General features: G+C 46.2%; 109 protein-coding genes and 2 tRNA genes (2 of these 111 cut by a window edge). 70 read left to right on the top strand and 41 right to left on the bottom strand.

Translation table 11 applies throughout. The annotated features are described in order from the left end of the window. On the top strand, positions 1–115 hold the end of the coding sequence (locus NTZ10_01190; protein ID MCX5748848.1) for a mechanosensitive ion channel. Its footprint begins 416 nt before the window's first position; 115 of the gene's 531 nt are visible here — the last part of the coding sequence; its start codon lies beyond the left edge, outside the window; its stop codon occupies positions 113–115. A gap of 27 nt (positions 116–142) precedes the next feature. Continuing rightward, complete coding sequence (locus NTZ10_01195; protein ID MCX5748849.1) at positions 143–1,219, top strand: choloylglycine hydrolase family protein; 1,077 nt, start codon at positions 143–145, stop codon at positions 1,217–1,219. Between the two features lie 22 nt (positions 1,220–1,241). On the opposite strand, the gene NTZ10_01200 is transcribed toward NTZ10_01195, so the two are convergent. Beyond that, positions 1,242–2,411, bottom strand: a complete 1,170-nt coding sequence (locus tag NTZ10_01200) for a permease (GenBank protein MCX5748850.1) — start codon at positions 2,409–2,411, stop codon at positions 1,242–1,244. 67 nt (positions 2,412–2,478) lie between these two features. On the opposite strand from NTZ10_01200, the gene NTZ10_01205 reads away from it, so the two are divergent. The 8 genes from NTZ10_01205 (at position 2,479) to NTZ10_01240 (ending at position 8,105) form a co-directional block, all read left to right on the top strand. After that, positions 2,479–3,060: a hypothetical protein gene (locus NTZ10_01205; protein MCX5748851.1), complete on the top strand. Its 582-nt coding sequence runs from the start codon at positions 2,479–2,481 to the stop codon at positions 3,058–3,060. 192 nt (positions 3,061–3,252) lie between these two features. Further along, positions 3,253–3,549, top strand: coding sequence for an RNA-binding protein (locus NTZ10_01210; protein MCX5748852.1), 297 nt, complete (start codon positions 3,253–3,255; stop codon positions 3,547–3,549). A gap of 123 nt (positions 3,550–3,672) precedes the next feature. Further along, positions 3,673–4,860 carry a hypothetical protein gene (locus NTZ10_01215; protein MCX5748853.1) on the top strand — a complete coding sequence of 396 codons (1,188 nt, stop codon included), beginning with the start codon at positions 3,673–3,675 and terminating at the stop codon, positions 4,858–4,860. Positions 4,861–4,939: 79 nt separating this feature from the next. Next, a complete protein-coding gene (locus tag NTZ10_01220; protein MCX5748854.1) occupies positions 4,940–5,131 on the top strand; it encodes a DUF4418 family protein in 192 nt (63 codons plus the stop codon). Beyond that, a complete protein-coding gene (locus NTZ10_01225; GenBank protein MCX5748855.1) occupies positions 5,128–6,306 on the top strand; it encodes an ABC transporter permease in 1,179 nt (392 codons plus the stop codon). The genes NTZ10_01220 and NTZ10_01225 overlap by 4 nt, the downstream gene beginning before the upstream one ends. Before the next feature lies 1 nt (position 6,307). Beyond that, positions 6,308–6,973, top strand: a complete 666-nt coding sequence (locus NTZ10_01230) for an ABC transporter ATP-binding protein (protein MCX5748856.1) — start codon at positions 6,308–6,310, stop codon at positions 6,971–6,973. After that, the gene (locus NTZ10_01235; GenBank protein MCX5748857.1) at positions 6,970–7,389 is read left to right on the top strand and encodes a copper resistance protein NlpE N-terminal domain-containing protein; all 420 of its coding nucleotides are present in this window, start codon (positions 6,970–6,972) and stop codon (positions 7,387–7,389) included. Before NTZ10_01230 ends, NTZ10_01235 begins: the two co-directional genes overlap by 4 nt. A 65-nt stretch (positions 7,390–7,454) precedes the next feature. Then, a complete protein-coding gene (locus NTZ10_01240) occupies positions 7,455–8,105 on the top strand; it encodes a hypothetical protein (protein MCX5748858.1) in 651 nt (216 codons plus the stop codon). A gap of 39 nt (positions 8,106–8,144) precedes the next feature. Here the strand turns inward: NTZ10_01240 and NTZ10_01245 are convergent, their stop codons facing one another. From NTZ10_01245 to NTZ10_01260, 4 genes are read right to left on the bottom strand one after another with little or no spacing between them, the layout of a single operon-like run. After that, positions 8,145–10,613 (bottom strand): DUF4091 domain-containing protein, encoded by a 2,469-nt coding sequence (locus NTZ10_01245; GenBank protein ID MCX5748859.1) that lies wholly within the window; start codon positions 10,611–10,613, stop codon positions 8,145–8,147. Between the two features lie 35 nt (positions 10,614–10,648). Continuing rightward, positions 10,649–11,635: an HAD family hydrolase gene (locus NTZ10_01250; GenBank protein MCX5748860.1), complete on the bottom strand. Its 987-nt coding sequence runs from the start codon at positions 11,633–11,635 to the stop codon at positions 10,649–10,651. Positions 11,636–11,637: 2 nt separating this feature from the next. Further along, the gene (locus NTZ10_01255) at positions 11,638–13,407 is read right to left on the bottom strand and encodes a TIGR03768 family metallophosphoesterase (GenBank protein MCX5748861.1); all 1,770 of its coding nucleotides are present in this window, start codon (positions 13,405–13,407) and stop codon (positions 11,638–11,640) included. A gap of 11 nt (positions 13,408–13,418) precedes the next feature. Then, positions 13,419–14,399: a hypothetical protein gene (locus tag NTZ10_01260; GenBank protein ID MCX5748862.1), complete on the bottom strand. Its 981-nt coding sequence runs from the start codon at positions 14,397–14,399 to the stop codon at positions 13,419–13,421. Positions 14,400–14,560: 161 nt separating this feature from the next. On the opposite strand from NTZ10_01260, the gene NTZ10_01265 reads away from it, so the two are divergent. From NTZ10_01265 to NTZ10_01285, 5 genes are all read left to right on the top strand, one after another. Next, the gene (locus NTZ10_01265; protein ID MCX5748863.1) at positions 14,561–15,796 is read left to right on the top strand and encodes a C45 family autoproteolytic acyltransferase/hydrolase; all 1,236 of its coding nucleotides are present in this window, start codon (positions 14,561–14,563) and stop codon (positions 15,794–15,796) included. A gap of 230 nt (positions 15,797–16,026) precedes the next feature. Beyond that, positions 16,027–16,806 carry an SUMF1/EgtB/PvdO family nonheme iron enzyme gene (locus NTZ10_01270; protein ID MCX5748864.1) on the top strand — a complete coding sequence of 260 codons (780 nt, stop codon included), beginning with the start codon at positions 16,027–16,029 and terminating at the stop codon, positions 16,804–16,806. 46 nt (positions 16,807–16,852) lie between these two features. Beyond that, on the top strand, positions 16,853–19,390 hold the full coding sequence (locus NTZ10_01275) for an ankyrin repeat domain-containing protein (protein MCX5748865.1): 2,538 nt from the start codon (positions 16,853–16,855) through the stop codon (positions 19,388–19,390). 151 nt (positions 19,391–19,541) lie between these two features. Next, complete coding sequence (locus NTZ10_01280) at positions 19,542–20,708, top strand: transporter substrate-binding domain-containing protein (protein ID MCX5748866.1); 1,167 nt, start codon at positions 19,542–19,544, stop codon at positions 20,706–20,708. A gap of 198 nt (positions 20,709–20,906) precedes the next feature. Continuing rightward, a tRNA-Asn gene (locus NTZ10_01285) sits at positions 20,907–20,979 on the top strand. Between the two features lie 1,370 nt (positions 20,980–22,349). Here the strand turns inward: NTZ10_01285 and NTZ10_01290 are convergent. The 7 genes from NTZ10_01290 to NTZ10_01320 form a co-directional block, all read right to left on the bottom strand. Continuing rightward, entirely contained in the window at positions 22,350–24,668 is a 2,319-nt protein-coding gene (locus tag NTZ10_01290) for a DEAD/DEAH box helicase family protein (GenBank protein MCX5748867.1), read from the bottom strand. Continuing rightward, entirely contained in the window at positions 24,658–26,469 is a 1,812-nt protein-coding gene (locus NTZ10_01295; protein ID MCX5748868.1) for a site-specific DNA-methyltransferase, read from the bottom strand. The genes NTZ10_01290 and NTZ10_01295 overlap by 11 nt, the downstream gene beginning before the upstream one ends. A 1-nt stretch (position 26,470) precedes the next feature. Next, on the bottom strand, positions 26,471–26,653 hold the full coding sequence (locus tag NTZ10_01300) for a helix-turn-helix transcriptional regulator (protein MCX5748869.1): 183 nt from the start codon (positions 26,651–26,653) through the stop codon (positions 26,471–26,473). A gap of 285 nt (positions 26,654–26,938) precedes the next feature. After that, on the bottom strand, positions 26,939–27,124 hold the full coding sequence (locus tag NTZ10_01305) for a hypothetical protein (protein ID MCX5748870.1): 186 nt from the start codon (positions 27,122–27,124) through the stop codon (positions 26,939–26,941). After that, complete coding sequence (locus NTZ10_01310; protein ID MCX5748871.1) at positions 27,121–27,453, bottom strand: hypothetical protein; 333 nt, start codon at positions 27,451–27,453, stop codon at positions 27,121–27,123. Before NTZ10_01310 ends, NTZ10_01305 begins: the two co-directional genes overlap by 4 nt. After that, the gene (locus tag NTZ10_01315) at positions 27,417–27,716 is read right to left on the bottom strand and encodes a septation protein SpoVG family protein (protein MCX5748872.1); all 300 of its coding nucleotides are present in this window, start codon (positions 27,714–27,716) and stop codon (positions 27,417–27,419) included. Before NTZ10_01315 ends, NTZ10_01310 begins: the two co-directional genes overlap by 37 nt. A 246-nt stretch (positions 27,717–27,962) precedes the next feature. Then, positions 27,963–28,673, bottom strand: coding sequence for a hypothetical protein (locus tag NTZ10_01320; protein ID MCX5748873.1), 711 nt, complete (start codon positions 28,671–28,673; stop codon positions 27,963–27,965). Between the two features lie 1,491 nt (positions 28,674–30,164). Here NTZ10_01320 and NTZ10_01325 point away from each other — a divergent pair. The 3 genes from NTZ10_01325 (at position 30,165) to NTZ10_01335 (ending at position 31,450) form a co-directional block, all read left to right on the top strand. After that, entirely contained in the window at positions 30,165–30,338 is a 174-nt protein-coding gene (locus NTZ10_01325) for a hypothetical protein (GenBank protein MCX5748874.1), read from the top strand. 47 nt (positions 30,339–30,385) lie between these two features. Further along, complete coding sequence (locus tag NTZ10_01330; protein MCX5748875.1) at positions 30,386–30,784, top strand: single-stranded DNA-binding protein; 399 nt, start codon at positions 30,386–30,388, stop codon at positions 30,782–30,784. 327 nt (positions 30,785–31,111) lie between these two features. Beyond that, positions 31,112–31,450: a hypothetical protein gene (locus tag NTZ10_01335; protein MCX5748876.1), complete on the top strand. Its 339-nt coding sequence runs from the start codon at positions 31,112–31,114 to the stop codon at positions 31,448–31,450. Positions 31,451–31,578: 128 nt separating this feature from the next. On the opposite strand, the gene NTZ10_01340 is transcribed toward NTZ10_01335, so the two are convergent. Then, positions 31,579–32,490, bottom strand: coding sequence for a toxin-antitoxin system YwqK family antitoxin (locus NTZ10_01340; protein MCX5748877.1), 912 nt, complete (start codon positions 32,488–32,490; stop codon positions 31,579–31,581). A 178-nt stretch (positions 32,491–32,668) separates the two neighbouring features. Between NTZ10_01340 and NTZ10_01345 the strand changes: the two genes are divergently transcribed. After that, on the top strand, positions 32,669–32,887 hold the full coding sequence (locus tag NTZ10_01345) for a helix-turn-helix transcriptional regulator (protein MCX5748878.1): 219 nt from the start codon (positions 32,669–32,671) through the stop codon (positions 32,885–32,887). Positions 32,888–32,899: 12 nt separating this feature from the next. On the opposite strand, the gene NTZ10_01350 is transcribed toward NTZ10_01345, so the two are convergent. From NTZ10_01350 to NTZ10_01360, 3 genes are read right to left on the bottom strand one after another with little or no spacing between them, the layout of a single operon-like run. Continuing rightward, positions 32,900–34,009, bottom strand: coding sequence for a DGQHR domain-containing protein (locus NTZ10_01350; GenBank protein ID MCX5748879.1), 1,110 nt, complete (start codon positions 34,007–34,009; stop codon positions 32,900–32,902). Beyond that, positions 34,009–34,614 carry a hypothetical protein gene (locus NTZ10_01355; protein MCX5748880.1) on the bottom strand — a complete coding sequence of 202 codons (606 nt, stop codon included), beginning with the start codon at positions 34,612–34,614 and terminating at the stop codon, positions 34,009–34,011. Before NTZ10_01355 ends, NTZ10_01350 begins: the two co-directional genes overlap by 1 nt. 14 nt (positions 34,615–34,628) lie before the next feature. Further along, positions 34,629–35,447 carry a Dam family site-specific DNA-(adenine-N6)-methyltransferase gene (locus NTZ10_01360; protein MCX5748881.1) on the bottom strand — a complete coding sequence of 273 codons (819 nt, stop codon included), beginning with the start codon at positions 35,445–35,447 and terminating at the stop codon, positions 34,629–34,631. Positions 35,448–35,837: 390 nt separating this feature from the next. On the opposite strand from NTZ10_01360, the gene NTZ10_01365 reads away from it, so the two are divergent. The 6 genes from NTZ10_01365 to NTZ10_01390 all read left to right on the top strand — a co-directional run bounded on the left by NTZ10_01365 (position 35,838) and on the right by NTZ10_01390 (position 41,762). After that, a complete protein-coding gene (locus tag NTZ10_01365; GenBank protein ID MCX5748882.1) occupies positions 35,838–37,538 on the top strand; it encodes a TIGR03768 family metallophosphoesterase in 1,701 nt (566 codons plus the stop codon). A 125-nt stretch (positions 37,539–37,663) separates the two neighbouring features. Then, positions 37,664–38,338, top strand: coding sequence for a carbonic anhydrase (locus NTZ10_01370; protein MCX5748883.1), 675 nt, complete (start codon positions 37,664–37,666; stop codon positions 38,336–38,338). 117 nt (positions 38,339–38,455) lie between these two features. Next, positions 38,456–39,412, top strand: coding sequence for an aldolase catalytic domain-containing protein (locus NTZ10_01375; GenBank protein MCX5748884.1), 957 nt, complete (start codon positions 38,456–38,458; stop codon positions 39,410–39,412). Between the two features lie 164 nt (positions 39,413–39,576). Then, positions 39,577–40,254 (top strand): class I SAM-dependent methyltransferase, encoded by a 678-nt coding sequence (locus tag NTZ10_01380; protein MCX5748885.1) that lies wholly within the window; start codon positions 39,577–39,579, stop codon positions 40,252–40,254. Next, positions 40,251–41,474 (top strand): NDP-sugar synthase, encoded by a 1,224-nt coding sequence (locus NTZ10_01385; protein MCX5748886.1) that lies wholly within the window; start codon positions 40,251–40,253, stop codon positions 41,472–41,474. Before NTZ10_01380 ends, NTZ10_01385 begins: the two co-directional genes overlap by 4 nt. Positions 41,475–41,564: 90 nt before the next feature. Continuing rightward, entirely contained in the window at positions 41,565–41,762 is a 198-nt protein-coding gene (locus tag NTZ10_01390; protein ID MCX5748887.1) for a hypothetical protein, read from the top strand. A gap of 28 nt (positions 41,763–41,790) precedes the next feature. On the opposite strand, the gene NTZ10_01395 is transcribed toward NTZ10_01390, so the two are convergent. The 5 genes from NTZ10_01395 to NTZ10_01415 all read right to left on the bottom strand — a co-directional run bounded on the left by NTZ10_01395 (position 41,791) and on the right by NTZ10_01415 (position 46,352). Continuing rightward, the gene (locus NTZ10_01395) at positions 41,791–42,993 is read right to left on the bottom strand and encodes a metallophosphoesterase family protein (protein ID MCX5748888.1); all 1,203 of its coding nucleotides are present in this window, start codon (positions 42,991–42,993) and stop codon (positions 41,791–41,793) included. A 65-nt stretch (positions 42,994–43,058) separates the two neighbouring features. After that, positions 43,059–43,559 (bottom strand): hypothetical protein, encoded by a 501-nt coding sequence (locus NTZ10_01400; GenBank protein MCX5748889.1) that lies wholly within the window; start codon positions 43,557–43,559, stop codon positions 43,059–43,061. 79 nt (positions 43,560–43,638) lie between these two features. Next, a complete protein-coding gene (locus NTZ10_01405; GenBank protein MCX5748890.1) occupies positions 43,639–44,853 on the bottom strand; it encodes a hypothetical protein in 1,215 nt (404 codons plus the stop codon). A gap of 316 nt (positions 44,854–45,169) precedes the next feature. Next, positions 45,170–45,430: a hypothetical protein gene (locus NTZ10_01410; protein MCX5748891.1), complete on the bottom strand. Its 261-nt coding sequence runs from the start codon at positions 45,428–45,430 to the stop codon at positions 45,170–45,172. A gap of 43 nt (positions 45,431–45,473) precedes the next feature. Then, positions 45,474–46,352 carry a cation diffusion facilitator family transporter gene (locus NTZ10_01415; GenBank protein ID MCX5748892.1) on the bottom strand — a complete coding sequence of 293 codons (879 nt, stop codon included), beginning with the start codon at positions 46,350–46,352 and terminating at the stop codon, positions 45,474–45,476. Between the two features lie 164 nt (positions 46,353–46,516). Here NTZ10_01415 and NTZ10_01420 point away from each other — a divergent pair, with 164 nt between their 5' ends. Together NTZ10_01420 and NTZ10_01425 are read left to right on the top strand one after the other, a co-directional pair. After that, complete coding sequence (locus NTZ10_01420; protein ID MCX5748893.1) at positions 46,517–46,993, top strand: tryptophan-rich sensory protein; 477 nt, start codon at positions 46,517–46,519, stop codon at positions 46,991–46,993. 15 nt (positions 46,994–47,008) lie between these two features. Further along, on the top strand, positions 47,009–47,791 hold the full coding sequence (locus tag NTZ10_01425) for an EFR1 family ferrodoxin (protein MCX5748894.1): 783 nt from the start codon (positions 47,009–47,011) through the stop codon (positions 47,789–47,791). Positions 47,792–47,844: 53 nt separating this feature from the next. Here NTZ10_01425 and NTZ10_01430 read toward each other — a convergent pair whose 3' ends face one another. Further along, positions 47,845–48,252 (bottom strand): YkgJ family cysteine cluster protein, encoded by a 408-nt coding sequence (locus tag NTZ10_01430; protein MCX5748895.1) that lies wholly within the window; start codon positions 48,250–48,252, stop codon positions 47,845–47,847. Positions 48,253–48,301: 49 nt separating this feature from the next. On the opposite strand from NTZ10_01430, the gene NTZ10_01435 reads away from it, so the two are divergent. The 3 genes from NTZ10_01435 to pabB all read left to right on the top strand — a co-directional run bounded on the left by NTZ10_01435 (position 48,302) and on the right by pabB (position 50,294). Next, positions 48,302–48,583 carry a glutaredoxin family protein gene (locus NTZ10_01435; protein ID MCX5748896.1) on the top strand — a complete coding sequence of 94 codons (282 nt, stop codon included), beginning with the start codon at positions 48,302–48,304 and terminating at the stop codon, positions 48,581–48,583. After that, positions 48,580–49,077, top strand: a complete 498-nt coding sequence (locus tag NTZ10_01440; protein ID MCX5748897.1) for a ferredoxin:glutaredoxin reductase — start codon at positions 48,580–48,582, stop codon at positions 49,075–49,077. The genes NTZ10_01435 and NTZ10_01440 overlap by 4 nt, the downstream gene beginning before the upstream one ends. Positions 49,078–49,181: 104 nt before the next feature. Further along, positions 49,182–50,294 (top strand): aminodeoxychorismate synthase component I, encoded by a 1,113-nt coding sequence (gene pabB, locus NTZ10_01445; protein MCX5748898.1) that lies wholly within the window; start codon positions 49,182–49,184, stop codon positions 50,292–50,294. 3 nt (positions 50,295–50,297) lie between these two features. Here the strand turns inward: pabB and NTZ10_01450 are convergent, their stop codons facing one another. Then, the gene (locus tag NTZ10_01450) at positions 50,298–52,139 is read right to left on the bottom strand and encodes a carbon starvation protein A (GenBank protein ID MCX5748899.1); all 1,842 of its coding nucleotides are present in this window, start codon (positions 52,137–52,139) and stop codon (positions 50,298–50,300) included. A gap of 250 nt (positions 52,140–52,389) precedes the next feature. Between NTZ10_01450 and NTZ10_01455 the strand changes: the two genes are divergently transcribed. The 14 genes from NTZ10_01455 (at position 52,390) to NTZ10_01520 (ending at position 63,994) form a co-directional block, all read left to right on the top strand. Continuing rightward, the gene (locus NTZ10_01455; protein MCX5748900.1) at positions 52,390–53,943 is read left to right on the top strand and encodes a hypothetical protein; all 1,554 of its coding nucleotides are present in this window, start codon (positions 52,390–52,392) and stop codon (positions 53,941–53,943) included. Positions 53,944–54,032: 89 nt separating this feature from the next. After that, positions 54,033–54,542, top strand: coding sequence for a hydrogenase maturation peptidase HycI (gene hycI, locus NTZ10_01460; GenBank protein MCX5748901.1), 510 nt, complete (start codon positions 54,033–54,035; stop codon positions 54,540–54,542). 90 nt (positions 54,543–54,632) lie between these two features. Next, positions 54,633–54,872, top strand: a complete 240-nt coding sequence (locus NTZ10_01465; protein MCX5748902.1) for a DUF4040 domain-containing protein — start codon at positions 54,633–54,635, stop codon at positions 54,870–54,872. A 2-nt stretch (positions 54,873–54,874) separates the two neighbouring features. Further along, a complete protein-coding gene (locus NTZ10_01470) occupies positions 54,875–55,108 on the top strand; it encodes a hypothetical protein (protein MCX5748903.1) in 234 nt (77 codons plus the stop codon). A gap of 3 nt (positions 55,109–55,111) precedes the next feature. After that, positions 55,112–55,414 carry an NADH-quinone oxidoreductase subunit K gene (locus NTZ10_01475; protein ID MCX5748904.1) on the top strand — a complete coding sequence of 101 codons (303 nt, stop codon included), beginning with the start codon at positions 55,112–55,114 and terminating at the stop codon, positions 55,412–55,414. Between the two features lies 1 nt (position 55,415). After that, the gene (locus NTZ10_01480) at positions 55,416–57,224 is read left to right on the top strand and encodes an NADH-quinone oxidoreductase subunit L (GenBank protein MCX5748905.1); all 1,809 of its coding nucleotides are present in this window, start codon (positions 55,416–55,418) and stop codon (positions 57,222–57,224) included. A gap of 1 nt (position 57,225) precedes the next feature. Further along, positions 57,226–58,695 (top strand): NADH-quinone oxidoreductase subunit M, encoded by a 1,470-nt coding sequence (locus NTZ10_01485; protein MCX5748906.1) that lies wholly within the window; start codon positions 57,226–57,228, stop codon positions 58,693–58,695. 1 nt (position 58,696) lies between these two features. Further along, positions 58,697–60,175: a proton-conducting transporter membrane subunit gene (locus tag NTZ10_01490; GenBank protein ID MCX5748907.1), complete on the top strand. Its 1,479-nt coding sequence runs from the start codon at positions 58,697–58,699 to the stop codon at positions 60,173–60,175. Further along, the gene (locus NTZ10_01495; GenBank protein ID MCX5748908.1) at positions 60,175–60,498 is read left to right on the top strand and encodes a hypothetical protein; all 324 of its coding nucleotides are present in this window, start codon (positions 60,175–60,177) and stop codon (positions 60,496–60,498) included. The genes NTZ10_01490 and NTZ10_01495 overlap by 1 nt, the downstream gene beginning before the upstream one ends. A 4-nt stretch (positions 60,499–60,502) precedes the next feature. Then, the gene (locus NTZ10_01500; protein ID MCX5748909.1) at positions 60,503–60,928 is read left to right on the top strand and encodes an NADH-quinone oxidoreductase subunit B family protein; all 426 of its coding nucleotides are present in this window, start codon (positions 60,503–60,505) and stop codon (positions 60,926–60,928) included. Between the two features lies 1 nt (position 60,929). Beyond that, the gene (locus NTZ10_01505; GenBank protein MCX5748910.1) at positions 60,930–61,415 is read left to right on the top strand and encodes an NADH-quinone oxidoreductase subunit C; all 486 of its coding nucleotides are present in this window, start codon (positions 60,930–60,932) and stop codon (positions 61,413–61,415) included. 70 nt (positions 61,416–61,485) lie between these two features. Next, positions 61,486–62,685 (top strand): nickel-dependent hydrogenase large subunit, encoded by a 1,200-nt coding sequence (locus tag NTZ10_01510; protein ID MCX5748911.1) that lies wholly within the window; start codon positions 61,486–61,488, stop codon positions 62,683–62,685. Next, entirely contained in the window at positions 62,669–63,604 is a 936-nt protein-coding gene (locus tag NTZ10_01515; protein MCX5748912.1) for an NADH-quinone oxidoreductase subunit H, read from the top strand. The genes NTZ10_01510 and NTZ10_01515 overlap by 17 nt, the downstream gene beginning before the upstream one ends. A 9-nt stretch (positions 63,605–63,613) precedes the next feature. Next, on the top strand, positions 63,614–63,994 hold the full coding sequence (locus tag NTZ10_01520; protein ID MCX5748913.1) for a 4Fe-4S binding protein: 381 nt from the start codon (positions 63,614–63,616) through the stop codon (positions 63,992–63,994). Position 63,995: 1 nt separating this feature from the next. On the opposite strand, the gene NTZ10_01525 is transcribed toward NTZ10_01520, so the two are convergent. Further along, positions 63,996–65,351, bottom strand: a complete 1,356-nt coding sequence (locus NTZ10_01525) for a citrate synthase (GenBank protein MCX5748914.1) — start codon at positions 65,349–65,351, stop codon at positions 63,996–63,998. 100 nt (positions 65,352–65,451) lie between these two features. On the opposite strand from NTZ10_01525, the gene NTZ10_01530 reads away from it, so the two are divergent. From NTZ10_01530 to NTZ10_01610, 17 genes are all read left to right on the top strand, one after another. Further along, on the top strand, positions 65,452–66,498 hold the full coding sequence (locus NTZ10_01530; protein MCX5748915.1) for an AI-2E family transporter: 1,047 nt from the start codon (positions 65,452–65,454) through the stop codon (positions 66,496–66,498). A gap of 145 nt (positions 66,499–66,643) precedes the next feature. After that, entirely contained in the window at positions 66,644–67,495 is an 852-nt protein-coding gene (locus NTZ10_01535; protein MCX5748916.1) for a hypothetical protein, read from the top strand. A 79-nt stretch (positions 67,496–67,574) separates the two neighbouring features. Further along, positions 67,575–69,884, top strand: a complete 2,310-nt coding sequence (locus NTZ10_01540) for a BspA family leucine-rich repeat surface protein (GenBank protein ID MCX5748917.1) — start codon at positions 67,575–67,577, stop codon at positions 69,882–69,884. Between the two features lie 44 nt (positions 69,885–69,928). Beyond that, a complete protein-coding gene (locus NTZ10_01545; GenBank protein ID MCX5748918.1) occupies positions 69,929–71,296 on the top strand; it encodes a hypothetical protein in 1,368 nt (455 codons plus the stop codon). Positions 71,297–71,317: 21 nt separating this feature from the next. Next, complete coding sequence (locus tag NTZ10_01550) at positions 71,318–72,532, top strand: LysM peptidoglycan-binding domain-containing protein (GenBank protein ID MCX5748919.1); 1,215 nt, start codon at positions 71,318–71,320, stop codon at positions 72,530–72,532. A 201-nt stretch (positions 72,533–72,733) separates the two neighbouring features. Next, the gene (locus NTZ10_01555) at positions 72,734–76,690 is read left to right on the top strand and encodes a hypothetical protein (protein ID MCX5748920.1); all 3,957 of its coding nucleotides are present in this window, start codon (positions 72,734–72,736) and stop codon (positions 76,688–76,690) included. Between the two features lie 21 nt (positions 76,691–76,711). Next, a complete protein-coding gene (locus NTZ10_01560; GenBank protein ID MCX5748921.1) occupies positions 76,712–78,100 on the top strand; it encodes a LysM peptidoglycan-binding domain-containing protein in 1,389 nt (462 codons plus the stop codon). Between the two features lie 212 nt (positions 78,101–78,312). Then, positions 78,313–78,384, top strand: a tRNA-Gly gene (locus NTZ10_01565). A 52-nt stretch (positions 78,385–78,436) separates the two neighbouring features. After that, a complete protein-coding gene (gene tig / locus NTZ10_01570) occupies positions 78,437–79,711 on the top strand; it encodes a trigger factor (GenBank protein MCX5748922.1) in 1,275 nt (424 codons plus the stop codon). 55 nt (positions 79,712–79,766) lie between these two features. Beyond that, complete coding sequence (gene clpP / locus NTZ10_01575; protein ID MCX5748923.1) at positions 79,767–80,387, top strand: ATP-dependent Clp endopeptidase proteolytic subunit ClpP; 621 nt, start codon at positions 79,767–79,769, stop codon at positions 80,385–80,387. Continuing rightward, on the top strand, positions 80,387–82,855 hold the full coding sequence (lon, locus tag NTZ10_01580) for an endopeptidase La (GenBank protein ID MCX5748924.1): 2,469 nt from the start codon (positions 80,387–80,389) through the stop codon (positions 82,853–82,855). Before clpP ends, lon begins: the two co-directional genes overlap by 1 nt. Before the next feature lie 13 nt (positions 82,856–82,868). Then, entirely contained in the window at positions 82,869–85,667 is a 2,799-nt protein-coding gene (gene ileS / locus NTZ10_01585; GenBank protein ID MCX5748925.1) for an isoleucine--tRNA ligase, read from the top strand. Further along, entirely contained in the window at positions 85,660–87,051 is a 1,392-nt protein-coding gene (gene ahcY, locus NTZ10_01590) for an adenosylhomocysteinase (protein ID MCX5748926.1), read from the top strand. Before ileS ends, ahcY begins: the two co-directional genes overlap by 8 nt. A gap of 12 nt (positions 87,052–87,063) precedes the next feature. Beyond that, positions 87,064–87,363, top strand: a complete 300-nt coding sequence (locus NTZ10_01595) for a DUF5665 domain-containing protein (GenBank protein ID MCX5748927.1) — start codon at positions 87,064–87,066, stop codon at positions 87,361–87,363. Positions 87,364–87,378: 15 nt separating this feature from the next. Continuing rightward, on the top strand, positions 87,379–87,873 hold the full coding sequence (lspA, locus tag NTZ10_01600; protein ID MCX5748928.1) for a signal peptidase II: 495 nt from the start codon (positions 87,379–87,381) through the stop codon (positions 87,871–87,873). Between the two features lie 68 nt (positions 87,874–87,941). Further along, a complete protein-coding gene (gene lgt / locus NTZ10_01605; protein ID MCX5748929.1) occupies positions 87,942–88,673 on the top strand; it encodes a prolipoprotein diacylglyceryl transferase in 732 nt (243 codons plus the stop codon). Positions 88,674–88,762: 89 nt separating this feature from the next. Beyond that, entirely contained in the window at positions 88,763–89,401 is a 639-nt protein-coding gene (locus NTZ10_01610; GenBank protein MCX5748930.1) for a hypothetical protein, read from the top strand. Here the strand turns inward: NTZ10_01610 and NTZ10_01615 are convergent. From NTZ10_01615 to NTZ10_01630, 4 genes are all read right to left on the bottom strand, one after another. Further along, positions 89,335–90,246, bottom strand: coding sequence for a glycosyltransferase family 2 protein (locus NTZ10_01615; protein ID MCX5748931.1), 912 nt, complete (start codon positions 90,244–90,246; stop codon positions 89,335–89,337). The genes NTZ10_01610 and NTZ10_01615 overlap by 67 nt on opposite strands. A 30-nt stretch (positions 90,247–90,276) precedes the next feature. Beyond that, the gene (locus NTZ10_01620) at positions 90,277–92,340 is read right to left on the bottom strand and encodes a DUF4116 domain-containing protein (protein ID MCX5748932.1); all 2,064 of its coding nucleotides are present in this window, start codon (positions 92,338–92,340) and stop codon (positions 90,277–90,279) included. Between the two features lie 71 nt (positions 92,341–92,411). After that, complete coding sequence (locus NTZ10_01625; protein MCX5748933.1) at positions 92,412–93,197, bottom strand: DUF4116 domain-containing protein; 786 nt, start codon at positions 93,195–93,197, stop codon at positions 92,412–92,414. Between the two features lie 51 nt (positions 93,198–93,248). After that, positions 93,249–94,397, bottom strand: coding sequence for a DUF4116 domain-containing protein (locus NTZ10_01630; protein MCX5748934.1), 1,149 nt, complete (start codon positions 94,395–94,397; stop codon positions 93,249–93,251). A gap of 161 nt (positions 94,398–94,558) precedes the next feature. Between NTZ10_01630 and NTZ10_01635 the strand changes: the two genes are divergently transcribed. After that, positions 94,559–95,485, top strand: a complete 927-nt coding sequence (locus NTZ10_01635; GenBank protein MCX5748935.1) for a hypothetical protein — start codon at positions 94,559–94,561, stop codon at positions 95,483–95,485. Positions 95,486–95,525: 40 nt separating this feature from the next. Here NTZ10_01635 and NTZ10_01640 read toward each other — a convergent pair whose 3' ends face one another. Then, on the bottom strand, positions 95,526–96,443 hold the full coding sequence (locus NTZ10_01640; protein ID MCX5748936.1) for a glycosyltransferase family 2 protein: 918 nt from the start codon (positions 96,441–96,443) through the stop codon (positions 95,526–95,528). Between the two features lie 52 nt (positions 96,444–96,495). Here NTZ10_01640 and NTZ10_01645 point away from each other — a divergent pair, with 52 nt between their 5' ends. Continuing rightward, entirely contained in the window at positions 96,496–97,221 is a 726-nt protein-coding gene (locus NTZ10_01645) for a glycosyltransferase (protein ID MCX5748937.1), read from the top strand. Here NTZ10_01645 and NTZ10_01650 read toward each other — a convergent pair. Genes NTZ10_01650 through NTZ10_01700 form a run of 11 tightly spaced genes read right to left on the bottom strand, consistent with a single transcriptional unit; the run spans position 97,205 to position 108,288 of the window. Continuing rightward, positions 97,205–97,963 (bottom strand): glycosyltransferase family A protein, encoded by a 759-nt coding sequence (locus tag NTZ10_01650; GenBank protein ID MCX5748938.1) that lies wholly within the window; start codon positions 97,961–97,963, stop codon positions 97,205–97,207. The two genes, NTZ10_01645 and NTZ10_01650, sit on opposite strands and share 17 nt — an antisense overlap. A gap of 9 nt (positions 97,964–97,972) precedes the next feature. Continuing rightward, the gene (locus tag NTZ10_01655) at positions 97,973–98,890 is read right to left on the bottom strand and encodes an NAD(P)-dependent oxidoreductase (GenBank protein MCX5748939.1); all 918 of its coding nucleotides are present in this window, start codon (positions 98,888–98,890) and stop codon (positions 97,973–97,975) included. Further along, positions 98,887–100,029 carry a glycosyltransferase family 4 protein gene (locus NTZ10_01660; GenBank protein ID MCX5748940.1) on the bottom strand — a complete coding sequence of 381 codons (1,143 nt, stop codon included), beginning with the start codon at positions 100,027–100,029 and terminating at the stop codon, positions 98,887–98,889. Before NTZ10_01660 ends, NTZ10_01655 begins: the two co-directional genes overlap by 4 nt. Continuing rightward, complete coding sequence (locus NTZ10_01665) at positions 100,026–101,123, bottom strand: glycosyltransferase family 1 protein (protein MCX5748941.1); 1,098 nt, start codon at positions 101,121–101,123, stop codon at positions 100,026–100,028. Before NTZ10_01665 ends, NTZ10_01660 begins: the two co-directional genes overlap by 4 nt. Next, positions 101,113–102,231 (bottom strand): glycosyltransferase, encoded by a 1,119-nt coding sequence (locus NTZ10_01670; GenBank protein ID MCX5748942.1) that lies wholly within the window; start codon positions 102,229–102,231, stop codon positions 101,113–101,115. The genes NTZ10_01665 and NTZ10_01670 overlap by 11 nt, the downstream gene beginning before the upstream one ends. Further along, positions 102,222–103,301, bottom strand: a complete 1,080-nt coding sequence (locus tag NTZ10_01675) for a hypothetical protein (GenBank protein MCX5748943.1) — start codon at positions 103,299–103,301, stop codon at positions 102,222–102,224. The genes NTZ10_01670 and NTZ10_01675 overlap by 10 nt, the downstream gene beginning before the upstream one ends. Beyond that, on the bottom strand, positions 103,298–105,019 hold the full coding sequence (locus NTZ10_01680) for an ABC transporter ATP-binding protein (GenBank protein MCX5748944.1): 1,722 nt from the start codon (positions 105,017–105,019) through the stop codon (positions 103,298–103,300). The genes NTZ10_01675 and NTZ10_01680 overlap by 4 nt, the downstream gene beginning before the upstream one ends. 22 nt (positions 105,020–105,041) lie before the next feature. After that, the gene (locus NTZ10_01685; protein MCX5748945.1) at positions 105,042–106,286 is read right to left on the bottom strand and encodes a hypothetical protein; all 1,245 of its coding nucleotides are present in this window, start codon (positions 106,284–106,286) and stop codon (positions 105,042–105,044) included. A gap of 10 nt (positions 106,287–106,296) precedes the next feature. After that, positions 106,297–107,340 carry a threonine synthase gene (gene thrC, locus NTZ10_01690; protein MCX5748946.1) on the bottom strand — a complete coding sequence of 348 codons (1,044 nt, stop codon included), beginning with the start codon at positions 107,338–107,340 and terminating at the stop codon, positions 106,297–106,299. A gap of 16 nt (positions 107,341–107,356) precedes the next feature. After that, positions 107,357–108,085, bottom strand: a complete 729-nt coding sequence (locus NTZ10_01695; GenBank protein MCX5748947.1) for a hypothetical protein — start codon at positions 108,083–108,085, stop codon at positions 107,357–107,359. Between the two features lie 8 nt (positions 108,086–108,093). Beyond that, positions 108,094–108,288, bottom strand: a complete 195-nt coding sequence (locus tag NTZ10_01700) for a hypothetical protein (protein ID MCX5748948.1) — start codon at positions 108,286–108,288, stop codon at positions 108,094–108,096. 105 nt (positions 108,289–108,393) lie between these two features. On the opposite strand from NTZ10_01700, the gene purN reads away from it, so the two are divergent. From purN to NTZ10_01715, 3 genes are all read left to right on the top strand, one after another. After that, positions 108,394–109,002: a phosphoribosylglycinamide formyltransferase gene (gene purN / locus NTZ10_01705; protein MCX5748949.1), complete on the top strand. Its 609-nt coding sequence runs from the start codon at positions 108,394–108,396 to the stop codon at positions 109,000–109,002. After that, positions 108,999–110,543 (top strand): bifunctional phosphoribosylaminoimidazolecarboxamide formyltransferase/IMP cyclohydrolase, encoded by a 1,545-nt coding sequence (gene purH, locus NTZ10_01710; protein MCX5748950.1) that lies wholly within the window; start codon positions 108,999–109,001, stop codon positions 110,541–110,543. The genes purN and purH overlap by 4 nt, the downstream gene beginning before the upstream one ends. 101 nt (positions 110,544–110,644) lie before the next feature. After that, positions 110,645–111,832: a hypothetical protein gene (locus tag NTZ10_01715; protein MCX5748951.1), complete on the top strand. Its 1,188-nt coding sequence runs from the start codon at positions 110,645–110,647 to the stop codon at positions 111,830–111,832. Positions 111,833–111,834: 2 nt separating this feature from the next. Here the strand turns inward: NTZ10_01715 and NTZ10_01720 are convergent, their stop codons facing one another. Next, complete coding sequence (locus tag NTZ10_01720; protein ID MCX5748952.1) at positions 111,835–112,416, bottom strand: L-threonylcarbamoyladenylate synthase; 582 nt, start codon at positions 112,414–112,416, stop codon at positions 111,835–111,837. A gap of 46 nt (positions 112,417–112,462) precedes the next feature. Between NTZ10_01720 and NTZ10_01725 the strand changes: the two genes are divergently transcribed. The 4 genes in view from NTZ10_01725 to rpsB are tightly spaced (at most 22 nt apart) and all read left to right on the top strand, a layout consistent with a single transcriptional unit that may run on beyond the window. Further along, positions 112,463–113,077 carry a hypothetical protein gene (locus tag NTZ10_01725; GenBank protein ID MCX5748953.1) on the top strand — a complete coding sequence of 205 codons (615 nt, stop codon included), beginning with the start codon at positions 112,463–112,465 and terminating at the stop codon, positions 113,075–113,077. Between the two features lie 10 nt (positions 113,078–113,087). Beyond that, positions 113,088–114,020: an LPS export ABC transporter periplasmic protein LptC gene (lptC, locus tag NTZ10_01730; protein ID MCX5748954.1), complete on the top strand. Its 933-nt coding sequence runs from the start codon at positions 113,088–113,090 to the stop codon at positions 114,018–114,020. Positions 114,021–114,025: 5 nt separating this feature from the next. Then, entirely contained in the window at positions 114,026–114,997 is a 972-nt protein-coding gene (trxB, locus tag NTZ10_01735; protein MCX5748955.1) for a thioredoxin-disulfide reductase, read from the top strand. Positions 114,998–115,019: 22 nt separating this feature from the next. Continuing rightward, positions 115,020–115,343 carry the 5' portion of a 30S ribosomal protein S2 gene (rpsB, locus tag NTZ10_01740; protein MCX5748956.1) on the top strand. The gene runs 501 nt beyond the window's last position, so the window shows 324 of its 825 coding nt (coding positions 1–324); the start codon lies at positions 115,020–115,022; its stop codon lies off the right edge, out of view.

Here is a 115,343-nt window from a genome sequence, read left to right on the forward strand (position 1 = left end):
AGATGAGATACAGATATTCAATACCATCATGTCCAACGGGAATAAAAAAATGATCGTGCCCAACTCAAAGATAACTGCTGATATAATAACGATACACGCCGACAAAAAAGGCTGATTCCATTTTTAAAAAGGAGAAAAGATAGTGAAGAAATTATTTATTCTGATCTTTTCGGTTTGTCTTTTAATCCCGTCGACAGCGTCCGCCTGCACAGATTTTGTGGTCAAGGCAAAAGATAATACGGTCGTCAACGGCCGCTCCATGGAATTTCCGATCGACCTCAAATCCGAGATCCTGATCATTCCCAGAGGAATTCAACACACGTGCGCAGATAAAAAAGGGATCAGAGGTTCCAATTGGACGTCTAAATACGGTTTCTTGGGCATCAACGCATTCGGGCTTAAAGATTGTTTTGTTGAAGGGTTCAATGAGAAGGGGCTGGCTGTGGGAGGACTGATGTTCGGCGATGCAAAGTACCAGAAAGCGGCCCCGGGCAAATTTGTCCCGGTTGATTCTCTGGCCGCATGGATCCTGGGGAACTTTGCAACGGTAGATGATGTAAAGGCGGCGCTTCCTACAGTAACGGTCTGCGATACTGACGTTAAGAAACTTAAAAGTCTGGGAATGCACATCGCAGTTCATGATGCCACAGGGAAAAATCTTGTGATCGAATTCATCGGCGGGCAAATAAAAGTATATGACAACCCCCTTGGCGTTATGACCAACAGTCCTGACTTTCCCTGGCAGATGACCAATCTAAGGAACTATATCAATCTTGATTCCCTCAATAGAGCGCCAAAGACATTGAACAGCGTAAGGATCGAGCCGACAGGGGTTGGCAGCGGATTGCTTGGACTTCCGGGGGATTGGACCCCGCCTTCCCGCTTTGTCCGCATGGCTATCTGCAAGGATACCGCTCTCAAGCCCGGGAATGCAAAAGAAGCAGTAAATCTTGCGGAACATTTGTTGAATATGGTGGATATTCCCAAAGGAGCGATCAAAGAAAAACCAGAGTCTTTCATCACTATGTACGGTTACGCCCAATGGGTGCTGATAAAAGACTTAACAAACAAAGTGCTTTATTACAAGACCTATGATAATTCAGCATGGAAATCCGTTGACCTTAAAAAATTCGATCTAAAACCCGGGGCGGCAATAAGATCCATTGCTATAGACAGCAACATCCTGTCGGTTACAGATGTAAGCGGACAGCTGAAATAGCATTCATCAATAACTTCGTGTCTTAATGGCAGTGATGGCAGTGCTCTCCTTCTTCGGGAAGAGGGTTGTCCATTTCTTTGAGCATAGCGGGCCCTCCCGTTTTCAGGAACCTGAAAAGCATCACTAATGATAGAAGGATGAAGATGATGTTCAGGACCGTCGTATAATTGAAAGTTATCATCATGTGCATCGCTTCAAAGTTCCGTCTTGCCGGTATAAGGTTAAAATATCCGAATATCATCTCTACCAGAAATCCGGCAAGCGCCATGGCGGCGTATGAAGTGAAGAAAAGAAATACCATCATCCTGCTGCCGTAGTATTTCCTGTAAATGTTGAGTATTGGTATGATCAAGAGGTCCGCGAAAATAAAGGATATGACCCCGCCAAAACTGATGCCTCCCGCCCAGAGGATCGCGGCAAGAGGGACATTGCCGATCGAGCAGACGAATGAGAGCATGGAGACGAGCGGCCCGATAAGAGGGCCCCAGAGTTTTGCGAGAAGATCGTTATTTGAAAAGAAAAACGACTGCCAGAAATTATCGGGCACGCAGACTGCCAGGACACTGGCGATGCCAAGTCCGAGCAGGATATCTTTCCAGAGCGAGTACCAGTCCATGAAGAAATAATGTGTTGTTGCGGTATAGCCCTTTGATGAGAACATCCTCTGAAAAATGCTACCTTCCGAAAGCGACATATCCATAGCCGCATGGCCTTCCATGGAGCCGGGCAGTCTTTTATTTGCCTGAACAAAAGCCTCGTCGACCATCTGTTTTTTCAGGAATATCCTGAACAGCAAAGCAAGCGTTATTATCATCAGCGGCCCGCCGACGAACTCCGCAAGGGTGAACTGCCAGCCGAGGAGGACTGCCATGATGATGCCGAGCTCAAGCACGAGGTTCGTGGATGCGAATTCAAAAGCGATCGTAGCCGTGAAGTTCGCGCCCTTGCGGAACATGGACCTGGCGATTGCGGTTGCCGCATAAGAACAGGAGGAAGATGCCGCGCCCAAGCCGGCCGCAATGGTAAGGGTCTTAGGCGAATTGTCCGGAAGAAGCTTTGCCATTTCTTTTTTGGACACGATTGCCTGTATCAACGCGGAGATACCGAACCCGAGTATCAGCGCCCACAGGATCTCCCAGAACATCGCGAACAGATAAAAAATAAACTGGAGGACTTTATCTATTGCCATCATATAGATAATAATATAATACTGATGACCGGTCAATCGTATCATGTTAGAATATGTTTAACTTAAGATCATGAAAAGAAACCTGTTTATATCATTATTGCTTTTATGCCTGATCTGTCCTTCCGCTATCGCTGAGGGTAAAAGTCTTTCTTTCGGGATCGGTATCCCGCATTTCGTAAGCGGCTATTATCTTATGAAAGCCGGCAGGGGCCTTGAGCTGGGATACGGCGCAGGAGGTCTTTATATCCCGCCGATGAAACAGGCCTGCGGCGCGGATGTCATGATAAACGGGCTGAACATAGAAGCGATGCTGAGGAAATATATCATCAGTGATCTCTTTGCCGGTGCCAGGGTGGGATATCAGATATTTACGGCGCATTCTATACAGGAGGTCAATCCGCCTTTCTATGATTCGACCATCGGCCTGCGGGGCTTCTATCTGACGCCGTCGATCGGATACAATTTCAGGCTGAAAGGCTTCTCGATCATACCCGAGGTCGGGGTCCAGATACCTCTGGCATTTGAAAAATATGAAACAAAGGTAGGGCCCGGAGACCTGGAACCTTCGGTGAAGCAGGTTGTTAATGACAACATCAACAGAATGAATGCGGCCATGCCTTTTATCCAGATAAATTTCGGTTTTGCTTTTTAAGGCGATAAAGTCTTAAAATTAATCCAAGCAAATACCCTGTTGATTTCTAAGACAGCCCGTGTTATCATATAGAAGTCGGGATTAATGATTGAGAATTAAAAAGGTCTCTGCTTCTTTTTGTGAGTGTCACCACGCAAACTGGTCCACTAAATCATTATTCAGCAGAAAAATCTAACAAAGGAGTTTTTATACATGAAAAGCATATTCGTAGGTAACCTTCCCTGGTCAGCCACGGACGCGGAAATGACGGAAAAATTTTCCCAGTTCGGCAACGTGATATCGGCCAGAATAGTGAACGATAAGTTCACCGGAAAGTCGCGCGGATTTGGTTTTGTTGATATGGAAGACGCGGATGCCGCAAAAGCTATAGCCGGGATGACCGGTTACAAGTGGGGCGACCGTGAACTGACAGTCAATGAAGGCAGACCCAAGACCGACCGCCCGAGAGACGGCGGCGGCGGCGAAAGACGTTCATTCAACAGATATTAATTTTAGTATCTTAGATTGATCCAGACCCCTGCTTCGGCAGGGGTCTTTTTTTATCAGATGCAGCGAAAACCTCTTGACAAGAATTAATATAGTGGTATATTAATAATCACAAAGGAAATATATATGAAAACAAAAAAAGGTCTATATGTATTTTTTGCTTTCCTCCTGATCGCTCAACTCGGCATTTTTATTTACGGCTGCGGACAGACAAAACAATCATCGGGACCCACAGGCTCAATGTCCAGCACAAGCGCACTTTCTGTTGTGGTCAAAGACGCAGCTACCGGTTCGATAGTGCCGATGAGCTCAGTCTTTGTCAGCAAATCAAGTGTCACTCCGAGCTCGCGATTGCATACATCCTCGTCCAGTGACTGGGTAGAGGTCAAGGCCACCGACATGGGCATTGCGGACGTGTCTGACCTGAAAACCGACGCTTCAACGATGCTCAAAGTGGTAAAGGACGGCTATAAAGAATACGACAAGGTGGTGGATGCTGGGAAATCCATTACAGGCTATACAATTGAAATAGTAAAGACAACAGAGGCCACGGCAACACCTAAAGACACGGCATTCGATCCGACTTCGTCCGGGGGTTCTTCTACTTTGTATGCCTGCTCCAGCGTTTCCACATGCATGAGCTGCGGATGTAATCCTGATTCGTCCATCGCTTGCGGAGGCGCGTGCGGCTGCACTGACAGTTCAACAAGCTGTAAAGGCGGAAAATGCAAAACAAGCGCTGCCGGAGGGGCAGGGACTTCAAGCTTCGGAAAATGTACGGATGCAGGATGTCCCACGGGATGTAAAAATTGCGGGGCTTGCGCCTGCACTTCCGCAGGAGGCTGCGGAGGATCTTCAAATTGCCCTATTAAAACATATACCGGAGGCGGAGGCAGCAGTGAATCCAGCGGAGCCTGTGCCGACAGTTTCTGCCCGACAGGATGCAAGGGCTGCGGTTCTTGCGTATGCACTTCAGCCGGCGGTTGCGGAGGATCTTCCTTCTGTACAGGCGGCTCAAAAGCGCCTGATTTCAGCAGCGGAGGCGGTGGCTGCACTGATGCCGGATGCCCTCCTGGATGCCGCGCTTGCGGATCCTGTGTTTGCACGACCGCTGGTAACTGCGGCGGATCAAGCAATTGCACATCAGGCGGCGGTAGTGGCGGTGGTGGCGGTGGTGGTGGCGGAATAGGTTGTTATGGTTCAGGATGCCCTGCTTCGTGCGCTACTTCACCATGCGGAGCTTGCAGTTGCACAACAAGTATCGGCGCTCCATGTTCCTCAAAAGGCGGAAGTTCTTATTGCACGGGAAGATAATTCAACTTAATAACTTTAAAAAGGCGGATTTGATTTTTCCGCCTTTTTTATTTAAGATAATATAAGAAGGAGAAATAATATGAATAAAAACAGGATATTTTCTTTGATCTATATATTAATAGGCCTTTTAGTCATCATTGTACCGTCATATATACTTCCCGTCTGCAACAATCCTATGATGTGCTGCAGAGCGCATACATTGCCGGTTTTGGTACTTTTGGGAGTGATCCTCATAATACTTTCAGGAATGGAGTTCTTTCTGGATAAATGAACCTATTCTGGCTGGCTTATAAGAACTTTAAACGCAACAAATTCTGGACCGTGATCACAATTGTGATCGCGGCTGTTGCTATCGCTTCGATCTTTGCTTCTTTTACAATAGTTAACTGCATAAACTACAGCCTCGAGACGGGAAGGGAAAGGCTGGGAGCGGACCTCGTAGTATTTCCTTCCGGTGAAGAAAATGCGATGATCAGTGCTTTTCAGACAGGAACTCCGGCGCTTTTTTATATGAAAAAAGACCTTACTGAAAAGATCAAAAAGATCGATGGAGTGGATAAAGTCACTCCTGAACTTTTCCTGATGACGCTGTCAAAAAGCTGCTGCAGTCTCGGTATCCCCTTCAGGCTTATAGGATTTGATGCCTCGACAGATTTCGTGATAACCCCTTGGCTTCAAAAGAACAGGATAAACTCGCTTAAAGCAGATGAGGTGATAATCGGCGCTGATATCCCGTCAATGAAAGGTGAAAAAATTAAGATACTCGGAAGCGAGTTCAGAGTTGCCGGCGTCCTTGAAAGGACCGGCATCGGAGCGGATAAGTCCATCTATTTACCGCTTGATTCAGCCAGGCAGCTCGCAATGCACAGCCTTATGATAAAGTACAGGCCTGATGAAATTTCCTCCGTCCTTGTAAAGGTCAGCAGCGGGACCGATATAAGCGTGTGTGCAGAAAATATCAAGAAAGCGATCCCTCAGGTCGCCGTGATGGGAAGCTCGCAGTTCAACAGGGGCATAAAGGTCATATTTGACAGGATGGTAATAATGGCCGTCCTGATATTCATAGTGGTGATGGTACTCAGCTCGGTCAGCATAACAGGCGTCTTCTACGCGATGTCAAAAGCCAGGGGGCCGGAGATCGGCATACTGAGAAGCCTCGGCGCAACAAGAAGAGACATATTTTCCCTTGTCCTTATCGAATCAGTGTTTTCCACCGTCATCGGCGGTATCATCGGAGTCTTAGTATCTGCATTCTTGATCTATGACTTTAATCTCTTCCTCTCAAAACACCTGCCTTTTCCTTTTATACTGTCTTTTGGAGGGGTTGTTGAGATGGGTGCCGTTTGTATCCTGATATCGGCCGTGCTCGGGCTTTTAGGCGCGCTTTATCCCGCGGCTAAAAGCTCAAAAATAGATCCTTTTGACGCGATCAGGCAGGGCAGTTAAGATGATAGAACTTAAAAAAGCGACAAAATTATATAATGACGCAGGCAGCCTTATTTTTGCTGTGAACGAGATAGATCTTTCGATAAAAAAAGGCGACCTGATCTCGATAGCCGGTCCCTCGGGCTCAGGCAAGACCACTCTTTTGTCCCTGATCGGCTGTCTCACGAAACCTTCTTCAGGACATATTATGATAGACGGAAGCGATGTCGCAAGCCTTGACGATGAAGCTCTTTCCGCTTTAAGGTCGGAAAAGATCGGTTTCGTCTTCCAGCAGGCTCACGTTATACCCACGATGACAGTACTTGAAAATGTCCTTCTTCCTCTTGTTTTCTCAAGAGAAAAAGATATTGAAAAAAAGAAAGAAAGGGCAGTAAAACTTCTGAGAGACGTCGGACTCGACAGCCGCATAAACAGCCTCCCTAAAAACATGAGCGGAGGCCAGGTTAAACGCATTTCCATCGCAAGGGCTTTGATAAATTGCCCGGAGATACTTCTCGCTGACGAGCCGACAGGAGACCTTGACCAGGCAAGCAGCAGGGAGATAATGGAAATACTTAAAAGAATGAACAGGGATGAAAACCTGACAGTGCTTCTGGTAACGCATAACCAGGAACTGGCGCAGGAAGCCCATATTAAGCTGAAGATGCGGGACGGAAAACTTGTATGATCGTATGCAAAAGGATATTCTATTTCCTTTTATGCATGATCCTTTTTCAAACAATTTCTTTTGCTAAAGAGATGATCGCATCCTATGAAGGCACTTCCCCGGGAGCTGATTGCAGCGCTCTTAAAACGACGATCGTCCTGTACAAAGGCTGCTGCGGAGCTATGGGGACTTATGATATGACTGACATATATATTGCTACGAAAGACGGGGATAAAACGTTCACTTCAAAAGGGAAATGGCAGTATATTAAAGGAACAAAAAAGGACAAAGAAGCTATAGTGCTTCAGCTAAACTATGACAAACCAGATAAAATAAATAATTATCTTGTTGTTGAGGGAAAATATATTAAACCGATCAATAAAGACCTGAACGAAATAAGCTGTCCTTATGGTCTGACGATGAAAAAGAAAAAATAAAAAGAGATATTTCTTGACATATTCATCCGGTCAATTTACAATTCTTATATCAGGGAGGTAACAATATGAAACGTTTGTTGTTTGGCTTGCTGGTTTGTCTGATCCTTGTTGCTGCAGCTTCGGCAGAGATAATGATGACCGCGTGCCCGCTAGGTCAGGGAAAATGGAACGTGATGCTTGGTTCCATGGTGGACCAGAACTATTTCAACATGGGAAGCACGGATGTCATGTGGATGGACGCGGTAGGGTACGGGATAAATGACAGGCTGGACCTGTATGGGTCGATCGGTCTGGGTTATTCACAAAAAGCCACAGACCAGGCCAGGACCATGAACAGTATGACGATGTCGTCGATCGGCGTGGCAGCAAAATACACATTACTGAGCGAAGACCTGAAAATGCCCTTGTCATTGGCAGTGAACGCGGGGATCCGTACCTGCAACATGTCGATGGCCACCATGACAAACACACAATACAATACCGGCCTTGTAGCCAGCAAGATGATAAAGCAATTCACCCCTTATGCAGGTGTGAATTACAGGACAACAAAACAGGCCTATGGCGATTATACGCAAATGGATTATACGATCGGAATGGGTATAGGGCCTATGGAAAGAATGTTCATGATAGAAGATACCCTTCAATATATAAACTTTGGAAGTTCTGCTTGGCAAAGCAACCAGATATCCGCGGGGTTCTGCTTTAACCTGAATTGATCTGATATCGATCAAGGGTTGGTTACTTATACCGGCCGATCATTTGGCAAGAAGAGAAGACAGTTCTGTTAACTTCTCTAGAATCTCTCTGCGGACCCGGTCGGCAATAGTACGGTCCTTCGCAGTGTCCCATCGCGATAGAGAGACATCGGTTATTGGCGCGGTAACCCGGTCGGCTGCAGTGTCCAGAAGCACCCGGGCCGATGTTACTGCTTGATCCTCCACATCCTGCTTTTCAAGCTGTTCAACGCGGTCGCGAAGCATGCAAAGATATTCATAGTCTTCAACTCCCTCCCGGATAGCTTCCATCTGCTTGCTCGGTGTTACAGACTTGGAGTCTATAAATAAAGGAGAGTAGACCGGCGCGCCGTTGCCGAGATATTCGTTCTTCCATGAAGGGACCTCGGAAGCATCACTGAAAGACCAAAAAGATGAACCCTCGGCCTTATATTTCCACGCGAACCATTCCTGCAAACGATAATAAATGTATGGGTCGAGCAGCCGGCTCGGGCCAAAGGTACTATAGAACCAAAGCTTGTGGCCTGCGTCGCGCTGCTTGATATAGAAATCGTCAAAATTCGGATCATGGCTGATCCAGACGGATAAATGCGGACTGAGCACCCGGCTCAAAGTAAACAAGTCAGGGGTCCCTTTCGATGGATCTGACCAGGAGGGATCCTCCCAAATAATTACTTCTGGCTGGGCGGCAAGGATGATATTTGCGTACTCGATAATGATCCGGTCCTGTTCCGGCGTGCGGGGTTCATCCACAAGCAGAAGGCCAAGCCGGTTCGGCTTGATATCCCATTGCTCGAGCTGGCTGCACCACCAGTTGATCCAATCGGTCACGGCTTGCTGAAAAGCCGGCGTTCCTATCTGAAAACCAGCAAAACTTTCCTTGACATTGACAAAAACAAGATAATTACGCGCATTGGGCCAGAGCTGCAGCCAGGTATAGAACGCGAGCGGGTCCGGAGACTGGATCATGTGTCCGTTCGCGTCGAATTTGCCTGTAGGCAGCACCTTTAAAGTCCCCCAGGGTGAATCAACGAAGTGCTCACAGAGTTGTTGGACCAGCGCGCCGCGGTTCAGCGGGGTGACCGCATAAATGCGCTCGCGGTCCGTGTAATCCCAGCCGCTCACGTGCAACGCCGGCTGATCGGGGAATCTGAGAGGATAAATTTTCAAGCGGACGGGTATTGGCTTGCAACTTACGGCGTCACTGCCCAGAATGAGCCGGCCGTTATATTCCCCTGCTTTGACATTCTTTGGATGAAAGTTCAACCACACTTGACAGGTAAGACCGGCTGGGATCTTTATTGCATAAATTCCTTTTTGATGTTGGATCAATGGCAATGCCGCCGCAACAGGCACACCAGGCTGGGTATCGGTGAACAACACCTCGTGAAATTCCACATAGGAAGGATCAGTACCTCCCGGCAAGCCTTTCAGGGTCAATGTAACTTTTGCATCGGTGTTTCCCGCATTACTGAGATTGAAAACTTCGCCGCGGTATTCGTTGTTCATCATAGCCATGTTTATCGATGCATTGCCCCGGACCGGCGTGGTGATCGGGTTAAGCATGTCCCAGCGGTTGGTCTGCCAGCAGACGGTCCGGCGCAGGCCTTGTGCGCGCCAGATACCCGCCTGCACCGCGAAGATACTCCGATGAAGATCGTTTATCGGGAAGATCGTGCTGAAGGTATCCGGCAGATCGATCGTTGCGGCCGGGATCTTCTTTGCAATGGCCTTGAGCTTATTATTCAGCGGTCCGGAAACGTGATCAGGAAATCCGCCCGAATTCAATTCCCGGGTCACTGCGGCCAGGTCGTTTGCAAGTCTAAGCCTTAGAAAAGCGGCAGTCCGCATTTTGGTAAAGAAAGCCGGCAGATCAGCGATCTTCGGACCTGTAAAGGGCTTCATCAAATACGCGTCCGGGCCTTTATAGACCCCGATCTCATCCGCATAAGTATAAGCGCCCCTGGGTGCGACCACAAATTTTACGTATCGCCCGTGAGTTTTAAAACCCATGCTCTGAAAGCGATAAACGGCGGGACCTGAAACAGTAGGAGCGGTGGTTTTTCCGCTCAGAGCGACCAGGTCGCCCTCATAATGCCAGATATTTCCGTCATCGCTCACAAGAATAAAAATAGCGCCCGGGAACAAGATGCCGGTAGTATACATATTAGTATTGATAGCCGCATTGTAGGAAAATCCTGCGATCGGCTGGGTTTCCCCCAGATCGACGGTCATCACTACCGGTGAAGTGTTTTTCCAGCCAACGGCCCCCTTTAGGGACCAGGGCTTGCCCTTGACATATTGCCCGTCTGTTAAACTCGTGAGATCGCTCGCATCATTGCGAGCAGGGAAGTTCGGTCCCGGCTCCAATTGATACTTCTTTCCCAAGGCGAGATCGAGCGCCGAGTCAGGGGATAATACGGAAATTGCGGCCCATACAGCTATCGAAAACAACAGCAGAAAAGATATGATAATTATTCGCTGAAACACTACCAGTTCTCCATCTTAGCCTGCATTGTATGAATTTACTTCTTTTCGAACGGGTGAATGATCTTCCAATCGTCCTTCATGCTCACAACCGTCCAGCCTTTGGACAGGGCCTGGTCAAGACCTTTGTCGAAGGGATCGCTGCACTTGCGGTCATAAGCCCACTCGCGCTTCGCATCGGTATGATGTACATAAAGACAAAAATGGGGGCCGCTGCCAGCTGCTGTCCATTGCATCATCGGAAGGTCGTTATCGGAATTACCGAATGATGCGATCGGGTGTTTGCCGATTTGGGATTGGATACCGACGGGTTTGCCGTTTCCGGCGGAGATAAAATTCACTGCCGGCAGACCAACGATCACCGGTTTTCCGCTGCGAAGCTCAAACTTCGTCTTTATGCTGCTTCCTATGACTTGTTCGGGTACAACACCATAGGTCTTTTCCGACCACGGACGCATAAAATCGGTACTGCCACCGGAGACAATGTAAGTTTTGAATCCGTTCGCGCGCATGTAGGCGAGCACCTCAAGCATTGGCTGAAAAATCATCTCTGTATATAGCCGCTTGGTCTTAGGATGCTTCGCGGTGGCGATCCAGTCAGTCACGAGTTTTTCATATTCATCCGTGGTTATCCCCGACTGAGTGGTTATCATCATTTCCGCAAGCGCGTTGTTTATGCCGCCGGCCATCGCGGAGTTCATGTCACCTTTGAGAATAGAAGCAAAAGGCTCCTTGCTTTTCCACTCCGGATGCTTTGGCGCAAGGGCTTTGATGCGGGATAAGATAAAGTAGACCTGGGAAGCCTGCGGCTGCTCCGTCCAAAGCGTGCCGTCATTGTCAAAGGTGGCGATGCGTTTATTAACCGGCACAAAATCCCGCGAGCCGGGTTTTGTCACCTTCCCGACAAAGGCGATGATAGCTTTCTTCGGTGCGGTGTTGTTCCAGGATGGCAGGGGATCTACAACAGCTAAGGCTGCGTTTGCAAGCAGCAGAACGAGAAGACTTTTTGCAAATAAACTTTTCACAATTAATTACTCCCCGGAGCTGCATATTTACCCATCTTAGCCTGCATTTCCCTGCTCAACTGTTTAATAAGCACTGCGTTATATGATCCGGTCGGAATCGGCTTAATGGTCGGATCCTTTGTTGGATTAACATTATATATGTCGAAACCAACTATCTGTTGTTCCGCAACAGCATATTCACGCGATCTTGCCGCGGGAGAGCCCTTTTTGACCGCCGGATCAACGTCGGTGGTGACGATCGAGATCGTATTGTCGCTGTTAAGGAATATCTCAAAAGTTCGGAACTGCTGCGGGAAATCCCGGAGCGAACAAGTCTCTACCTCCCAGAAGCCTTTTTCGGGAGCGTTGACCGGATCAGGCGATATAAATGCTTTAACAATATTCAAATGGCGGTGACCCGAGATCCACATCATAAAGTTCGGATGGCTCTGAAGTTCGGCTATCAGGCCCGGAAGCGACACGGCATTTTGAGGATCGGTCCACCATCCCATTTCGGACCTGGGTGCGGTCACTTCTACGTTTATCGGCACATGTGCAGCGATGATCATCAGCTGACATGCGGCATCTCCGGCAGCAAGTTCTTTTTTAAGCCAGGTCCAGCGTGCAGAGTCAAGAAAGCCATGGCCGTGCACATCATTAGAATTATCGTTTTCCTTTTGGGTATCATCGAGCACTATGACCTTTATAGGGACGGATGACTTCGGCACAAAGCTATAACATGCAAAACCCTTGTCCGCGTCGGCAGGATTAAATCCGTGTCCGGCAGGGTTTGATGAAGTATTGAAAAATTCTTTCATCCATTCATCCCTCTTGAGTGAACGGCGGTCAGGATCGGCCGCGACTTTTGGAGGGTTCTTAAAATCTGCAACAGGGCCTGCGTATCTGATCTTAACGTCAGAGGCCGAACAATCGAATACTCCCATATAGAAATCGTGTTTGTTTATATTCGCGGGGTTTCTCAGGATATCTCCCATGGCCATGACTTCGCTTGTTATGTAAGTCTGCCGGAAATCCTTTCTGAGGTTATAGTCCACAGGGACTGAACCGATCCAGAAATGATCGTGGTTGCCGAGCGTCTGATACCAGGGGATAGACTTATCAAGCCCTGCCGCTTTGTAAGGTTTCTGATAATCGATGCTACCGGCACCGATATGAGCACCGGAACTCGGGGTGATGACCTTGCCGTCAAGGACATCGATATACCATCTTGTTTCGTTGTACTGTGTGCTGTTAGCGGCATCGCCCAGAGAGATCCCGAAATCAAAAGGATCTTTTTTGTTTAGAGCATTTATCGTCTGTACTGCCGCATCAAGGACATGTGTTGTATACATCATGACCCCTGAACATAGCGAAGCGCTGATCGGCAATGCTTTGTATATATGGGAAAGATAGATCGCCTGATTGGGAGCTTCTTTATCGGTAATATGTATGTCGGATATTGTAAAGAAATTTAAAAGTTTAGTTTTTTTAGTTACCGATGCACCTTTGTAAGTTGCCGGCATTATATCGGTCCTCACGTCTGCTTTGGCAGGACCGCCATACTTCCAGCTGCCATAGCCATATTGTTTGTATTTTGAGAATTCATCAAGAGCGATCGATACAGGCGGTTTTGGGCCGGGTTTGATCGTCCTTTGGAGCGTCGTAAAAACATCAGAAGAGATCGGGTATCCCTGGAGCTGACCGCTGCTTTTTAAGCATCCGAATAAAGAAAAGACCAGCATAGCCGCTAAAAAGACAAAACAGGACCTTTTAAACTCATAAGACTTTTTCATAAACCCTCCTTTTAGAACTTATATGCAACACCTACATTATGATTGAAATTCGCGGCGAATTTATCGGCTGAAAGCCATAAGAAGCTGTAATAGCCGATATCAAGCTTGTCGTCGATCTTATAGCTGTATCCCAGGGTTACCGCGCCGTCAGGATTTGTCCTGTAATTATATATCCCGGCCCTGAATGAACTTCTGGTCCAAAAATTTTCTTTGTCCTTGGCCTGCGGGGTATACTCAAAGCCTGCCGAATAATAAGGATCACCATAACTTCTGAAAGCATCATAGATACCGGCATTGACCACCAGTCCTTTTAACTTCCCCTCGGGCATCCAGGCTATGGAAGGCCTGAAATTCACGCCATCACCAACAGAGTTGCTGAATTCCTGTTTCCATCCGGGGATGTCAGGAGATGTTGTATAACCCGACAACAGCCAGAAATTCTCGCAATGTACGCCGAGAGACCATTCTTTGTTCATTCTCCACAGGTAATCAAGATGTATCTGATTTTGGACGGTATCGGTCATTACCCTGGTCCCGAAAGGAGATCCGTAATCTTCCGACCGATAGTAAAAATAACCTATACCAAGAGACATAGTTTCGTTCCAGGGAAGCCTGAATCCTATGCTCGGCGAAAGCGCGACCGCTCCTCCTCCGCTCCACTCCCCGGCAAAGGTCCAGCCTAAATTCCCGTTTATCTTATGGGCGAAATTGACGGAGTCATAATATGAATTACCGACCCTTGCTTCCCTATTGAATAAACCGTCGTTGTCCAAAAACCGGGTCGTCAGAATGATCTGGTTTTCTCCATTTTTCCACTTATCCAACTGGGCAACGCCCGCCCTGTTCCAGTAAGCGCAGTTCGCGTCATCAGCCACGGCGACAAATGTGCCGCCCATTCCCATGGGACGGTAACCCCAGCACGCAAACGAGGTCTCAAGGAACATCACGGTCATCATCAGAAAAACGAATAAAACAAAAATCAGCTTTTTCATGCTTGCCTCCTCTGTTATGCCAAAATTTACAAATTACCAACATTCAACGAATATTTTATAAATATTGAATATATCTTATAATGGAGACTGCATGATGTCAAGAAATTCTTTTGACAGCTGCTAAAAATTCTATTATACTTTAACCAAAAAAGGAGTAATAAATGAGAAAGACCGTTCTATTGTTCTGTGTCTTTGGTCTCTTTGCAGTTTCCTTCTTCTTGTCTTCCTGCGGCGGTCTTTCTCTGCGCAAGGCGGCCGTTTTTGAGGGCGGGATCCTTTACCGGACCGCCAATGATAAATTTTATGTTCCGGTCCTTAAAGGGAGCTGGCGGGAGATGGGGCGGCAATACGGAGGTCTGCTCAAGCCACAGCTGAACGAATTCTATAATTCAGTCACAGACTATCTCACTTCTGAGGGGATATCTTATAAAGACCAAAAAGCGAGCGCATACGCGCTTTTTAATACTTATACTGACCGCCGCCTCAAGGAGCTCGTTTATGGCATGGCGGAAACCTCCGGCCTTGGCAATGAAAAGCAGATAATGGTGAACGCGGCTTTTATGAACCTGGCGCAGTATGCCGGGATTTGGGCCGAGAAAGCAAACAAGCCAAAGACCAAAAAAGGCTGCAGCGGCGTTGCTGTATGGGACAACTACAGCCATGACGGCAAAATGATCTTCGGCCGTGATTGGGATTTCTATTCAGTCGCATACTGGAAAAGATGGCTGCCCTCGCTGACCATTGCGGTATTCAATCCTGACGACGGATCCAACAGTGTCGCCGATATAGAATTTCTTGGATCGATCTTTACCGAGACCGCCATTAATAACAAAGGTATCTTCGCGGAATTGAACAATGGCATGCAGTCAGATCCGACTTTGACCAAAGGAAGGACTCAGGGCCCTGTATCCCTGCTTTCTTTCATGTTTGATTGTTCAACCATAGACGAGTTTGAAAAAACAATCGAGAAGACTCCTGACGATGTATCCTATATCATCCAGGTGGCAGGAAAAGATGCTGCCTATTCTTTTGAATGGCCCACATGGGGAGTGAGAAGAAGATCGGAAAAAGAGAGTGGATATCTGGTCGCTTACAATAGTTTTGTCAGGCCTTTGCCTGTCTCATGGGAAAAAAAAGTTCCCCCGCCAGTTCCCCAGGATACGCGCAGAAATAATCTGCTCTCGCTGGTAAGTTCAAAAAAATACAAGGGCAGGATCGATGTCCCCGCGATGAAGGAAATACTCGGTATCTCATGGGAAGCCGGCGGGTCTACTCATGGCGGCACAGCTTATCAGGTAATAACGGCTCCCGGAGATCAAACGGTTTGGCTTAAGGGGATAGGGTATTCTGACTGGGAAAAGATCGATCTCAAACCGCTGTTCAGACGTAAAACTTGAAAATAATAACAAATAAAAAAACCTGCGAAAATCGCAGGGTCTGTAATACAAAAAAGAAACTTGTCTTGAGCGAGCAGAGAGCTTGTCAAGCTGCGAGTCGGAAGACCCCCCATATTCACTCATCATAAAATATAAATATTGAAATTTCGCAAAAAAGCTTACGATGATATTATAGCGGGTCAAGCGTCCGGAGTTAATTGCCCGCTCAATAAAAGGAAGAACGGAAAAAAATGGGAGCAATTGGTACGGTCATCAGAGGAATGAGAGTGACAGAGCTGAACCCGGCAAGAGCGATCTTAAATCCTGTATATATGAGAGTGGAAGTAAAAATCCCGGATATAGTACGGATAACAGGCGGGACATTCAGGATGGGAAGCAGTGTATTACATGAATCGCCGATAAGAACGATTTCACTGAGCGATTACGGTATGGGTAAATATCCTGTGACAAACGGCGAATATCTTGGTTATCTTCAGATAATGGAAAGAAAAGTCCCTGATCTCGTGGCCGATCAAGCATTGGCGTTGCATCCGGTGGTAAATGTATCGTGGAACGACGCGACTGAATACTGCAAGTTCCTGACAGAGATAACGGGCAGGAACTTCAACCTGCCTACGGAAGCGCAATGGGAGTTCGCGGCAAGGGGCACCGAAGGAAGAGAATGTCCGTGGGGCGGAGCCTCTCACGAAGGACGCGTTAATTTCAACAGCAGCGGAACAACACCTGTTGACAGGTATCCTGACGGCGCTACTCCTTCAGGGATATTCGATATGTCGGGTAATGCCTGGGAATGGTGCGCTGATTGTTATCGTACATATGCGGGCGATAATTTGACAGATCCGCAAGGTCCTGACAGCGGCAATCGTAAGGTGCTGCGCGGCGGTTCATGGGCTTTCAACTGTCCGGATTACCGGCGCGCCGCGTACCGGGGAAACAGCGATCCCGGGGGCCGGAACGGCAATATCGGGTTTCGTGTTTCCGAGCGGTATATCGCAATGAAAATTGCGTGAAATTCCCGATTTTTATCAACGAAGAATATGCAGGAAGGAAAAAGAAATGCAATTTCAAATAAGCAGCACAGCCGGTCTTATGCCGGCCGCGGACCAAGGGGCCGCCAATAAGATCCAGGACAGAACCACGCCGAACACACTGCTTCTTGCTATGGGCAAAAGACCCGCAAGAGATGTTGATGCCAAAACAAAAAACAGCGAAGGCCGAGATGCATTGGGGAGTGCAATATTAAAGGGTGATACAAAGAAGGTAAAAGCCCTGATCGCTTCCGGCGTGGACGTTAAAGGAAGTGATAATGGCAATAGTATATTAAGTCTAGCCGTGTTCACATACAATACGGATATTATAAAAGCGTTGATCGACGCCGGGGCCAGTGTGAACTCAACGGACAGTAAAGGAGAAACCGCGTTGATGCAGGCGGCTTCATACGGTAAAGCGGATATATTAAAAGTATTGATCGGGGCCGGCGCTGACATAAACACGGAGAATAAAGATGGTCAGTCTGCGCTGATGAAAGCCGCGATAAACGGCAAAGAGGATGTGGTAAAAATATTAATCGCTGCCGGGGCGGTTGTTGATAAAAAAGCTTTGAATGAAGTTAATTTTTACACAGACGGTAGCGGGGGAGCTCTTAGCGATACATTGCTTATAAGGGCAGCAAAAAATGGGAATGTCGATACAGTAAAAGCATTGATCGCCGCCGGGGCCGATGTTGAAGTAAAAAATTGTCTTTGGTCTATGGTGAGGCCAGATCGGACTAAACATTACGATGATGAAACAGCTTTAATTGCGGCGGCATGGCAAGACAAAGCGGAAATAGTGAAGATATTGATCGCTGCGGGCGCGGATATTGAAGAAAGAGATTATTATCATAGAACGGCACTGATGTGTGCCGCATCTTGCGGCAATACCAACACAGTAAGAACATTGATAAATTCAGGCGCGGATATAAAGGCAAAGAATAAAGACGGACGAACAGCATTGATGCAGGCCGCATTGGAAAGGGAAATCGGCGCAGTAAAAATATTGCTTGCTTCGGGAGCTGTTGAGGATAAAGCTGTTTTGAACGCAAAAGATAAAGACGGCAATACTGAGCTGATATCAGCCGCGGGATCTTCCGTTTTCCGTGAAACCGATTCAGTAAAAGCTTTGGAATCATTGATTGCTATAGGAGCTGATCTGAACGCGACAAATGATAAAGGCGATACAGCGCTGACAGAGGCCGCAAGATCGGGTCATGCGGACATATTAAAAGCATTAATTACCGCAGGGGCTGATCTGAACGTAAAGAACAATGACTGGAATACGGCGATGATAGAAGCCGCGAGGCGAGGTTATGTGGTCATGGTAAAAGCTTTGATCGTTGCGGGGGCTGACGTGAACGAAAAAAGCAAGGAAGGGAAAACGTCCCTGGATTATATTAAAGATAACAAGGACAGTATCTTGAAACCATTTTATAGGGATATTGTTTCATTATTGGATAAAAGAATGAAAAGTGCCCCGATTAAAACCGCGACAAAAAATAATTACTGTCCTCCTCAATTGTCTCCATCCATAAAGGAGGGCATAACGAATGTGACAAGAGCATTAATTCCAAAAAAGTCTGATATGAACACAAGTAACCGCAATGATAGTCTAATAACAGCTGTGCACAATGACGAAATAACACAAGCAAAAGCACTAATTGGCGCGGGGGCTGATCTGAACGCAAGAAATAACAAGGGTGATACAGCATTAATGATTGCCGCATATTTAGGCAAAATGGACATGTTAGCTTTATTGCTCGCCGTGGGGGCTGATCCGAACGCAAGAGATAACACGGGTAATACAGCATTAATGCATACCGCAGGTTGGGGCAAAATTGACATATTGACCTTACTGATCGCCGCTGGAGCTGATGTGAGCGCAAGAAATGATCTGGGGGGAAAAGCTTTAGATTTCGCTAAAAGGAGAATGTATAGATTTGAATCTGGATATTTGAGCCGTGAAGATAAGGAGGTTATATCTTTTCTTGAAGAAATAACGCAAAACCTGAAGACCTGGAAAAAAGAAAAAGGAAAAGACAAAGAAGTTCCAACAGCACTTATAAAAGCCATATCCGTTGATAACACGGACAAGATAAGATCATTGGTCAATGCCGGGGCTGATCTGAACGAAACGGACAAATACGGCCTGACAGCATTGATGTGGGCGGGAAAAATGGGCAGAACAAGATCAGTCAAAGCTTTGATCGAACTCGGGGCTGATGTGAAAATTAAAAGGAAAAACGGTTATACAGTGCTTATGGATGCCGCCAGGCACGGTCATTTGGAAACGATAAATGCCCTGATCGCGGCAGGAGCTGATGTGAACGCAAAAGATAATGACGGGGAAACAGCTCTTATGAAAGCCCTGGCCTCATATAACTACGATGTTAATATTGACGTAATAAAAATATTGATCGCCAAAGGAGCTGATGTAAATATCAAAGACCGCAAAGGGGATACGGCCTTGGATCATCTCAAAAATAATACATATTTAGAAAACGAAAAAAAAGCAGAAGTTATTCAATTATTGACAGAAAAACATAAAATCGGGAAATAGCCCTCTTTATTCTGGCTTCGCTTGTAGAAAAATATATCTCTTTACAATCCAACTTGCAAAAACATTTTACTAATCACAAAATAAATGTTAAAATAATTTCCAACTTAAACCCTCAAAACTCAGCATGATTTATACAACGGGAGGTTTGTTTATGAAGAAAAGATATATGCTTTTGCTGGTAATAGTTCTTTTGGTCCTGGCAGCAGCATTCCTTGTCTCGGGAAGAAAAGAGAATCGCGATTACCTGCTTGCTTCCGGGCATCCGGAATATCCTCCGTTCATGTGGCAGGAAGGCAGCAGGATAGTCGGGGTCGGACCGGAGATCCTGTCCGAAGCCTGTAAAGAGATCGGCGTCCCGCTGAAAATAGAATTTAAGGGAAGCTGGGATGACGTGATGAATGATGTCCGCATAGGCAGGATCGATGCCGTAGTTGCTCTGTACCGGACGGATCAGCGCACAAAATATCTGAATTATTCCATATCTTACGCGAAGGACCCTGTCGTGGTTTTCGTCCGCAAGGATAAGATTTTCGCGTACCATAAATGGGACGATCTTATCGGAAAGAGCGGCACGACAACAGTGGGCGACAGCTTCGGCCAGGCTTTTGACAGTTTCATGGAGGATAAACTGGATGTTTCCAGACTGAATACCGTGAAGGAAAATTTTGAGGCGTTAAATAACGGGACAGCCGATTTTTTTGTTTATGGGCTGTACTCCGGACTTTTTGAATCGAAAAAGCTCGGCCTGGAGAACAAGATAGCGTATCTGAAGCCTTACCTGACTACAGAGAACTGGTATCTCGCTTTTTCAAAAACATCGAAATACGCCAAATACCTGCCTGAAATAAACAGGACAATTTCAAAAATGACCGCCCGCGGCACGGTAGATAAACTGGCCGCCAAATACACACTGTATTATGAAGAGAGCGTGCTTAACCGCGTTAAACGCCTTGTCGAGAGCGGCCTGAAATATTATGCAGAACAGGGACAGACAAAGGCATTCGCGGAATTCGACAACATAAAGGGGAAATTCTCTCAGGGAGATCTTTATCTTTTCGTTTTTGACCTCAAGGGTAAGTGCCTCGCGCACGGCGCGGACCACTCTCTGATCGGCCGTGACCTCATGGACCTGAAGGACGTCGACGGCAAGCAGTTCGTGAAAGAATTCATCACTATTGCCCGCGATCCCGGGCAGGGCTGGGTGAGCTATAAATGGAAATACAAGAACACAAACGAGATCGGGCCCAAGATCTCATACATCATGAAAATAAAGGGGAAAGACCTCCTGATAGGGTGCGGATTTTATACTGACAAATAAAATTGAAACTCTCTGCTTTTTGGTAGAAGATTCCTGAAAGATAGGATATAATAATTTTACGTTCCCCTGTAGCTTCCGCCAGAGGCGCCCGCCACAGGACGGGCAAGGACCCGCTTGCCTGCCAAAGGCAGGCCTCCGGCGGGCAATCGGAATAGTGATTGTTATTCTAGATTGTTTAGCCGCAGAGGATGAGAACATTCCCCTGTAGCTCAATCGGTAGAGCACCTGACTGTTAATCAGGTTGTTGCTGGTTCGAGTCCAGCCGGGGGAGGAATTGAATATCAGAAGGCCCTTTGACGAATAAGTCGAAGGGCTTTTTGTATTCAGGTCGCAAAATATCTCCATCCAAATAGCAGTTCGATAATATTATGTTCATCAATTTCCGCTTTTCCTCTGCCGGCTGTGTCTTAAAGAGAGAATAAGCCTTTCTTGAAAGTTCGAGAATCCTTACCCCATCCTCGTAATAGTTGATATTAGAGCCCTTATGGGCGTTGATCTTGATGTTTATGTTCTCAAGCTCATCTTTCCATTCCTCTGACTTGGATTGCCACTCAGCCTGCGTAATACCGCCGTCAAGCTTATCGGTATACATTTGATCCAATCGGTTCTTAAGCTTCGTGTATTGCTGATTTAAAGCTGTTATAGCCTTATCGTTGTAGTCTCTCTCAGATTCATGGCTCTTATGAAGTGCCTCCTTTATCATCTCAAGATTGTGATCATCTATCTGAATATTCTTTAATAGCTCGGCAAGTCTTTCATCAAGGATCTCTTCACGGATATAATTCTTTTTACAATCACCGCCTTTATGTCCGGTGCAATGATAGTAGATGTATTTTCCTTTCTTCATCTCTGCTGTCACTGAGCAACCGCATTGAGAGCATGTCAACAACCCCGTAAATGCAAAGTTCCTATGATTGCCTTTGTATTTATTCTTCTTTGCAAACATATCTTGTACAGTTTCGAATATGCCTTTATCGATAATAGGCTTGTGAATGCCTTTGTAAGTATGCTCCCTATGCACAAGTCCTTCCTTGGTCATGGCATCCCTTAATGACAATAGGGAATAATTACCGGTAGCATATAGTTCGAATGCTTTCTTCACTAACGGTGCAAGGATATTATCTTGCTCTATAAGGTGAGTTACTTTGTTGTTCCTATATCCAATCGGTGCTACGCCGGGGAATTCTCCTAACTCGGCTTTTGCTTTTAATCCCTTCTTAACTTCTTCCCCGAGATTGTTTACATAGTTTCTTGAAAGGACTGCCAGAAGATCAAGTTGTAATTTATCTGATGACTTGGAGTTTTTATCCATGATCAAACCCTGCTTAAAGAAGTGAATCTCTTTGTCATGATTCTCCATTAGATCATAGGCCTCCAATAGATCGCTAAAGTTTCTTGTCATTCGATCAACCTTTTCGAAGACAATGACCTTAATATCCGGATGTGCTTTAGAGTATTCGATAATCTCCTTGAATGCTTTCCTGCCTTTAACCTTGGCTGATTCAGATACAGACCACTTCTTTACGATGGTCAGGCCTTTTCTTTCAGCGTATTTCTCGCCTTCTTTTTCCTGGGATTGCAGCGAATAGCCTTCATCGGCTTGATCCTGAGAGGAAACCCGGACATATAGTAAGGCTTTATTCATAAGACAAGCTCTTTCCAATCGCTCCAATCATTATGCAAACATTTTTCCCAGTCGAATGTAGTTTGTTGATTGATTAGCCATGAACCATTGACCTGAATGGCAATCCCACCGAATAGATCCTTTTTGTGATGTTCTTTGATATAGCGTTGCAAAGCCTCATTTTTTGCTTTTGTAAATGTGCTTCCATCCTGGTCGCCTTTGTCTTTTGTTTCAAAGATTCCAATACGCCCATCATTGAATTGGACTAAATAATCCGGATAAAAGGTATGCAAAATACCTTTGGGGTATTCATATTTAATGCCGAAGTAATCTTTTTTATTTTCCCCGTTCTTCCACCACCAAACAATACTCTTGCTGTTATCCTCCAAATAACTCTCAAACTCCTCTTCAGGATTTGACCTGTCGATATTAAGGTAACAGGGATCAAGAATATATTTCTTTGCCTTTACTGTTTCGTCTGTATGTTGATTGTAGAATACCTCTTTTGCAATCTCAAAATCATAGAACTGCTCGCTTTCCTCGGACCGCTTTAATATTTCTTTCTCACGGACAGCTCTATACTCTTCTATGGCTTTCGAGAGGATGCCCTCGAAGATGATCCTATTTCCATTATGAACAAATATCTTCTGTACCATTAAGGATTCTTCTTCCCATTCTCTAGAGCCAAGATACTTCTTAAACCAGACATAAATTGTTGTTTTGATCTTTGGAACTGACCTCTTAACATTCCTGAAAGATCCCAGGTTGTTCTTTATGATTTGTTCAAATAATGACTGCAAGTCATTTCCGGCAATTTGCAGCCTGGCTTTTAGTTCAGAATCAATAGTACCAATAACCTCGTCAAATGACTTGCCATCAATCTTTGCATCCTGTATTATTTCTTGCTCATATTTCTTAAGATCAATGACAACACCTTTCTTTTCAAGCAATCTTTTGTTCTCATCGAAAAACTCTTGTTTTGTTATGCCGAATACAGAGCAAGCAATCTTATCGAATATAGGGTCGAAGCTTGCCGTAATGTCGCCATAGTCAACTCTTGAGCGATAATAGGATAGAAGTTTAATGTCCTTATAGCAGTCTTTACGAACGCCCTTCAAATGCTTGATAATATTTGGGTTATATTCTTCTCTCTTAACATGTATGCTCTGAACATTTGTATAAATATATCCTATATTCAGTGCCTCATTTGAGTAATGCTTTAGTTCCGGCATTCTTAATATACGCCCAACGGTCTGGATTTCAAATGTTTCACTATGAGATTCCCTGAATTTAACAAGAATATGAGCTCTTGGACAATCCCAGCCGGTATCAATTGCTTGCTTAAAGATAAGATATTCAATCTCGTTGTCAGATTCAGATACCCAATCTAGGGTTTCTGACTTCTGTTCGGCAAGCCATATTGCAAGTTTTCTGTTCTTCTCAGTTACACCTTTGTCAGAAAGGAATCTTTTAACGGCTTCGATCTTGTCTTTCCCTGCTTCGGCGGTTGGAATTTGGATAAGAACTAGGGGGTTGATATTAGATCCTTCAGAATGAAACAGTTTCTTAAGCTCTAGCCGTTTCTGAAATGCCGCCTCAAGAACAACTTCCTGTGAATCATCTTCATCTTTAGCAATTTTGTCTATGCTTTGATTAATGATAAGCTCCTTCTTGATCACCCCAACATCAATAACATCTTTTGGCTCAACAAAAACAAAGCCTGCTGTATGCCTTGCCAGGTCTTTTGGGTCAGGTTGGATCCTTGGGGTAGCACTCATCTCGAGAATGACATCGGCATTTATCTCGTCTCTAAGTTCGTTTGTTCGCTCTGCCGTTGCCCCAATATGACTCTCATCAATAATGAGAATTATCTTTCTCTGTTCTCTAGTCTTAGATAGAACTTCACGGAAGTTAATCTTCTCTCCATCTTTCATTAATACATTCTTCCAATCACCGGTGGAGCTATCTTTTGATCGTAGTTTTTCCCAGTTAACAACTACGACCTCGTTCTTAACTATGCGTTCACGCCCCCCATTAAATTCTTCTTCAACAAGTGAAACCCTGGGAGATCCGTCAAATATTCTTTCAAGGCTGTGCTTGCTCTGTAGATGTAGCTCGCCCTTGCCGACAGTAACCCAAACAAAACACATGTCCTCATCAGGAAGTTCCCTTATAAGTTCTTCAATGAATTTAGCGGTCATTATGGTTTTGCCGCTTCCCGTAGGAGCTTGAAATACACAAACCTTTTTCATCCCTTCTTTATTTAACAAGCCTTTGACTGTACTTATTAGCTCATTCACGGCAACCCTTTGATATTCTTTTAGTTCAATATTCATAAATGTCCTCATATACATCTAATATCTTCTGCGGAATTGGTTCTAATGATACATCTTTCCAGTCCTGGAAGTCCTGTTTGTCCAGTCCAAGAGGATCAAGAGTAAAGCAATATAATGTTTTTTTGCCTCCTATCTTGTCAAGATCCCTCTTAAGCGATTTCAATTCGCCACGCTCAAGAGAGTAATAAACTCCCATTGCATGATTGTTGTATTGATAAATACGATAGTCTCGCGTCTTTTTAATTTCATCAAATATTCCTTCACGCAAACATAGCATTTCCGTGCATTCTTGTGTGATACGACTTCTAAGGCTATCCTTACTAATTGATCGTTTAACAAAAGCTGTTTTGAAATATTTTAGATTTCCATTGGTGCCTTTTACTGCTTTACCGTTTAAGTCATTGTATCCTTTGATAATCTTACTTATTCTGGGGTAGCATGCTTTCTGACAAATACCTTCTTTTTCATAAGCAATATCCCCTGGCTTCAGTCCTCTGCTCCTAAGCTCTTTATCTGTTTCTTCATTAACCTCATTATTTGTACACATAATGAAGCTGATTAAATTGTCATCGTCACGGTTTAATTCTAATACTGCTTGTGCTGTCGTCCCTGATCCTGCAAAAAAATCCAAGATAACACTGCCTTTTTCTACAGTTGATTCAATCAGAAGCTTAAGCACATCTACATCTTTTGGATTGTCAAAATAGTCGCCACCTAATATATTCTTTAGTAATTTTCTGGCAGCTCTACGATCTTTGTAAATCACACTTGGTATTACCACGCCACCGGTTTCATGTAAATATCGTTTTACTTTTGGCACTGACATTTCGTTTTCGCCCCAATGAATTCTACCCTCATTTATCCATTGATTTAATGTGTCTTTTGTAGGCCACCCTCGAACAGGAGCCTTGCAAGGTTTTTTTGTTATAGGATGAATAACTTCGTACAACGGTCTGGAACGGCCACTCTCTGCCGAAATATCTCCGGCAAAGTAAATGCCTTTATTGTCAACATAGTTATAATGTTTATGCTGCCAACTTGGATGCTTCCTGTCTAGCCCTGCATACCATTCTTTGATCTTCTCGGAAACTATCACATAGTTATTTTTGTTTTTCTTTAACAAGTATTTTACGGCTTTATTTATTTCATCAATACCCTTTTTCTTTACACGCCAGATAACTTTGCGATCTTTTAGATTGGTTTTTGACTTTGCATAACACAAAATATAATCGTGCGACAAAGAAACAAATTTTGAATCATTCTTTAAGCCGCCCTCCCAAACCATCATTGCAATAAAGTTTTCAGTTCCATAGATTTCATCGCATAACAACTTTAATTGAGCCACCTCATTATCATCAATTGATATTAAGATTAAGCCAGAATCTTTTAATAATTGTTTAGCCAAATAGAGACGTTTCTTAATAAATGATAACCATTTACTATGCTTATATGAATCTTCGGAATCAATATACTTATCATTATATTTGAAGTCCTTATCACCCCTGTTATAAGGAGGATCAATATATATTAAGTCAACCTTGCTTTTATGGGTATAATTCAAAACGGAAAGAGCATGATAATTATCACCTTCTATTAGGATGTTAATAGGTTTAGAAGAATCAGTCTTAATGTCTCTGTTTTTAACTTCCTTTAGTACGGGAAGGGCATTATCTGATTCTTTTTCAAACTGCTCTTTTGTTCGTTCCTCATCCCATATAAGACCATATTTCTTGCGAGACTCAAGCTTCTCAACAACCTTAAGTAGTTCTTCTTTTGACAGATTTGAATAATTGTTCGCCATATTACTTTTGCTTCCGTGTCTTCAACAAATTCTCTATATGATATTTTTGTATCTTATTCGGTTTAACTCGATTGTTGAACCACCGATTTACTGTAGAAAAGGCAACCCCCAAGATCCCGGCAAGCTCTACCTGTGTGATCTTATTCTTCAAGCGATACTCTTCCAGTTCTTTAATCAAGTCCATTTCAGCATCCTTTATAGCATAGTATAGCACTGCATATTTAACATGTATATACTTCTTCATCCGTCAGTCAAAATCAATTCTGTGCATTCTTATCAAGACTCAAGTTGAACTTTCTTAACACTCCCGGGTTGCCTCTGCCACCGATGCCTTTTCTGTTAGGGTTCTTGCCAAAACGATATGGGAATAAGGGACAATCTATACTCGTGCATAGCTTAACCTCCAGCCGGCTACCTCCTACGCAATTAAGGCAATGCTGTCTTATGGACTGTACTGGGGATCTCATTATTAATTTCCTCCTTTCAAATTAGATGGCAGCTGTGCTTTCTCCATATCACCGCCTTCCTTTCTACAGAACACCCTGGGTATTCTGCTTTGAGTTCTTTCTTTTCTCCATATCTCAAGCATGGGAGCAGTCAAAATAGTTCTTTCCTTTTTACAGACATCTATAGATATAGCCATACCTATGGTCATTTATTTTGCCTCCCATAATAGAAGCTGCTATGCGGACCAATCAGTCTATATGTAGTGCGGCCTCCGAATAATCCACCCTGTTTAATCTTCTCAATAAATCCATTATCTATAAGCTCTTTAAGTGCCTTGCTCATGGTTTTTGAACTAATCATGTCTTCCATACTGATATATGATAGTTTCAGCACAAAAGGTTCTTTTGTGTTAAATGATTTTTTTAGGTATATGTAAATAATCTTTGTGGATTCCGATAATCTTCGAAAATTAGCATCATCCAATAAATCATTTGGGAGCATTACGAAGGGAGGTGCTTTAGACTTTCCTTTTCCCATAGCTTCACTTCCTTTTCATATTTTTCAATAATTGCATTTTCAATTAAGGTCTTTGTGTGTTCGTCCATAGGGGTATAAGAGAAGAATAATTCTCCTTGAGGTGTTCTTATCTTTGGGAAAGTTACCCAGCTGAGATGCCCGTCTGAATGAATAGCTATTGAAGACAGCTTGAGATTGAGTTCCCCGGTAAGGACGCATGATGCAAATGCTCTAAGCGTTTTCTCCGGCTTAATTCTTTTCAGTTCGATCGATTCTATCCTCATTTATTTTCACTTCCAGCGACACGTTATTAGTTTCATCCCACTTGTATAACAGATCAAAGAAGGCGGCAAGGTTATTCGCCACTTCTTTGTTTTGATCACAAGTCTTAGTAGAGCTTGCATATACACAACTATTACTCACGGAAATGATTATATTGAAGAAGTGAATAGTCGAAAAGATGCTTAAACACAGCAAACTAGCCATGTTTAAGTACGGGTAGGAATAGATCAAATGCAGCGAATAATGCTTTATTTGCGGCTTTTTAACATTGCTCTTAATGATCTAATAGCTGAGCGGCTTTGGGTTTGGATTCTTTGCTTGTTCTTCTGTTTGCCCGACAATATATCAACAACGATAGACGCATTCTTTTCTCCGAATATTTCAACAAGATCCTTCATTGATTTCTTTGCACCAAACATTTTTGTGATAACACCTTGAGGATCTATATACCCAAACATAGTTAGTCGACCATACATTTGCATGGCCTGTTTTTTACCATAGCGTTTTACAAAGTCTTCCAATGCAACTGTCCCATGATAGTATTTCTTGAGATGTATTCGTTTTCTGCAATCCTTGGAGCACCACAGCTTGTTTGGCTTGGTCACAACAAACACATCAGAGCAAGTCTTACATTGGCTTAAGAAGACACACATGCACACAAGTGAATATAAGTATTCAAATAGAAAAGCATATATGAAATGAGACAATTTATAATCGATATCATATTCTCGCAACATATCAAATGCTGGCTGAAAGGATGTGACATAGTTTTTATCTATACTTTTTGACGAAAAGATGGCAAGGATTGAATTTAAGCCTCTCAAAAAATCTTTAAAGGATTTGCTCGATCTTAATAAAAGAGCAAATAGCTCGTTGCATTCTTTCTTATCCTTAATGGAATCGTATAATTCATGCTGGAACAATGGATATCCCCATAAATGTTTTTCTACTACATCCATTAATTTATTGCTTGAATTGTTCTTGAGTTTGCATAATTTGTACAGATTCTTGAAGGATGGAGTTTCTTTTCTTTTTAATAACTCAAATATGTTGTGTAGGAAATTTCTTTTTTCTTCATGAACTATCAGCATAAATCTCCTATTAGTTCGGGAGGTCATACTATTAACCGTCTGTTATATTTTACTATTCTAATGCATTGTATAGCAAGGCTTATATATAATCCCTTCCAGTCGTGTGCATTTTTCTTGGGGGGTACCCCTCTATCTATACATACTTATTCTTATGATTAGCGGAGCAGGTATTACTACAAATTCTATATGAATTTGCTTATATCGTAATTCTTCAGACATTATATTTTCGTAATTATTTTCAATTGATACGCTGGCATCAATAACATCATCACACAATAATCAGTGTGTAAATAGAATAAGCATAAATAAACATATTTACATAACACTTACGCTCTTATATAAAATTTCTTTGCTATTACTAAGTATTATGCAATAAATATATTAACAGTTTATAATTCATTGCTTATAGCATGAAGATATAAACGAGCAACTAACATCGTTTATTCTATGGATCATATGCTTACTAATATGCTTTTATATATTTCCTTAAATTAGAAGATTAAAAAAGGGACGTTCTACTCTTTTTTGTGTTCTAATATCTATCGTTAATCTATTAATATTATTAGCACATACACCCGTATTACTTTAGAGGTGTATTAATGATTGAAGATCATTACGTTAAGGTTGTAGGAACAGTTGGTCTTATCTAATTCCTGTACGGTTAACGTTCTAACCGGACATATGTGTGCTACTTGCAAACACATCCCCGGCACAGTTCTCCCAGTTGCTGGGCCGCATATTCATTCAGCTGGCACATATATGCGTGAGGCTCGATAAATTCTATTTTTTTCGTAGTGGCATACCCCCTTCATGCATTTTTGATCTGAAGTGTTTGATGTTATTTGGCTGAACTAAGAGTAAAACAAGGCATTTCTTGTGTCGGCTTTTTGTTCAAAAGCAAACATGCTAGGGGACTAAATAGATGCTTCCGGATACTTCTACTAGTACTTGAGTCACTTCGTGGATTTGTTGTTGTAGTACTTGAGTTCTTCATAGACCTTTTCACTCGACATATCTTGAGCGTTTTGCCCGCATTTGGCAGCATTTATGGGGCAAAGACTCGTATCTTACGTGTGTTTAGTCGTATTAACTCCGTGTTTAGTCCTTATTTTGGCATCAGAAAGGAGGTGGTTTATATGAATGAGCGAGAGTTCGCTGCTGTGTCCCGGGTAACGGGAGAAGTCCTTATGACCCATGAAGGGACATATTCTGAAGCTTTGGATGCATTCGACCGTTTGTACGGTACTGAAGTCGACTATGTAGTCGAACAGTTGCCATGCCGGTCAGATTCTCCCCACCCGGCTTATCAAGATAGCCGGTTCTAACTGTCCCATTCCATCATGAAAGGAGGCGATATGCATGTGTGCAACTATGAAGGATCTCTATGTCCAGACAAAGGAGATAGAAGAAAAGCTGGCTACAGGCCAGATTAACCCCGATGCTATTAAGGATTATCTAATGGCTCATAACGCTATTAGACGGGGAATAGATGCCGGCAGAAGGCTTATAGAGGCTTCCTATGCCCGCGAATAATAGGCCTTTGAGTTTCGTTGAATAATCTATGAAAGGAGACGAATATCATGTCATTAAATCGTATGATCCTTACAGGAACCCTAACCCGTGACCCTGAATTAAGGTACACAAAGGAGGAGATTCCTGTTGCAAGATTCACTGTTGCCATTAAAAGCATACAGAGAAAGGGCAAGGACAAAGACACGCAATACTTTAATTGTGTTGCATGGCGTGGACTTGCTTCTATCGTCGGTGAGTACCTAAAGAAGGGATCTTTGGTCGCCATAGAGGGAAAGCTTCAAATCAAGCCCTATGAAAGTAAGGGGATGAAGAAGCATTACACCGAGATCGTCGTAGACAATTTGCTGATGCTGGACAAGAAGTTCTATGGCAAAGCAATACCCTCAGCAGAATCTGAAGATGTTACTTCAGAGGAAGGGAGTGAGATACATGGACAATGTGATTAGTTCTTATACCTTAGGCAATGCAATCAGCGATGGCGTGTTAGTACCGGTGTTCCGTAATCGCTGGCCTTCGCTGTCTGGCTGTAAGCCTATCGTAGCAACCGCTTCGATCATTTCAGAGTTCTCCCTGGCTGCTATTCAGGAGATATGGAATGAGTTTGTTAAATGGGTAAAGGACGAGAAGGCTGATCTTAGACCTGAGGATCGACTGTTCAAAACCCAGATGAATTCTAAGGACATTTGGGTTGTAGAAGACCCTCAGGCATATACGATCATGTTTCCATCGGACTATTAGTATATCAAATCTGCCTGAAAGGAGGTGTGTCTTGTATGGGAAATAACAAAAGGACAACGGTATACTTTGGACGGCCTTCCGGGCGTAACCCCGAACATCTTGCCAATATAATGATCCGGTTCTTTAACGGCGAATATATAAGGGGTGTAATGATCTACAAAAAGCTCTCAATGATGGGAGAGCCGTTCTTCCTGCTTAAGTATCCGTCCTATGTTAATGACAAGGGTTTGCAGGTTCCGTTCTTTAGGTTAAGCCAAGATCGTGAACAGAAGATCATATCTCTATTCACAAAGGCTTATGAGAAGGGGGAACTTGTAGAATCCTATCCGCTTTCCTTCGTAGACACAAAGGTGTTCTCGAAAGTCCTCGCTTAGTTAGATAGTTTGTTAGCCGGCACCAATACCAAGGCAGCTCTTTGCCACAAGGAGTTTCTTTGTCTTGTGCGGTGTCGGCTATATTCAAATCAAATTTGTTTGAAATATTCTTAGGGAAGAAAAGACTACTAATAATAAATCCTTGTAGGGCCTTGAATATCTATTATTCTTCGTCCGTTTTCGTCATACTCCTCGAGTATCATATGAGTGTTTTTGTTTTCAATTCTTCTTGTTCGTCCATTATCATAATAATATTTCCAAATCCCAACCTCCACCCCATTAAGGTATTGTCCAACATAACATAGTCTCCCATTTTCATAATAGTCCTTTCTAACTCCGTGTAATTCGCCATTTTTATAGTTACATATGCTCTCCACCTTACCGTTATCATAGTGGGATCGCTGTTCACCATGAAGTTCTCCGTTTTTATAATTCGCACCCCCTGACTTGCCATCGAGTTCCCAGTCCTTATAATTAGAGATCTTTATTGGCTTACCGTCATGTAGTAGTCCTCGAGAATATTCAATAGTCTGCCCATTGAGTTTCCCGTTTTTGAATGTTCTAACTTCTAGTGTGGTTCCATCGGAATTATATTCAATGCTTTTCCCTTCGATCAATCCATTTATATAATATTGTTTCTTTAGCAGATGCATATCTGCGTCATATATTTTTCTTTCCCCGCTTATTAATCCTTCCCCATTTAATTTCTTGCTATCATAATACATTTTTGAGCCACTAAATTCATCCTTTTCAAATTCCGGAATAGGGTGATACTTGCTCTCCACATATGAGGAACCATCTGAACATCCCCACACGGGAATAACATCAGGATCCCCGATGTTGGATAATATACCACTCCGAATCCACGCAACGATATTGGAATCAGGTTTATATAGGATCTTATACATCTGACCGTCACCAGAATTTGAGATCACCTTATATGTTTCGGATTTATTTACAACCCCAATAATATTGTGGCTATCATCGTATACTTCTCCTGTGCTAATCACATATGCATACTCACCTCCAGAAATAGCCAAACAACTCCCATAAATCATACTAATTAAAAATAGCGACAAGCATATAGAGATTATTTGTTTGAAGCAATTCGACTTAAATGTCATTTGCATTCTTCCGCGATAAGCTGTTTTCTTTACTACGGTTCCCTGTAGGGAACTATAATATCATGCAAATATAGTACATTCAATAATTACTATGATGTCAAATGAGAGCCTGAAAAAGGCAGTTGGCAGAAGAATAACTTCCCTCCGGAAAGCCAAGAATCTTACCATTGAAAAGCTTGCTTATGAGAACGATCTTGCTAAGGGCAATCTGAGTGAGCTTGAAAAGGGAAAGATTAACCCGCAACTTACGACCCTGTATAGAATTGCAAAGGGATTGGACTTGTCCTTGAAAGAATTGCTGGATATAGATTAATTATTACGCCGCTTATAGTGAAATACCGGACTTCGCAAGAAGATCATTGTAAAGTTTTGCCTGTCCAGATGATCCAGGGATATATGCTTCCCGATTAAAATCACCATCTTTCAAATCGATTTTATTGAAAATATTTTGAAATTCAGTTATTGATATTACCTTGTCTGGTTTTTTAAAGCTAACGTAGATATCTTTTAATAATTTCATCAATGCAATAAATCCCGTAGATCTGTTAAGAATGGAATTCTCTTGGACTTTAGTCCACGCATCCTCCCATTTGTTTTGAATGGCCATGAAATAATTCCAAATTATCATTGTTATTATCTCGTCTTTTTCATCAATAAAAAGATTTCTGAATATAAGCTTAATTGTTTCATCCCCAACAATGCTCTTAGGTTTTCCGCCACGCTTGTATATATCCCTATCATTCATCGGGTTTTTCGTTATATACTTCATAATGTTTTGTGCCATTGTGGCTTGAGTTATTGTCTCTTTTTCTTTGTCTAATGCAGTACCAAGCAGTTTTATTTTTCCGTAAAATGGACTTCCCTTTTTGAAGTTTAATACCCGAGTAATATTATGTGCTGTCTTCTGAGGGCTTCTTGATTTTGCATATTCAAACAGATCTATTACGAGTGATTGATTAACTTTAGTTTGAGTTTTATTAATAGTTGCGAATAGTATCGCCTGATCTTCTATTTCCATGTCGATAAAGATTGTAACGTTAAGCTGGAACTTCTCCGCTGCCATGCTATTGTCTTCAAAACCGGCAATTCTATGCTGCCCGTCTAATATTTTTGCAATATCTGGCCTTTTAATTATGGTTAATTTCTTATTATCAGGATCATAGGACACATTATCAGAGTCTATCGAAAGAATTATGCTTGTTGGAAAAGAAGCATCGACCAGATTAATGTACTGTTTTAAATCGTCAACTCTCTTTGGGGAGAGAGGCCTCTGTATTCCAATATATTTTTCTATGTCTCTCTCTTCGATTCTTCTTATGTCGCTAAACGTGATTGATAGCAGATCTTTAAAGTTTATTCTGCCGATGTAAAATTTGCCTATAGGTTGATTTACTTCTATAGAATCGATTGTTATTTTATCTGCTTTATCTGCCATTATTTGCCCTCTGGATTTTCTGGTCCTGTTGTGTCCTTTCCAGATTCTGATTCTGGAGTTGTAGCAGCATCTTCTTCTTTAAGTTTCACCATAAGATCATCTATTTCATTGTCGCTTTCTTGTTTCAGATCGACATCGGGAAGATCTTCTTTTGATTCAAACTGGACTGAAAGGGCTCGATAAGAACAATAAATAGAGAAACAGATTAATAATACTGAGACCCACCTTACTAAGTTTAGGTCGATGTTAATCGCAGTATTTAAAACGGGGATTATTTGTCCGGATAAAAATATCCCACCATACATAACTGAGGAAAAAATAATAAACCATATTAAAGATATGCTTATATAATAATCGACCATCATATTCTTTTTAAGAATCCATTCTTTATTCTCATTTTCATTAAATAAAAACAATGAGGAGGATAGCAGAGCAGCACTATACAGGAAGAGATCTCCTTTATCAATAAATATATGAACTTCTTTTGGTTTTGAAATAACGCTCAATAATATCAACCCTATGATCGACGGCAAAACAGTTCCTATAACGTTATGCATCAACCCGGTAATAACTCTCCTCGTTTTTACGATTTGCCTTTCTTTCATTTGGTTAGATCGCATTAATAGTTCCTTATGATTAATTCGTCAATCTTTTTTCGATACTCTGGTTTTCCAGAAAGAATACTACTCCTTGTTGCCACTTCGAGATTCCCAAAATCATTATACATCTTTGCAATTTCAAAATGATTGGCGTTTAACAGTAATATTTTAGCCCCTCTTTTCCTTGCTCTAAACAAAGATCCTTTTAGGCGTAATTGATCAGCCCATGAAAATATTCTTTCGTTGTATTTCAGAAAACCGTTATTATTATGACAAACTGTATATGGAGGGTCGACAAATATAAAATCATCTTTGCCTGCCCGATCAATAACAGCTTCAAAGTCCTCGTTATTTAAGGTAGCTCTGGATAGCAAATCTGCAATGTCTGCAAAATTATCAGATTCCATTATTACATTGGTTTTTGTTCCAATAGGGACGTTGAATTCTCCGTTTTTATTAACTCTGTACAGTCCATTCCAGCATGTGCGATTCAGATATATCAATCGTGCTGCAGTTTTATAAATATCTAAGGAGATCTGTTGTCTAACATGATAATAGTATTTCTTAGAGTGATTACTGTTATGATCTTCTAATATCTTTTTAACCTTTTTGTGATCATTTTTGATCGCTTGATATGTTGTAATCAGTTCGGAATTTAGATCAGATAGTAAAGCTTTTTGTGGCTGGATCTTAAAAAAAACTGCACCACTTCCTAGAAATGGCTCGATGTATCTTTCAAAATCAATTTTTAGCAGATCAGGGAAGTTTGCGACAAACCATCTTTTTCCGCCGGCCCATTTCAGAAAAGGTTTTACTTCCTCGTTTTTGTGATTATTCATGATTTTGCGAAGTGCATTTTAATATTATGAAACTAATTAACAAATAAATCAATATCAATGACTGAAAGAATATAGACAACTTTGTTGGCGGTAGATAAATAATCGCATAAGAGTTATTGTTCACAGATGAGCTCCTTGAAGTTGTAATCGCATAGGTTATAATTAATGGGATTAAGAAGTAACCAGTTGCGAAGTTCGTCTATCAGGGGGAGTTTCTTTTTTGTTGCGAACTAACTTTTGAGGTGGGCAGCCTAGAGGCGATGCAATCGCGTAAACTGTTCAAGTCGCACTGGCGCGCTTAATTTTATTTCCTTTACATATTAGCATTGACAAATCGACAACCTTAAAGTATGTTAAATTATCCGGTGTCAAACTGATAAAGGGAATATCATGGAACTCAATATAAAAAAATCTATCCTTCCCGTTCTTTGTTTATCGATATTTATATTAGCGGGATGCGGTTTATTAAATCAGCAAAGCCAAAACACTGTTTACACTACCGTTCAAAGGACTGTTGTTCCGGACGCCACTCCTTCGACCCCGATTAATTTAACTGATTTTTCTTCATACGATGCTTATGGCTATGGCAAATGGTCGTTTGGACCGGGGCTGCCTTACGATCAGCGGCTCGATCTCATGCCCGCAACTTTTGACGCTGCCGCCCTTAACAAAAAGACCGAACTTCTGTCATTTTTTACCATTTCCGATGTCCACATTGCCGACAAGGAAGCTCCAAACCAGTTGATCTATTGGAGCCAGCTGCATAAAACTAACTCGCTGGCGATAGCGCTTTGCTCGGGAAGTTTAATGTATTCAACACAATTTTTAGACACGGCTGTCCAAACGATCAATGACTTACACAGACAAGATCCGTTTAATTTCGGCCTTTGTTTAGGAGACGCGGTCAACAGTTCTTCCTACATTGAAACCAGATGGTTTATTGACATACTTGACGGTAACCTCATCAGTCCAAGCTCCGGAGCGCATTTGGGATCTGATACGGTTGATTACCAGGAAAATTTCCAGGCAACCGGGCTCTGCAAAGATATTCCCTGGTATCAGGTAGTAGGCAACCACGATCACTTCTGGGGGGGCTCATTGCCTAATGCACCTGATTACCAAACCTCTTACACTGCCGGCGAGGTCCTTAAAACGAAAGATTTTCTCAATCCTTCAGACAGTACTTACTATTATTGGGGGGTATTTGACGGGATGGATCCTGTCGGTCGCATAATCGATGCCGGACCGGCCTCTTCCTTTAGTACTCCGCCTACGGTTGAAGCGGATCCAAATCGCCGTTCCCTGTCGTTAACTGATTGGATGCACGAATTTTCTAGTACAACGTCTTCCCCGGCCGGCCACGGGTTTAACTTGGCCGGTTCTGCTCCCGGCTGCTATAGTTTCGTGCCGAAACCGGGCCTTCCGCTCAAAGTGATCGTGCTGGACGATACAGACCCGGATGACAGCGACTATACATATCTTCATGTACATGGTTATCTGGATCATGCGCGCTGGATTTGGCTTAAACAGCAGCTGGCTGACGGAGATAGCGCCGGCCAGCTGATGATCATTGCAGCGCATGTTCCGATCGGCGTTGAACCGGCGTCTTCCTCAACGGGTTGGTCGGCAAGATCCGATGTGACCCTGGAAGATCTGGTCGCAGAATTGCAAAGCCATCCCAATTTGATAATGTGGCTGGCAGGTCATCGCCATTTAAACACCGTGAAAGCTTTTATTTCTCCCGATCCAAATCATCCGGAATACGGTTTTTGGGAAGTAGAAACCACGTCGCTCAAGGATTTTCCACAACAGCTGCGCACTTTTAAGATCGATCTAAATCAGGATAATTCGATCTCGATTTTTGCGACCGATGTTGATCCGGCGGTCCAGGACGGATCGCTTGCCGCGAAATCACGTAAATATATGATCGGCGCGGTGCAAATATACGGGTCGGACCTGTGGAGCAGAATTACGCAAAGCACTAATCCAACAAGTGATCCCACTATAAAAGAAATGCCGAATGGGTCATACAACGCCGAACTCGTGAAACAATTAACCCCGCCGATGGAAGCCATATTGCGGCGTCCGTGAATTGTGCTTGTCATGAGCGAGCGAAGCGAGTCGAATGATTAGGTATGCATAAAGATAAAATAGGAAAATATTGAGCCGAACGAGCTTAATCCTTTTCAAATCGAAATCAGGACATCAAAATGCGGATGGATAAAATTATCAGATTCACTTTCATTGTGCTTTTTCTTCTGACGGCACTGGTCATGTCAGTTTTGGCAGAAGCAAATATCTCAAGGGACGCCGCATTAAAACTGCTAAAAGACGGGAACCGCAGGTTCGCGGACATGAAATTGCTCCATCCCAATTTGAACAGTGAACGGCTGAAAGAAACCGCGGCCAACGGACAAAAACCGTTTGCGGTCGTACTGGCATGCTCGGATTCCAGGGTCCCGGTAGAATCTCTTTTTGACCGTGGCATCGGTGATATCTTTGTCGTGCGCGTTGCCGGCAATATCGCAAGCGACAGCAGTGTTATCGGCTCCGTAGAATACGGACTGGAGCACCTTCATGTCCCGCTGCTTGTCATTCTCGGTCATTCGGATTGCGGAGCTGTAAAAGCGGCTGTATCCGATGCAAAAGTTTCCGGTCATGTCGTTGAGATCAAAAATATCATTTCTTCCGTTGTCGGCCGGGTCAGGAAAAAGCAGCCCTCTATCGAGGGAGAAGACCTGTTAAATGCTGTGATCAAAGCGAACGTTCTTGAAACCAAACAGAATCTTCTGGCAAAGAGCAGCGAGATCAGCTCTTTATTTGGAAAGAAAGAAATCAAGATAGTAACGGCGATCTATGATATCAGGTCCGGAAAGGTGAAGTGGTTTTGAGCTGCTATCACTGATCTCTACAGGGCAGGGATCAGTCTTTTCATCTTTATATCTCCTATTCATTAATTTATACGCAAAAGTCGACTTCTGTCAAGAAAAATATTATAATGTATATATATGTATAGACCTGAGATCAAAGTCCTTGACTGCACTATCCGCGACGGGGGGCTTATCAACGAGCATCTTTTTGAAGATAAGTTCGTAAAAGCCGTTTACCGCGCGTCTTCTGCCGCAGGGGTGGATTATGTCGAGCTTGGCTACAGGCTTTCTAAAAAACAATATTCACCGGATAAGTTCGGCCGAAGCAAGTTCTGCGACGAGGATTTTCTTAAGGAGATGATCGATGGCGTAAAGAATGGGGCAAAGATCGCGACCATGGTAGATATCGGCCGTGTGGAGCTGGACCAGATACCTCACAAAAAAGATAGTGTTGTAAATCTAATGCGCGTTGCCTGTTATGTGAAAGACGTGGACAAGGCCATCGATTACGTAAAACACCTGACGGAAAAGGGTTATGACACGACGGTCAATATAATGGCCATCTCGACCGCACTGCAACCTGACCTTGAAGAAGCGCTGGCACAGCTGTCTGAATGTCCGGTCAAGGCGGTCTATGTGGTCGACAGCTACGGGGCGCTTTTCTCGGAACAGATACATTTTCTGGTAAACCTTTACAAGAAATATCTCCACCCGAAAAAGATAGAAGTGGGCATACATACTCACAATAACAGACAGCTTGCTTTTGCCAATACTATAGAAGCTATCCGTTTGGGAGCTAACTATCTGGACGCGTCGATATATGGTATCGGTCGCGGGCCGGGCAACTGTACGCTGGAGCTTTTACTGGCGTTCCTCAAGAACCCCAAGTTCAAACTTGATCCGATACTGGAGGTCATTGAGAAAGAATTCCTTCCATTAAAGGAAAAGATGGAATGGGGATATATCATACCTTATATGATCACGGGGATACTCAACATGCACCCCCGCTCGGCGATCGCCCTGCGCTCGGGTAAGGACAAAGACAAATATTTAGAATTCTACCGCAGCCTGACAGCCGATATCGAACTGGTCTGAAGGCCGGTTCTTCCTTGTTCCCCGTCATTTTGGAATAGAACACCTGAAATTCACTGAATATTTAAACGATATACCAGCAGGAAAGCAATGTATTTATGATAGAGAGATTATTCTTTAAATTAATAAGGCCGCGTCTGCCTGAGAGCGTAGCAGGTTACAGGAGTATGGAAAAGCCCTGGGACAGGGCAGCGGAGGAAAGAGGGGTTTTAGGCAGGATAATGATCGATCAGAGGCGGCTGACTGTTCAGGCTCTCGGCAAAAGACCGCCGGGTATAATCGTGGACCTTGGGTGCGGGACCGGCGCTATTATAAACGACATGAAAAGTCTTCCGGGTGTCAAAGGTGTGATCGCGTTGGACATCAACAAACAGGCGTTAGTTCTTGCCATGCAAAGGGCCCACGTTCCCGGGCACGACCTCAGGCCGTTGTATCTGAATCTGGATATGTGGCGGATTAAATTCCCGGTGAACAGGTTTGACACGGCTGTTTGTCTGGATGTGCTCAGCGAAATGCCGGAAGTGCCGGCAGCGCTCAGCATCATTCACAATTTGGTGAAACCCGGTGGCACGGTCGTGGGTAATTTTGTGGCCAGGGAAAAAGCGAATCAACTGTTCATCCGGAAATACGGGACTTTCAAGTTCCTTCAGCTCAAGACCATGTTCATGCTGGGGATGCTGTGTTCGCCCAGCAAAAAGATGTTCGAATATTTCGGAGCGAAGGGTCATGTGCGGCTGATGCCTTATAGCAGAAGCGAGGTTGAAACGTTTTTAAGCCGGTATTTTTGCAATATCAATATAGTGAGCGGTTATTATCACTGGTTCTGCGCGGAGAACAAGAAATGACGCCAAAAAGGATGATTGCATGCGTTATGGCTGCAGGCGGTGGTACCCGCCTGAAGGAAATAACCTCATCTGCCAACAGGCGCCCTCTGTCAAAGGTTATCGTTCCGGTAGGAGACAGGAGGGCCATAGATTATACTCTCGGAGCTTTGCTAAAGACGGATGTGAGGGAAACATGGATAAGCGTGCATTTTGACCCGCCGAGCATAATGGATTACGTGGTCAAAAGGTATAACAGGCATCTAGACATAACCTGGCATAATGAGAAAAAGCTTCTGGGATCGTTCGGATGCATCAAGAAGATATGCGGTCTGAGCGGGCTTGAAAGGACAGGGGCGATCGTGGTCCTCTACTCAGATATAATACACAATTTTGACCTGCAGCTGCTTCTCAATTCGCATTTCAGCTCCGGTGCGGATGTAACGATGGTCATGAACCCCGTCTATGACATGGAGAAGATCGAAAAATTCGGGACAGGAATGCTTGAAGGCATGGAGCCCCACGCAAACTTTAGCAGTACCGAGGATTATTTCCGTTATATCAGGGGTTTTGTGAAAAATCACCAGGGTACATGCCTGCCAGTCACGGCGTTCAAAGAGAAGTTGCCTTGGCCGGATGCCCTGAGCATAGTAAATGATTCCTCGATATATGTGATGTCAGCGGGAGTTGTGCTGGATTATTCATCGGAAGAACCCATGCCGGATATCAACTATCATTTTATCCCTTGGATGCTGGGTCAGAGGGGAAAATACCTTCTCAATGCATATATCCTGCCCGAAAGATATTACTGGACGGATATAGGCGACCCGATGTCTTTGTTCAAAGCGAATATGGCCGCTTTTCATTTTACGTGGCCGGAGATACCAACATGCGGCGGAGTATGGACAAAATTTGGCAGTAACCTTATGTCCAGCGGTTCCTCGATCGATCCTTCAGCCGATGTCCAAGGCAGCATAATCGCAGACAATGTTAATATCGACAAAAACGCGACCGTGTTTGGAACGGTCATACATGAGGGAAACAATATCGGCAGGCATGCGAAGATCACTGACTGCGTATTGTTTCCCGGATATCAGAAGGGACAGGGAGTAAATCATATAGGAGACTCCTCTCATCTTGACAGATGCATGTTCCTCGGCGGCATACTTAAGAAAGCGAGCGCTCATCAAGACGAAGTCATCTATGAAAATAATCTCGGTAATATTTGCACAAGTATAATTTAGAACAACTGACAGTATAAAAATCCATTATCTAAAAAAACCTTGTCAACCGCACAAAAGGGGTATAGAATTGTCTCGATCGGAGGTGAGATCATGCTCAACATGCTTAATGAAAGAGTGAAAAAACTGACGGTATGGGATATAGGACTGACAAAGATCGCCATTTTTTTCTTCACGATCATCATCGTAAAGCTGCTGCCGGTGCTTTTACAAATCAGGTACTCTGTCCTGATAATATTAGTTGTGATCTGCGGCGCAAGGCCGCTTTACAGGTTCCTGTCGGATAAATAACCGTAGCAGGCCGCTATCGTCCGGAAATCTACCGAGTAACGGAGAACGAATCCACGGTGTTCCCGTCCTTATCGATTATAGTAGCTTCCAAAGTGTCTCCCGTTATCTCAAACCGCCCGAAATGGAAAACAAAAGCGTCCTTTTGAATAATTGTCGGATCAAAAGTGCCAGCCGGTCCCCGGTCAGAATTAAGAGGAGCGCCACCGCCGCCAAGTGTCACATATTGTATTCCATCCTTTAAACTGCGGCAGTAAGAGTGGATATGTGCCTGAAGGACCAGTTTTATATTCTTGCTTACCAAAAGCGGGTGCAGGTTCGTTTGTATGGTCGTGTTGTCATAGGCGTTACCAAATGCCGCCTCGTGGTACATTACGATCTTCCATGGTTTTGTCGAGGTTGTCAGGTCATTGGAAAGCCAGCTGTACTGGTCAGAGCCGACAGAATAGGATGTATAGTTATCGACGACCGCGACATGCAGCGGGCCGTAATCAAAAGAATAATAATAGTCTGAATAATAAGGATACTGCAGGTACTGGTCAATAAAAGCGTTCGGATGCGTCGTGTCCAAATTTCCGCTGATATCATAGAACTCATGATTGCCGACCGTGCCCATTATAGGCATGTCGGCGAAAAGTGAAGCGATATTGGCGTAGCTATTGTTAAAATAACCGCTCGCCCAGTCGGCTTCGACCCTTCCCCTGTAAACATAATCTCCGCCGTGCAGAACGATAGTATGTCTGTTGGCTTCATCTTTGTTCATATCAGCCAGAAGAGCGGAGCTCACGGCGTCAAAATTAGCCGCGGTCCCGGTCTTTGGCTGGGAATCGCCGAACCCGTAAAATACAATGCTGGTGGCAGAAGATGCCGGTGCCGCATAGAACGAGCCGGTTGCGCTTTTATCATCAGCCGTAATTTTGTAGCAGACTTTTGTTCCCGGAGTGAGGCCCGTTATAATGTAGCGGAAATCGTGCATGTCACTTGCTGAATAACTTTCAACAGTCACATCTGCGCTGCTGCCGTAGCTTATCGAAGATCCCCATTCTATCTTTGAAGTCGCCGGCGTTATGTCCGTTTGCCACAGGACCTTCATCGTTGTATTATCGTTCAGGTAGATCATGTACGGTCCCTTTAAAAGCTGGGAAGCCGGGATCACTGCCTGTTTTCCGCAGGAGGAGAGGAAGATGAGAGATGCCATCAGGAAGACTAGAATTGCCTGTCTTTTAAGTTTCATTCTTGATCCTTTCTTTATATCCTTTCCGTGTTATTTAAAAAAATCATTAACTTGAAGTCCATATTTTAGAAATTCAGGCGGTTAAGGCCTTGATCCATGCCAAACTTAAAGAGCTGCTGAAAGACAGCGGAGTCGATCGTCCAGACAATTGCAAAAGAGCCGGTAAAAATGATCACTGACAGCCATCTGGTATAGATACCGTTAGTCCTGACAAAGAGGATGACGGCCAGTATTGCCATCAATGAGGGGAATATCACCTGAATATCTCCAAGCGGTACATTATAACCGGCAATATAGCGGCTGCTTGATCCGAGATATCTTGCCAGGTCAAATTTTAGATTAAAATAAACGCAGATCAATTCGGCGATGACCGCGCCTAACATTGCCCAGGATGCCCAGATGGTTGATTTTCCTTCTGTCCGGTATGCCTCATAAATAATGGCCGGCAGCAGTGACATAATAATGATAATGGTATTATCTTTGATTAACCCGATAATAACTCCCAGCCCGGCAATTATCGAACAAATCGTGCAGATAACGGGCGCATATTTTACCGGCTTGGCCATAACAAGCGGATTATAACATAAACGAAATCGACTATAAAGACAACGAAGATGTTAAATTACTTGTCTGATACCGGCCCTATTAAGGTTTTTTGCCTAGTATCGCAAGGACGTTCATCGCTTTTTCAGCGGTCGCTTCCGGGAACTCGTCGACAACATATGCACTTGCCAGCTCCCTCATTGCCAGACCGCCGCGCGGAATGACATCTATCACAAGCCTTCTTTTCGGGTCTGTGACAGGACTCGGATGCGACAGGCAGTTGAAGGTCCTGACCTCGAAAGCGTTCAGGATCCTTATGGCGTCAAAGAAAGCTATACCCATTCCCCTGACCACATCGTCAGACGGCTTGGCACCGTGAAAATTGGATACTGGCGCGATTATCCTCATGTGGTGCTTGGACATCTGCGCCCAGGGCGCCACGAGATGGACATCACCTTCGTAGGACTTTATCGTAAGCCTTTTCTCGGCGAGAAGAGCTGTGTAATCCGCGTAAAAATCCCCGTCATATCCTTTAAGATAAGCTTCGATCGCGTTAACGTTAGGTTCAAAAGCCCCGATCGGATCGGACATCATCTGGCTGTGAAAATGCTGCAGGGTGGCGAACGCGGAGGTCGTCTGCTCCCCGTTCTTTACCCTTCCGGTCCCGTAATTGATGCCCCAGAGCACGTTCTGGGTATTGGAAGCAAGGTCTAAACTAATCTGCCTTGCCCTTAAGAAAGCGAGCCTGATAAAATCAATGGCGATCGCAGGCTCGTTCGTCATTTCGGAAAGGTTGTGGATGGGATCGGTGGATATGTGGACCTCATGTGACGGAGCGAATGGGAACGGGTTCGATGCCCAGCCCACCTTAAAACCGTCCGGTATCTCGCGCGGCTCTCCCCATTTTTTGAAATCACAGAAATGGCATCCTTTCGCGCGGAGCTCCTTTTGCAAAGGAGCGTTCGGATTTGCCGCCGCCGCGGCTGTTATCAGCGGCTCGGTCTCGCTTGTAAGTATCATGTGAAGCACTATCGGGCTTGTCGTCAGTTTTGCGACGGTAAGCCTTTGTTCAAATCCGGTCGCGCCGGGGTTACTGCGGATTATAGCAAGTGACTGATCAAAACCAAGCTGCCCGACCCTTTGAGAGGGTGCCGGCCTTCCGACCCTTTCCCTGTTTATTATTGAGGTGAACCTTCCTCCCAGTTCATCCTTCCTGTATTCAAATGCCGGATGCCTGAAATCCCTTTCGGCGGGAAGTTTGACAGCCCTAACCTGGGCTCCAGAATAAGTTTGACCGACAAATTTTAGTGATGTCATTTGTATTTCTCCTTGAACCTTTATCGGATGGTATTTTTGAAAATTTCACTAAATTTACCGCAAACTTAATATTTCGTGAAACATGCGAACAGATCCGGCCGAACTGCAAAAGTGCGACTCAGGCACCGGCTGGCTGCAATATGACAATACTGTATTGAAGGGGATCGATCTGGGCCTGACCGGTTTCACTTCCCAGGGCCTGTTCTTTAACGATCCCAGTCACGGAGGGGGATGCCTGTTGACAGCCACTCCTTGTCAATGGGAGGCGAAAATTATTACAGCTGCCGGTTCAAAGTCGATTATGATTTTTGACGGTTTATTTGTAAATAGCCGATAAGAACAGCGCGATGATCACCGACAAAAAACCCAGCATGCGGATGATATCAAAGACGGGGCCTGTCACTTTTTCCCGGCCGAAAATGCCGATAAGATGCGATACCGCGAAAAATGCGAACCCGATGGCTATATAGACCCCGATAATGTCCCTGTTCACCACATACGCCCAGGAGCCGAGTATTACTATCACGACACAGAAGATAAGATTGATCAGAACTGTCTTTATATTATTGCCTTCCATTTTTAATTATATTAGCAGAAATCATATTTGATGACAAATATTACTAGGACTCCCTGTCCTCCGGTTCCTCGTGGATATGGACGCTGCAGCGGTCGATCTTGTGCTTTATCGTGCGCTCAAGCTTTTCGGATATATTGTGGGCCTGCTCGATGCTCATCTTCGGGTTCACATGAATATTTATCTCAACAAAAGTGTCCGGTCCGGCATTCCTTATCTTTATATCATGGTACGAATGGATCCCGTGCATTTTTTTGAGGATCTTCTCGACAGTCTCGATCGCGTCTTCAGGCGCCTTGTCGACCAGGACATCGATAGCTCTTCTGCCGATCCTGAAAGCGACCATCACTACCACCCCCGCCACAAAAAGCGCCGCGATTGAATCAGCGGCGAAAATACCGAGCTTTACGCAGACAAGCCCGAAAAGCACCACAAGGGAGCTCCATATATCCGTCGAGAAATGCAGGGCATCGGCTTCAAGCGCCTGGCTGTTGTATTTTTTTGCGGTGCGGGATAGTGCTTTAGATCTTGAATAATCTATCAGTATCGATGTTAGTATAACGGCAAAACTCCAGACAGTGACCTCGATATGGAACCTGCCTGTCAAAAGCCTGTGTGACGCCTCGTAAATTATCCAGCCGCAGGTGATAAGAAGCAGGACCGTCTCTATGAACGCGGACAGGTTCTCTATCTTGCCGTGGCCGTACTGATGGTCATGGTCAGCGGGCTTGTCCGATATCCGCACCGAGAAATAGGTGACGACGGCCGCGACAAGGTCAAGCCCGGAATGCAGGGCTTCGGAAATTATCCCGAGGCTTCCTGTCAGGAGACCAATGACAAGTTTTGAACTTGTCAAAAATACCGCGGCAAAAACAGAGAGCAGCGCGACGCTCTGTTTTTCTTTTGTATGTACGCCCGTGTTCATATATAAAATAGATTATATCATTTGTTTTGTCCCTGCAAAGCGTTCTCGCGGTACAAAAACGTTGCATAAAGGCAGTTTTAGTTATATAATTTTCATTATTATTTCGAGATAAAACTTACGAGGAGAATAATAATAATTCGGAGGATTCTAAAAGAGAAAATATTATGAAGTTAACGGATATTTTCAGGCTGATATTGTCGATTGCCGTATGTTTCCTGGCCGGAGCTATCGGATCGGTCTTTACCTATCCGAATATGCCGACCTGGTACGCGAACCTGAACAAGCCGTTCTTTAACCCGCCAAACTGGATATTCGGGCCGGTATGGACCATTTTGTACATCATGATGGGCATAGCGCTTTTCCTCGTATGGCAGAAGAGCATTGAAGACAAAGCGGCAAGGCCGCTTTTGCCGCTGTTCTTACTCCAGCTGGCGCTCAACAGTTTGTGGTCGATAATTTTCTTCGGGGAGCACCTTCTCTTATGGGCAAGCATCGAGATAATCATTTTATGGTGCGTGATACTTCTGTTCATCATCAGGTCCTACAGAATCTCCAAGCCCGCTTCATGGCTGATGGTCCCATATATATGCTGGGTGAGCTTTGCGGCCATCCTGACGATATCGCTAAAGCTGCTGAATTAGAATAGACGGTACTAATTGAAGAACGCCATATATTATTTCACGGGTACCGGTAACTCCCTCGTTGTCGCGCGGGATATCGCCGAAAAACTGGGTGATACGCAGGTAATATCTATCCCTCACGCTCTAAAGACTGGCGATTTTCCCGAAGCGGAAAGGGTAGGGGTCGTCTTTCCGGTCTACATCTGGGGAATGCCTCTGATCGCCGCGAAGTTCCTGAAAAGGCTGCCGCTCAGGAAAGACGTTTATTTATTCGCTGTCGCGACATGCGGAGGATTTCCTGCCGCGACACTACTACAGGCTGAAAAGATAATTAAAGAAAAGGGATTTAAGCTTTCGTCCGGGTTCGGCATGCTTATGCCCGGCAATTACATTCCGATGTACGGCGCTAAACCTCCTCAGAAGCAGGCAAAACAGTTCAAGAAAGAAAAAGAAAAAGTCAAAAAGATAGCGGATATAGTTTCAGCTAAAAAAACGGCAAAGATCGAAAAGAATAATTTTATCGTCAATGCTTTATTCTCGGGACTTTTATATAAAGGCGCCGCAAAACAGATACACAAGATGGACAAGAACTTTTTTGCGGATGAAAAATGCAACAGCTGCGGGATATGCGAAAAGATATGCCCCGTAAATAACATCAAAATGATCAGCGGAAAACCTGTCTGGCAGGGCGGCTGCGAGCAGTGCCTGGCATGCCTGCAGTGGTGCCCTGAAGAAGCCATACAATTCGGAAAGTCTACATCAAAGAGGAAAAGATACCATCATCCCGATGTGGAACTGTCTGACATTATCAACAGGTAGAGCACCTGTATTCACCGGCAATATCTTTTTCTGCACGCCGGATAACAATCCGGTCATCTTCTCAGGCAGAAAGTATAACCGCATCCCGGGAGCAGTTTCGGTTCCTCAAAATAATCTACAAGCGGAAAGTTCCTGCAGATATTGGGCCGCCAGAAATAATTGCCGCATCTTCCGTCGGAAAGCTGATTCTTACACCTGAAGACAAGGTCACCGACCTCATCATCGGTCCTGATGTACTCAAAATCGAAGATCCAGGATATCCACCTTACTGCGATCTCCCTGAAAAAAAAGCTTGAGTACTGCTGGCGCGTCATCTTTAAATAGATCTCCCTGCAGCATTGTCCGCATTTTTTGCATGATCCTTGAAGTTTGTATCTTGAGCCAAAAAGCCTTTTTAGTGAGGTCGTTATAAGATTGTCCAGAATAATAAAGCACATTATGAACCTTTTCAATAATCGCATACTATACATTATATATTAATTGCGCCTATAATTAATTTGGGAGGGAAAAATGAAAATAAACCATGTAACGGGAAAGAAAAAAGCGAAAGTGATGCTTTACGCGCTCAGCACCTGCATCTGGTGCAGAAAGACAAAGCAGCTGCTGAACGACCTGGGTATCGAGTATGATTATGCCGATGTGGACCTTCATGAGGGCAGCGACAAGACCGAGTTGACAAAACAGATCATAAAATGGAACCCTGATCTGTCGTTCCCAACGATGGTCATAGATGATTCTTTCTGTATCAAGGGTTTTGATCCGGATGCTGTAAAGGAGAAACTCGGTTCATGAATGATGATGACAAGAAAATCGAAAGATTATTCGCCAAGTTACAAAAAGAACGCAAAGAGAGCGGATATTTTCTGAATCCTGACGAAGGTTTTACGAAGGACCTGCTCGCGGGCCTTATAAAGAACGAGGAAAGATACGGATATCAGTCCTGTCCGTGCAGGCTGGCAAGCGGTGACAGGCAAAGAGACCTTGATATTATCTGCCCGTGCGATTACAGGGACCCCGATATAAACGAATATGGTGCCTGTTTCTGCGGTCTTTACGTGTCAAAAAAAGTGTTTGATGGGGAACAAAAACTAAGGTCTATTCCGGAAAGGAGAAAATACGTGAAAGAAACTGCAACTCAAAAAGAAAGCAAGCCGGTAAATATTTCAGGTCTTTCCTATCCTGTCTGGAGGTGCAAGGTCTGCGGTTATCTTTGCGCGAGGGATGAAGCCCCTGATATCTGCCCTGTATGTAAAGTGCCAAAAGAAAGATTTGAAAGATTTATTTGAGAGCTTTGCACAATTAAAATAATAGATTAGTCATGATATAATTATTTCCGGTCATGAACTTCAGTCAAAGGTTCTAAACCTGCGACACCCAGACCCCGCTATATATGCACACAATAATCGATTTTGAAAAGAAATGCTTGATCTTTGAAGATCCGAAAGAGATCATTTCCTGCCACAGAACTGCCGATGTTCCCGGCTGTTTCGGAGAAATGGAAAAAGCCGTAAGTTCCGGTTATTATCTTTCCGGCTTTTTATCTTACGAAGCGGGATATGCTTTCGAACAGTGTCTGGATGATAAGAAAGATCATGATTTCCCTCTTGTTCATATGGGAGTATATGACAAAAAAAGCGTTAAATTACTGCCAAAAAGAAAGATCAGGCCGGATAGCTTAGAGCAAAAGATCACGGATCATAAAGTCAATGTAAAGATGCAGGATTATTTCAGCAATATCAATGCGATACGGGATTATATCGCGAGCGGGGATGTCTATCAGATAACTTACTGCATTAAATTAAAATTTGACTATTCAGCCGATCCTTTTAAGCTGTATGACCGGTTACTACATGATCAGCCGGTCCCGTATCCCGCGTACCTGCAGGCGAAAGATTTTACGATATTATCTTTATCTCCCGAACTGTTCATCAAAAAAGATAAAGACAGAGTAACGACAAAACCTATGAAAGGTACCTGGCCGAGAGGGAGGAACAGACTTTCGGATATCATCGCCGGCAAGAGACTTCATTTCGACCCTAAGAACAGGGCCGAGAACGTCATGATAGCGGACCTTCTGCGCAACGATCTCGGACGCATTGGCAGGGAAGTAAGAACGCCAAAATTATTCGAGGTCGCCGGCTACACCACGCTTTTTCAGATGACCTCAACAGTGACGGCAGAAGTTGACAAGGATATAAGTCTATTCGAACTTTTTAAGGCTATACACCCTTCAGGATCAGTGACCGGCGCTCCTAAGATCAGGGCGATGGAAGTGATAAGGGAGATCGAAAAAGAAGAAAGAAAGATCTACACCGGAGCTATCGGCTATATCACTCCGCAAAAGGACCTGTTCTTTAATGTGCCGATAAGGACCATCCTGTTAAAGAACAAAAAAGGCGAGATGGGAGTAGGGGGCGGGATAGTCTGGGACTCGACTCCAAAAGGCGAATGGGATGAATGCATGCTCAAGGCAAGTTTTATCACGCAACAAAAAAATAATTAGCGGCTAAATATCGATCTCCATCGCCTCGTCTTTTTCCTTTGTCACCTGTTCTTTTTCCAGTCTTCTCGTATAGAGCCCGTGTTCTTTGATATAGAAGAACCATTTGATAAATGAGTCGATGACAATTATCAGGACAAGGACCAGCATCACGGCTGATAAGAAAGCGTTAAGATACCCGTTGAATGTCTGCTTCGGAAGATAATTATAGAAAATATTCTCGATGCTTGCGTCGACAGTTGTTACAAGCATAAACAGCATGGGAATGAATGTCACAAGGCCGTAAAGTTTATTTTTATTATTTTTCATGATGACAGTGGTGCCTATGACAAGCGCCGTGGTCGCAAGGAGCTGGTTCGCAACGCCGAACATGGGCCATATCGTAGCGATATCCCCGTTATAGACAAGATAACCCCAGGCCAGCACTACAAGGAAACTTGCGAAACAGACGCTCATCATGTTCTTTGTATCCCCAAGCGTTTTGGAAACTCTTCCGAATATTTCCTGAGTGATGTACCTGGCGACGCGGGTCCCCGCATCGACCGTAGTCAGGATAAATAAAGCCTCGAACATAATGGCGAAATGGTACCAATAGCCCATCAGATTTTTCATCCCGGGTATACCCGAAAATATCTGCGACATACCGACAGCCAGGGAGACAGCGCCACCTGGTCTGGCAACGATATTTTCATGTACAAGGGAAGACAAAAACGGCAGGTTCTGGATGTGCATGCCGAGTTTGGCGAAGACTTCAGGAGTAGTGTTGATCGCGAAATAATCGGCAGGTATGAGCACGGTCGCCGCGATGAGCGCCATGAGCGCGACAAAACCTTCGACGAGCATCGCGCCGTAGCCGACCATCCTTATCTCTCTTTCATTCGATATCATCTTGGGCGTTGTGCCGGAAGCTATAAGAGAATGGAACCCCGAGATCGCACCGCAGGCGATCGTTATGCAAACAAAGGGCCAGACGCGGCCGGGGATTATCGGACCGCCGCCGAATATGAAAGGAGTGAACGCCGGCATCTGGATATTAGGGTGTACAAAAAATATGCCGATCGCAAGCAGTGCTATAGTCCCTATCTTTAAATATGAGCTCAAATAGTCTCTTGGCGCCAAAAGGAGCCAGACAGGAAGCACTGATGCGATAAACCCGTATACCGGCAGGGCTAATGACAGCTGCTGTTTTGAAAAAGTAAAATAAGTTGCAAAGAAAGAACCCTGGATAAAATACCCGAAGAAAACACCTCCGAGAAGGACGACAGAACCTATAAGGGAAGCCTCGAGGATGGCGCCTTTCTTGAATGAATACATGTAATAACCCGTCAACAGTGCGGCGGGCATGCTCATTATGACCGCAAATGTTCCCCATGAACTTTCAGCCAGAGCGTTGACAACGACGATCGAAAGTCCCGCGAGAGCGGTTATTATGATGAACAGGACCGCTATCCCGGTCGCTACTCCGGAAAGTTTTCCGATGTAGTCCCTGGCTATCTTGTGCAGAGAAAGGCCGTTGTGCCTGACCGAAGCAAAAAGAATAACGTAATCGTGCACGGCGCCTGCAACTACCGATCCGATGATTATCCATATCGCTCCGGGCAGGAACCCGAACTGCGCGGCGAGCACAGGTCCGATCAGCGGGCCTGCTCCCGCGATCGCTGCGAAGTGATGGCCGAAAAGCACCCATTTATTCGTTGGAAAGTAATCATGCCCGTCATTCAGCCTGTGGGCGGGTGTCTTTCTTGACGGATCAAGGGCGAGCACTTTTGCAGAAAGAAAAGCGCTGTAATACCTGTACGCGAGCGAAAAGACGCACAGAGCGATCAAAATAAGGACTAAAGAATTGATTGTTTGATACCTCAAGAATATTCTATATATTTAAGGATGAATAATCAAGGATTGCCGGAGCTTCGCGGAAAGACATCATCTTACTGCTGAGTGAAATTCCCCAAAAATAACGCCGATAAAGAATTACAGAATTCTTTCGGGAGGTGTTATTTTGGCCATACAAAGAATATTAAAAGCTGCAGGCAAACAAGCGCCTTGCCATTTTCTCCAAATAAACAGACAGTCAGAGCACAGTGCTCTTTTGCGTGAAATGTATGGATTTGAGACATTAAATATTCACGACCAACGAAGAGCGGTTGATTTTGCGGCGCAAATCGCATCTTTGATAGCAAAGCATCCAGATTCAAATGTCTTTGATCTGTTGGAATGTCCGGGCCTGAAAACATTTAGTAATGATCTGTTAGCGCCATTAGCATCTAAGGAGGAGGCATTCCCTTTGCTTGCCGCGGGGAAAAGAAACCCTGTTTATGCAGGGCTTCAACTGTTGATGATGGCATTGCCAAAAGAAGATACTCACGTGCACATAAGCAAGTCCATGCATGAGAGCGAGATCGCGCAACTTGTTATTGAAATATCCGAAAATGACAGACGCTTGATGCTGACAGGACTGAAGGGATTTTCTAGATATAAAGATGTGCTCGCTTTGGCAGGGGAAGGAGATGCGGCAGGTCTTGGGGCGGCTTTTTCCGAAGGGGGCTTGTTAACCAAAAAGAGAGAAAGAAAATATGAGGACTTTTATGTTGTAAGCCCTTTTGCCCTTGAAGAAGCGGCAAGAACTGCCGCAGTCAGAGGGCTCCAAGACGGGGTTGTCAGCTTCAACATCAGATTTAATCCCGCAAAAAGTCAATTGTTCTTTAAAAATCCCGTCCTGACCAGGGACCAGTGGATCACTGTTGTAAGAGGGACTTCGGAAGCTGTCAGGCGCGGCATAGAAAGGGCCTTGAGGGATGTCAGATCCTCCGGCCTTTTGGGAGAGGGAATTGATCCTAAAATAGGGACTATGTTCAGCTTTAGCAGAGATGCAAGGACTTTTGCTATGCATGGGGTCTCCGACTGTTTGAACATGTCTGGGATGGCAAGGTTTTGCCTTGAAGTCGCAGGTGACCTTGCCGACGGGTTGGATATTTCCGGGCCTGAATACGCGTATTTGGATTATTCCGCAGATAAAATAGATCCATGGGGAGAAGTTCTGCGGTTTGCCGCGGAATCCGGAAAACAAACAACGGCTCATTTGGGGGACATGAGATTTTCAGATAAGTCCGCTACGCTTAGCCGGCTTTCCGCTGAGGCCGAGCGGATGCAGCCCGGGCATGATCTTGACAGTAAAGTGATCGAAATGATCCTGGCTTATCTCCCGTATGTTGAGAGGTTCATAGATATAATGCCGGAAGGCTGCGGTATAGGCCACGGATATATTTTTGACCCAGTATTTCTAGTCAGTCCTCTATGGGGACATGGCAGGTTGAATGGCATTGATATTACACAGACTCCGGAAGGAATATATGTCGAAGACAAGATAAGGGTTTTATCACAGCGTGCAATATCAAAGGGACTTTCTATTGAGACCTGTCCGGCCGCAACACTAAGAGAAACAAACAAAAAAGCCGCGGTGTACGAACAACTTTCTCTGTATAGGTGGCTTGAATCCGGCTGGAAGTTAAAGCTCGGAACAGACGCAGGGGTCTTTAGTTTTAACAGGCCGAGAGTTCTATCTGAGACAATGACCAATCTTCTTTTAACTCGTCCCGCAGGAAGGGATCCGTTGACTTTTAGGCAGCTGCTTAGATTGGTAGGGTTAGAGTAAAAGGCATATAAAAAGGTCTGCCATTACGGCGGGCTTTTTGTTTAGTATAATATCTATTAATGAAAGTGATCAATCGTTGCTCGTGAAAAATGCTAAACAAGTTAAAAGAAACATTAAAAAGCCATAAGAATATTGTCATTGTCGGGATAGGCAACGAGATGCGCGGGGATGACGGAGCAGGCATCTATATAGCAAATAAACTTCTTGGCCATGTACAGAATGCCGCTAACAACGGACAGAAAATACAGGTATTGATCGGCGGGGCGACGCCCGAAAACCTTACGGGGACAATAAAGAAAATAAAGCCCTCCCATATCCTGTTGATAGATGCGGCGGAAATGGGGCTTAAGCCGGGCGAAATATCGGTGCTGGACCCCGGGAACATCACAGGAATAAATTTCTCCACTCATTCTTTCTCTCTCTCGACCTTTGCCGATTATCTAAAGCGGGAAATAGGGGCGGAGACCGTCATTTTGGGGATACAAAGCAAGAAAACAGGGCTTGAGGAGCAGATGTCGGAAGAAGTGAAAGAGAGTGCCTATAAAATAATTATCGGACTGATCCCTGTTTTGGCTCAAGTCCGCGTTGATCAACAATAGATCAATGGCGATGCGGAAAAATTGCAGGCCAGCATTGAATCGAAAACTTTTTTCAAGTATAATGAATTATGTTTTGTGATATAAAAAATAATGATGCATATAATCTTACTGACAATGTTAGTCGTATCCGCGTTGCTTGCGGTATCTCTCAGAGACATACTTAAAGCGGGTATCGCGCTTGGTGTCCTCAGCATAATACTCTCGGTCCTGTTCTTTAAATTTGATTCTCCTTATGCCGCGGTATTCGAGCTTTCGATCTGCGCCGGACTGATCACCGTGCTGTTCACCTCCGTAGTCAGCCTCACACAAGACAAGGACGGACAAGACTAAAGATGGATTACAAAAAATTGACCTTTATCGTAGGATACTGCCTGTTCTTTTTGTCTTTTGCCGTGATCGCGGTATTACTGGCAGGGGCGGTCCCGGTCCCGCTTTTTCTGAAATGTCCGGTTGATTTCGGGACGATGCTCTGGAACGAAAGAAAGCTTGATGTGGCTGTCCAGGTAGTATTGATATTCGCGTGCGCGATGGGGATCCTCACCTTTTTCGCCGAAAGGAAAAAATGAAAAGTGGCGCTTAATCCGGACATATTCACGGCGGTATTGATCTTCATCATTGGATTCGCGTGCCTGCTGAGCTCCAGGAACATGATCAGGATGATAATCGGCATCGAGATAATGGCGAGGGCCGCCACATATTCATTCATCTATTTCGGGTTCCTCAATGGCAATACATCTTTAAGCCAGGCGGCCGTTATAACAGTGATCGTAGTTGAGGTCGTGGTGAGCGCTACGGCACTGGCTTTAATAATGAATATATATAAATCAGGCAGAACGCTTGATGTCAGGCGTTTGACGAAGCTGAAAGGGTAATATGTTATACGCAGCGGTAATAATATTCCCGTTCCTCGCGGCGGCATTAGTGCCGCTGGCAAGTGTTTTCGGGAAGAGGCCGATGGAAATATTTTCGGTGATAAGCGGTTTTGTGATCGCCGGCCTGACGCTTTGCCTGATCCCTTTGATCAGGCAGGGGAGCGGGATCTCCGTCCAATGGCTTCCTAATATCGCGGTCGGGATGAACCTTGACGCGCTTTCCGTCAATATTGCCGTGATCGCAGGGACGATCGGGTCGCTTATAGTCCTGTATTCCGTCAAATACATGGAAAAAGAAGAAGGCGGGATGCGCTATTACAGCCTTACGCTGATGTTCATCGGCGCGATGATAGGGCTGGTTCTTTCCGACAATTTCCTTACATTATATATATTCTGGGAGATAGTGGGCCTCTGTTCATACGCCCTGATCGGCTTCTTTTATAAAGACCCGAAAGCCGTACGGGCCGGCATAAAAGCTTTCATCACTACGAGAGTGGGTGATATCGGGCTTTTGATCGGGATACTCCTGCTTTTTATGTACACGGGCACGTTCAATATCAACCAGACAATAGCAAGTATCGGACAGATACCGCCGGTTATCCTGACAATAGCCGCGTTCTGCTTCATGGCAGGAGCGATCGGCAAATCGGCGCAGGTGCCGCTCCACGTGTGGCTTCCGGACGCGATGGAAGCCCCGACGACGATATCCGCTCTCATCCACGCGGCGACGATGGTCAATGCCGGCATATACCTCATGGCAAGGACAGTCCCGCTTTTCGTTTCCGTTCCCGGATGGATGATGGTCCTCAGCTGGGTCGGCGTCATAACAGCGCTTCTTTCGGCTTCTATGGCGCTGGTAGAAAAAGACCTTAAAAGAGTGCTTGCCTATTCCACGATAAGCCAGCTTGGTTTCATGATGTTCGCGATAGGGGTCGGCGGTCTCTTCGCGTCGCAGTTCCACCTGATGAGCCACGCGATATTTAAGGCGCTTCTGTTCCTTTCGGCCGGCGCGATAATCCACGAGGTCGGCACGCGTAATATGCATGAAATGGGCGGGCTTTTCAGCAAAATGAGGATCACTGCCGTATGTTTCGGCGCGGGGACGCTTGCTTTGATGGGTATCCCGATATTCAACGGGTTCTTTTCAAAAGACCTTATACTTGCCTCGGCTTACTCTTCCGGAAGTTATCTTCCGCTTTTCTTTGCGGCTCTCGCGGCGGTATTTACTGTGATCTATTCTCTCAGGATGTACGGTCTTGTTTTTCTCGGGCAAAAAAGGACTGACCATGCGACCGACGCTCCGTGGCAGATGACGCTTCCTTTGATACTTCTCGCGGCTGCTTCGCTCGTGAGCTGGATGCTTGTAAAGAACTTCAACAGGGCTATGATCTTTTCCGGCATACATGTGGAACATATCAGCTTTAAAGAGTTCTTTGCGGAAATGTTCGCGAGCCCGGTCACGCTGCTTACCCTTGCTGTTATCACGGCGGGTATTCTGATCTTCTATTTCAGAAGTACATTACTCGAAAAGTTTTCAATGATACTGAGGCCGTTTTTAAAAGCCGCGTCTAACGGTTTCGGTTTTGACGCGTTTTACGGCCGTATCATCTCCGGTTTACTGGATTGCGCGGAAAATGTCCTCAAAGTGTTCGACGAGGGCTTTTTGAACGGGCTTAATTATATGACAGGCAGGGCCTTTGTCCGGTTCTCTTCGGCGTTCGCCCTGACGCATACGGGAGAGCTCAATATAAATCTGATGGGGATGGCGGTCGGGGTGGCTTTTGTGCTGCTCATTATTTTCTGGAGATAAAATGGGAATACTGGAAAACTTTTTACTGGTACTGCTTGCCCCGCTGTTCGGGGCGGTGTTCATCTTCTTCCTGGCCGGCAAATTTGGCAGGACAACGATCGGCGTTTTGGCTTTTGCCATAAGTTCCCTGACTTTCTTGTCATCGCTTGCTATTTTTCTCCGGACGCCGGTAGTAAAGACCATAACAATAGTCGCGCCGTGGGTAAATGTGCTGGGGCTCACTTTTTCTTTCTACTTCGATGTCCTGACAATGACAGTTCTTTTGATATCTACATTTGTAACGTCTGTCGCCCTTCTTTACTCGATCGGGTACTTTAAGGACCAGAATGATTTTAGCGCGGGGTCTTTTTACAGCCTTGTGCTTCTGTTCCTGACGGGTATCATAGGGGTGTTCGTGTCGGCCAACCTCATACTCTTCTATCTTTTCTGGGAGTTGATGCTCCTTCCCACATTCGCGATCACCGCTTATTTCGGGGAGGATAAGGAAAGGTCCGGAGCGATAGCGATAAAATATTTTATTTTCACGCATATCGGCGCTGTCCTGATACTGGCCGCGTCCCTGCTGCTTTATGCCGCTGCCGGCACAGCCGACTTCATGTCCTTAAAATCCGTTCTTCCTTTGATCGATCTGTCGCTGGTAAGGGTCGCGGTGTTCATGTTTATCGTCGGTTTCGGTCTCAAGATGGCGATATTCCCGCTTCACAGCTGGCTGCCGGACACTTACACCAACGCTCCGACGCCCGCGACGGTCATAATGGCATCGGTAATGATGAACGCGTCGATCTACGGTTTTATCAGGTTTTTCTTCACTATACTGCCGAGGGACAGCGTGAGCCCGTTCATCCCTCTGATCCTGGTGCTTGCGGTCATCTCCCAGTATTACGGCGCGATACTCGCGATGGTCGAGAAGAATATAAAAAGGATGATAGCTTATTCCTCCATATCTCAGATGGGATATGTGCTTTTCGGGATAGGGACGCTGACTTTTTTGGGTGTTTCGGGGGCGACTTTCCATATAATAAATCACACGATAATAAAGGCCCTGTTGTTCATGACCGTAGGAGCAGTGTTCATGGCCGTGAAAAAATATGACACGGATGATCTGGGCGGGCTGATGCCGTTGATCCCCATGGTCGCTTTGACCGGCTCGGCCGGAGCTCTTGCCATAGCCGGCGTGCCTTTGTTCGGGGCTTTCCAGAGCGAGTGGATGATATTCGCGGGAGGTTTCAGGACAGCATATCCCGTAATAGCGGGGTTCGCCGTCGCGGGGGCCCTTTTTACCGCGGCATACAGCCTGAGGTTCATTGCCGCGATATTCTTCGGGGAGCAAAAACTGCCGCAGGTGAATAAAATACCTGCCGCGATGATATTTTCGATGTCCGTTCTCGCACTGTCCTCGCTTTTGATAGGGGTCTGTCCATGGTTCTTTTCAAAAGCGGTGCAGATAGCGGTGAAACTGTTAGGAGTATGAGATGACGGCAATAATGCCTTTATTGATATTGTTCTTGGGAGCGTTCGCGGTGTTCCTGATATCGCGGCTTTCAAATAACAGAGGCCTGTGGGGAAGCCTGCTGTCCAGCGCGGTCATACTCGGCGCCATTTACTCGCTGTTGAGGGTAATGAAGGACCTTATCAACGATCAGGCCGTAGCGTATCCTTTGAAAGTCTTTGCGTTCTCATCGTCTTTGAGATTTGATTTTCTCAGTGTCCTTCTGAGCATGACGGTACTCATTCTCGGTCTTATGGTAGCGGTATTTTCCTGCAGGTACATGGAAGACGATCTCAGCCAGGACAAATATTACACGCTTCTTCTGATAATGATCGGGGCCATCGTAGGACTGTCGGCAACAAAAGACCTTTTCAGTATCTGGGTCTTCTTCGAACTGATGTGTGTTTCTTCCTATATTCTTGTCTCGTTCAGAAAAGAAAAATGGGAACCGCTCGAGGCGGGGTTCAAGTACTTAATAATGAGCGCGGCAGGATCGATGCTGGTGCTGCTCGCGATCTCCGTAGTATTCGGTATGACCGGCGTTCTTGACCTTGAGGGGATCAAGTCCCTCATCAGGACCGTTCCACCGGTTCCTATGATGATAAGCATTGTGATGTTCATATGCGGATTTTCGGTGAAAGCAGCCATTGTCCCGTTCCATACATGGCTTCCCGACGCTCATTCCGAAGCTCCTTCAGGGATATCTGCCATGCTTTCCGGCATAGTCATTGAGGCCGGGCTTTTTGCGATGATCAGAGTGCTTATGTACATGACCGGCCTTAAGGCGGATTTCGGTCTCGTTCTGATCATCATGGCTGTGGTCACGATGACTGTCGGCAATATCATGGCCCTCAGCCAGACCAGGATAAAAAGGATGCTGGCATATTCTTCCGTGGCTCAGATGGGCTATATGATCCTGGGGATAGGGATCGGGTTCCATTTTCTTATTCCCGACGGTTTTCTCGGCGGATTTTTCCATATAGTGACACATGCCGGAATGAAAGGACTCGCCTTTCTTGTGGCCGGCGTGGTGATCCATTATGTCGGGACGTCCGAGATCAGCGAAATGAAAGGGCTGTCGCAGAAAATGCCGGCAGTCGCGCTTTCTTTTGCCGTGGCGGCTTTCGCTCTCGCGGGAGTCCCTCCGTTCTCCGGGTTCATGAGCAAATGGCTGATATATAAATCCGGATTTGATGCCGGCGGATGGGGATACGCCCTTGCCGGCATAGCGATATTTAATTCGGTACTCTCGCTCGGATATTATCTTCCGGCGGTCAATGCGATGTACGCTCCGTCGATGAGCGACAAAGTCAGGACTTCAAAGCCCGTGCCCTGGAGCGTTATGGTTCCGATAGCGCTTTTGACGATATCCGTGATTGTTCTTGGCATTCTGCCTGACATAGGCCTCGGGTTTGTCGGGCTTGCGGTAAAAAATCTGTATTGGATAATGGGAGCAAGATGATGGGAAATACCGTATTTTCACCGGTAGGCATATTCTTCATATTTCTGCTGACAGTAGCAGCTGTTTACTGGTTTTCCGGCCGCATAGCCCCTAAAGCAGATCCGAAAGGCGGGAAGACCAACATGTATGCATGCGGCGAGGATCTTCCGGAGATCCAGCATTCGTCCACCGCTTCGATGTTCTTTCATGTGGCGCTTTATTTTACGATAATGGACGTTGCGGCGCTTACTATCGCGACGATCCCGCCGTCAGCAGGGGTATTTCTGGGAATATTTTATATTGCAGGCATATCTTTGGCCGTACTTGCGCTGGTGTTGAGATAAATAAATGAAAAATATATTAAACTGGGCCCGGATCAAATCCCCGTGGGTGATCCATTTCAATTCGGGGTCATGCAACGGGTGCGATATCGAGATAGTCGCAGCGCTGACGCCGCGTTTTGACCTGGAGAGATTCGGTATAGTGCTCAAGGGTTCCCCGAGGCACGCGGACGTCCTGCTCGTCACGGGGCCGGTGAACCACCACAGCAAGAAAAGACTTCAAAGGATCTATGACCAGATGCCCGATCCTAAGTTCGTCATAGCGATAGGCAGCTGCGCCTGTTCGGGCTGCGTGTTCCGCGGCTGCTACAACAACCTTCAGGGGGCGGATGCCGTAGTTCCGGTAGATGTCTACATTCCCGGATGCGCTCCGAGACCTGATGCGATAATCGACGGGGTCGTCAAGCTGATAAAGAAGTTAAAAGGAAGTTAACATGAACGAAGAATTAAAACAAAAGATAGAAACAAAGTTCGCGGATACGGTCCTCGACTATAAAAGTCCGAGGGAGAAACGCATCTATATGAGAATAAAGAAGGAACAAATAAAGCCCGTCCTCTCATATGTGATGAACGAGCTGGGATTTTCACACCTGAGCACAATAACCGGCGTCGACCTGAAGACCGAGTTCGAAGTGCTCTATCACGTTGTAAAAAGCGGGCTTTGCCTTACGATCGCCATCAAAGTGGACCGTAATGACCCTCATGTCGATACGATAACGGATATTATCCCCGGAGCGATCTGCTATGAAAGGGAACTCCAGGACTTTTTCGGAATAGAAGTCGACAATATCCCTGACGGAAGAAGGCTGATAATACCGGAGGACTGGCCGGAAGGGCAGTATCCGCTGCGCAAAGACTGGAACAAAAGCATGCTTCCGGAGTCTTTTAACGACGGGTTGAGGAGGAAGTGGACGGAATAAACCCCCTCTAAATCTCCCCCTTATCAGGGGGAGACTTGAAGAAATGATGGGGTGAGTTAAAGGAGAAACGATGCACAATCAGGAACATAGGAATGATATAAGAATACCGGTAGGGCCGCAGCACCCGGCTCTCAAAGAACCCGAGTTCTTCAGTTTCAAGGTGGAAGGCGAAAGGGTCCTTGAGGCGGATGTGCGCCTGGGGTACAGCCACAGGGGCATTGAAAAAGGCTGTGAGGACAGGAATTTTATACAGTCTTTATATCTTGTCGAGCGCATCTGCGGCATCTGCTCGCATTCCCATGCGACGGTCTTCATCCAGGGTGTTGAAGAACTGCAGGGAACCGAGATACCGAAAAGAGCAAAATATATAAGGACGATAGTAGGAGAACTTGAGAGGATACATTCTCATCTTTTGTGGGTCGGCGTAGCGGCGCACGAGGTCGGGTACGATACTATGTACATGTATGCGTGGCGCGACAGGGAGGTCGTGATGGACCTTCTGGAGCTTGTCACCGGGAACAGGGTTAATTATTCGATGAACACCCTTGGCGGTGTCAGAAGAGATATCACTAAGGACATGGCGGACAAGATAAGGGACGGACTGAAAATACTGGAACAAAAGACGATGTATTATCTGAACACCGCACTGCAGGAAAAGACCTTCATCATGAGGACCGAAAATGTGGGGATCATGCCTACCGATGTCGCAAGGAAGCTTGGGGCAGCGGGTCCAACGGCGAGAGGTTCTAACATTCCGGATGACGTAAGAAAGGACGATCCTTACGCCGCTTACGGCGAGATACCGTTCAATGTGGTCACGTCAAAAAGATGCGATGTGCTCGGCAGGGCTCAAGTGAGAGTGGGGGAGCTGCTTGAAAGCTACAAGATAATAAAATACGCGCTTGACAACATACCTGATACTCCACTTGCGGTAAAGACTTCAAGGAGAGTCCCGGAAGGAGAAGTGTTAAGCAGATATGAGACGCCAAGGGGCGAGCTTATACATTATATAAAATCTAACGGGACAGACAAGCCTGAGAGGGTAAAAGTAAGGGCGCCGTCTTTAGGCAATGTTGCTCCTGTTAAATACATGCTCGAGAACTATTTCATCGCGGATATACCGATCATCCTGGCTGCGATAGACCCGTGTTTCTCGTGCGCTGACAGGATGGTCAGGGTCGCGGAACCCGATCACGAGCATGTGATGACATGGGAGGCACTGAGCAAATTCGGAATAGAATGGTACAAGAAAAATGGAAATAATATTTAAATTATTCTATCTTCTGATATTCCCGGGATTTTTATTCCTGGTATTTTACGGTCTTTTCCTTGAATGGATCGACCGAAAGCTTCTGGCAAAATTCCAGAACCGCGTGGGGCCTCCGTGGTTCCAGCCTGTCGCGGATTTCATAAAGCTTTTCGCGAAAGAAGATACTGTGCCGGCTAAGGCCGACAGGGCAATGTTCGCTCTCGCGCCGGTATTTGCTCTCGCGGCGGTATTGACCACAATTGCTTTTATCCCGGTCATTGTCCCGGCGTTATATTCTTTTCCCGGGGATATAGTCGTGATCGCCTATCTTTTAATGGTCCCGACATTTGGCCTGTTCCTGGGCGGCTGGTACTCGGCAAATTATTTTGCTTCCATAGGAGCCGTGAGAACGACTCTCCTGTTATTTTCGTATGAAGTCCCGCTTTTAATGGCACTGCTCGGGCCCGCGATCCTTGCAGGGTCATGGAGCATCGAAGGTGTGATCGCTTTTCAGGCGGCCCATCCCTGGATCATACTCTATCAGCCTCTTGGCTTCATCGTTGTGCTGGTGTCTATTGTCGGCAAGCTCGAAAGGATCCCGTTCGACATACCGGAAGCCGAGACCGAGATAGTCGAAGGTCCGCTTTGCGAATACTCAGGAAAGAAGCTCGCTCTTTACAGGCTGATGTTCGATGTAGAGACTGTGATAGGAGCTTCGCTTATCAGCATATTCTATCTGGGCGGTTTTTACGGCGCGAACATCCTGTTGACAGCGGCAATATTTCTTGTAAAGACCTTGGTCGTCCTATTCATGATATCCCTGGCAAAAGCCGTATTCGGAAGGATCAGGATAGACCAGATGATAGAGTTCTGCTGGAAGATCCTGATGCCCACAGCGATACTCCAGTTTTTGCTGATAATAATAGCGAGATTGTGGTAGGAGAAAAAAATGCTTGGAGCTTTGATACCTGAATCAATAAGACAGCTTTTTAAGAAGGCCGCGACAAACATGTATCCTGCGGAACAATTTGCGACGCCGGCTGACTTTCGGGGTAAGCTTGTCGCTGACATAAAGAAATGCATCGGCTGCAAACTTTGCATGCGGGACTGCTCCGCGCAGGCGATAGAAGTCATAGACGTAACGCCTCCTCCGCCGCCGGAAGCTCAGGAAAAACAGAAGAAGAAATTTAAGCTTAACATCTATCTTGACCGTTGCGTCTATTGCGGCCAATGCATGGAGAATTGCCCGACAGACACCCTTTCGATGGAGTCAACGCACGATCTTGCCTCTTATGACAGGGCATCGTTGAAGACTGAATACGAGTTTTAGTCTATCTTCTCTTATCCGGTGAAAGGTATTTCTTGCGGGTCGTGACGTTCTTGTAGGCCGGCCGTATTATGCGCTTTGATACCATCAGTTCCTCTATCCTGTGCGCCATCCAGCCGGAGATGCGCGCCATGGCGAACAGCGGAGTGTAAAGGTCCTGCGAGATGCCGAGGCAGTTGTACACAAAGCCGGAGAAAAAATCGACATTAGGAGCGATTATCTTAGTATTCTGTTTTACCTCAAGGAAGGTCTGCGGGACCAGCTCTTCCATGTTCAGATACAGCTGTAATTCCTGCTCGTGTCCTTTTTCCTGGGCGAGGCGGATGGCGTACTCTTTCAATATTACTGCTCTCGGGTCCGATTTTGTGTAGACGGCATGCCCGAAACCGTAGATCTTCCCGCTCCTGTCCCCGACTTCGCAGCGCATCAATTTCGCGATGTAATTTTTCAGCTCTTCCTTGTTCGTCCAGTCCTTGACGTTCTTCTTGATATCTTCCATCATCGTCATCACGCTCAGGTTGGCGCCGCCGTGCAGAGGCCCTTTCAGGGACGCGATCGCTCCGGATATAGAGGAATAAGCGTCTGTCCCCGAAGACGAGGTGACCCTGGTGGCAAAAGTCGAATTGTTCCCGCCCCCGTGGTCCGCGTGGAGCATAAGCATCACGTCAAGCACCTGGGCTTCCGTCTTGGTGAAGTGGTGGTCTTTTCTCAGCATATGGAAAAAGTTCTCCGCCGTCATCAGGCCGTCGTTAGGGGGCTGGATGAACAGGGTCTCGTTATAGAATTTAGAGCGCATCGCGTGATACGCGTGGACGATTATGACGGGGAACTTTGCTATTAAAGATATGGCCTGTTTTATCTGGTTATCGATCGACAGGCTGTCAGCATCCGGATCGGCACTGTAGAGCGCAAGAGTAGCCCTGGCCAGGCTGTTCATGATGTTTCGCGCCCTGAAGTTCAGTATGATATCTCTTGTGAAGTTCTCGGGCAGGTGCCTTTCTTTGACAAATAAATCGGTGAACTCCTTGAACTCCCTTTTTTTCGGGAGCTCGCCGAACAGAAGAAGATAGATGACTTCTTCAAAACCGAACCTGTCGTCCTGTTTTATGCCGTTGATGATATCGTTCACGTCTATTCCCCTGTATTCAAGGCGGCCTTCAACGGGGACGATATCCTCGTCGATCTTTTCGTAGCCTAAAACCGAGGCGATACGGGTCAATCCTACTAAAACGCCGCTGCCGTCCTCATTCCTCAGGCCCCTTTTTACGTTGTATTTTTTAAAAAGGTCCTGGCTGATATTATTGTTCTCATTGCATTTTTCATGCAGGCGCTGAATAAGGTCCTTCTTCTCATTTTCCATATTTAAATAATACCATAACTTTGTTGACAATTAAAGAATATTTGTTATATTTAACATAAGCAATAAGTCCTGATAGACAAAAATATCTAAGGAGACAACAATGAACACAATGATCCATTTCCGCTGGAAGATGCTTCTGATACCGGTAATAATATTGACGATCTTATATATGATGTACCGCGTGCCTAACACGATAGGGACATTCCTGATCGGTCTGATGATCTACCTTATATTAGACCCGCTGGTGGACGCGCTGGCAAAAAGATACAAATCAAGAGCCCTGATAACGTTAATAGTCTTCACACTGGTGTTGCTGTTGTTTGTCCTGTTCCTGGTCCCGCTGAACTATCTTGCCCAGGTGGAATTGCCGAAGTTCATAACTCAGACGCCGGTATATTTAGAGTCCTTTAAATCGATGATAAAAGCATTTGACAGTAAATTCGCGTTCCTTTCGCAGTTATTGGGGCTGGGATCGCAGGGGATATTTACTTTGATGTTCAAGAGCATGGCTTCACAAAACTTCGTAACGACGATAGCCTCGAATTCAGCGGACCTTTTCATGAAGATCGCGACGATCTCTTTCGACTTTATCATGGGGCTGATAATAGCGGCTTATCTTATCATCGACGAGCCGAGGATACTTTCTTTCATAGAAAAGCACCTGCCGAAAAAACTGACACTGATCAACAGGGAAATGTGGCACGATATGCTGAGGTGCATCTCCGGATACTTCGGCGGGATATTGTTGTTAGGTCTTATATTATTTGCATTGAGCTGGATAGGGCTTGCTGTTCTGAACGTCCCGTATGCCTTCATGCTTTCCGTATGGGCCGGGATGACGATAATTATCCCCTATATCGGGCCGTTCGCCGGTTCTATACCAGCTGTAGCGGTCGCGCTAACGAATGGCATATGGCTCGGTACTATAGTTGCAGTGTTCATGACGATACTGCAGTTCATCGTGACAAGCGTGGTCGGGCCAAAGGTCCTGGGAGAGATAATCGGGATACATCCTATCATTGTCATACTCGCTTTGATAATCGGGGGCGAGCTTGGCGGGCTTGTGGGCATGATCCTTGCGGTTCCGCTCACCAGTGTCATAGTCATCTTTTTAAGATACTACTGGCCGATGTTCATTGAGGATTAGCTGTAATATAACAACCCGGACCTGATATTCAGCAGGCAGAAGATAGTGATAAAGAAATAGATAAAAATATTTCTTGACAATCAAAGCCTTTCTATTATAATTAGAATATTATTTTTATATATATACAAAATACCAGGAGTTTTGCTTGAAGAACGATCAACACAATAAAGGCCTCAGAAATTATCTGTGCCGAAAAGTCATGAAGTTCACGGCTTTTATCGCGTTCATATCCATCATTTTATTTTCAGCGCAGCCGTCATTCGCGCTTGTGGCGGCGACTGGCGGAGCGATCACATATGACGGAGATTATACTGTCCACACTTTCACTCAAGAGGGCACGTTCCTTGTGACCGGCGGCACTTTGAGCTGCGAAGTGCTTGTTGTGGGCGGCGGAGGAGCAGGCGCATTCAACATAGGAGCAGTCGACGCAGGAGGCGGCGGAGGAGGCGGCGGTGTTATAGTATCAAATAAAAATTTAAGCGGTTCGTATGCCGTAACAATAGGTTCCGGCGGCAGTGGTCCTTTTGATTTTCAAATTCATAACGGGTACCCTTCTTTTCTTGGTTCTTTAGTAACGGCAGAAGGCGGAGGCGGGGGTGCTTATTCAGGAGCAAATGGTGATCACGGCGGTTCAGGTGGCGGAGCTGCTTATACCATCAGCGATCCGGGAACAGGGGAAGCCGGTCAGGGATATGGCGGAGGCCATAATATAGATGGGAGTTCCTCCGCGTCTGCAGGAGGAGGCGGCGCGGGAGCAGCCGGTTCAGACGTGACTTCCGAGGCCGGTTCAAACGGAGGTAACGGAGTATTGTTCCATGGTACGTATTATGGAGGCGGAGGAGGCGGAGGCGGGGGATCTGGGGATGGTGGAATAGGCGGCAGTGGCGGAGGAGGTAATGGAGGTAAGGGAGGTGGAGGTCCGGATGGTGGGGGATCAGACGCGACGCCTAATACAGGCGGAGGCGGCGGTGGTGATGGGTATTATGACAATCAGTGATCATAAAATGTTGAAATTAACAAACATATTTTTTAAAATTTTATGGGCCGCATTATTTTTAGTATATGCGCTTGCTCCTTTGTGCAGCGCAAACAACAGCGGCGGCTCGGGGATAGTGGTCATAAGATATTTGACCGATCAGCCTGCGACTACTTATGTTATCACGCCTGAAGCGGGAGCTAACGGAAGCATCAGCCCGGCTACAGCGCAGACAACTGATGAAGGAGGCAATATAACATTCACGTTCACTCCAAATACCGGTTACGGTGTTTCGCGCCTTCTTGTGGACGGTGTGGCGACAGCGGTGGCGACAAGTTACACGTTCACGAATATTACCGCGAACCACACGATAGAAGCGGACTTTAGTCCTACGTTCATCTCAACCTGGGACACGAGAAATACATCGACGGGCTCAAGCAACGATCATCAGATCACGCTCCCTCTATACAGCGGCGGAACATATAACTTCACGGTCAATTGGGGAGACGGAAGCAGCGAAACGATCACCGCTTATGATCAACCTGGAGTTACTCATACTTATGCATCGACGGGCGTCTACACGCTCGAGGCCAGCGGAACGATCGAGGGATGGAGTTTTTATAATGTCGGAGACAAATTAAAGATAACAAATATCAGCCAGTGGGGACCATTAAGACTAGGGAACGGCCCTTCCAACGACGGCGGTCATTTTGACGGAACATCCAATTTAAAGATAACGGCGACGGATGTTCTGGACCTGACAGGGACAACCAGTATGATCAATGCTTTTGCATCCAGCGGGATCGACACAGTTCCTTCTATGAATAGTTGGGATGTGTCAAATGTGAATACTATGAGGGGTATGTTTTCCGGCGCAACGCTGTTCAATCAGGACATCGGGAGCTGGCATGTTGATAACGTTACGGATATGAGTTCTATGTTCACCAGCGCATCATCATTCAATCAGAACATAGTAAGCTGGGATGTCTCAAAGGTCACGGATATGAGCAATATGTTCTGCGGCGCAGCCTCATTCAACCAGAATATAGGGAGCTGGAATGTATCAAGCGTTGAGAGTATGTTGCAAATGTTCGCTTCTGCCACCTCATTCAACGGGAACATAGGCGACTGGGGAACAAAAACATCCAAAGTTGCTAATATGAGTTCTATGTTCCAAAACGAGCAGTTGTTCAACCAGAACATAGGAAGCTGGGATGTTTCGAGCGTTACTGATATGAACCATATGTTCTTTGGCGCGATACAATTCAACCAGAACATAGGTAACTGGGATGTGTCAAAAGTCACTAATATGAACGGCATGTTCTATTATGCAACATCATTCAACGGGAATATAGGCAACTGGGGGTCTAAAGTATCAAAAGTTACGGATATGCAGCATATGTTCGATTCCGATACCTCATTCAATCAGAACATCGGGAGCTGGGACGTCTCAATCGTTACAAATATGAGCGGTATGTTTAATGAAGTAACATTATCAACGGCTAATTACAATAATTTGTTGACGGGATGGGCCGGCCTGACACTGCATAACGGCGTAACTTTCGATGGAGGAAATTCCAAATATAATGGAGGAACCCCCGAAGCCGCACATACAGTTTTGACCGGAACTTATGGCTGGACAATAACCGACGGTGGAATAATAACATGGACGATCACACCTGAAGCCGGAGCAAACGGTACGATAAGTCCGAGCACAGCGACAACAACGAATGAGGGCTCGTCTACGACGTTCACGTTCACTCCGAACGCCCATTACCATGTATCGCAGGTGCTAGTAGACGGGGTTGCGACAACAGCGGCGACCAGTTACACGTTCACGAACGTGAGCGCTAACCATACGATAGAAGCTGATTTTGCACAAACTACATGGATGATAACTCCGGAAGCCGGAGCTAACGGGACGATAAGTCCAAGCACAGCGACAACAACTAATGACGGATCGTCTACGACGTTCACGTTCACGCCGAGCGCACATTACCATGTATCACAGGTGCTAGTAGACGGGGTTGCGACAACAGCGGCGACCAGTTACACGTTCACGAACGTTACCGCGAACCACACGATAGAAGCGGGTTTCAGCCAAACCACATGGATGATAACGCCGGAAGCTGGAGCTAACGGGAGCATCAGTCCCGCTACGGTACAAACGACGAACGAGGGTTCAACAACAACGTTCACGTTCACTCCGAACGCCCATTACCATGTATCGCAGGTACTGGTGGACGGACAGGAGCTAACGGGAGCATCAGCCCTGCTACTGTGCAGACAACGAATGAGGGTTCAACAACAACGTTCACGTTCACGCCGAGCGCACATTACCATGTATCACAGGTACTGGTGGACGGAGTGGCGACGACGGCGGCGACCAGTTACACGTTCACGAATGTGAGCGCGAACCATACTATAGAAGCGGATTTCAGCCAAACAACATGGATGATCACGCCGGAAGCAGGAGCCAACGGGAGCATCAGCCCTGCCACGGTACAGACTACGAATGAGGGTTCAACAACAACGTTCATGTTCACCCCGAACGCCAATTATCATATATCGCAGGTGCTTATTGACGGTGTAGCAACAACGGCAGCCACCAGTTACACGTTCACGAATGTGAGCGCTAACTATACGATAGAGGCGAATTTTGAGATAAATGCCTATCTGATAACCAGTGAAGCCGGTTCACATGGAACGGTCTCTCCGAGCGGAGAAACAAGCGTGAATTACGGAAACGACCAGCAATATCTAATAACACCGGAGGCCGGCTACAGCATATCGGATGTATTGGTAGATTCTGTCTCGCAGGGAAAGATCAGCAGTTATACGTTTACAAATGTCACTGCAAATCATTCAATTGAAGCGAGCTTTACCTCTTCGGCTATCACAGTGAACACGCCTGAAGCTGATGCGTTCAGCGGAGTGACGACAACGGTGATCAAAGCCAACTGGAAAGCTAACGGGAATCCCGCGACAACGGAATATTATTGTGAGAATATTACAAAAGGAACAAACTCAGGCTGGATAACGGCATTTACATGGACATCGTCATCGCTTGAAGCAAGTACAATATACAACTTCCGCGTCAAGGCGAGGATCACTGCAACTGCTGAGAGCGGATGGGCGGCTCTCGGGACACAGGAGACAACAGCACAGGCTACGTCTGACGCGTCTATCGCAGGAGTCAGTCTAAAGGACGGAGATACCATCTCAAGCACGCTGACGATAACAGTATCAATGACAGGAGAAAGCACAATAAGTTCTTCGTCACTGAGACCACAGGCAACGCTGGGAGGAGTGAAAAGTGTGTATGTTGACGGAGTCGCAGTAGCCTATGACATTATTTCTACAACATCCACGGCAGTGACACTGAAACTGCGCGACGCTCTTTCTGTCGGAACTCATACGGTCAGGGTAATAACTTATGATACCGCGGGGACTGAATATGTTTTAGAAAGGACCGGCTTATCCGTATCTTCTGGTGCTATCACAACAACGGGTCCTACATTAGTATATCCAAACCCGTATGATCCTTTAGCCGGGAATCTCAAGATAACGTATTATCTTTCTGTTGATACAGGAACAACCATATATGTATTTGACACATCGGGAAGATTAGTATGGAAGAGCAGCTATGACAGCGGTACTAACGGAGGCAAGGCGGGATATAACGAAGTTCTCTGGAATGCAATCGATATGTTTGGCAGCCCGCTTGCAAGCGACACGTATTTCATCAACATAATAGAGCAGGGGACAGGGAGAGCGATAACGAAGGTGAAGCTTGTGGTATGGAAAGGCGGAGTGAGATAGGGATAAGAATGAGGGAGAGGAATGAGGAAGACAAAAAATAATATTATTTGCACAGTGTTATTAATGTTCTGTTTAACAGGGATATCGATAGCAGCTGACGTGCTTGATATAGGGGCAGGTGCAAGGTCAATAGGACTTGGCAGGACGAATACCTCGGTGAAGGGAGATGCCTACGGGATATTCGGCAACCCGGCAAGCTTAAGGGGAGTGACAACGGGCGAGATAGTGAGCATGTACGGGACGATGAACACGGACGTCAAATACACGCTTCTCGGTTACGTGCTGCCTACAAAATACGGCAAGTTCTTCGCGGGTTACGCTAACAACCAGACACCCGATATTACATCCACGACGCTTGATGCCACAACAGGAAGGCCCGTGGCCGTGACAAACTTTGATTTCAGGAACGACATGCTTCTTTTGGGATACGAGAACAGCCTGAGCAAGGCAATATCATACGGATTGAGGGTGAAATACTACAATAAAGGGAGCGCGGCCATTGCGAACATGTCGGGTAGCGGAGTAAATGCGGACGCGGGTGTTCAGATAGACACAAATGACAAGCTGACAGTCGGTATGATCGCAAAGAATATAATACCCGGACAGTCGATAAAGCTTCTTAACGGGCAAACTGAGGAGCTTCCGGGAGAGTTTGACATAGGACTTGGGTTTTTCCCTCATAAGAGACTGGATATCTATGCGGATCTGAATCTTACAAGGAACATCCCTGCGGAAGCAAAAGTTGGTATCGAGTGGAGGATGGTGGATTTTCTGGCATTGCGCCTTGGCGCAGAGCAGAAGTCGATGGGTGCAAGTTCAAGTTATATAAACGGTTCAGCCGGCGTGGGATTAAACCTGGGGATATTCGGTATAGATTACGCGTATTACTATGACAGTCTTGTGACGACCAACTCAAGGCATTTCATTTCGATATCAATAAAAACACCGGCAGTGAAAGCGGCTGAGCCTGTGTTCCCGGAAAAGACAGCAACTAAAGCGATATCTAAAGAAGAAGTTAAGATCATAACTCCTAAAGCGCCGGCAATTCCGGTTGAAGAAGTGAAAGCAAAAGAGCCTGAAGCGATTGAATATATAGTAGTGGAAGATGACTGGTTGAGTAAGATAGCGTTAAGGTACTTAGGTGATATGAAGAGATATCCTGAGCTTGCCAAGATGAACGACATCAAGAATCCCGATCTGATATTTCCCGGGCAGAAGATAATTATAAAGAAATAACCCTTCGCTGACCTCTTCCAATTTCTTCTTGCTTATTGAGCTCGCGTTATATATTATATAAACATCTAATCATATGACAAGAAAACAGAAATGAATAATATCTTGAAAAAGCCCGGTTTAATATTATTTTATTGTTTAGCGGTCATATTTCTCTGTCTCTCACCCGCATACGCCAGTTATCCGGATCATGTAACAAAAACAATGTCCGGATTCAGTCTCCCTCTTGGTATAGCCATTACTCCGGGTGGAGATTATGCGTATGTTGCAAATAGTGGTGGCAACAATGTTTTGGTTATTCAAACCTCCAGCAATACCACAACAGCAGCGATCTCCGTAGGGACGAATCCCAAGGGTGTTGCCATTACTCCTAATGGAAATTACGCATATGTTACAGATTATTCCGGTGCTTCCGGCAATAGAGTTACGGTTATCGATACTTCCACCGGTACCGTTGCAGCGACAATTTCCGGACTGAATGGACCCTTTGGCGTAGCCATAACTCCGGATGGAAATTACGCTTATGTCGCAAATTATGTTGGCAACACGGTTTCGGTTATCCAAACCTCAACCGAAGCTGTTACCGCGACAATCAATGTAGGGACTCAACCCCAAGCTGTTGCCATTACTCCGAATGGAAATTTTGTGTATGTTGTAAATTATAATGGCAACAGTGTTTCGGTAATCAATACTTCCACCAATACTGTTTCAGCGACGGTCAATGTAGGGAGTCAACCCCAAGGTGTCGCAATAACTCCGGATGGAAATTACGCGTATGTTTCAAATTCTTCCAGCACTCTTAGCAACTCGGTTTCGGTAATCAATACTTCCACCAACACAGTTACAGCGACGATCCCTGTAGGGAGCAACCCCATCGGCGTAGCCATTACTCCGGATGGAAATTACGCATATGTTGCAAATTATCTTAGCAACTCGGTTAAGGTTATCGATACTTCCACCAACACCGTTGCGGCGACGATCACTGTAGGGACTCAACCCAACGGTGTCGCCATAACTCCGGATGGAAATACTGCGTATGTTACAAATACTAACGGCAACACGGTCTCGGTCCTCGGAAAAACAACATGGACGATCACGCCGGAAGCGGGAGCTAACGGAAGCATCAGCCCAGCTACTGTACAGACAACGAATGACGGCTCGTCTACGACATTCACATTCACACCGAACGCCCATTACCATGTATCGCAGGTGCTAGTTGACGGGACAAATGTAGGGACACCAGCAGCATATACATTCAGCAATGTGAGTGCGAACCACACGATTGAGGCTGATTTTGTTATCAATACCTGGACGGTCACGCCTAATGCGATAGGTTACGGCACGGTCAGTCCGGGCACAGCAGTAATAACGGACGAAGGCTCGACAACAACATTTACGTTCAATCCCAATCCGCATAGTCACGTAACTAATGTACGAGTAGACGGGACCAGCGTGGGTACTCCGTCATCGTACTCGTTCACAAACGTGAGTGCTAACCACACGATAGAAGCGGAATTCGAGCGGATCACCTGGATGATCACACCGGAAGCCGGAGCTAACGGAAGTATCAGTCCTGCTACTGTGCAGACGACGAATGAGGGAAGCGATACGACATTCACGTTCACGCCGGATGCTAATTACCATGTATCGCAGGTGCTGGTTGATGGTGCAAATGTAGGGACGCCGACAGCGTATACTTTCAGCAATGTCAGCGCGAACCATACTATTGAAGCGGACTTTATAGCATTGTCTCCCGCTGCACCGAGTAATTTTAATCCCGTACCGGCTTCAACAACTCAAATGAATTATACATGGACAGATAATTCATCAAACGAATCGGGGTTTGTGATACTTGACGGATCAAACAATGTAAAAGTGCTTGTGGCCGCGAATGCCACATCAACAAGTGAAACAGGTCTATTGGCTAATACGCAGTATACAAGGAAAGTAACCGCATATAACGGCGGCGGAGCGGCGACGTCAGATGCGGTTTCCAAATACACATCAATAGAAGCGGCTGTAAGGGGAACATATGAAGCGGGGACAACTACAAGCATAACTATTCATTCATCAAATGCCCCGTCCAATTTGACATCGGAATCGTCCGGAATATACTTTGAAAATGTCACACAGGGAACAAATTCAGGTTGGATACAAAATAATACTTGGACAAGTTCCGGCTTACCGTCTAATACTACATACAGTTTCAAAATAACTGCAAGGAACGGTGACGGGACAATAACATCGACAACGGATGCCGGTTGCCAGACAACTAACAATCTTCTCACCAATCCGGGAGGGGAAAGTGCGGACACAACGGGATGGACCGTGATCGACAACGGAGGGAGCGGATGGTTAGTGGGCGGAGGCTTTGTCCACTCCGGGAACTACTCATTTCAATCTTCATACAGCTGGTGCAGTATGAACCAGACAATAGATCTTTTATCCAAGGGGTATTCGGCCGCCCAGCTTGATGCGCAACCCGTTATCACCTTCAAAGACTGGGTTATGTGCCGTGACTACTTTGATACTTATTACTACATGAAATTCGACTTACTGGCTGCTGACGGGGTGACCGTGATCTCATCAGAGTCCATCGGGAGCCAGGCTAGTCCTGTTACTCTTCCCCAGAATACAGCTTGGACCGAGGTCTCTCGTACTTTTACCGGTTACGGCACGGGGGTCAGATACATCAAATTTAAACATGCAGGATATGATGGCGGGAGGTGGGCGGGTCAATACGGCACATACTTTGATGACGCATCCGTCACTGTTGCTGGCAGCACATATTATCTGATCACAAGTGAAGCCGGCTCACACGGGTCAATAACCCCGAGCGGAACGGCAAGTGTTTATTATTGCGATAGCCAGCAGTATGTGATTACCCCGTCAACCGGATATCATGTTTCAGGACTATTGATTGACGGCGGTACAGTGACAGCCACAACGGAATACACTTTCACCAGTGTTGCGGCAGATCATACAATAATCGCGAGTTTTGAGATCAATTCATATTTGATAACTTCCGAAGCCGGCTCACACGGAACGATCACACCGAGCGGGGAAACGAGCGTGAACTATGGAAGTGATCAGCAATATCTGATAACACCTGAAGCAGGGTACAGCATATCGGATGTGTTGGTCGATGCTGTCTCGCAGGGAAAGATCAGCAGTTATACGTTTACAAATGTCACGGCAAACCATTCAATAGAAGCGAGCTTCTCTTCGTCGGCAATTTCAGTGCACACTCCCGAGGCCGCAGCTTTCAGTAATGTAACTACAACAGTGATAAAAGCTAATTGGAAAGCAAACGGCAATCCCGTGTCAGCTGAATATTATTGCGAGAATGTAACCACTTCAACTAATTCCGGATGGATATCAGGCTTGACATGGACATCATCGTCGCTTGAAGCAAGCACAGTGTACAGCTTCAGGGTCAAAGCCAGGATAACTGCAACATCCGAGAGCGGCTGGGTATTACTGGGGACGCAGGAGACAACTGCGCAGGCCACAGCTGATGCTTCTATAGCGGGAGTGAGCCTGAAGGACGGAGATTCGATCTCCAGCACTCTGACGATCACGGTATCACTGACAAGTGAGACCACAATAAGTTCTCTGTCAATAAAACCTCAGGCGACTCTCGGAGGAGTGAAGGAAGTGGATGTTGACGGGGCCTCTGTCGCATATGACGTGATCTCAACCACATCAACTTCAGCCACGATAAGATTAAGAAATGCGCTCTCAGTCGGAACGCATACCATCAAAATAATAACTTATGACACGGCGGGCACAGAATATGTGCTTGAGAGAACAAACCTGAAAGTTTCATCCGGTACCATCACAACGGTAGGTCCCACACTGGTATATCCCAACCCTTATGATCCTTTAGCGGGGAATCTTAAGATAACCTATTATCTCTCTGTTGATACAGGGACCACAATATATGTCTTTGACACAACAGGAAGACTGGGCTGGAAGAGCGATTACCCGAGCGGTACCAACGGAGGCAAGGCGGGATACAACGAAGTGCTATGGAACGCTGTCGATATGTTCGGCAGCCCGCTTGCAAGCGACACGTATTTCATCAACATAATAGAGCAGGGGACCGGTAGAGCGATAACGAAGGTGAAGCTTGTGGTATGGAAAGGCGGAGTGAGATAGGGATAAGAATGAGGGAGAGGAATGAGGAAGACAAAAAATAATATTATTTGCACAGTGTTATTGATATTCTGTTTAACAGGGATATCGATAGCAGCTGACGTGCTTGATATAGGGTCAGGCGCAAGGTCAATAGGACTTGGCAGGACGAACACGTCGGTGAAGGGAGATGCCTACGGGATATTCGGCAACCCGGCAAGCCTGAGGGGAGTGACGACGGGAGAGATAGTGAGCATGTACGGGACTATGAACACGGACGTCAAATACACGCTTCTCGGTTACGTATTGCCTACAAAGTACGGGAAGTTCTTCGCGGGATACGCCAATAACCAGACACCCGATATCACGTCCACGACGCTTGACGCCACAACGGGAAGGCCCGTGGCCGTGACCAACTTTGATTTCAGGAACGACATGCTTCTTTTGGGATACGAGAACAGCTTAAGCAAGACAATATCATACGGATTGAGGCTGAAATACTACAACAAAGGCAGTGCGGCCATTTCGAACATGTCGGGTAGCGGAGTAAATGCGGATGCGGGTGTCCAGATAGACGCAAATGACAAGCTGACAGTCGGTATGATCGCAAAGAACATCATACCCGGACAGTCGATAAAGCTTCTTAACGGCCAAACGGAGGAGCTTCCGGGAGAGTTTGACATAGGACTCGGTTTTTTCCCGCATAAGAGACTGGACATCTATGCGGACCTGAATCTTACAAGGAACATCCCTGCGGAGGCAAAGCTTGGCATTGAATGGAGGATGTTGGACCAACTGGCATTGCGACTTGGTGCCGAGCAGAAGTCAACGGGTGCGAGTTCAAGTTATATCAACGGTTCTGCAGGCGTGGGTTTGACCCTGGGGATATTCGGAATAGATTACGCATATTACTATGACAGTCTTGTCCAGACGAACTCGAGGCATTTCGTATCGATATCGATAAAAACACCGGCAGTGAAAGCGGCTGAGCCTGTGTTCCCGGAAAAGACAGCAACTAAAGCGATATCTAAAGAAGAAGTTAAGATCATAACTCCTAAAGCGCCGGCAATTCCGGTTGAAGAAGAAGCAACAGAGGCCGTAACATCCGTTGAAGAGACAAAAGAGCCGGTAATGACGTATGCGGTAAAACCGGGAGACACGCTTGGCAAGATATCATCACTTTTCCTGGCGGACGGCTCAAAGTATACGGAGATAGCGAAAGATAACGGGATTGAAGACCCGAACCTGATATATGCGGGACAAAGGATCAAGATAACTAGAGTCGTATATGTCGTCAAGGAAGGGGATACGTTAAGCGGGATCGCTTTAAAGTTCATGAACAATGCAGATCTTTATACCAAGATCGCCAAAGATAACAGCATCGAGGATCCCCGGCTGATATTCAGCGGGCAGAAGATAGTGATCAGAAAATAATAACAACCTTAGCGCTTACTCCTATTTGAACCATATATATATATTTGTTATAATTCACTTATATTTCGTTCGTTAGTTATCAGTTATAAGTTATCAGTTATAGGTTAATTGTGGGAGTAGTCCTTCGACTCGCTATGCTCGCTCAGGACTAAACTGAAACCGATTAGTGCAGGATTTAAATTAAGTATTGAGTGAACGAAGTAAATCGAAATGCGGGAGTAGTTCAGTGGTAGAATGTCTCCTTGCCAAGGAGAAGGTCGAGGGTTCGAATCCCTTCTCCCGCTTTTGAACCGACAACTTATAACTGATAACATATAAAAGAAAGAGAGAAAGACTTTGAAGATATTAAAGCAGGATAAGACAGGAAGCAATGTCAAGCTTGAAGTCGAGGCCGATTATGACGAGTTTAAAAAGGCTTACGAAAAGTTGTTCGGTGAAGCTGGCCGCGAGATAAAGATCCCGGGTTTCCGTCCGGGTAAAGCCCCCCGCAATATACTTGAACAGAATATAAATGCCGAATATGTAAAAGACCGGGCGCTTGAACATGTGATAAAGACGAACCTTTCCGATATCATCAAAGAGTCCGGCCTTGAGGTCATCGAGATACAGAACTGGCTGCCGGTATCGCTTGACGGCAAGTGCGTCTTTTCCCTTGATGTGGTCGTCCAGCCTGATGTTGAGCTCGGAAAATACAAAGGCGTCCAGACGGAACGGACATCCGTGAAGGTCGAGGAGAAAGATATTGAAGCGCATATAAACTCGATCATCGAGGAAGGCGCCCAGGTCAAAGAAGTCACCGACAGGCCGGTAAAACACGGCGACATTGCCGAGCTTGATATCGAAGGCAGTACGGACGGTTCGGTGAGGGATGCCCTGAGCCAAAAGGCGCTGCCCATACTGACAGGAGATGACCGTATCGCTCCTGGGTTCGACATAAATATAGAAGGGATGTCGGTCGGGGACGAAAAAGAGTTCTCCATTCCTCTTCCGCAGGACTACTACATAAAGGAGTTCGCCGGGGAAAAAGCATCCTTTAAAGTATCTTTAAAAAAAATAGCGGGCCGGGACCTTCCCGAATTCAATGACGAATATGTAAAAAAGATAAGTTCATTTAATACCGCGGATGAATACCGCAGTGATGTCAGGAAAAGGATGGAGGAAGCGGTAAAAAAGGACTCCGAAGACAAAGCCAAGGATGATCTGCTGAAAAAAGTACTTGAGGATTCCAAGGTGGACGTGCCGGATGCCGCCGTGAGGAGGGAGACGGACACGATGATCGAGGAGATGAACTCAAACCTTCAGAGCAAGGGATTGACCCTGGATTATTATCTTAACGCCAGAAAATTGACAAAAGAAGGATTTACAGAAGAATTAAAGCCCAAGGCGACCGAAAGGGCCAAGGCAAAACTGGTGCTCCGCGCCATCGCCAAAAATGAAGGCATTTCCGTGACGGAAGAAGAATGTGAAAATGAAATAAAGGAGATCTCAAAACAGATGGGCAGGCCGGAAGAGGACAACAGGAACGAGATGATGAAAGAATATATCAGGGATTATCTTTTAAGAACGAAAGCGCTGGACTTTATTTTTGAAAACGCTAAAATAAAAGGATAGAAGGCGGCGGGTCTGAAACCAGCCCGTAAGGGATATAAAGAAGGGAGAGAACAATATGCCGGTATTACCGATGGTAATCGAGCAGACATCAAAAGGCGAAAGGGCTTATGATATCTATTCCAGGCTTTTGAAGGAAAGGATAATCTTCATAGGCGGCGGGATAGATGACGACGTAGCGAACATGATAATCGCGCAGATCTTTTTTCTGCAGTCTGAGGACAAGGAAAAAGAGACTTACATGTATATAAACTCCCCGGGCGGGGTCGTGACGGCGGGACTGGCCATATACGATACGATGCAGTATGTCGACATGCCGATATCCACTGTCTGCCTCGGGCAGGCCGCAAGCATGGGCGCGCTGCTGCTGGCCGCGGGCAACAGGGGCAAAAGGTTCGCCCTTCCGAACTCAAGGATGCTGATACACCAGCCGCTGGGCGGGGCGCAGGGACAGGCGACCGATATCGAGATACAGGCCCAGGAGATACTTAAGATGAAAAGCCTGGTAAACGAGATCCTTGCAAAGCACACGGGGCAGTCCCTTGAAAAGATTTCAAAAGATACGGACAGGGATTTTTACATGTCACCCGTTGAAGCTCTGAAATACGGGTTGATTGATAAAATACTGGAACCAAATAAATTAAAGAAGTTCGGCGAGACCGTAAAAGGCAAAAAATAATGGAAAAGCCCGAAAAGAGCCCGGCGGCTCAGTTCGAGTGGAAGGACGAGCTTCCTCTTATCCCTTTGAGGAACATGGTCGTCTTTCCGCAGATGATAGTGCCTCTTTTCATCGGCAGGAGCAAATCCGTCAAAGCGCTCGAAGACACGCTTGAAAAAGAACGCCTCGTTGTTTTTGCCTCGCAAAAGTCCGAGGACATTGAAGAGCCCGCGCCCAAAGATATATGCACCATCGGGACCCTTGCCGAGGTAGTTCAAATGCTCGCTCTTCCGGACGGCACTACAAAGATACTTGTCGAAGGCGTCACGAGGGTAAAACTCGATTCGTTCACGCAGGACAGCCCGTATTATAAAGTTAAGATATCAAAGATCCCGGAGCCCGTGGAAGTTACCGTGGAAGTCGAGGCGATGCTGAGGGTGGTGATAAAGAAGTTCGAGAACTACGTCAAACTTAACAAAAGGATCCCGTCCGAGACACTGATGTCGATAATCAACGTGGAAAACCCGGGGAGGCTCGCGGACCTTATCGCTTCCTACCTTACATTGAAAGTGGACGAAAAGCAGGCGATACTCGAATCGATCGTCCTTTCAAAAAGGCTGAAAAAACTCACGGAGATACTTGATAAGGAGATCGAAGTCCTGGAAGTCGAGAAAAAACTGCAGGGCAGGGTGCGCAAGCAGATAGACAAGGTCCAAAAAGAATATTATTTAAAAGAAAAGCTCCGTGCCATACAGGAAGAGCTCGGAGTGGAGGACGAAGAATCCGGTCCGGAAGTGGCGGAATACAGGAAAAAACTGGAAGTCGCCAAGCTTCCGGAGGAAGTGAAGGAGAAAGCGTTCAAGGAGCTTGAAAGACTGGCCAAAATGCCTTCGATGGTGGCGGAATCGACAGTGATCAGGACGTATCTCGACTGGATCATAGACCTTCCATGGAAGAAAAAAACAAAAAGCAAGATAGACATCAACGAGGTGGAAAAGATCCTTAACGAGGACCATTACGGGCTTGATAAGGTGAAAGAGAGGATAGCCGAATATTTCGCGGTTCTGCAGAGGACGGGAAAGATGGGCGGCACCATACTTTGCCTGGTCGGCCCCCCGGGAGTAGGCAAGACCTCCATCGGAAAATCGATCGCCAGGGCGATAGGCAGGAAGTTCGTAAGGATCTCGCTCGGCGGCATCAGGGACGAGGCGGAGATCAGGGGGCACAGGCGCACTTATGTCGGTTCCCTTCCCGGCAGGATAATACAATCTATCGCCAAAGGGCGGGTAAACAACCCTGTTTTCCTTCTTGACGAGATAGATAAGCTTGGCACGGATTTTAGGGGCGATCCTTCGGCAGCGCTGCTCGAAGTTCTTGATCCGGAGATGAACAAAGAATTCTCGGACCATTATCTTGAAGTGCCGTTCGACCTTTCGGACGTGTTCTTCATCACTACGGCGAACACGGTCGAGCCCATCCCGCGTCCTTTGAGGGACAGGATGGAGCTTATCGAGATGTCGGGTTATACCGAAGAAGAAAAACTGGGCATAGCAAAAGGGTTCCTGGTGCCGAGGGAGATAGAAAAACACGGTCTGTCAAAGGACATGATCAAATTCGACGATGAAGCGCTGTTTTCGATCATAAGGGAATATACGAGGGAAGCGGGTGTCAGGAACCTCGAGAGGATGATAGAGACTATCTGCAGGAAGATCGCGACAGCCGCCGTCAAGAATAATAAAGACGAGAAGATGAACGTGAAAAAGAAAGACCTTGCCGGATATCTGGGCCCGTTCAGGTACAGGTTCGGGATAGCCGAAGAAAAGGACCAGGTGGGTGTCTCCACGGGACTTGTCTGGACCGAGGTCGGAGGCGACACGACGCCGGTCGAGGTGACCGCGATGCGCGGAAGAGGCAATCTCACTCTTACGGGAATGCTGGGCGATGTGATGCAGGAAAGCGCCAAGGCGGCGATGAGCTTTGTCAGGTCCCGCGCGGAAGCTCTCGGAATAGATGAAGCGTTCTACAGGAAGACGGACATACACGTGCATGTTCCCGAAGGAGCTGTCCCGAAAGACGGTCCTTCCGCGGGAATAACGATAGCTGCCGCGCTTGCTTCAGCCCTGTCCGGAATCCCGGTGAAGAAAGATATAGCGATGACCGGAGAGATAACTCTGCGGGGCAGGGTGCTGCCTATCGGCGGGCTTAAGGAAAAACTTCTCGCGGCAAGGCGCGCGGGCATGAAAAAGGTGATACTTCCGGAAGATAACAGAAAAGACCTGGCGGAAGTCCAGGAACAGATAAAACAGGACCTCAACATGGAATTCATTTTTGTTAAGCACATGGACGAAGTTTTAAGGAGCGCTCTGGTCAATGTCCCCAAAGGGCTCCTTGAAAAAAAACAGGAAAAAGAAGAGCCCGGGCCGAAAGAAAAGACGATCCCTATTGCAGCAAAAACCCCGCGGCAGATAGATACCCAGTTGTCCAACTAAATCCGGGAAAAATATGGAATACAAAAATACGCTCAATCTTCCGAGTACTGATTTTCCGATCAAAGCTAATTTCAAGGAAAAAGAGCCTGAGTTCTTAAAATACTGGGAAAGTTCCGGTTTATATCAAAAAATGCAGGAAGGCAGGTCCGCGAATAAATACATCCTGCACGATGGTCCGCCTTACCCTAACGGTGATATCCATCTCGGACACGCGCTTAACAAGATCCTCAAGGATATAGTCGTCAAGTTCAGGGCAATGGAGGGATACTCTGTCCCGTTCGTGCCGGGCTGGGACTGCCACGGGCTGCCGATAGAGACGCAGTTGATAAAAGAACTTAGCGTCAGGAGATCGTCCCTGTCGGTCCCCGAGTTCAGGCAGAAATGCAGGCAGTACGCCCTTAAATATGTAGATATCCAAAAAGAACAGTTCAAAAGGCTCGGAATAATCGCGAAATGGGACGGACCGTACCTTACGCTGGATAAAGATTACGAAGCCGGAGTGATAGAACTCTTCGGAAAGCTTGCGGATGGCGGTTATGTTTATAAATCCCTGAAGCCGATACACTGGTGCCCTAACTGCGAGACCGCGCTTGCCGAAGCGGAGATAGAGTATGAAGATGATCCTTCGCCTTCGATATTTGTCAGGTTCAAAGTAAAAAATACAAAGTCAAAAAATAAGGTCGTGGAAGAGGTCCTGAGTACAGGCCCTTCGAACTTCATCATCTGGACGACGACGCCGTGGACGCTTCCTTCGAACGTGGCGATAGCGGTACATCCCGGCTATGACTATGACATTGTCAGGCACGGAAATGAGATGTATGTGATCGCTCATGACCTTTTGGACCGGGCGGCGCAGCTTATGAAATGGCCGCAGGAGGATTACAGCATTGTTTCCGGTTTCAAGGGCAGGGATCTTGAAGGCATCGTCTGCAGCCATCCGTTCATCGACAGGGAATCTGTTGTTGTCCTGGACGAGTTCGTCACGCTGGAATCCGGAACAGGCTGCGTGCATATAGCCCCGGGCCACGGCGAGGAAGATTACAAAGTCGGCCTTATATATAAACTTCCGATCATTATGCCCGTCGACGGCAAGGGGCTCTTTACGGACGATGTTCCGAAGTATTCGGGCGTCCATGTCTGGAAAGCAAATCCGCTGATACTTGAAGAGATGAAAGAGAACGGGTCTCTCCTCGCGTCTGACACGGTAAAACACCAGTATCCGCATTGCTGGAGATGCAAAAAACCGATCATATTCAGGGCCACGGAACAGTGGTTCATAAGTGTAGACCATAATAATCTGAGGCAGACGGCACTGGATGAAATATCACACACAAAGTGGTTCCCTTCCTGGGGCGAGAACAGGATAAACGGGATGGTCAAGACAAGGCCCGACTGGTGCATATCGCGCCAGCGGTCATGGGGTATACCGATACCGGCGTTCTACTGTCTGACCTGCGGCAAGCCTAATTTCAAAGGAGCTTTTAACAAGGCAGCGGTTGAAACGGTCAAAAAAGAAGGTACTGATGCCTGGTTCATAAAAGAAGCAAAAGATATCCTGCCGGCCAAAATAAAGTGCGAGTTCTGCGGCGGCAGCGAGTTCAGGAAAGAGACCGACATAATGGATGTATGGCTTGAATCGGGTTCCAGTCATTACAGTGTCCTTAAGTCGGACCCGAAGGTATTCTCATGGCCGGCCGATCTTTATCTTGAAGGAAGCGACCAGCACAGGGGCTGGTTCCAGACATCACTGCTGACTGCGGTAGCGGTGTTTAAAAAAGCTCCTTTCAAGGCGGTACTCACGCACGGCTTTACCGTGGATGAAAAAGGCAAAAAGATGAGCAAATCCCTCGGCAATATCGTGGACCCGCAGACGGTCGTCAGGGAATACGGCGCCGATGTGCTCAGGTTATGGGTGGCATCTACCGATTTCAGGAACGACATGGCGGTCTCTAGAAATATATTGAAGCAGATAAACGAAGGATTTTCCAAGATCAGGAACACCTGCAGGTTCCTTCTCAGCAACATCAATGATTTCGACCCGGAAAAGGACCGCGTGGAACATCAAAAGCTCAAAGAGATCGACAAATATATTTTATTTAAACTTGAAGGGCTTATTCAAAAAATCCATAAGTCCTATGATGAGTTTGAATTCCATACAGTCTACCACTGCCTGTACGGGTTTTGCGTCAACGATCTCAGCGCTTTCTATCTGAACATCATAAAAGACCGGCTTTACTGCGACAGCAAGGGGTCCGTGTCGCGAAGAGCGGCGCAGACCACCGTTCACGAATTGCTTACGGCGATCATCAGGATAATGGCGCCGGTATTAAGTTTTACGGCGGAGGAGCTGTTTCGGAGGATCAGGGACAAAGGGCCAAACAGGGGGGAAGATAAGGAGAGCGTATTTCAACAAAAATTGCCTGAACCCGGTCAGCGTAATTTTAACAAGGATCTGCAAATAAAATGGGACAGGATAATAGCCGTCAGGGGAGAAGTTTATAAAAAAATCGAAGAGCTTAGGATAGCCAAGACAGTGAATCAGACCACGGAATGCGACGCGGATATCAGCCTGAAAGAAAGCGACTATAAGATATTAAGTTCCGTCGCAGCCGATCTGGCTGACATTTTCATGGTATCTTCTGTTATTATTAATACCGGCAGCGGCCTGTCGGTAAATGTCAAAAAGACCGGCAATAAGAAGTGCGAAAGATGCTGGAAATATTTGGACAGCGTCGGCCGGCACGAAGAACATCCGACACTCTGCGCAAGGTGCACTGATGCGGTAAAAACAGGAGGGAAAAGCGATGGATAATCAAAAAATAAAGGACATAAGCCTTGCCGATTTCGGCAGGAAGGAGATCGAGATAGCCGAGCAGGAGATGCCGGGCCTGATGTCAGTCAGAAAAAAATACTCAGTAAGCAAGCCGTTGAAAGACGTGCGCATAATGGGTTCCCTGCACATGACCATCCAGACAGCGGTGCTTATTGAGACTTTGACAGATCTCGGTGCGGAAGTGCGGTGGGCAAGCTGCAACATATTTTCAACCCAGGACCACGCGGCGGCGGCGATCGCGAAGGCCGGAATACCCGTATTCGCGTGGAAAGGCGAGACGCTTGAGGAATTCTGGTGGTGCACGGAGCAGGCATTGTCTTTCCCGGGAGGCAAGGGGCCGCAGCTTATTGTCGATGACGGTGGCGACGCAACTCTGATGATGCACCTCGGATACGCGGCAGAAAAAGAAGCGTCGATTCTTGACAAAAAACCGGGCGGTGAAGACGAAGCGGAGCTGATAAAACTCCTGAAGAAAAGGCTCAAAGAGAAACCAAAAAAATGGACCGATATGGTAAAAGAATGGAAAGGCGTCTCGGAGGAGACAACGACCGGCGTCCACCGCCTTTACCAGATGAAAGAAAAAGGGACCCTGCTGGTCCCCGCGGTCAATGTCAACGATTCCGTGACAAAATCAAAATTCGATAATCTCTACGGTTGCCGCGAGTCTTTAAATGACGGGCTCAAGAGAGCGCTTGACGTGATGGTGGCCGGAAAAGTCGCGGTAGTATGCGGGTACGGCGATGTGGGCAAAGGTTCGTGCCAATCTTTGAGAGGACTGGGCTGCAGGGTGATCGTGACGGAGATAGACCCGATCTGCGCTCTTCAGGCCGCGATGGAAGGATACGAGGTCAAGACCGTCGAAGACACGCTTGGTATGGCGGATATATATGTCACCGCAACCGGCAATAAAGATATCATCACGATCGACCATATGAAAAAGATGAAAAATCAGGCGATAGTATGCAACATCGGGCATTTTGATAATGAGATACAGGTGGCGCAGCTGGAGGCCTATCCCGGCATAAAAAAGGTCAACATTAAACCTCAGGTCGACAAATATGTTTTTCCGGACGGCCTCCTTGCCGAAGGAAGGCTTGTCAATCTCGGATGCGCGACAGGACACCCTTCTTTCGTGATGTCGAACTCGTTCACGAACCAGGTCCTGGCCCAGCTCGACCTGTGGAAGAACAGGGATAAATATAAACCGGGCGTTTACAGGCTTCCCAAATATCTGGACGAAGAGGTCGCGAGGCTTCATCTCGACAAGATCGGCGTGAAGCTTACAAAGATGACAAAAGAACAGTCGGAATATGTCTCGGTGCCAGTAGATGGGCCGTATAAAGCGGAGCACTACAGATATTAGAGCTGAGAAAAAATGGAACACGATAAATTAGAGAAAAACATAGATAAGCTTGCAAGGCATTTTGAAAAAGCGAACTTCACGGAATATGTAGAACTTTTACAAAAACCCTGGAAGTTCTTCTGGCTGCAGTTCTGTGCCGGGCTTTTGAGAGGTGTCGGTACTGCGATAGGGTTTACTATCATATTTGCGATCGTTATATATATACTTATAGCGGTGCTGAGGAATTTTATGGGTGTGCCGATAATCGGGTCGTATATCGCGCAGCTCGTGGAATTCGTAAACCAATCGTTGAGGAACGGAATAAGCAGATAATACTATAGACGCGGGGTGAATTCGATCTTCTATATTGCAACGGCCGTTATCTTTATCGTCGACCAATCGATCAAACACATCATCTCCGTTTATATGTGGACAGGGATGTCCGTAAAAATAATCCCCGGGTCCTTGTCACTCACTTATATCAGGAACACCGGAGCCGCTTTCGGGATATTCTCGGGCAAGACCCCGCTCTTGTCGGTTGTAAGCATAATTTTCATAATGCTGCTGCTGATCTACTACTTTAAAAAAGGCCGTCAAGAAGGAAACTACAGCCGTTCTCTGTTATTCAAGTTATCTCTGGCATCGATGCTTGGTGGAGCATTGGGCAACCTGGCAGACAGGATCTTCAGGGGATATGTGATAGATTATGTCGATGTCAGGTATTTCTCGGTGTTCAACTTTTCGGATATAATGATAAATGTCGGAGTGGGGTTATTGTTGTTGGGATTTGTGATGAAAAGGAGTAAGAAGACAGAGAACTCACCCCCAGCCCCTCTCTTATAAAGAGAGGGGTGCCGAATCCCGAGCGAATGAAATGAGCCGAGGGAGAGGCGGGGTGAGTTGGAGATAATATGCACCCGATAATATTACAATTAGGTCCGTTATCCGTATATTCCTGGGGCCTCATGGTCGCAACGGCTTTTGCCGTGGGGATCGGGCTCGCGATATTGAACGGCAAAAGAGAAGGCATAACCGCCGACCACATTATGGACCTCGCGATGTATGTCGTGATATTTTCGGTGATAGGAGCGAGAATATTTTATATCGTCCAATTCTGGGATGATTTTAAGGGCAATATCGCCGCAATGTTTGCTGTCTGGGAAGGCGGGATGGTATTTTACGGAGGGCTGATATTTGCCGCGGCCACAGTATATTTTGTCGCAAGGAAACGCGGTCTTAATGTCCTGCAGATACTTGATGTCATCTCCCCTTCAGTCGCGATCGGATACTCCATCGGCCGTATAGGATGCTTTCTCCGCGGCTGCTGTTTCGGCCTGCAGTGCGATCTGCCGTGGGCCGTGCATTTTCCGGATGCAACAGGTTTTGTCCATCCGACACAAATTTATTCTTCAATAGCCGGGCTATTGATGTTCATCGTCCTTTCGCGCGTTTTCAGCCGGAAAAAATATAACGGCCAGGTATTTATCTGGGGATTGTCATTATATTCGATATACAGGTTCATCATAGAGTTCTTCAGGTTCTGTCCAGACCATTATTTCGGGCTCACCGCTTCGCAGATCATCTCGGTCGCGCTGCTGATCTTCGCGCTCGTACTAAGGCCTTTTCTTTTAAAACGCGAATAACTGAAATCCCGCCAAAGATCTGACGATAAATAAACAGATCACAAACTGGTCTATTATTTAATATATATACGAAAAAACAAGGAAATAATATGTTCACAAAAGAGACAAACAATATCAAGCGGGAAGTAATATGCGGACTGATATCCCGTTCTTTGAGGAAGCTGCCGAAAGCTGTGATCAGCCCCGAACAGATGCAAAGATTGACGGGCAGTTCATCGTTCCTGCTGACAAGGCCCGGCGGAGGCCTTCTGCAGTTTAGGCATGTTGCGATACCGATAGAAAATCAAATAAAAGGGCATCGGGTGTTCCAGTTTGAGGTATTCCGCAGGCAGACGTTGATAGGGGATACCAAGCCGGCAGGATGCCTGAGTATTTTTCCGGATCAAGGCGCAGGACCTTCCCTGACATTCGATGCCGTCATGAGCTCGATGCTCAACACGAAAATGTTATCAGGATACTCAAAAAATGCGGAACGAATAATAACCATCTCAAGACATCTGTTTAATTCCGGGCCCTATGCGGTCATGTTCGTTCCTGATTCAAACGTCTCTTATTATCTTTGGAGCAGCGATCCTGCACTCCGGCTGTCGCAGATAGGAAATATCAGGGAAAGCCAGGCGGACAATAATGGATTCAGGGCATTTATGATGTGGACGATGAATTACGATGCCCTTGGCGTAATGATGATAAAGCCGATGAAGTACCGGAATATGTTCATCCCGATATAACAGAGAAGAACCGCTGCAAAAAATATAAGAAATGCCCTTATGACATCAAAAAAGATCAATACGGATAAAGTTTTCCATCCGAAGTGTTTTTTGAAATAATGGTTCCTGCTCCTTGTCCAGTGTTTCCCCAGTTTCAGCGGTCCCCATTTCTTTATCGAGCTGCCGCCATGGTGGACTATCTGAGCAGTCGGAGTGAAAAATATCTTCCACCCTGCCTTTTTTATCCGTGTACACAGGTCCACCTCATCAAAGAACATGAAACTTTCCTCATCGAACAGGCCGACCTTGTCCAGAACGTCTTTTCTTAACATGATAGCCGCGCCCATCGGCTGGTCAATTTCCATGACCATGTCGTGTTTGAAACCCGCCATGAGATATTTACTTGAGTACGGGTTGCCGGGCCATATCTGTTCGATAAAAATAAGCCTCATTATCATGGCGCCGAGGGTAGGGAAGGAGAGCACGGACCTTTGAAGGGAAAGATCGGGATTTAATAATTTAGGCGCAACAGCGGCAGCGTCCGGATGGCCGTTAAAAAAAGCTATAAGTTTGTCCAAAGCACCCGGCAATACTTCCGTGTCGGGATTTAGCAACAGAATGTATTTACCTTTACTTTGTTTGATGCATTGATTGTTGGCAGTCGAAAAACCGAGATTATTGTTATTTATTATCAAATTGACCCTGGGATACGAAGCCCTTACCATTTCGACCGAACCATCGGAAGAATTATTGTCCGTTACGATGACTTCAAAATCGCAGGCGGGAGGATTAGTATATATTGAATCGAGGCACTTTTTCAAAAACTCTCTGACATTCCAGCCTACTATACAGATGGAGAGGTCCATATATAGAATTATAGACTAAAAAATATGGGATTATTTCCCTGCAGCTTTCAGTATGTCCGGATCGTTCTGCAGCGACACATCCGCAAACCTTAATGCCAGCCCACTTTGTTTAACGGCAGCCAAGACGACCTCTTTATCTTTTTTTAAGGACCCGTCAGCATATTCTAATGCCCACCCGTTTTGTTTGACCGCAGCCAAGACGATCTCTTTATCTTTTTTCAGGGACCCGTCAGCAAATTTTAATGCCCACCCGTTTTGTTTGACCGCAGCCAAGACGACCTCTTTATCTTTCTTTAAAGATCCGTCAGCATATTCCAGTGTGTCCCAATTATTATTAACCGCAGCCAAAACGATCTCCTTATCTTTTTTCATAAACTCGTCAGCATATTTCAATGCCTCCCCATCTTGTTTAACCGCAGCCGAAACGACCTCTTTATCTTTACATAAAGCCTTGTCAGCAAACTCTAGTGAATTTCCCTTTTGTTTAACCGCAGCCAAAACGATGTCTTTATCTTTTTTTAAAGATCCGTCAGCATAATATAGTGCCCAACCATTTTGTCTGACCGCGGCCAAAACAAAATCTTTATTTTTTTTCAATGATCCGTCCGCAAATTTTATTGCCTGCCAGCTTTGTTTGACCGCAGCTAAAAACGACCTCTTTTGTTCAGCCGCAGCCGAAACAATATCCTTGTCTTTTTTCAATGACTCATCAGCAAATAATAATGCTTCCATATCTTGTCTAACGGCAGCCAAGACGACCCCTTTATCTTGTTTTAAAGATTCGGCCGCAAATTCTAATGCCAGCCCATTTTGCTTAACGGCAGCTAAGACAACCTCTCTATCAATTTTTAAAGACTCGTCGGCTTTTTGTAAGATACACCCACTTTGTTTAACGGCAGCCAAGACGACCCTTTTATCTTTTTTAAAAGACTCATCAACAAAAATTAATGCCGAACCCTCTTGTTTAACGGCAGCCAAAACAAACTCCCTATTTTGTTTTAATGACCAATCAGCGCACTTTAATGCCCACCCATTTTGTTTAACGGCGAGCAGAACAAACACCTTATCTTTTTTTAAGGACTCGTCAGCATAATCTAATGCCCACCCGTGTTGTTTGACCGCGGCCAAAACGACCTCTTTATCTTTCCTTAAATACAAGTCAGCAAACTCTAATGCCAGCCCGGCTTGTTTAACTGCAGCCAAAACAATATCCTTGTCTTTTTTCAAAGACTCGTCAGCATATATTAATGCCAGGCCATCTTGTTTAACCGCAGCCAAAACGACCTCTTTGTCTTTCCTCAATGACTTGCTGCAGCATTCTAAAATATGAATATTTTGTTTGCTTGCAGCCAAGACGACCTCTTTATCTGTTTTTAAAGAATCGTCAGCGAACCTTAATACCCACCCATTTTGTTTAACCGCAGCCAAAACGACTTCTTTGTCTTTACACAAAGCATTATCAGCAAACTCTAATGCATCCCCATTTTCTTTAACAGCAGCCAAAACAAACTTTTTATCTTTCTTTAATGATTCGTCAGCATACTTTAATGCCTTTCCATCTTGTTTGACCGCAGCCAAAACGACCTCTTTATCTTTTGTCAAAGACTTGTCCGCAATCATTAACGCCAGCCAGGTTTGCTTAACCGCGGCCAAAACAATCTCTTTATCTTTATTTAAAAATCCGTCTGTTATTAGAAAAGATGTTGAACCATTCTTAATTGCAGCTAATGCGAGCTCTCTTTTTCTTGTAGAAACAAAACCTTCTACTTCTATCTGCAGGCTGATGTTGCTCTGTTGTTCAGGGGTTAATGCAGTGTTTAGTTGAGGTCTCAGCGCGTTTATATTCCCATCCAGATCGCCATCTGATTTATCTAATGTCCGAAGTTTTAAATACAGTTTCTGGATGACATCAAAAGAAGAAGTCTTGCCCTCGTTGAATTGTACCGACGTATCGATCTGTTTATTTGCGGCCTCATCCAGTTCTTCGCGGGTTATGTTCCCGTCAATTATCCCGTCCCTTATCGAATCGATCTTTCTCAACCTTTCATAAATATGCTGGATGTTATCGGCGCCGGTCAAAGTTACTTTTTCCATTTTCAACCCTCCTTCTCTGTGGCATATTTAAAACCCAAATTTCTTTATTAAATAGCAGCCAGATCAAGTTATTATTTCCCCGCAGCTTTCAGTATGTCAGGATCTTTCTGCAGCGATGCATCCGCGTAATTTAATGCCCACTCATGCTGTTTGACCGCGGCCAAAACAACCTCTTTATCTTTCTTTAAAGAGTCATCAGCAAAATATAATGCCCACCCGTTTTGTTTAACAGCGGCCAAAACAATATTTTTATCTTTCTTTAAAGATTCGTCGGCATATACTAATGCAAGCCCGTTTTCTTTGACCGCGGCCAAAACGATCTCCCTGTCTTTTTTGAAGAGTTCGCCGGCATATTGCAATCCATTCCCGTATTGTTTAACCGCGGCTAAAACGCTCGCTCTATCTTTCTTTGAAGCCGTATCCGCAGATGGTTTTGCCGCCCGCTCATCTTTTTTGACCGCAGCCGGAACGGCCTCTTTGTCTTTCTTTGGAGCTTCTTCCTTTTTTCCGGTAAGATCAGAAGCTTCTAATTCTAATTGCAGGCTGAACTTGCGCTGTTGTTCAGGGGTCAAAGGAAAGTTGAGGCGGAACCTTAGATCTTTGATATTGCCGTCCAGTTTGCCATCCTCTTTGTCCATAGTCTGAAGTTTCAAATAGAGTTTTTGAATAACCTCAAAAGACGTAGTTTTGCTTTCATTGAATTGCACGGACGTATCGACTTGTTTCTTTGCAGCCAGGTCCAGTTCCTCCCGGGTTATATTGCCGTCTATTTTCCCGTCCTTTATCGAATCTATCTTCCTCAGCCTCGCATAAACGCTCTCGATATTTACGGTCCCGGTCAATGTTACTTTTTCCATGTTATCCTTCCTTTCTTTTTAAGATAAATATAAATCCTTCATATACTTAGTTCAATGCCTGCCTATTTGTTCGGCTGCAGCAGAAATAACATCTTTATCATTTTTCAAAGACTCGTCCGCAAATTCTAATGCCCGCCCATTTTGCTTAACCACGGCCAAGATAAACGCTTTATCTTTCTTTAAAGATTCATGGGCAAAATTTAACGCCCACACATCCTGTTTGATCGCCGCCAGAACAATTTCCTTGTCTTCTTTTAAAGACCCATCTGCATATGCCAATGACCGCCCGTTATGTTTGACCGCTGCCAGAACAACATCCCTGTCTTTTTTTAAAGAGTTGTCAGCAAAGTCTAATGCCCACACATCTTGTCCGATCACAGCCAGAACAAACTCCTTATCTTTCTTTAAAGACTTGTCCGCAAACTCTAATGCCCGCCAGTCTAGTTTAGCCGCAGCCAGAACAAACGCTTTATCTTTTTTCAAAGACCCGTCCGCAAACTCTAATGCCCGCCCATTTTGCTTAACCACAACCAAGACAAACGCTTTATCTTTTTTCAAAGACCCGTCCGCAAACTCTAATGTCCGCCCATTTTGCTTAACCGCAGCCAAGACAAACGCTTTATCTTTTTTTAAAGATTCGTCTGCAAATTCCAGTGTCTGGACATCTTGATTAGCCGCAGCCAAAACAACCTTTTTATCTTTCTTTAAAGACTCGTCTGCATACATAAATGTCCGCCAATTTTGCTTGACCGCCGCCAAAACAATCTCTTTATCTTTATTTAAAGATCTATCAGTTATCAGGAAAGATGTTGAGCCATTCTTAATTGCCGCTAATGCGAGCTCTCTTTGTTTTGTGGAAACAAAAGCTCCCACTTCTAACTGTAGGCTGACTTTACTTTGTTGTTCAGGAGTTAATGCGGTAACCATGTTAGGTCTCAGCACGTTTATATTGCCATCCAAGTCACCATCCGCTTTATCTAATGCCTGAAGTTTCAAATATAGTTTTTGAATAACATCAAAAGACGAAGTTTTGCCCTCGTTGAATTGCACTGACGTATCGATCTGTTTATCTGTGGCCTCGTCCAGCTCCTCGCGTTCTATATTTCCGTCAATTATTCCGTCCCTTATCGAATCGATCTTTCTCAACCTTTCATAAATATGCTGGATATTATCGGCGCCGGTCAATGTCGCTTTTTCCATATTAGCCTTCCTTTCTTTATAGAGAACTTTGATCATTTAGCCTCTTTTGGCCTCAACTATGTATCGACAGAATATTTGAAAAATTTCACACTTTATTAAGGACCCCCAAAAACACTGAAATTTCAGGAAATACCGATCGATACATACAAGAGGAGATAAACATGTTAAAAACATCTTTGACATATAGACAAATCGGAAATAGGCTGATCGGACAAACAGTCCTGCCGCGTGCGGGATTCACAACCGTCACGGCAGAGTCGGTCAAGCGTCTCCGGGAAGAGCTTATCTCGGAGTTCATAAAAGCCGCGGGAGTTCAGGACCTTACAAAGAACGGTTTCAGGTTTGTCGTGGATTTTCGTCCGCGCATCAGCGATGCAAAAGTGTATCTGTTCGCCGGGAAAGACACCCCCAATATAAATCCCCAGGACTGGATGATATCCAAGCCGGAAAAATGGGAACCCGCGCCGAAAGGGTCTTTTTACTTCCTTTGTGCTGAGGCTGCAGCGGAAAGGTCACCGAGGATGAAATACGGCAACAGCTTGCTTTACCCTTCCGAGGGTAGCGAGGTGTTCGGTGTAATGGACGGCGATCCGAAATCGGATATCCATTTTCTTATGATGACCCGGAAAAACTTTTCATCCATGCTTGATCCGGGTTTTACCACGGCACACTGGAATACGTATTTTTGGGGGGCGGCGGAAATCCTGAACAGTATGAAGGCGGGCGAGATGTACCAGAGGATATCGGCAAATTTCGGTCTTGGTTTCCAGACTGCGGCAAGGGTTCACATGCATGTGCAAGCCTATCCCGGAGAGCCTACTACAGTATTTGTTCCGCCCCTCTTTCCGGAAGATATAGGGCTTGAAGTGAAACCGGGAGGGATCATAGCTGCTCCTGCAACTTTACCTGGAAACATCCGTTTATATGGCAATCTTATGAAACAGGCATTGCTCAAGTTGATAGATGACCGAAGCAAGGTCAAAGGCTCAGACAGCGGAAGTAAGGCAGAAAGATCAAGATTAGACCGGAATATCTTTGAGCTGTTAAGAGAGCTTGAAAAGATATCTGTAAAACCAGACGCTAAATAAGCGTAATCAGGCAGTTAGCAAATATAATTGCAGGACTGATTCAAATCGACCGTTTTACGCCTGTCAAGTACCAGTAATATCCGGCAAGACCCACAAGAAAACCAAGAAGTCTGTTCTTTTTTCGCTTTTCAAGGTCTTTCAGGTACGCGATTATCTTTTCTTTCCCTATCCTTTTTACTATGAACGATAATAGTCCCCTGAAGCCCATAGGCAGCCAGAAACACTGCGTCGAGATCTTCACGTCCAGTTTGGGGTGCTTCCTGTAATAGATCATTGCGTTCCTGCCCATATTGACCGATTTTATCTTTACCCATTCAAGGTCTTTAAGGTCAAAATCCTTCTTGTAATGATATCCGAAAGCTTTCTTGTTGTATTTCTGCTTGACCCCGATCTTTCTTAAGCGGTATCCGAGCTCCACGTCTTCCCAGCAGAGATCGATAAAATCTTCGTCAAAAAGCCCAGCTTTAAGGAGCAGCGTGGTCTTTATAGAACAGTTCCAAGTTGTAAAATATCCGAAAGAAAGATCGCTGTAGCCGCCGGAGTAGCCGTCGTGTTTCTTTCCCAGGTCCTCTAGGCTGGAAGTATTTATCACTCTTCCCTGGACTATAATATCGGGATGTTTGATGTGTAAAGACATATGTTCTTCAATAAGGTTCGGATCAGCGATAACATCGTCGTTCAGAAAAAGAATATATTCTCCGAGGGCGCTTCTTATTCCAAGGTTGTTAGCGGATGCAGGACCTTTTTTGCCGGCGATCTGGCGGATGTACCTGACGGAATGTGCCTTTCCCGTAAAGCTTTCAATGGTGTCTTTTGTCCCGTCAGTCGAGCCGTCATCAACCACTATGATCTCGAACTTATCCTTCGGGTAGGTCTGTCCCGTCAGGGCTTCCAGGGTCTTTTGAAGTATCTTTTCCCTGTTGACCGTGGGGATAACGACCGAGATATCTATTGCCATGGCAAAACAATTATAACACGCGGCTGTTTTACTGCTAAAATATAGTTAAACCATGCCGAAGATCACTGTAATACTGACTTCATACAATAAACCGGGTCTGGTCAGCCAGGCCATCAGGTCCGTTCTGGACCAGACCTGCAGGGACTTCGAGCTCATAGTTTGCGACGACAATTCAAATGAACAGACAAAAGCTGACATAAAACCGTTCTTTGCCGATCCCCGCGTGGTCTACCTGCAGTCGGATGTCAAAGAGGAAGAAAGACGGGAAAAGTGCAGGTACGCGCACATGATAAACAAAGCCCTTGAGATAGCGAAAGGGGAGTACATTTCGTACCTTTGCGACGATGATATCTATTATCCCGAGAGGCTTGAGGTCATGGCAAAAGCACTTGATGAAGATCCAAAAAAGAACATCGTTTACGGGAAACAGAAGGTCGTGAGATTGTCCGGCAGGATCCTGGGTGTCACGACAGGCATCAGGGAGACGGTTGGCGTTACGTTCGAGGCAGGAGGGAATGTTGATCATAACTCGATAATGCACAGGAAATCATGTTCGGACAAGGTCGGCGGCTGGGATGAAGGCAGGCAGTGCTGGGACAACGCGGACGAATATTTTTTCAAAAAACTCAACAAGCACTGGCCTTTCTACCCTATAGAGGAGGTCCTGGACGAGCACCGGTTGCACAAGAACAGCATGCAGTCGATCGTGGCTTATGAAAAGAGACTCAGTTCGAGGTTGTTGAAATGGTTTACAGGACTGTTCAGCCAAATACCCTGATATATTCAGGAATGCTTTTTATCAGAGCGTCTATAATGCCCGCCTTTGCCTTGCGCTGCCTGAACCTTTTATTGAACACATAAAGTCTTGTGATGATCATCGCCTTTACCCTGATCTTTCCGGTGTTCATATTCCTGTCATGCATGCAGTAATCCGTCAGGGTCTCGTTCAGATGGGCGATCTTTAATTTGTCTTTGAACCTTAACCACAGATCCCAGTCCTCTCCGCCGAAACGGATGATCTTATGGTCATCCCACATCCCTGTCTTTTCAAGAGCCTCTTTCCGGTGCATCATTGTGGATGGCATGGGCACGAAATAAAGGTCTTTTTCGGGCGGTTTTTTCGGGTTTGAAAAATCGGTAATACTCCGGAATTTTCCGAACGACATGAATCTCGCATTGCTGTAAACGACATCAACGCAGCTGTTATTGTCAAGAAAATTTGCCAGTGTCTTGACATGGTCCTTGTGAAAAATATCGTCGTGGTCGCAATAGGCGATATATCTTCCCTTTGAGGTCTTTATGCCGAGATTCCTGGCACTTGCCTGTCCGCCGTTTTGCTTTTTCAGATAGACTATCCTGGGGTCTTTATAATCCAGGATAAAATTTTCGGTGTCATCTGTCGACCCGTCATTAATAATGATCAATTCAAAGTCCCTGTCACTTTGAGACAATATCGCATCTATGGAAGGGCGGATATCTTTGCCGCGGTTATATGCGGCCATTATGATCGAAGTTCTCATTGTTTTAGCTTAGCTGTCCCTGAATATTTCCTCAAAGATCTCCGGTAATCCCGGATATTTATTCTTTAATCCGAAATCCGACGGTGTAACGGTCTTATATTCCTGGTGGTATGCCTTAAGGCAGTATTTGTCCCATTCCCCGAGTTTTTTATCAAAGACCCTCGCGATAAGGTCGGCAGTCCCTTTTGAAAGACTCATTTGGAAACGGACAGGTATCTTGAAATACAGGCAAAGCGATCTTATCAGGTCACCGGCGGTTATTGCAATGTTACCGACAGTGAACTCTTTACTTCCGGTATCGTTCTTTAACAGATAAGCGGTTATCAGGGCGATGTCCGCAGCATGGATGTAGTGGAACCTCAGGTCAGACGAGAAAAACCTTATAAGCCACAGCCATTTTTTTGCCTGCCTTAATGCAGTTGCAGCATGCGAATACGGATGGTCCTTGTCGCCGCCAAGTACCCAGGTGAGAAAAAGAGTATCGGTGCGGCCGGCTAAGGGTGAAGCTTTCAGGTGCTCATATAGTTTATATTTTCCTTTTATGTACTCCGTTCCGCATGATAATACTTGCGGATCAGGCCTGTTGTTCTTATCGAGTATGCTGGCCGTGGAAAAATAGATGACCTTTTTACAACGCGACGGATCAAGGTTCTCGAAAAGATCTATTGTAGATTCAAAATTGCCTGTTTGCGTACCCCAGTCCGCAAGAAGATGTATGCACGCATCCATTTCTTTCAGAAGGGATGAATATTTTTTGATATTCTTAAAATCATCATGTATGAGCTCAATGTTTGAAAGGTCAAACTTCGCTTTTTTAGGGTCCCTGATCATCAGGTGGAGTCTGTAGCCGTCATCTTTTCTCAGTTCATCTATCAGATAATGTCCGACGCTTCCTGCCGCACCGGTGATGAAAACATTTTTTTTCACTTAAGCATTTCCTTGAATTTTGCCGTCCATTCTTTTGCGATCAGCGACCATGAATAATTCTCCCTGATGAATCTGACTGCCGCACAGCTCATTTTATTATATCTTCCCGGGTCTTTGAGAAGGGCTATAGTATCTGCAGCAAATCTTTCTTTGTACTCTTTGCTGAACGGGTCTCCGTCTATAAGGATGCCGGTTTCCCCGTTCCTGATGCTTTCCGGCATCGCACCCCGGTTCGACGTGATAACCGGACATCCGGCAGCCTGCGCTTCAAGCGCGGCTATGCAGCTGGTCTCGGCATAAAAGGCCGCGTGCGGCACTGCATGGCTGGGATACAAAAACAATCCCGACTTTTGAAGTTCCCCTGCAAGGTCGGAGTGTTTTCTTGTGCCTTCAAGATAGACCCTGTCCTGTTTTGTCTTTTCATATATTGTCTCTGCGACTATCCGGTCTTTTTCCTTCAGAACGCCAAGATCAAACCCGCAATAGATGTGAAGCGCCGCCTGTGGAACTTCACGTCTGATGAGCGGGAAGATATCGAGCAGCACGTCCAGTCCTCTCGCGGGCACGCTGGTGTAGACTAAACGATAAGGATTTTTCCTTGTGTCATTACCGTCAAAATACGGAAGATACGCGCCGTTCTTCGTGACGAATATCTTTTCTTTCCTGATGCCGAGCTTTTCCCCGCAGATCTTGCCGAGCCAGCCGCTGACAACAAAGAGACAATCACAGTACCTGTTCACAAGGGCCCCCGCTAACTTCAAAAACCCGGCCCCTAAATATTTTTTAAAACCCTTATAATTCCAGACATTTGAAAAATCATCATGCCCCCACCAGATCCTTTTCTTTGCTTTAACGGGGAAGATAAAAGCGGGGAGGTCCCTGAAAGAAATGAAGATGTCGAAATCCTTCTGTCTTGATATCTTTACGATCTCTGAAAGAGAATTGAACTGCCTGTAGTCCACGCCCTCATATATGCCTGCTTCTTTTCCGCAATTGTTAAAGATGATTATTTCGTGGCCGAGACGGGCGAGTTCCCTTGTAAGGTAAAAGAGAGCTGATTCGCTGCCGCCGACAGGCCGTTCGAACACAGTATTCCCCGAGAACGAGGTCGTCATCCTGGCCAGGATAAGGATCTTCATCGCATCGCGGCCTTTCTGTAGAGTTCAAGCGTGTCGGACGCCATCTTCTTCGCGGAGAACAGTTTTGCCCTTGCAAGTCCTTTTTGTGACAACGCAAGCCTCCGTTCTTTGTTTGAAAGCAGGCCCCTGATCGCGTCCGCTATCCCGTCTATATTATACGGGTTAACGAGGACCGCCGCATCACCGGCGACCTCAGGCATCGAAGAAGCATCCGATGTTATTACCGGTGTTCCGCAGGACATGGCTTCAAGGACCGGAAGTCCGAAACCTTCATAGAGAGAAGGCCAGACAAGCAGCTGCGCGCCGCTGTATAGCGCGGGGAGCTCTTTTTTCGGGACGTACCCGAGATATTTTACGGTGCCGGACAGTTCAAGCCTTTTTATTTTATCGTTCAGGTCCTCTTTGAGCCATCTCTTGTCTCCCGCGATCACCAAGTCAGGAGGCGATTCATATTTAAGCTGGGAATAAGCTTCAAGCACTCCCGAGATGTTCTTCCTTTCCTCTACCGGCCCCACAAAAAGGATGTAAGGCCTTTTTAAGCCGTATCTTGCCTTGACTAAACCGGTACGGTAGACCGTCTGCGGTACAAATTCATCGCCGATACCTTCATATATCACATTTATCTTCCCGGCATCCAGGGTAAAAAACTTAAGGACCTCTCTCTTCACAAAATCCGAAGGTACGATGACGGTGCCGGTGTTTTTCAGGACCTTTGCAAGGCGGTCTCTAAAAAAAACAGACCTGTCTTCGGGGTATAGTTCAGGCCTGGCTATCGAAGAGATATCGTGGACAGTGACGATATGGCTGCGGTCAGGTTCAGGCGTCGTAAGGGCAAAGCAGGCATCGTGGTAGACATCGATCCTCTGTCTTGCCGCGGACGAAAAAATACCGGGATTGACCAGGTTATGCTGTTTGAAATCGATACGGTTCTTCTTGAACAGGGGGACGGCAGAGCTCAGGACCAGGAATCTGTCTTTTTTTTCGACGACGCAAAGATATTTGATGAGATTGTAAGTATACGCCGATATGCCGTCGGCGTGCCCGAAAAGGCAGTTCCCCTCGATACCGATGTTGAGCCGCTTATTACTTTGCATCCGGATAATATTTTTCCCTGTCAATATCTTTAAAAGACTTAAGGAGAGCTTCCGAGGTTTTGTCCAGAGTGAACGATCTTGCCCTCTGTATTCCCAGCGCCCGTAATTTGAGCCTGAGGTTCTGGTTGTCCTTTGCGTCGCACATAGCTTTTACGAACGACTGCTTGTCCCCGTTCTTTATCAGGATGCAGGCGTCGCCGAGTATCTCGGAAAATGACGAGTTGTCATAGCAGATCACGGGCACGCCGCACGCGGCCGCCTGCTGGGCGCGCACGGGAAACGGTTCGAACAAAGAAGCGGAAATGAACGCCGCCGCGCCGTTGAATAAAAGGGTGAGCTCCTCGTCGTCCGTTCCTTCAATGAAGACGATCCTGTTCCTCAGCACGTTGTTCTCTTTCATTTGTTCCAGGCTCCCTACTCCCCGGCCCGCCAGGACAAGAGTGGCATTGCTTTTATGCATCAGCAGGCCGATAAAGATCTCTATCAATTCCTTAATGTTGTTCTTATTGAAAAAATCTCCGCAGTAGAAATAATAGGGACTGCCGATATTGTGTTTATTCAAAATTTTTTGTATGCGCTCAGTGTCAAATACAGGCCTGAAGATATCTAAAACAGGGCGGGGCAGGATATCGATCCTAGCGGGGTCGATCTTCAGCGCTTTGGCTATCACTTTTTTGTTGAACGAGGAGAAAACAAATATCCTGTTGGCCTTTTTCGCGGCGGAGACCCTGAAAAAGTATTTGATCTTGTCATCAAGGCCGCAAAACTTTTCATCCCGGAATATTATAGGGCCAGGATCTTCAATAAGAACGGCTGTCTTGCAGGGCTGCCTCAGAGGCAGGTTCATCGCTGGGCAGAAAAGGATGTCTATATTGTTCCTGACGATCGCGAACGGCAGGGAGATCTGCTGGCGTATCCAGGACATCTGTCCCTCGGGCTTTTGGGGCAGGAACATCGGAGAGCAGGGAAGGGTTTCGATCCCCTGACGCCGTTTTTTGTTAAAGCTGAATATCAGGTTAGCGTTGCCGCTGTCCGTGCCGCAGTGATATTTTATAGTCTCTTCGAGGATGGGATCGACCGGTTCGAGGAGATTGTAGCCTATCCGCATTTTTTTATGATCCCTGCGATCTTGAGCGATGCTCCGGGGACTCCCATCCTTTCTTTCCCTGCCGAAGACATCTTTTTCAACATGCCCTTGTCGTTCAAAATGAGGCTGATATCGGCTGCCGCGGCTGCGGCATTTCTTTTGGTCACAAAAAGAGACCCGCTAAGAAGCTCTTTCTGTCTTTTTGCAAAAGCCGCGGTGTACTGGACCCCTCTTCCGGGAAAGGAAACGACCGGTTTTCCGATGCCGGCTGCCTGTTCATTGCCGGTTCCCGAAAGACCTATCACGATATCCGATCTGTTTATTATGTCGCCGAAAAGGTCCTTGTGGAGCCGCATGTTCTCAAGGCATTTATAGGCCGTTGTGTCCGAGCTCGGGGCTGCGGCGACGAGAAAAACAATATTTTTATTTTCTTTTGCGGCGGTCTTATTGAGTTCTTCGGAAACCCGGCAAATATCTTCCATGTTCAAGTTAGCATCATCACGCGTGCCGGGCAATATCCCGATCACCGAAGTCCCCTGGGGTATGCCGAAATCAAAATCTTTGGTCTCTATACAGTCCATCATGGGATTTCCTACATATTCGGCTTTGACGCCTTGCTTCACAAGATCATCGGTCGTCTTTTTATCTCTAGGAAGCGACAGAGAGCAGTATTTTCTTAACAGGAACTTTTCCCAAGGGGTGTAGCTGTAGGAATAGTAGTCTGATTTCGCGCAGCCGACGAAGATGAACTTCGTCTTTGTAAGCAATGCCCCTATGATCGGGACGATGTCGCCGACACTTACCACAAGGTCGAATTTGCCTTTCAGCCGCCTGAGATCTCCGATCTCTTTGATCACTGTCGAAAACAGACCTGAAGACAGGTCCTTGATGATGTTGCCTATGCTCTGGTAGATGAAACCTCCCGAAGGCATTCCGCGCCTCGGGCCGAGTATCTTCACACCGCTGTTTTCAAAAGCGCTGCCCGTGCCGACAATGGGATATACGCTGATGTCCTCGCCGGGAAGTTCTTTTATTATCCTTGTTGCTATCGTGTCCTCGCCGTGTCCGTTGGTGATGAATAATATTTTCATGTGTCCCTGAACTGCAGATCATGCAATCTCTTGTAAAACCCGTCCTTTTCGATGAGCTTATGGTGCGTGCCTTCTTCGATGATCCTGCCGTCCTTCAGGACGATTATCCTGTCGGCGTCCTGGACCGTTGACAGCCTGTGGGCGATTATGAACGATGTCCTTCCTTTCATCAGTATCCTGAGCGATTCCTGGATGAGCTTCTCTGATTCACTGTCCAGAGATGAGGTCGCTTCGTCAAGTATCAATATCCCGGGATCGCGCAGGACCGTTCTTGCTATAGCTATGCGCTGCCTTTCACCGCCGGAAAGGGTCATCCCTCTTTCTCCGACGACAGTGTCGTATTTATCCGGAAGTTCCATGATAAAACCGTGCGCGTTGGCGGTCTTTGCGGCTTCCCTGATCTGTTCATCCGTTGCCAGGATATTGCCGTACTTTATGTTCTCTTTTATTGTCCCGCTGAAGAGAAGCGTTTCCTGCGGCACGATCCCGATCTGCTTTCTTAAGCTCTGAAGTTTTACGTTCTTAATATCATGACCGTCTACAAGAACGGTCCCTTCAGTCGGATCGTAGAACCTCGGGATCAGGTTGATGATGCTTGTCTTGCCGGAGCCGGAAGGCCCGACTATCGCAAGTTTCTCCCCGCTCTTTACTTTCAGATTTATATTGCTGAGCACCTCCTCATCTTTTTCATACGCGAAAGAGATATTTTTGAACTCCACTTCACCTGACAGGCGCGCCATCTCGATCGCGCCCGGCACTTCCTTAATAGACGGCGTTATGTTGATAACCTCGAAAACTCTTTCGGCCGAGGCAAGCGTCCTCTGTATCGTCGTGTTTATTCTGGAAATATTTATGACAGGATCGATCAAAAGCACGGCTCCCGTGAAGAACGCGATCAGGTCGGCAGGGGAGAGCCTTCCGCTGACGACTTCGAGACAGCCGTACCAGATGACCAGGACGACCGCCAGTATCTGCAAAAAGCCGACAAGCGGCCTCTGCGTCGCGTCGACCTGAGCTTCTTTCATGAACCAGTCGAAACTGTGCTCTGTCACTGTCTTGAAACGTTCAACTTCATGTTTTTCCATGCCGAAGGATTTTACGACCCTGGCGCCGACAATTGTTTCCTGAAGGATGGACGCGATATCAGCTATCTTTTTCTGGACATTACGTCCGATCTCTCTCATCTGCTCCCCGAACTTTGAGATGGTGAAGATAAAAACGGGAGTGGTCAGAAGGGCCATCAGGGTCAGTCTCCAGTTGAGATAAAAAAGATACCCCAAAACGCCGAACAAAGTAAGGACCTGGGGAAATATTTCGGCGGCGATCGTCACGATAGCGATCTGTATGGTCGCTATGTCATTGATGATGCGGCTCATCACTTCGCCGGTCTTCCACTTAGAATAGAAACTGAGCGGCAGGTCCTGGATATGGGTAAATACCTCGACCCTTAGGTCTGTGACCACCCTCTGGCTAACGAACTGCGCGAAATAGATCTGTCCGTACTGGAATATCCCTTTTACAAAGAACACCAGCACCGTGGCGCCGATGAGCGCGTTAAGGAAATAAAAGTTCTTTTCCGCGACGGCTTTTGAGATCTGGCTGACCAAAGGGATGATGATGATATTGGACAGGGAGAACACGAACATGCATATGACCGCCAAAGCAAGCTGTCCGGTGTAGGGCTTGATATATTTAAGAAGGCGGGAAAACAATCTCATAAGCTCTATTATATCATTGCTATTACATAAGGATATGCGACAACTCTTCAGCGATCTTTCCGGCGGCTCCGGCCGGCCCCATGACGGCTTTTAATTCTTTTTCCATTGCTTCAAGCGCTTCTTTGTCCCGAAGCATCAGGCAGGCTTTTTCCGCTATCTCTTCAGCCGTCAGGACCCCTCTGAGTTCCGGGACGATCATCTTTCCCGCTTTTCTGTTGGGAAGCGCCGCGAACTTGACAGTCTTGTTCAGGATGTGTATCGCGGCCTGTTTGATCAGTTTTCCGAGTAACGGAACGCTCCCGATCATCCCGAGCAATCCCTCGAATAAAAGCACTTCCGGCTTGTTGAACGGTATCGCTACCAGCATCGGTTTCCCCAAAGCAGCCGCTTCCGCGGTGTTCGTGCCTGGTATTGTGACAATAAGGTCGGCTATGTTCATCGCGTCAAAAGGCGCCTTTTCTATAAGAAGGATTTTTATCCCGTCCCCGGCCGCAAGATATTTCCTGTTGTCCTCGATCACAAGATCCCCGAAAAGTCCGTACTTTTTTGCCGCTTTGTCGGCTTTTTCTTTTGCGACAGCCTCCGCGACCTTCAGGGCGTTCGTGAAAGGGGACAGCCCGAATATGAACTGGGCATCGGGCATCTTTGACCTGAGTTCTTTCGCGGTTTTCAGGAACAGAGGCGCGAGGAATTTGATATGAGCTGTCCTGCTGCCCGGCAGAAATGTGATTATAGGCTTGCCAGTATCAAGTCCGAAATCTTCCGGTCTTTGCGAGGCCAAAACACTGTCGACCATAAGGTCCCCGGTGACTTTCACTTTATGTTTCGGGATGCCTTTTCTTAAGGCTTTTTTAGCCATGGCTTCATCAGGCACGAAGAAAGCGAGGAAATTCTTTTTCCATCCCACGTGGTCCATCGTGTAGGCGGCCGCTTTATACCCGAGCCTTTTAGAAAGCATAACGGCATGGAGCAGGTCTCCGCCCAGGAAAAGGACGATGCCTTTCTTTGAAAAAACTATCCCCCTTGGCGGCTTGTTCTTGAATATCCAGGCGTTGAACTCTTCGGGAAAGATTATTTCGTAAAGTTCCTTGAACGACCTGGCTACCTCTATCTCCCGTCCGCTGGCGAACTGGCAGGGTGTGATCACAAGTATCAGCCTGGCGTCCGGCATCTTTTCCGCTATGGCTTTCACGGCCGGCCGCACGAAGGAATAAAGTTCCCCCGGGCTGTTTGAAGTGATGATTATATCGGTCTTTTCGCTTGTCATTTTGTGAACTTCAGTAACCGAGGTGTTTGACTATTTCTTCGATCTTTGACGGGACTTCGATAACTTTTGTTCCGGACCTGACGGCGGTATCCGGATCTTTCAGCCCGTGCCCGGTCAGGACGCAGACGACTGTCGAGCCTTTCGGGATCTCGCCCCCGTATTTCAGGAGCCCGGCGATAGAAGCGGCGGAGGCAGGCTCGCAGAAAACTCCCTCATTTGAGGCGACATATTTATACGCGCTGATTATTTCGTCATCGGTAACAGCCCGGATCGATCCGTTAGATTCTTCTGCTGCCGCGACAGCACTTTTCCAGCTCGCGGGATTCCCGATCCTTATCGCGGTCGCGATCGTCTCAGGCTTTTCGATCGGATGGCCCTTGACTATCGGAGCTGACCCTTCCGCCTGAAAGCCGAGCATCTTTGGAAGTTTTGCGGACTTCTTATTGTCATAATACTGCCTGAAACCTTTCCAGTACGCTGTGATGTTTCCCGCGTTCCCGACAGGGATGCAAAGATGATCAGGAGCATCTCCCATTAGATCCACTATTTCGAACGCCGCGGTCTTTTGGCCTTCGATCCTGAAAGGATTTATCGAATTGACGAGCTCGATGGGATATTTTTCGCAGAGCTCTTTGATGATCTCCAGTGCCTTGTCGAAATTCCCGTCTATCGCGAATACTTTGGCGCCGTGCATTATCGCCTGAGCGAGTTTTCCGAGGGCTATCTTGCCTCCGGGTATCACGACCACGCAATCCATTCCCGCTCTTGCCGAATAGGCGGCTGCTGACGCTGAAGTGTTCCCCGTAGAAGCGCAGGCGACTGCCTTGAAACCTTTTTCTTTTGCCTTGCTGATAGCCATCGTCATCCCGCGGTCCTTGAAAGATCCCGTTGGATTAGCGCCTTCATATTTAAGGAATACTTTAAGCCCCAGTTTCTTGCTGAGGTTCTCTGCGGGCAGCAGGGGAGTGTTGCCTTCAAAAAATGTGATGACCGGAGTTTTGCCGGTCACCGGCAGATATTGCCTGTAACGGTCGATGAGGCCTTTGTATTTCATGAAAAAATAATAGCATTTACGGGGTAGCTTGGCAAGGAATGACGGACTTTTCAAAGATTTTCAGGTCCGGACAGCTGCTTTCAAGTTCTATCTGTTTGGGGGTTATGAAGAAAGATCCGACGCCCTTATTTCCGCTGAGGTTGAGAAAGAAATATTTATCATCAACATTGAATACCCGTACAAGGGGATCATGGCCCATCACTATCCTTTCGACGCCCATCCTTTTAAGGTCGCCGGGGTCATAACTGAAACTGCCCCCGGGTTCTATGTTCCGGCTATAAAGAAATCCTTCTTTGCCGAGCATCCGCCAGAAGATATTTGCGCAGCCGGTGGTATCCGAGGCAAGTGCAGTTCTGAGCTCGGATTCCAGTTCTTTGAGTACCTGGATGCCTGATGCGGTCCCGTTCCTGACCTTCTCGGACGCGAGCAGATATTTGAGGCCGGAATGCATATAAAGCGTACCGAGATCGTCGATATAATACAGGCGCATATTATCGGCCATCCATTTTGCGGTCTCGATCAACTTCCTGTTGCTTAAAATGTTGTTCAAAACAGTTTGGAAAAGACTTTTGCACAGAGCCGGGCGATTTCTTGTCCATGGCCTGAGGATATAATCCCCTTCTGACACTTCAGAGAACAATGCCAAAAAAATATCGGCCCTTATCACGTCCGCGCGTTTTGACAGGGAAAATTCATCGGCCAGGCTTGTCCCGCCGTTAGTGAGCCAGTTAAGCGCCCATTCCATATTACCCCTCATCGCCAGAGTGAACATGATCTGTCTATCAGGTCTCCCAAAGGAACGGTTCGTGCCGCTCTTAATGAAAAATATACGGCCCTGTCACACCAATGGTCTAAGCCGTGCGCGTCGCCGAGAGCGGCAGTCCCGATGCGGCGCAATATAACAGCAGGTGCCTGCTGTCTTACTATTTTATGTTGGATAGGATCCATCAAGCCCTCCCTATAACTATTTATCGATAAAATTTGGGAGATATTTCATTGATTTTACTGAATATACGGTTATCTAAAAAAATTAAATGGTATAATTTCAATGTAATGGGAAAGATAAACATTGTCGTGCTCATTTCCGGCAGGGGTTCGAACCTACAGGCAATAATAAATGGCATCGAGACCGGCAAAGTAGATGCCAGGATCTCATGCGTCATATCAAATAAACCCGATGCTTTCGGTCTGGAAAGGGCTAAACAGCACAATATACCCTCTGCGGTCGTGAATAGTAAGGAATTCAAAGATAAGGGGGGTTACGAAAAAGAACTTTTAAGGGTCATAGATGATTACAAGCCAGACCTTATCTGTCTTGCGGGGTATATGCGGATAGTAGGCGCGGACATTATTAAAAAGTATAAAGGAAAGATAATGAACATCCATCCGGCCCTTCTGCCTTCGTTCCCGGGACTTCACGGCCAGAAACAGGCGATCGACTACGGGGCCAAGGTCTCAGGCTGCAGTGTCCACTTCGTCGATGAGGGATGCGATACCGGCCCGATAATACTCCAGGCCGCTGTTCCCGTGACGGATGATGATACCGAAGAGACTCTTTCGGAGCGTATCTTAGCCGAAGAGCACAAAGCGTATCCGAAAGCGATACAGTTGTTCGCAAAGAGAAAATTAAAGATAGAAGGGAGAAAAGTCAGGATACAATGAAACAGCAAAGATATGCGGTAATAAGCGTTTTTGAAAAAAGAGGGATCAAGCAGTTCGCAAAAGGATTGGTCAGGCACGGTTTTAAGATCATCGCCAGCGGCGGTACGGCAAAAGAATTAAAAAAAGCCGGAATAAAGGTTGTCGAGGTGTCAAAGATAACAAAGTTCCCCGAGATGCTTGACGGCCGGGTCAAGACGCTTCATCCCAAGATCCACGGGGGCCTTCTTTTCAGGCGTGATATCCCGGAGCACGTGAAGACGGCGAAAAAATACGGGATCCCGCAGATAGATATCGTTGTAATAAATCTTTATCCTTTTGAAAAGGTCATCTCAAAAAAGAACTTCACTCATGAAGAAGCGATCGAGAATATCGATATCGGCGGGCCCGCGATGGTGAGAGCGGCTTCGAAAAATTATGAACACGTCGCGGTAGTTACCGATCCCGACATGTACAGCGATATCCTCAGGGAGCTGAAAGAGAACAAGGGGCAGATCAGCTCGCAGACAAAAGAAAGGCTGTTGAGGGCCGCGTTCGCGCTCACGTCAAGGTACGATGCGGCGATACTTTCGTATCTCAACCCCGCGAAAGACACGGAACTTTTCCCGAAAAAACTTTCCATACATCTTGAAAAGATACAGGACCTGCGGTACGGCGAGAATCCCCACCAGGCGGCGGCGTTCTACAGGCAGGAGGGCGGAGGGATAACGGACGCGGTCCAGCTCCACGGCAAAGAGCTTTCATATAATAATATCCTGGACATCGAAGCCGCTTATTCAATTGCATCATATTTTGTCAATCCGACTATTGCAATAGTAAAACATAATAATCCATGCGGGGTCGCGACTTCATCTTCCGTGTGCGATGCTTATCTTAAAGCCTATAAATGCGATAAAATATCGGCTTATGGCGGAATAGTGGCTTCGAACAGGCCGATAGACGAAAAAACGTCAAAAGAGATCTCAAAACTCTTTGTCGAGGTAGTCATAGCGCCCGATTATTCCGGAGGGGCTGTCGATATTTTAAAAGAAAAAAAGAACCTCAGGATATTAAAATGTCCCGTGCTTTCTTCCGCGAAAAGAAGGGGTTCCGCGGATTACAAGAGGGTCTCCGGAGGCGTGCTTGTGCAGGAGACTGACCTCGCGGAACTCACGATGTCGGATATCAGCGTTGTCACAAAAAGGCAGCCGTCGCTCAACGAGATGGAAGACCTGTTCTTTGCGTGGGGCGTCTGCAAGTTCGTAAAATCGAACGCGATAGTTGTCGTGAAGAACGGCGCGACGATCGGGATCGGCGCGGGCCAGATGAACAGGGTAGGCTCGGCGGCGATAGCTCTTAAACAGGCCGGTACAGCCGCGAAGAAAGCGGTCCTGGCGTCAGACGGGTTCTTCCCGTTCGCTGATTCGATCGAAGCCGGCCACAAGAGCGGTATTTCCGCGGTGATCCAGCCGGGCGGTTCGGTCAGGGACGAAGAAGTTATAAAGGCCGCGGATAAATATAAGATCACGATGATGTTCACGGGAAGAAGGCATTTCAGGCACTGAGCCTCACCCCCGGCTCGCAAGCTCGCCGACCCCTCTCCACGAAGTGGAGAGGGGTGCTGAGCGTTAGCGAAGCGGGGTGAGGATTAAAAAGGAGACAGACGATGAAAAAACTATCTGTTTTGTTGATGATCCTGATGATCGTTTCCTGTTCCTATGCCGCCGAATTTTCGGTGACAAGCGATACTTTCGGACAATCATTATTAAAAACAAAAATATCCAACAATGCCAGTTTTGGATTTCTGAACTCCAACGGCACGGGAGCCCCAGTTTTTTCATGGAATCCGGATTTTCATAATTTCGGTGTGGGTGTAGGATTATCAGTGAACATACCTATAACACCGCAGGGCCAGCCTATAGGCGTCGACAATGTAGTTGTAAGATATGCGGAGTACTCGGGATCAAAGTGGGGGCTCAGATACGGGATACTGAACAATGTGACCCTTGCGAACGGCCTGCTGGTCAGTAATTATTCAACTTCCACAAAAGGCGGAATAATCCAGACTGACGGGCAGACAGGTGTGCGCGCATATTACAACTGGGATTATGCCGCGGTAGAATGTTTCGGCACATGGACCGGTGTTTACGGGGTGAGATTGACGGAAAATGTCCTGCCATTCCTGACTTTGGGGCAGTATATGGCGGGTGACACGGACGGGATCAAACAGGTAAAGCCAGACGGAACGACAAAACAGTTCCCGTCGCAGTCGGGCTGGGGTCTTGATGCATCAGTGCCGCTGTTTCCCGGAGCCAGCCTGTTTGCGGAGTACGCGAAGCTCAACAATTACGGCGGGGGTTTTACCGGAGGACTTAATGCCGGATATAGTTTTCTTATTGGGAAGATCGGCTTGAAAGCAGAACGAAGGATATTAGACTATAATTTTGTCCCGGGTTATTACAACGACGAATATGAAGTAAATCCGATCGACATTGTCTCGTACGAGGCGACTTCCACTAATAAGAACGGTTATGCATTGTCGGTCTACGGGGATATCCTTTCAAGAGCGAAGTTCATCGCGATCCTCGAACAATATAATGACAGCAACGCTTCGCTAAGAGCCGAAGCGCTTGCAGATCTGACCGACGCATATTTTTTGGGCGTTTCTTATGTCCAGCCGAATTTCAGGGATTTCAGGACCCTGGATGCCAGCGACGGGGCAATAATCACTACGAAGCTCGGATATAAGATCAATCCTTTTACACAGGTCATTGCCAACTATAAAAAAGCGTATGATCCGGTCCAGGGCAAAGTCGTCGAGACGCAGTGGTATGAGGTGAGCCTGAGTTTTTAGGGTTATTTCCTTAAGACGTTTACTTTTCCGCCGAGGACTTCAATGACCTTTGAAGCTTTGCCGGTCTTTGCCTTGCCGCCGTCAATTATGAGGTCGATCCCGCTTTTAAAATACTTTGCTGCCTCTTTTGCCGTTCTTGCCGGTTTTTCACCTGAAATATTAGCGGATGTCGCTGCTATAGGATGACCTAATGCTTTGATCAGTTTTAATACAAACGCATGGTCCGGCATTCTGACACCGACAGTATTCAGGCCGCAGGTCAGATAGCAGGGGACTTTACCGCTCTTTTCAGCGACGATCGTGAGCGGTCCGGGGAATCCGTCCTTTATCAGATCCTTAATTTCCCTTGAAAGCGTTTTAAACAGGCCTTTTGCCTGTTTTTTTGAACCGGCAAGTAACTGGAGCGGTTTCTTGTCCCTTTTCTTTGATCTGAATATTTTATTGACGGCCTTCCTGCTGCGATAGTCCGCTGCGATCCCGTATACAGTTTCTGTCGGGATCACGATAAGACCGCCGGACCGCAGTATCCTGACAGCTTCTCTGATGATCCCATCCTGATTTTTCTTTGTAAGTTTTATTATCATGGCTGATGATATTATATATGGTATAATTTGGAATTAAAAGTTAAAAATGCAAATCAAAAGATATATTGCGGTCGCAGTATTGATATTTTCGATGGCCACGGCGGCATTCTGCTGGACGATGACCGCAGAATTCGCGAAGGAGACCGCGGAAAAAGAAGCGGCGGTCAAAGCAAGCCCCCGTTCACCGGACGCGCTCTTTGATCTGGCTATAACATACGCTTACACGAACAAAGTGCAGGAAGGGCTTGACACGCTGAAAAATGTGTCAAAACTGGTCTCTGACACAAAAACTTATTCAAGGCAACTTATCGAAAGATATTATGTTGAAGTTCAGCAAAATCCTAAGGACTGGAGGGTGAGATTCAGGCTCGCGTTCGCTTATTATTTCGGCGGATACAAAAAATATGCCGTGACGGAACTTCAGAACGTTGCCGCGACAGACCCTAAAAACCCCTGGCCTTACGCCTATATTGCCGTCATTTACGGAGAGGACGACAGGTGGAATGAAGCCGTGGCTTCCATGAGAAGGGCTATATCGATGGATTCAAACGTGGCGGCATTCCACCTGGCGCTTGCGCTCGGATATTCAAAGACCGGCAATCCGTTAGGAGCGATGTTCGAGGGCGGCGAAGCGATGAGGCTTAAGGCAATGGGGTATTAATAACCGCACAATGAATAATAAATTCAGCTTATTTATTTTGTTCATTCTATTGCTGGGGCTTATCTCTGTCTGGACTGTCTTAATACCTAAAGAGACCGTTTCGGAAAAGATCTCAAAGACCCTCGTTGAGCAGAAAAAAAAAGCGGATATGTTCATGAAAGGCGTGACCTTCGCGGAGATCGTGGACGGCGTGAAATACTGGGAGATAAAATCCATCACCTCGCAGATAAACAAGACCACGGGCGTCGCGGTGTTGAGCGATATCAAAGGTTCCTTCTTTAAGAACGGCATCCCTTCGGTGAAGTTCGTTTCCCCGACCGTGAAATGGGACATGAACAGGAAAGAGATCAGGATAGAATCGCCTCTGGGATACGATAACAAGTTTAAGTTCGAGACCCCGTACCTTGACTGGTCCCTCAGTTCGAAGAAACTGTTCACCGACCAGGATGTCGTCTTTGAGGGCGACGGGATGACCGTGAAAGGAAAAGGCCTCTCGGCGGACGCCGGCCTTGAAACAATGGTCCTCAAAGGCGGTCCTAAAGCGGATATCAGCCAGGACGGCGAGACCATGGAGATAGAAGCAAGGACATTCGAGGTGAACGGTCAGACCGGTTCGATACTTGCGAGCGGCGAGGCAAAAGCCGAAAGAGGGGACCTTTCTATCAGGGCAGAAAGCCTGTTCTATGATAAGGAAAAGAACAAAGCCTCTGCGGCCGGCTCGGTCCGTATCTCATACAAGGATATCAGGGCCAGCTCTGATCATGCGGTCTATGACGTCAAAAATAACGCCATCTTTCTTTCGGGCTCCGCAAAAGCGACGAGAGAAGATAATGAGCTTACCGGCGACAAGTTGATAATAGACATCAAAAATAATAAAATAATGATCAGGGGCAGGACAAAAGTGATCGTCGACGAGAGCCTCCTTACAAAAGAAGCAAAATAAAAAATATGGAAGAAGTCCAGTCAATACAGCAATTAGAAGAGATCCTTGAGCGAAAAGGCCCTTCTTTCGACGTTATCATAATCGGCGGCGGGCCGGCCGGGCTCACTGCCGCGATATATTCCTCGCGTTCAGGCCTTAAGACGCTTTTAATAGAAAAAGCCCTCCTGGGCGGCCAGGCATCTCTTTGTCCGGCCATCGAAAATTATCCGGGTTTTCCTTCGGGGATATCCGGAGCGGAGCTCTCGTCAAGGCTCGAGGACCAGGCCAGGAAATTCGGGACTGAGATAATCTGGGGCGACGTGAACGGCATTTCGCTGGAGGGCGACCAAAAAAAAGTCGGTCTGAACGATAAGATATTTTCGGCAAAGGCCCTGATATTGGCATCGGGCGCAGAACCAAAAAAACTGAAGATCCCCGGTGAGGACGAGTTCAGGGGAAGGGGAGTATCATATTGCGCGACCTGCGACGGCGCTTTTTACAGGGACAAAGAACTTGTCGTGATAGGGGGAGGCAATTCGGCCGTGTCGGAAGCGATATTCCTGACAAAATTCGCGTCAAAGGTGGGGATCATCCACAGGAGAAGCGTATTAAGGGCCGATAAGGTGCTTGGGGACCGCGCTTCTTTTGAGCCGAGGATCTATTTTGTGTGGGACAGCGTGCCCGAAAAGATCAACGGAAAAGATACGGTCACTTCTATAGAAATAAAGAACGTGATAACGGGAAAAACCTCGAGGATAGAGACCGACGGAGTGTTCATCTATATCGGAGAACATCCCAATTCATCTCTTGTCAGGGGCCTTGTTGATATTTCGGAAGACGGATCCGTAATTGTCGATGACAGGATGATGACGTCATGCAAAGGCATATTTGCCGCCGGGGATGTCTGCCGGAAACATCTGAGGCAGATAGCGACAGCGGTCGGCGACGGTGCACTCGCGGCCGACTCGGCTCGAAAATATATCGAAAACATGATATAATTTTTTCTAGGAGGCTAAATAATTGGCAGTAATAACGATGAGACAATTGCTTGAAGCGGGCGTCCACTTCGGGCACCAGCGAAGGTTCTGGAACCCGAAGATGAAGACATACATTTTTTCGTCAAGGAACGATATCCATGTGATCGATCTCCATAAATCCATACCGCTGATAGAAAAAGCATACCAGTTCATCAAGAAGACCGTCGAGGATAAAGGGACCGTGCTTTTCGTCGGCACAAAAAAACAGGCCCAGGAAGCGATCGAGACGGAAGCAAAAAGGTGCGGCATGTTCTTCGTCAGCCAGAGATGGCTGGGCGGGACGCTCACTAATTTCAAGACGCTCAGA

Source organism: Candidatus Saganbacteria bacterium (genome assembly GCA_026387835.1).
Lineage (GTDB): Bacteria > Margulisbacteria > WOR-1 > JAKLHX01 > JAKLHX01 > JAPLKZ01.

Excerpts from the sequence above, each read along its gene's own strand:
- NTZ10_01385 (MCX5748886.1), top strand. The coding sequence starts at position 40,251 with ATGACGCCAAAAAGGATGATTGCATGCGTTATGGCTGCAGGCGGTGGT.
- NTZ10_01215 (MCX5748853.1), top strand. The coding sequence starts at position 3,673 with ATGAAAACAAAAAAAGGTCTATATGTATTTTTTGCTTTCCTCCTGATC.
- purN (MCX5748949.1), top strand. The coding sequence starts at position 108,394 with ATGGGAAAGATAAACATTGTCGTGCTCATTTCCGGCAGGGGTTCGAAC.
- NTZ10_01345 (MCX5748878.1), top strand. The coding sequence starts at position 32,669 with ATGTCAAATGAGAGCCTGAAAAAGGCAGTTGGCAGAAGAATAACTTCC.
- NTZ10_01300 (MCX5748869.1), bottom strand. The coding sequence starts at position 26,653 with ATGGACTTGATTAAAGAACTGGAAGAGTATCGCTTGAAGAATAAGATC.
- NTZ10_01620 (MCX5748932.1), bottom strand. The coding sequence starts at position 92,340 with ATGGAAAAAGTAACTTTGACCGGCGCCGATAACATCCAGCATATTTAT.
- NTZ10_01665 (MCX5748941.1), bottom strand. The coding sequence starts at position 101,123 with ATGCAAAGTAATAAGCGGCTCAACATCGGTATCGAGGGGAACTGCCTT.
- lon (MCX5748924.1), top strand. The coding sequence starts at position 80,387 with ATGGAAAAGCCCGAAAAGAGCCCGGCGGCTCAGTTCGAGTGGAAGGAC.
- NTZ10_01405 (MCX5748890.1), bottom strand. The coding sequence starts at position 44,853 with ATGACATCACTAAAATTTGTCGGTCAAACTTATTCTGGAGCCCAGGTT.
- NTZ10_01380 (MCX5748885.1), top strand. The coding sequence starts at position 39,577 with ATGGAAAAGCCCTGGGACAGGGCAGCGGAGGAAAGAGGGGTTTTAGGC.
- NTZ10_01545 (MCX5748918.1), top strand. The coding sequence starts at position 69,929 with ATGATCACGCCGGAAGCAGGAGCCAACGGGAGCATCAGCCCTGCCACG.
- NTZ10_01635 (MCX5748935.1), top strand. The coding sequence starts at position 94,559 with ATGTTAAAAACATCTTTGACATATAGACAAATCGGAAATAGGCTGATC.
- NTZ10_01295 (MCX5748868.1), bottom strand. The coding sequence starts at position 26,469 with ATGGCGAACAATTATTCAAATCTGTCAAAAGAAGAACTACTTAAGGTT.
- NTZ10_01615 (MCX5748931.1), bottom strand. The coding sequence starts at position 90,246 with ATGGACCTCTCCATCTGTATAGTAGGCTGGAATGTCAGAGAGTTTTTG.
- NTZ10_01335 (MCX5748876.1), top strand. The coding sequence starts at position 31,112 with ATGGGAAATAACAAAAGGACAACGGTATACTTTGGACGGCCTTCCGGG.
- NTZ10_01500 (MCX5748909.1), top strand. The coding sequence starts at position 60,503 with ATGAAAAATATATTAAACTGGGCCCGGATCAAATCCCCGTGGGTGATC.
- NTZ10_01520 (MCX5748913.1), top strand. The coding sequence starts at position 63,614 with ATGCTTGGAGCTTTGATACCTGAATCAATAAGACAGCTTTTTAAGAAG.
- NTZ10_01650 (MCX5748938.1), bottom strand. The coding sequence starts at position 97,963 with ATGAGAACTTCGATCATAATGGCCGCATATAACCGCGGCAAAGATATC.
- NTZ10_01355 (MCX5748880.1), bottom strand. The coding sequence starts at position 34,614 with ATGAAAGAAAGGCAAATCGTAAAAACGAGGAGAGTTATTACCGGGTTG.
- NTZ10_01715 (MCX5748951.1), top strand. The coding sequence starts at position 110,645 with ATGAAAAAACTATCTGTTTTGTTGATGATCCTGATGATCGTTTCCTGT.
- NTZ10_01350 (MCX5748879.1), bottom strand. The coding sequence starts at position 34,009 with ATGGCAGATAAAGCAGATAAAATAACAATCGATTCTATAGAAGTAAAT.
- NTZ10_01365 (MCX5748882.1), top strand. The coding sequence starts at position 35,838 with ATGGAACTCAATATAAAAAAATCTATCCTTCCCGTTCTTTGTTTATCG.
- NTZ10_01510 (MCX5748911.1), top strand. The coding sequence starts at position 61,486 with ATGCACAATCAGGAACATAGGAATGATATAAGAATACCGGTAGGGCCG.
- NTZ10_01625 (MCX5748933.1), bottom strand. The coding sequence starts at position 93,197 with ATGGAAAAAGTAACATTGACCGGGACCGTAAATATCGAGAGCGTTTAT.
- NTZ10_01260 (MCX5748862.1), bottom strand. The coding sequence starts at position 14,399 with ATGAAAAAGCTGATTTTTGTTTTATTCGTTTTTCTGATGATGACCGTG.
- NTZ10_01305 (MCX5748870.1), bottom strand. The coding sequence starts at position 27,124 with ATGACCATAGGTATGGCTATATCTATAGATGTCTGTAAAAAGGAAAGA.
- NTZ10_01555 (MCX5748920.1), top strand. The coding sequence starts at position 72,734 with ATGTCCGGATTCAGTCTCCCTCTTGGTATAGCCATTACTCCGGGTGGA.
- NTZ10_01700 (MCX5748948.1), bottom strand. The coding sequence starts at position 108,288 with ATGGATCCTATCCAACATAAAATAGTAAGACAGCAGGCACCTGCTGTT.
- NTZ10_01375 (MCX5748884.1), top strand. The coding sequence starts at position 38,456 with ATGTATAGACCTGAGATCAAAGTCCTTGACTGCACTATCCGCGACGGG.
- NTZ10_01525 (MCX5748914.1), bottom strand. The coding sequence starts at position 65,351 with ATGGAAAATGAGAAGAAGGACCTTATTCAGCGCCTGCATGAAAAATGC.
- NTZ10_01455 (MCX5748900.1), top strand. The coding sequence starts at position 52,390 with ATGTATGGATTTGAGACATTAAATATTCACGACCAACGAAGAGCGGTT.
- NTZ10_01320 (MCX5748873.1), bottom strand. The coding sequence starts at position 28,673 with ATGGATGTAGTAGAAAAACATTTATGGGGATATCCATTGTTCCAGCAT.
- NTZ10_01205 (MCX5748851.1), top strand. The coding sequence starts at position 2,479 with ATGAAAAGAAACCTGTTTATATCATTATTGCTTTTATGCCTGATCTGT.
- NTZ10_01550 (MCX5748919.1), top strand. The coding sequence starts at position 71,318 with ATGAGGAAGACAAAAAATAATATTATTTGCACAGTGTTATTAATGTTC.
- NTZ10_01595 (MCX5748927.1), top strand. The coding sequence starts at position 87,064 with ATGGAACACGATAAATTAGAGAAAAACATAGATAAGCTTGCAAGGCAT.
- NTZ10_01395 (MCX5748888.1), bottom strand. The coding sequence starts at position 42,993 with ATGAAACTTAAAAGACAGGCAATTCTAGTCTTCCTGATGGCATCTCTC.
- NTZ10_01420 (MCX5748893.1), top strand. The coding sequence starts at position 46,517 with ATGAAGTTAACGGATATTTTCAGGCTGATATTGTCGATTGCCGTATGT.
- NTZ10_01505 (MCX5748910.1), top strand. The coding sequence starts at position 60,930 with ATGAACGAAGAATTAAAACAAAAGATAGAAACAAAGTTCGCGGATACG.
- NTZ10_01660 (MCX5748940.1), bottom strand. The coding sequence starts at position 100,029 with ATGAAGATCCTTATCCTGGCCAGGATGACGACCTCGTTCTCGGGGAAT.
- NTZ10_01695 (MCX5748947.1), bottom strand. The coding sequence starts at position 108,085 with ATGGAATGGGCGCTTAACTGGCTCACTAACGGCGGGACAAGCCTGGCC.
- NTZ10_01275 (MCX5748865.1), top strand. The coding sequence starts at position 16,853 with ATGCAATTTCAAATAAGCAGCACAGCCGGTCTTATGCCGGCCGCGGAC.
- NTZ10_01290 (MCX5748867.1), bottom strand. The coding sequence starts at position 24,668 with ATGAATATTGAACTAAAAGAATATCAAAGGGTTGCCGTGAATGAGCTA.
- NTZ10_01495 (MCX5748908.1), top strand. The coding sequence starts at position 60,175 with ATGGGAAATACCGTATTTTCACCGGTAGGCATATTCTTCATATTTCTG.
- NTZ10_01465 (MCX5748902.1), top strand. The coding sequence starts at position 54,633 with ATGATGCATATAATCTTACTGACAATGTTAGTCGTATCCGCGTTGCTT.
- NTZ10_01360 (MCX5748881.1), bottom strand. The coding sequence starts at position 35,447 with ATGAATAATCACAAAAACGAGGAAGTAAAACCTTTTCTGAAATGGGCC.
- NTZ10_01560 (MCX5748921.1), top strand. The coding sequence starts at position 76,712 with ATGAGGAAGACAAAAAATAATATTATTTGCACAGTGTTATTGATATTC.
- NTZ10_01265 (MCX5748863.1), top strand. The coding sequence starts at position 14,561 with ATGAGAAAGACCGTTCTATTGTTCTGTGTCTTTGGTCTCTTTGCAGTT.
- NTZ10_01330 (MCX5748875.1), top strand. The coding sequence starts at position 30,386 with ATGTCATTAAATCGTATGATCCTTACAGGAACCCTAACCCGTGACCCT.
- NTZ10_01280 (MCX5748866.1), top strand. The coding sequence starts at position 19,542 with ATGAAGAAAAGATATATGCTTTTGCTGGTAATAGTTCTTTTGGTCCTG.
- NTZ10_01720 (MCX5748952.1), bottom strand. The coding sequence starts at position 112,416 with ATGATAATAAAACTTACAAAGAAAAATCAGGATGGGATCATCAGAGAA.
- NTZ10_01480 (MCX5748905.1), top strand. The coding sequence starts at position 55,416 with ATGTTATACGCAGCGGTAATAATATTCCCGTTCCTCGCGGCGGCATTA.
- NTZ10_01310 (MCX5748871.1), bottom strand. The coding sequence starts at position 27,453 with ATGGGAAAAGGAAAGTCTAAAGCACCTCCCTTCGTAATGCTCCCAAAT.
- NTZ10_01200 (MCX5748850.1), bottom strand. The coding sequence starts at position 2,411 with ATGATGGCAATAGATAAAGTCCTCCAGTTTATTTTTTATCTGTTCGCG.
- NTZ10_01210 (MCX5748852.1), top strand. The coding sequence starts at position 3,253 with ATGAAAAGCATATTCGTAGGTAACCTTCCCTGGTCAGCCACGGACGCG.
- hycI (MCX5748901.1), top strand. The coding sequence starts at position 54,033 with ATGCTAAACAAGTTAAAAGAAACATTAAAAAGCCATAAGAATATTGTC.
- NTZ10_01255 (MCX5748861.1), bottom strand. The coding sequence starts at position 13,407 with ATGAAAAAGTCTTATGAGTTTAAAAGGTCCTGTTTTGTCTTTTTAGCG.
- thrC (MCX5748946.1), bottom strand. The coding sequence starts at position 107,340 with ATGAAATACAAAGGCCTCATCGACCGTTACAGGCAATATCTGCCGGTG.
- NTZ10_01645 (MCX5748937.1), top strand. The coding sequence starts at position 96,496 with ATGCCGAAGATCACTGTAATACTGACTTCATACAATAAACCGGGTCTG.
- ileS (MCX5748925.1), top strand. The coding sequence starts at position 82,869 with ATGGAATACAAAAATACGCTCAATCTTCCGAGTACTGATTTTCCGATC.
- lgt (MCX5748929.1), top strand. The coding sequence starts at position 87,942 with ATGCACCCGATAATATTACAATTAGGTCCGTTATCCGTATATTCCTGG.
- NTZ10_01470 (MCX5748903.1), top strand. The coding sequence starts at position 54,875 with ATGGATTACAAAAAATTGACCTTTATCGTAGGATACTGCCTGTTCTTT.
- NTZ10_01685 (MCX5748945.1), bottom strand. The coding sequence starts at position 106,286 with ATGACAAGCGAAAAGACCGATATAATCATCACTTCAAACAGCCCGGGG.
- NTZ10_01415 (MCX5748892.1), bottom strand. The coding sequence starts at position 46,352 with ATGAACACGGGCGTACATACAAAAGAAAAACAGAGCGTCGCGCTGCTC.
- NTZ10_01630 (MCX5748934.1), bottom strand. The coding sequence starts at position 94,397 with ATGGAAAAAGCGACATTGACCGGCGCCGATAATATCCAGCATATTTAT.
- NTZ10_01230 (MCX5748856.1), top strand. The coding sequence starts at position 6,308 with ATGATAGAACTTAAAAAAGCGACAAAATTATATAATGACGCAGGCAGC.
- NTZ10_01410 (MCX5748891.1), bottom strand. The coding sequence starts at position 45,430 with ATGGAAGGCAATAATATAAAGACAGTTCTGATCAATCTTATCTTCTGT.
- NTZ10_01490 (MCX5748907.1), top strand. The coding sequence starts at position 58,697 with ATGACGGCAATAATGCCTTTATTGATATTGTTCTTGGGAGCGTTCGCG.
- NTZ10_01240 (MCX5748858.1), top strand. The coding sequence starts at position 7,455 with ATGAAACGTTTGTTGTTTGGCTTGCTGGTTTGTCTGATCCTTGTTGCT.
- NTZ10_01370 (MCX5748883.1), top strand. The coding sequence starts at position 37,664 with ATGGATAAAATTATCAGATTCACTTTCATTGTGCTTTTTCTTCTGACG.
- NTZ10_01390 (MCX5748887.1), top strand. The coding sequence starts at position 41,565 with ATGCTCAACATGCTTAATGAAAGAGTGAAAAAACTGACGGTATGGGAT.
- NTZ10_01610 (MCX5748930.1), top strand. The coding sequence starts at position 88,763 with ATGTTCACAAAAGAGACAAACAATATCAAGCGGGAAGTAATATGCGGA.
- NTZ10_01530 (MCX5748915.1), top strand. The coding sequence starts at position 65,452 with ATGAACACAATGATCCATTTCCGCTGGAAGATGCTTCTGATACCGGTA.
- NTZ10_01400 (MCX5748889.1), bottom strand. The coding sequence starts at position 43,559 with ATGGCCAAGCCGGTAAAATATGCGCCCGTTATCTGCACGATTTGTTCG.
- ahcY (MCX5748926.1), top strand. The coding sequence starts at position 85,660 with ATGGATAATCAAAAAATAAAGGACATAAGCCTTGCCGATTTCGGCAGG.
- NTZ10_01220 (MCX5748854.1), top strand. The coding sequence starts at position 4,940 with ATGAATAAAAACAGGATATTTTCTTTGATCTATATATTAATAGGCCTT.
- NTZ10_01430 (MCX5748895.1), bottom strand. The coding sequence starts at position 48,252 with ATGCGATTATTGAAAAGGTTCATAATGTGCTTTATTATTCTGGACAAT.
- NTZ10_01315 (MCX5748872.1), bottom strand. The coding sequence starts at position 27,716 with ATGAGGATAGAATCGATCGAACTGAAAAGAATTAAGCCGGAGAAAACG.
- pabB (MCX5748898.1), top strand. The coding sequence starts at position 49,182 with ATGCACACAATAATCGATTTTGAAAAGAAATGCTTGATCTTTGAAGAT.
- NTZ10_01225 (MCX5748855.1), top strand. The coding sequence starts at position 5,128 with ATGAACCTATTCTGGCTGGCTTATAAGAACTTTAAACGCAACAAATTC.
- clpP (MCX5748923.1), top strand. The coding sequence starts at position 79,767 with ATGCCGGTATTACCGATGGTAATCGAGCAGACATCAAAAGGCGAAAGG.
- NTZ10_01270 (MCX5748864.1), top strand. The coding sequence starts at position 16,027 with ATGGGAGCAATTGGTACGGTCATCAGAGGAATGAGAGTGACAGAGCTG.
- trxB (MCX5748955.1), top strand. The coding sequence starts at position 114,026 with ATGGAAGAAGTCCAGTCAATACAGCAATTAGAAGAGATCCTTGAGCGA.
- NTZ10_01485 (MCX5748906.1), top strand. The coding sequence starts at position 57,226 with ATGGGAATACTGGAAAACTTTTTACTGGTACTGCTTGCCCCGCTGTTC.
- NTZ10_01235 (MCX5748857.1), top strand. The coding sequence starts at position 6,970 with ATGATCGTATGCAAAAGGATATTCTATTTCCTTTTATGCATGATCCTT.
- NTZ10_01515 (MCX5748912.1), top strand. The coding sequence starts at position 62,669 with ATGGAAATAATATTTAAATTATTCTATCTTCTGATATTCCCGGGATTT.
- NTZ10_01675 (MCX5748943.1), bottom strand. The coding sequence starts at position 103,301 with ATGAAAATATTATTCATCACCAACGGACACGGCGAGGACACGATAGCA.
- NTZ10_01725 (MCX5748953.1), top strand. The coding sequence starts at position 112,463 with ATGCAAATCAAAAGATATATTGCGGTCGCAGTATTGATATTTTCGATG.
- purH (MCX5748950.1), top strand. The coding sequence starts at position 108,999 with ATGAAACAGCAAAGATATGCGGTAATAAGCGTTTTTGAAAAAAGAGGG.
- NTZ10_01640 (MCX5748936.1), bottom strand. The coding sequence starts at position 96,443 with ATGGCAATAGATATCTCGGTCGTTATCCCCACGGTCAACAGGGAAAAG.
- NTZ10_01440 (MCX5748897.1), top strand. The coding sequence starts at position 48,580 with ATGAATGATGATGACAAGAAAATCGAAAGATTATTCGCCAAGTTACAA.
- NTZ10_01670 (MCX5748942.1), bottom strand. The coding sequence starts at position 102,231 with ATGCGGATAGGCTACAATCTCCTCGAACCGGTCGATCCCATCCTCGAA.
- NTZ10_01435 (MCX5748896.1), top strand. The coding sequence starts at position 48,302 with ATGAAAATAAACCATGTAACGGGAAAGAAAAAAGCGAAAGTGATGCTT.
- NTZ10_01325 (MCX5748874.1), top strand. The coding sequence starts at position 30,165 with ATGTGTGCAACTATGAAGGATCTCTATGTCCAGACAAAGGAGATAGAA.
- NTZ10_01680 (MCX5748944.1), bottom strand. The coding sequence starts at position 105,019 with ATGAGATTGTTTTCCCGCCTTCTTAAATATATCAAGCCCTACACCGGA.
- lptC (MCX5748954.1), top strand. The coding sequence starts at position 113,088 with ATGAATAATAAATTCAGCTTATTTATTTTGTTCATTCTATTGCTGGGG.